Annotated in this window: 89 protein-coding genes and 8 pseudogenes; 56 read left to right on the top strand and 41 right to left on the bottom strand. The window is 59.5% G+C overall.

Features of this window, described 5'->3' with window-relative positions:
* Positions 1–146: 146 nt before the first annotated feature.
* Positions 147–1,070 carry a TIGR03571 family LLM class oxidoreductase gene (locus tag DFS28_RS28775; protein ID WP_111452482.1) on the bottom strand — a complete coding sequence of 308 codons (924 nt, stop codon included), beginning with the start codon at positions 1,068–1,070 and terminating at the stop codon, positions 147–149.
* Positions 1,071–1,343: 273 nt separating this feature from the next.
* Here DFS28_RS28775 and mrdA point away from each other — a divergent pair, with 273 nt between their 5' ends.
* Entirely contained in the window at positions 1,344–3,236 is a 1,893-nt protein-coding gene (mrdA, locus tag DFS28_RS28770) for a penicillin-binding protein 2 (RefSeq protein WP_008145469.1), read from the top strand.
* 14 nt (positions 3,237–3,250) lie between these two features.
* Here the strand turns inward: mrdA and DFS28_RS30995 are convergent, their stop codons facing one another.
* The gene (locus DFS28_RS30995) at positions 3,251–3,373 is read right to left on the bottom strand and encodes a hypothetical protein (protein WP_256596906.1); all 123 of its coding nucleotides are present in this window, start codon (positions 3,371–3,373) and stop codon (positions 3,251–3,253) included.
* 201 nt (positions 3,374–3,574) lie between these two features.
* On the opposite strand from DFS28_RS30995, the gene DFS28_RS28765 reads away from it, so the two are divergent.
* The 4 genes from DFS28_RS28765 to DFS28_RS28750 are packed head-to-tail and all read left to right on the top strand — an operon-like array spanning position 3,575 to position 9,150.
* Positions 3,575–5,479, top strand: coding sequence for a sigma-54-dependent Fis family transcriptional regulator (locus DFS28_RS28765; protein ID WP_111452481.1), 1,905 nt, complete (start codon positions 3,575–3,577; stop codon positions 5,477–5,479).
* On the top strand, positions 5,479–7,197 hold the full coding sequence (locus DFS28_RS28760; RefSeq protein WP_111452480.1) for an ABC transporter ATP-binding protein: 1,719 nt from the start codon (positions 5,479–5,481) through the stop codon (positions 7,195–7,197). Before DFS28_RS28765 ends, DFS28_RS28760 begins: the two co-directional genes overlap by 1 nt.
* Positions 7,187–7,864, top strand: coding sequence for a S8 family serine peptidase (locus DFS28_RS28755; RefSeq protein WP_102616637.1), 678 nt, complete (start codon positions 7,187–7,189; stop codon positions 7,862–7,864). The genes DFS28_RS28760 and DFS28_RS28755 overlap by 11 nt, the downstream gene beginning before the upstream one ends.
* Positions 7,861–9,150, top strand: coding sequence for an FAD-dependent monooxygenase (locus DFS28_RS28750; RefSeq protein ID WP_111452479.1), 1,290 nt, complete (start codon positions 7,861–7,863; stop codon positions 9,148–9,150). The genes DFS28_RS28755 and DFS28_RS28750 overlap by 4 nt, the downstream gene beginning before the upstream one ends.
* A gap of 137 nt (positions 9,151–9,287) precedes the next feature.
* Here DFS28_RS28750 and DFS28_RS28745 read toward each other — a convergent pair whose 3' ends face one another.
* Complete coding sequence (locus DFS28_RS28745; protein ID WP_111452478.1) at positions 9,288–10,778, bottom strand: aldehyde dehydrogenase; 1,491 nt, start codon at positions 10,776–10,778, stop codon at positions 9,288–9,290.
* Positions 10,779–11,052: 274 nt separating this feature from the next.
* Between DFS28_RS28745 and DFS28_RS28740 the strand changes: the two genes are divergently transcribed.
* Entirely contained in the window at positions 11,053–11,307 is a 255-nt protein-coding gene (locus DFS28_RS28740) for a DUF1652 domain-containing protein (RefSeq protein ID WP_046048402.1), read from the top strand.
* A 50-nt stretch (positions 11,308–11,357) separates the two neighbouring features.
* Here DFS28_RS28740 and DFS28_RS28735 read toward each other — a convergent pair whose 3' ends face one another.
* A complete protein-coding gene (locus DFS28_RS28735; protein ID WP_111452477.1) occupies positions 11,358–11,717 on the bottom strand; it encodes a hypothetical protein in 360 nt (119 codons plus the stop codon).
* 344 nt (positions 11,718–12,061) lie between these two features.
* Here DFS28_RS28735 and peaA point away from each other — a divergent pair, with 344 nt between their 5' ends.
* From peaA to peaD, 4 genes are all read left to right on the top strand, one after another.
* Positions 12,062–13,642: a quinohemoprotein amine dehydrogenase subunit alpha gene (gene peaA, locus DFS28_RS28730; protein WP_008145339.1), complete on the top strand. Its 1,581-nt coding sequence runs from the start codon at positions 12,062–12,064 to the stop codon at positions 13,640–13,642.
* 81 nt (positions 13,643–13,723) lie between these two features.
* The gene (gene peaB / locus DFS28_RS28725; RefSeq protein ID WP_111452476.1) at positions 13,724–15,154 is read left to right on the top strand and encodes a quinohemoprotein amine dehydrogenase maturation protein; all 1,431 of its coding nucleotides are present in this window, start codon (positions 13,724–13,726) and stop codon (positions 15,152–15,154) included.
* A gap of 1 nt (position 15,155) precedes the next feature.
* On the top strand, positions 15,156–15,479 hold the full coding sequence (qhpC, locus tag DFS28_RS28720) for a quinohemoprotein amine dehydrogenase subunit gamma (RefSeq protein WP_008145336.1): 324 nt from the start codon (positions 15,156–15,158) through the stop codon (positions 15,477–15,479).
* A gap of 22 nt (positions 15,480–15,501) precedes the next feature.
* Positions 15,502–16,620, top strand: coding sequence for a quinohemoprotein amine dehydrogenase subunit beta (gene peaD, locus DFS28_RS28715; RefSeq protein ID WP_111452475.1), 1,119 nt, complete (start codon positions 15,502–15,504; stop codon positions 16,618–16,620).
* Positions 16,621–16,758: 138 nt separating this feature from the next.
* On the opposite strand, the gene DFS28_RS28710 is transcribed toward peaD, so the two are convergent.
* Together DFS28_RS28710 and DFS28_RS28705 are read right to left on the bottom strand one after the other, a co-directional pair.
* Positions 16,759–17,160: a lysozyme inhibitor LprI family protein gene (locus DFS28_RS28710; RefSeq protein ID WP_111452474.1), complete on the bottom strand. Its 402-nt coding sequence runs from the start codon at positions 17,158–17,160 to the stop codon at positions 16,759–16,761.
* Between the two features lie 57 nt (positions 17,161–17,217).
* Positions 17,218–17,616 carry a GFA family protein gene (locus DFS28_RS28705; RefSeq protein ID WP_111452473.1) on the bottom strand — a complete coding sequence of 133 codons (399 nt, stop codon included), beginning with the start codon at positions 17,614–17,616 and terminating at the stop codon, positions 17,218–17,220.
* Positions 17,617–17,847: 231 nt separating this feature from the next.
* Here DFS28_RS28705 and DFS28_RS28700 point away from each other — a divergent pair, with 231 nt between their 5' ends.
* Positions 17,848–18,336 carry an SRPBCC family protein gene (locus DFS28_RS28700; protein ID WP_008145327.1) on the top strand — a complete coding sequence of 163 codons (489 nt, stop codon included), beginning with the start codon at positions 17,848–17,850 and terminating at the stop codon, positions 18,334–18,336.
* A 575-nt stretch (positions 18,337–18,911) separates the two neighbouring features.
* Here the strand turns inward: DFS28_RS28700 and inhA are convergent.
* Positions 18,912–19,607 carry an isonitrile hydratase gene (gene inhA, locus DFS28_RS28695; protein WP_111452472.1) on the bottom strand — a complete coding sequence of 232 codons (696 nt, stop codon included), beginning with the start codon at positions 19,605–19,607 and terminating at the stop codon, positions 18,912–18,914.
* 90 nt (positions 19,608–19,697) lie between these two features.
* Between inhA and DFS28_RS28690 the strand changes: the two genes are divergently transcribed.
* The gene (locus DFS28_RS28690; RefSeq protein WP_111452471.1) at positions 19,698–20,681 is read left to right on the top strand and encodes a GlxA family transcriptional regulator; all 984 of its coding nucleotides are present in this window, start codon (positions 19,698–19,700) and stop codon (positions 20,679–20,681) included.
* On the opposite strand, the pseudogene DFS28_RS31300 reads toward DFS28_RS28690, so the two are convergent.
* From DFS28_RS31300 to DFS28_RS28680, 3 genes and pseudogenes are all read right to left on the bottom strand, one after another.
* Positions 20,650–20,748 (bottom strand): annotated as a pseudogene (locus DFS28_RS31300) (alpha/beta hydrolase); the annotation flags it as partial. The gene DFS28_RS28690 and the pseudogene DFS28_RS31300 overlap by 32 nt on opposite strands.
* A gap of 11 nt (positions 20,749–20,759) precedes the next feature.
* On the bottom strand, positions 20,760–21,149 hold the full coding sequence (locus tag DFS28_RS28685) for a hypothetical protein (protein ID WP_111452470.1): 390 nt from the start codon (positions 21,147–21,149) through the stop codon (positions 20,760–20,762).
* Between the two features lie 166 nt (positions 21,150–21,315).
* The gene (locus DFS28_RS28680; RefSeq protein WP_111452469.1) at positions 21,316–23,142 is read right to left on the bottom strand and encodes a glycoside hydrolase family 15 protein; all 1,827 of its coding nucleotides are present in this window, start codon (positions 23,140–23,142) and stop codon (positions 21,316–21,318) included.
* A 206-nt stretch (positions 23,143–23,348) separates the two neighbouring features.
* On the opposite strand from DFS28_RS28680, the gene DFS28_RS28675 reads away from it, so the two are divergent.
* The 6 genes from DFS28_RS28675 (at position 23,349) to DFS28_RS28640 (ending at position 33,321) form a co-directional block, all read left to right on the top strand.
* Entirely contained in the window at positions 23,349–24,521 is a 1,173-nt protein-coding gene (locus DFS28_RS28675) for an MFS transporter (protein ID WP_111452468.1), read from the top strand.
* Between the two features lie 168 nt (positions 24,522–24,689).
* Positions 24,690–25,424, top strand: a complete 735-nt coding sequence (locus DFS28_RS28665; protein ID WP_111452467.1) for a thioesterase II family protein — start codon at positions 24,690–24,692, stop codon at positions 25,422–25,424.
* A 590-nt stretch (positions 25,425–26,014) separates the two neighbouring features.
* Positions 26,015–28,717, top strand: coding sequence for a magnesium-translocating P-type ATPase (gene mgtA, locus DFS28_RS28655; RefSeq protein ID WP_111452466.1), 2,703 nt, complete (start codon positions 26,015–26,017; stop codon positions 28,715–28,717).
* Positions 28,718–28,939: 222 nt separating this feature from the next.
* Complete coding sequence (locus tag DFS28_RS28650; RefSeq protein WP_111452465.1) at positions 28,940–29,353, top strand: response regulator; 414 nt, start codon at positions 28,940–28,942, stop codon at positions 29,351–29,353.
* 110 nt (positions 29,354–29,463) lie between these two features.
* Complete coding sequence (locus DFS28_RS28645; RefSeq protein WP_111452464.1) at positions 29,464–30,090, top strand: response regulator transcription factor; 627 nt, start codon at positions 29,464–29,466, stop codon at positions 30,088–30,090.
* Positions 30,091–30,102: 12 nt separating this feature from the next.
* Entirely contained in the window at positions 30,103–33,321 is a 3,219-nt protein-coding gene (locus tag DFS28_RS28640; protein ID WP_111452463.1) for a transporter substrate-binding domain-containing protein, read from the top strand.
* 3 nt (positions 33,322–33,324) lie between these two features.
* Here the strand turns inward: DFS28_RS28640 and dkgB are convergent, their stop codons facing one another.
* From dkgB to DFS28_RS28625, 3 genes are all read right to left on the bottom strand, one after another.
* Positions 33,325–34,128, bottom strand: coding sequence for a 2,5-didehydrogluconate reductase DkgB (dkgB, locus tag DFS28_RS28635; protein ID WP_111452462.1), 804 nt, complete (start codon positions 34,126–34,128; stop codon positions 33,325–33,327).
* A gap of 248 nt (positions 34,129–34,376) precedes the next feature.
* A complete protein-coding gene (locus DFS28_RS28630) occupies positions 34,377–34,916 on the bottom strand; it encodes a PaaI family thioesterase (RefSeq protein ID WP_111452461.1) in 540 nt (179 codons plus the stop codon).
* Positions 34,917–35,022: 106 nt separating this feature from the next.
* Positions 35,023–35,931, bottom strand: coding sequence for a LysR substrate-binding domain-containing protein (locus DFS28_RS28625; protein WP_111452460.1), 909 nt, complete (start codon positions 35,929–35,931; stop codon positions 35,023–35,025).
* Between the two features lie 104 nt (positions 35,932–36,035).
* Between DFS28_RS28625 and DFS28_RS28620 the strand changes: the two genes are divergently transcribed.
* The 4 genes from DFS28_RS28620 (at position 36,036) to DFS28_RS28605 (ending at position 39,894) form a co-directional block, all read left to right on the top strand.
* Positions 36,036–36,902, top strand: coding sequence for a pirin family protein (locus DFS28_RS28620; protein ID WP_111452459.1), 867 nt, complete (start codon positions 36,036–36,038; stop codon positions 36,900–36,902).
* Between the two features lie 128 nt (positions 36,903–37,030).
* Positions 37,031–37,657, top strand: a complete 627-nt coding sequence (gene ycaC, locus DFS28_RS28615) for an isochorismate family cysteine hydrolase YcaC (RefSeq protein WP_111452458.1) — start codon at positions 37,031–37,033, stop codon at positions 37,655–37,657.
* 189 nt (positions 37,658–37,846) lie between these two features.
* The gene (locus DFS28_RS28610; RefSeq protein ID WP_111452457.1) at positions 37,847–39,289 is read left to right on the top strand and encodes a mechanosensitive ion channel family protein; all 1,443 of its coding nucleotides are present in this window, start codon (positions 37,847–37,849) and stop codon (positions 39,287–39,289) included.
* Positions 39,290–39,453: 164 nt separating this feature from the next.
* Complete coding sequence (locus tag DFS28_RS28605; RefSeq protein ID WP_111452456.1) at positions 39,454–39,894, top strand: carboxymuconolactone decarboxylase family protein; 441 nt, start codon at positions 39,454–39,456, stop codon at positions 39,892–39,894.
* Positions 39,895–39,903: 9 nt separating this feature from the next.
* Here DFS28_RS28605 and DFS28_RS28600 read toward each other — a convergent pair whose 3' ends face one another.
* From DFS28_RS28600 to DFS28_RS28590, 3 genes and pseudogenes are all read right to left on the bottom strand, one after another.
* Positions 39,904–41,496 carry a DHA2 family efflux MFS transporter permease subunit gene (locus tag DFS28_RS28600; RefSeq protein ID WP_008152189.1) on the bottom strand — a complete coding sequence of 531 codons (1,593 nt, stop codon included), beginning with the start codon at positions 41,494–41,496 and terminating at the stop codon, positions 39,904–39,906.
* Positions 41,493–42,614: an HlyD family secretion protein gene (locus DFS28_RS28595; RefSeq protein ID WP_111452455.1), complete on the bottom strand. Its 1,122-nt coding sequence runs from the start codon at positions 42,612–42,614 to the stop codon at positions 41,493–41,495. The genes DFS28_RS28600 and DFS28_RS28595 overlap by 4 nt, the downstream gene beginning before the upstream one ends.
* A 97-nt stretch (positions 42,615–42,711) precedes the next feature.
* Positions 42,712–42,972: pseudogene (locus DFS28_RS28590) on the bottom strand (helix-turn-helix domain-containing protein); the annotation flags it as partial.
* Here DFS28_RS28590 and DFS28_RS31295 point away from each other — a divergent pair.
* Positions 42,963–43,086 (top strand): annotated as a pseudogene (locus tag DFS28_RS31295) (LuxR family transcriptional regulator); the annotation flags it as partial. The pseudogenes DFS28_RS28590 and DFS28_RS31295 sit on opposite strands and share 10 nt — an antisense overlap.
* A gap of 155 nt (positions 43,087–43,241) precedes the next feature.
* Here the strand turns inward: DFS28_RS31295 and DFS28_RS28580 are convergent.
* Positions 43,242–44,165 (bottom strand): hypothetical protein, encoded by a 924-nt coding sequence (locus DFS28_RS28580; RefSeq protein WP_111452454.1) that lies wholly within the window; start codon positions 44,163–44,165, stop codon positions 43,242–43,244.
* Between the two features lie 464 nt (positions 44,166–44,629).
* Between DFS28_RS28580 and DFS28_RS28575 the strand changes: the two genes are divergently transcribed.
* The 3 genes and pseudogenes from DFS28_RS28575 to DFS28_RS28565 form a co-directional block, all read left to right on the top strand.
* Entirely contained in the window at positions 44,630–45,778 is a 1,149-nt protein-coding gene (locus DFS28_RS28575) for a hypothetical protein (protein ID WP_111452453.1), read from the top strand.
* Between the two features lie 135 nt (positions 45,779–45,913).
* Entirely contained in the window at positions 45,914–46,603 is a 690-nt protein-coding gene (queC, locus tag DFS28_RS28570) for a 7-cyano-7-deazaguanine synthase QueC (protein ID WP_111452452.1), read from the top strand.
* Positions 46,604–46,838: 235 nt separating this feature from the next.
* A pseudogene (locus tag DFS28_RS28565) lies at positions 46,839–47,003 on the top strand (hypothetical protein); the annotation flags it as partial.
* Between the two features lie 116 nt (positions 47,004–47,119).
* Here DFS28_RS28565 and DFS28_RS28560 read toward each other — a convergent pair.
* Both DFS28_RS28560 and DFS28_RS28555 read right to left on the bottom strand, forming a co-directional pair.
* Positions 47,120–48,271, bottom strand: a complete 1,152-nt coding sequence (locus DFS28_RS28560) for an MFS transporter (RefSeq protein WP_008152175.1) — start codon at positions 48,269–48,271, stop codon at positions 47,120–47,122.
* A 230-nt stretch (positions 48,272–48,501) separates the two neighbouring features.
* The gene (locus DFS28_RS28555) at positions 48,502–49,158 is read right to left on the bottom strand and encodes a carboxymuconolactone decarboxylase family protein (RefSeq protein ID WP_111452451.1); all 657 of its coding nucleotides are present in this window, start codon (positions 49,156–49,158) and stop codon (positions 48,502–48,504) included.
* 225 nt (positions 49,159–49,383) lie between these two features.
* Between DFS28_RS28555 and DFS28_RS28550 the strand changes: the two genes are divergently transcribed.
* Positions 49,384–50,376, top strand: a complete 993-nt coding sequence (locus DFS28_RS28550) for a diaminopimelate epimerase (protein WP_111452450.1) — start codon at positions 49,384–49,386, stop codon at positions 50,374–50,376.
* 130 nt (positions 50,377–50,506) lie between these two features.
* Here DFS28_RS28550 and codA read toward each other — a convergent pair whose 3' ends face one another.
* From codA to DFS28_RS28525, 5 genes are all read right to left on the bottom strand, one after another.
* Positions 50,507–51,754, bottom strand: a complete 1,248-nt coding sequence (gene codA / locus DFS28_RS28545) for a cytosine deaminase (protein WP_111452449.1) — start codon at positions 51,752–51,754, stop codon at positions 50,507–50,509.
* A gap of 13 nt (positions 51,755–51,767) precedes the next feature.
* On the bottom strand, positions 51,768–53,039 hold the full coding sequence (codB, locus tag DFS28_RS28540) for a cytosine permease (protein WP_111452448.1): 1,272 nt from the start codon (positions 53,037–53,039) through the stop codon (positions 51,768–51,770).
* Between the two features lie 251 nt (positions 53,040–53,290).
* Positions 53,291–54,121, bottom strand: a complete 831-nt coding sequence (locus DFS28_RS28535; protein ID WP_111452447.1) for an alpha/beta fold hydrolase — start codon at positions 54,119–54,121, stop codon at positions 53,291–53,293.
* Between the two features lie 156 nt (positions 54,122–54,277).
* Positions 54,278–54,634, bottom strand: coding sequence for a 6-carboxytetrahydropterin synthase QueD (queD, locus tag DFS28_RS28530; protein WP_008152165.1), 357 nt, complete (start codon positions 54,632–54,634; stop codon positions 54,278–54,280).
* Positions 54,635–54,728: 94 nt separating this feature from the next.
* The gene (locus DFS28_RS28525; RefSeq protein ID WP_111452446.1) at positions 54,729–55,808 is read right to left on the bottom strand and encodes a patatin-like phospholipase family protein; all 1,080 of its coding nucleotides are present in this window, start codon (positions 55,806–55,808) and stop codon (positions 54,729–54,731) included.
* A 274-nt stretch (positions 55,809–56,082) separates the two neighbouring features.
* Between DFS28_RS28525 and DFS28_RS28515 the strand changes: the two genes are divergently transcribed.
* The 4 genes from DFS28_RS28515 to DFS28_RS28500 are packed head-to-tail and all read left to right on the top strand — an operon-like array spanning position 56,083 to position 58,696.
* The gene (locus DFS28_RS28515) at positions 56,083–56,391 is read left to right on the top strand and encodes a PepSY domain-containing protein (RefSeq protein ID WP_008152162.1); all 309 of its coding nucleotides are present in this window, start codon (positions 56,083–56,085) and stop codon (positions 56,389–56,391) included.
* A complete protein-coding gene (locus tag DFS28_RS28510; RefSeq protein ID WP_111452444.1) occupies positions 56,391–56,714 on the top strand; it encodes a PepSY domain-containing protein in 324 nt (107 codons plus the stop codon). Before DFS28_RS28515 ends, DFS28_RS28510 begins: the two co-directional genes overlap by 1 nt.
* A 3-nt stretch (positions 56,715–56,717) precedes the next feature.
* Positions 56,718–57,386 carry a response regulator transcription factor gene (locus DFS28_RS28505; RefSeq protein WP_111452443.1) on the top strand — a complete coding sequence of 223 codons (669 nt, stop codon included), beginning with the start codon at positions 56,718–56,720 and terminating at the stop codon, positions 57,384–57,386.
* Positions 57,383–58,696 carry a sensor histidine kinase gene (locus tag DFS28_RS28500; RefSeq protein WP_111452442.1) on the top strand — a complete coding sequence of 438 codons (1,314 nt, stop codon included), beginning with the start codon at positions 57,383–57,385 and terminating at the stop codon, positions 58,694–58,696. Before DFS28_RS28505 ends, DFS28_RS28500 begins: the two co-directional genes overlap by 4 nt.
* Positions 58,697–58,920: 224 nt before the next feature.
* Here the strand turns inward: DFS28_RS28500 and DFS28_RS31290 are convergent.
* Both DFS28_RS31290 and DFS28_RS31285 read right to left on the bottom strand, forming a co-directional pair.
* Positions 58,921–59,433: pseudogene (locus tag DFS28_RS31290) on the bottom strand (methyl-accepting chemotaxis protein); the annotation flags it as partial.
* A gap of 345 nt (positions 59,434–59,778) precedes the next feature.
* A pseudogene (locus tag DFS28_RS31285) lies at positions 59,779–60,849 on the bottom strand (HAMP domain-containing protein); the annotation flags it as partial.
* Positions 60,850–61,480: 631 nt separating this feature from the next.
* Here DFS28_RS31285 and DFS28_RS28490 point away from each other — a divergent pair.
* From DFS28_RS28490 to DFS28_RS31275, 3 genes and pseudogenes are all read left to right on the top strand, one after another.
* Positions 61,481–62,797: a Na+/H+ antiporter family protein gene (locus DFS28_RS28490; protein ID WP_165934039.1), complete on the top strand. Its 1,317-nt coding sequence runs from the start codon at positions 61,481–61,483 to the stop codon at positions 62,795–62,797.
* 179 nt (positions 62,798–62,976) lie between these two features.
* Positions 62,977–63,753 (top strand): annotated as a pseudogene (locus DFS28_RS31280) (cache domain-containing protein); the annotation flags it as partial.
* A gap of 84 nt (positions 63,754–63,837) precedes the next feature.
* Positions 63,838–64,659, top strand: coding sequence for a methyl-accepting chemotaxis protein (locus DFS28_RS31275; RefSeq protein ID WP_371922184.1), 822 nt, complete (start codon positions 63,838–63,840; stop codon positions 64,657–64,659).
* Positions 64,660–64,784: 125 nt separating this feature from the next.
* Here the strand turns inward: DFS28_RS31275 and DFS28_RS28480 are convergent, their stop codons facing one another.
* On the bottom strand, positions 64,785–65,720 hold the full coding sequence (locus tag DFS28_RS28480) for a LysR family transcriptional regulator (protein WP_111452439.1): 936 nt from the start codon (positions 65,718–65,720) through the stop codon (positions 64,785–64,787).
* 209 nt (positions 65,721–65,929) lie between these two features.
* Between DFS28_RS28480 and DFS28_RS28475 the strand changes: the two genes are divergently transcribed.
* The 3 genes from DFS28_RS28475 to DFS28_RS28465 all read left to right on the top strand — a co-directional run bounded on the left by DFS28_RS28475 (position 65,930) and on the right by DFS28_RS28465 (position 67,210).
* A complete protein-coding gene (locus DFS28_RS28475) occupies positions 65,930–66,424 on the top strand; it encodes a DMT family transporter (RefSeq protein ID WP_111452438.1) in 495 nt (164 codons plus the stop codon).
* A gap of 2 nt (positions 66,425–66,426) precedes the next feature.
* Positions 66,427–66,879, top strand: a complete 453-nt coding sequence (locus DFS28_RS28470) for a DMT family transporter (RefSeq protein ID WP_111452483.1) — start codon at positions 66,427–66,429, stop codon at positions 66,877–66,879.
* 166 nt (positions 66,880–67,045) lie between these two features.
* Positions 67,046–67,210, top strand: coding sequence for a metallothionein (locus DFS28_RS28465; RefSeq protein WP_111452437.1), 165 nt, complete (start codon positions 67,046–67,048; stop codon positions 67,208–67,210).
* A 26-nt stretch (positions 67,211–67,236) separates the two neighbouring features.
* Here the strand turns inward: DFS28_RS28465 and DFS28_RS28460 are convergent, their stop codons facing one another.
* Complete coding sequence (locus DFS28_RS28460) at positions 67,237–67,515, bottom strand: hypothetical protein (RefSeq protein ID WP_111452436.1); 279 nt, start codon at positions 67,513–67,515, stop codon at positions 67,237–67,239.
* Between the two features lie 38 nt (positions 67,516–67,553).
* Positions 67,554–67,781, bottom strand: coding sequence for a DUF6555 family protein (locus tag DFS28_RS28455; RefSeq protein ID WP_008152143.1), 228 nt, complete (start codon positions 67,779–67,781; stop codon positions 67,554–67,556).
* A gap of 145 nt (positions 67,782–67,926) precedes the next feature.
* Here DFS28_RS28455 and DFS28_RS28450 point away from each other — a divergent pair, with 145 nt between their 5' ends.
* The 3 genes from DFS28_RS28450 (at position 67,927) to DFS28_RS28440 (ending at position 69,961) form a co-directional block, all read left to right on the top strand.
* Positions 67,927–68,706 carry a helix-turn-helix domain-containing protein gene (locus tag DFS28_RS28450; RefSeq protein ID WP_111452435.1) on the top strand — a complete coding sequence of 260 codons (780 nt, stop codon included), beginning with the start codon at positions 67,927–67,929 and terminating at the stop codon, positions 68,704–68,706.
* A 95-nt stretch (positions 68,707–68,801) separates the two neighbouring features.
* Positions 68,802–68,975, top strand: coding sequence for a DUF1427 family protein (locus DFS28_RS28445; RefSeq protein WP_111452434.1), 174 nt, complete (start codon positions 68,802–68,804; stop codon positions 68,973–68,975).
* A gap of 29 nt (positions 68,976–69,004) precedes the next feature.
* Entirely contained in the window at positions 69,005–69,961 is a 957-nt protein-coding gene (locus DFS28_RS28440; protein ID WP_111452433.1) for a zinc-binding alcohol dehydrogenase family protein, read from the top strand.
* 135 nt (positions 69,962–70,096) lie between these two features.
* On the opposite strand, the gene DFS28_RS28430 is transcribed toward DFS28_RS28440, so the two are convergent.
* On the bottom strand, positions 70,097–71,119 hold the full coding sequence (locus DFS28_RS28430; RefSeq protein ID WP_111452432.1) for a purine nucleoside permease: 1,023 nt from the start codon (positions 71,117–71,119) through the stop codon (positions 70,097–70,099).
* 24 nt (positions 71,120–71,143) lie between these two features.
* Positions 71,144–72,100 carry a nucleoside-specific channel-forming protein Tsx gene (locus DFS28_RS28425; protein ID WP_111452431.1) on the bottom strand — a complete coding sequence of 319 codons (957 nt, stop codon included), beginning with the start codon at positions 72,098–72,100 and terminating at the stop codon, positions 71,144–71,146.
* Between the two features lie 265 nt (positions 72,101–72,365).
* Between DFS28_RS28425 and selD the strand changes: the two genes are divergently transcribed.
* A complete protein-coding gene (gene selD / locus DFS28_RS28420; protein ID WP_111452430.1) occupies positions 72,366–73,400 on the top strand; it encodes a selenide, water dikinase SelD in 1,035 nt (344 codons plus the stop codon).
* Positions 73,400–74,503 carry a tRNA 2-selenouridine(34) synthase MnmH gene (gene mnmH, locus DFS28_RS28415; RefSeq protein WP_111452429.1) on the top strand — a complete coding sequence of 368 codons (1,104 nt, stop codon included), beginning with the start codon at positions 73,400–73,402 and terminating at the stop codon, positions 74,501–74,503. Before selD ends, mnmH begins: the two co-directional genes overlap by 1 nt.
* Before the next feature lie 155 nt (positions 74,504–74,658).
* Here mnmH and DFS28_RS28410 read toward each other — a convergent pair whose 3' ends face one another.
* On the bottom strand, positions 74,659–75,333 hold the full coding sequence (locus DFS28_RS28410; RefSeq protein ID WP_111452428.1) for a histidine phosphatase family protein: 675 nt from the start codon (positions 75,331–75,333) through the stop codon (positions 74,659–74,661).
* Positions 75,334–75,702: 369 nt separating this feature from the next.
* Between DFS28_RS28410 and DFS28_RS28405 the strand changes: the two genes are divergently transcribed.
* The 3 genes from DFS28_RS28405 to hemB all read left to right on the top strand — a co-directional run bounded on the left by DFS28_RS28405 (position 75,703) and on the right by hemB (position 78,488).
* Positions 75,703–76,416, top strand: a complete 714-nt coding sequence (locus DFS28_RS28405; protein ID WP_111452427.1) for a glutathione binding-like protein — start codon at positions 75,703–75,705, stop codon at positions 76,414–76,416.
* 20 nt (positions 76,417–76,436) lie between these two features.
* On the top strand, positions 76,437–77,279 hold the full coding sequence (locus DFS28_RS28400; RefSeq protein ID WP_111452426.1) for a PhzF family phenazine biosynthesis protein: 843 nt from the start codon (positions 76,437–76,439) through the stop codon (positions 77,277–77,279).
* 234 nt (positions 77,280–77,513) lie between these two features.
* The gene (gene hemB, locus DFS28_RS28390; RefSeq protein WP_046047616.1) at positions 77,514–78,488 is read left to right on the top strand and encodes a porphobilinogen synthase; all 975 of its coding nucleotides are present in this window, start codon (positions 77,514–77,516) and stop codon (positions 78,486–78,488) included.
* Positions 78,489–78,612: 124 nt separating this feature from the next.
* Here hemB and DFS28_RS28385 read toward each other — a convergent pair whose 3' ends face one another.
* Positions 78,613–80,148 (bottom strand): FAD-dependent oxidoreductase, encoded by a 1,536-nt coding sequence (locus tag DFS28_RS28385; protein WP_111452424.1) that lies wholly within the window; start codon positions 80,146–80,148, stop codon positions 78,613–78,615.
* A 255-nt stretch (positions 80,149–80,403) separates the two neighbouring features.
* Between DFS28_RS28385 and DFS28_RS28380 the strand changes: the two genes are divergently transcribed.
* The 3 genes from DFS28_RS28380 (at position 80,404) to DFS28_RS28375 (ending at position 82,655) form a co-directional block, all read left to right on the top strand.
* Complete coding sequence (locus DFS28_RS28380; protein WP_111452423.1) at positions 80,404–81,498, top strand: DUF1615 domain-containing protein; 1,095 nt, start codon at positions 80,404–80,406, stop codon at positions 81,496–81,498.
* Entirely contained in the window at positions 81,458–81,925 is a 468-nt protein-coding gene (locus DFS28_RS30660) for a hypothetical protein (RefSeq protein ID WP_165934037.1), read from the top strand. The genes DFS28_RS28380 and DFS28_RS30660 overlap by 41 nt, the downstream gene beginning before the upstream one ends.
* Positions 81,926–82,031: 106 nt before the next feature.
* Positions 82,032–82,655, top strand: a complete 624-nt coding sequence (locus tag DFS28_RS28375) for a glutathione S-transferase (RefSeq protein ID WP_111452422.1) — start codon at positions 82,032–82,034, stop codon at positions 82,653–82,655.
* Position 82,656: 1 nt separating this feature from the next.
* Here the strand turns inward: DFS28_RS28375 and DFS28_RS28370 are convergent, their stop codons facing one another.
* On the bottom strand, positions 82,657–83,097 hold the full coding sequence (locus tag DFS28_RS28370) for a CBS domain-containing protein (RefSeq protein ID WP_111452421.1): 441 nt from the start codon (positions 83,095–83,097) through the stop codon (positions 82,657–82,659).
* 427 nt (positions 83,098–83,524) lie between these two features.
* Between DFS28_RS28370 and DFS28_RS28365 the strand changes: the two genes are divergently transcribed.
* Positions 83,525–85,885: a DNA polymerase II gene (locus DFS28_RS28365; protein WP_165934038.1), complete on the top strand. Its 2,361-nt coding sequence runs from the start codon at positions 83,525–83,527 to the stop codon at positions 85,883–85,885.
* Here the strand turns inward: DFS28_RS28365 and DFS28_RS28360 are convergent.
* The 3 genes and pseudogenes from DFS28_RS28360 to DFS28_RS28350 form a co-directional block, all read right to left on the bottom strand.
* Positions 85,850–86,320: a DUF1810 domain-containing protein gene (locus DFS28_RS28360; RefSeq protein WP_111452419.1), complete on the bottom strand. Its 471-nt coding sequence runs from the start codon at positions 86,318–86,320 to the stop codon at positions 85,850–85,852. The two genes, DFS28_RS28365 and DFS28_RS28360, sit on opposite strands and share 36 nt — an antisense overlap.
* A 29-nt stretch (positions 86,321–86,349) precedes the next feature.
* Complete coding sequence (locus tag DFS28_RS28355; RefSeq protein ID WP_111452418.1) at positions 86,350–87,171, bottom strand: aldo/keto reductase; 822 nt, start codon at positions 87,169–87,171, stop codon at positions 86,350–86,352.
* A 112-nt stretch (positions 87,172–87,283) separates the two neighbouring features.
* Positions 87,284–88,433: pseudogene (locus DFS28_RS28350) on the bottom strand (aldose epimerase family protein).
* Positions 88,434–88,685: 252 nt separating this feature from the next.
* Between DFS28_RS28350 and DFS28_RS28345 the strand changes: the two are divergent.
* The gene (locus DFS28_RS28345; RefSeq protein ID WP_111452417.1) at positions 88,686–89,432 is read left to right on the top strand and encodes a hypothetical protein; all 747 of its coding nucleotides are present in this window, start codon (positions 88,686–88,688) and stop codon (positions 89,430–89,432) included.
* Positions 89,433–89,690: 258 nt separating this feature from the next.
* Positions 89,691–90,476: a sulfite exporter TauE/SafE family protein gene (locus DFS28_RS28340; RefSeq protein ID WP_111452416.1), complete on the top strand. Its 786-nt coding sequence runs from the start codon at positions 89,691–89,693 to the stop codon at positions 90,474–90,476.
* Positions 90,477–90,517: 41 nt separating this feature from the next.
* On the opposite strand, the gene DFS28_RS28335 is transcribed toward DFS28_RS28340, so the two are convergent.
* On the bottom strand, positions 90,518–90,886 hold the full coding sequence (locus DFS28_RS28335) for a VOC family protein (protein ID WP_111452415.1): 369 nt from the start codon (positions 90,884–90,886) through the stop codon (positions 90,518–90,520).
* A 179-nt stretch (positions 90,887–91,065) separates the two neighbouring features.
* Between DFS28_RS28335 and DFS28_RS28330 the strand changes: the two genes are divergently transcribed.
* The gene (locus DFS28_RS28330; protein ID WP_111452414.1) at positions 91,066–91,641 is read left to right on the top strand and encodes a DUF4174 domain-containing protein; all 576 of its coding nucleotides are present in this window, start codon (positions 91,066–91,068) and stop codon (positions 91,639–91,641) included.
* A 254-nt stretch (positions 91,642–91,895) separates the two neighbouring features.
* The gene (locus DFS28_RS28325) at positions 91,896–92,264 is read left to right on the top strand and encodes a DUF6124 family protein (protein WP_111452413.1); all 369 of its coding nucleotides are present in this window, start codon (positions 91,896–91,898) and stop codon (positions 92,262–92,264) included.
* A gap of 243 nt (positions 92,265–92,507) precedes the next feature.
* Here DFS28_RS28325 and ampC read toward each other — a convergent pair whose 3' ends face one another.
* Entirely contained in the window at positions 92,508–93,650 is a 1,143-nt protein-coding gene (ampC, locus tag DFS28_RS28320) for a class C beta-lactamase (RefSeq protein WP_305888091.1), read from the bottom strand.
* A 158-nt stretch (positions 93,651–93,808) separates the two neighbouring features.
* Here ampC and DFS28_RS28315 point away from each other — a divergent pair, with 158 nt between their 5' ends.
* Positions 93,809–94,729 carry a LysR family transcriptional regulator gene (locus DFS28_RS28315; protein ID WP_111452411.1) on the top strand — a complete coding sequence of 307 codons (921 nt, stop codon included), beginning with the start codon at positions 93,809–93,811 and terminating at the stop codon, positions 94,727–94,729.
* Positions 94,730–94,795: 66 nt separating this feature from the next.
* Here the strand turns inward: DFS28_RS28315 and gudD are convergent, their stop codons facing one another.
* The gene (gudD, locus tag DFS28_RS28310) at positions 94,796–96,139 is read right to left on the bottom strand and encodes a glucarate dehydratase (RefSeq protein WP_111452410.1); all 1,344 of its coding nucleotides are present in this window, start codon (positions 96,137–96,139) and stop codon (positions 94,796–94,798) included.
* A gap of 37 nt (positions 96,140–96,176) precedes the next feature.
* Positions 96,177–97,523 carry an MFS transporter gene (locus tag DFS28_RS28305; protein WP_111452409.1) on the bottom strand — a complete coding sequence of 449 codons (1,347 nt, stop codon included), beginning with the start codon at positions 97,521–97,523 and terminating at the stop codon, positions 96,177–96,179.
* A gap of 282 nt (positions 97,524–97,805) precedes the next feature.
* On the opposite strand from DFS28_RS28305, the gene DFS28_RS28300 reads away from it, so the two are divergent.
* Positions 97,806–98,519, top strand: coding sequence for a FadR/GntR family transcriptional regulator (locus tag DFS28_RS28300; RefSeq protein ID WP_111452408.1), 714 nt, complete (start codon positions 97,806–97,808; stop codon positions 98,517–98,519).
* Between the two features lie 92 nt (positions 98,520–98,611).
* Positions 98,612–98,842, top strand: a complete 231-nt coding sequence (locus tag DFS28_RS28295) for a hypothetical protein (protein WP_111452407.1) — start codon at positions 98,612–98,614, stop codon at positions 98,840–98,842.
* Positions 98,843–98,979: the final 137 nt, after the last annotated feature.

Genomic DNA, 98,979 nt, shown 5'->3' with positions numbered 1-98,979 from the left:
TTCCCCATGTGAGAGTAGGTCATCGTCAAGATTAAATTCCGAAACCCCTATCTGCGTATGCAGGTAGGGGTTTTGTTTTGCCCGCAGGAAAGTGCCGCGGCGAAAAAGGGACAGCCCATCGGCTATCCCTGGTTCCAGCAGCATCGTTAGTGAAACTTCGGCAGAACGTATTCAGCGATCTCTTCAATAACCTCGGCAACCGGTCGTTCGCTACGACGCAGATGTAAGCCAACGTGCTGCACACCGGTGTCACGCAAAGTCTGAAGCTCATCAATCAATGCCAGCCTCCCGCAGCTGCCGCCAAAACGTACACGTCGCATCGGTGCATGAGGATTGGCCGCCAGATCCAGGTGAACGAAGCTGATGTAGGGTTTGTCGCCACCGACCTCCCGCCACAGTCCCACTCGGCGCCGATGCTCATCCGGAGTGCCGGGGTAGGCGAGCCAGCCATCCATGTGTTGTCCGATCCAAGCTGGGGATTGTTGACCAAGACCTGCAACCAGCAATGGCACCGGCTGATCTCGCTTCGGTAACAGGCGAGCACCTTCCGGCAGACGACCTTCACCTTGGCTGCGCAACAACTCGACCGTATCGCGAAAGATCTCTCCCCGCTGATCGTAGTCCACACCAAATAACGGATACTCCATAGGTCGGTCGCCACTGGCCACACCCAATAGCAGACGCCCATCACTCAGTTCATCAACACTGTTGGCTGCCTTGAGCGTTAACCAAGGTTGACGTAGCGGTAATACAACCGCCGCTGTCCCCAGCATGATGTTGTCGGTGATTCCAGCCAGGTAGCCAAGATAGGAAAAGGTTTCGAACACCTGTGCCGCATCACCAAAATCGGGATCAAAAACCGGCACATCGCGTACCCACAGAGCACTGAAACCAGCCTTGTCTGCGAGACTTGCCATAGCGGCGTGCTGCTTCAGGTCCGGAACACCAAACGGCCGCTCCTCGGCAATTCGCTGTCGCTGCCCATCGCTGGACCAATCGTTATCCAGCGGCAGTTCAAGCCCAATGGAAAATCCATTGGAACCCAGTAAACGCTGAAATCGTGGATGCATGAAGGACTCCAAAATAACCAAACGGAATGACATGCACCCAGTATCTACAGGCCCTTCTTCAAGAAAAATGCATGAATGGGAATATCAATCTTGAGCAAAACGCACGAGTTATAAAAAAACCGACCGTCGTTTTGGCCTTCAAGGACAGCCGTTAGAGGAAATCGCATTAAAGTGACCGTCCGGTTTTTGGTATGGTGCAGCTCGTTTTTTTAACGGACTGAATTCAAGTCTACGGATTGGCGCCCCCCTTTAAGTCAAAGAGCTGCTGCAGAAATGCCCCAACCGATACCCATCAAGGACCACGAAAAAGAGACGCGCCTGGTCAACAAAAGACTGATGGCTTGCGCCCTGTTCGTTGTTGCCATTACCTGCGCGCTGGTCGTGCGCATGTATGTCCTGCAGGTGGTCGAATTTGATTATCACTCGACGATCTCTGAAAACAACCGGGTCCACGTCCTGCCGATCACCCCCACGCGCGGATTGATCTACGACCGCAACGGCGTGGTTCTGGCGGACAACCGTCCCAGCTTCAACCTGACCATCACCCGCGAACGCGCCTCCGATGTTAAAGAGGAGCTGGATGAAGTTGTCAGCCTCCTGCACTTGCCGACAGAAGATCGAGCGCTGTTCGACAAGGCAATGAAGCAGACCCGACATCCATTCGTGCCGGTCACCTTGTTCTACGAGCTCAGCGAAGAACAAATCGCGGTGTTGGCGGTCAACGAGTTCCGTCTGCCAGGGATCGACGTAGAGCCGCAATTCGTTCGCCACTACCCGATGGGCGCGCACTTTGCGCATTCGATCGGCTACGTCGGCCGCATCAACGAGAAAGAATCCAAAGCTTTGGACACGGTGGAATACCGTGGCACTCAATCGATCGGCAAAACAGGCATCGAAAAATTCTACGAGTCGCAGTTGCACGGCCAAGTGGGTTACGAAGAGGTCGAAACCAACGCTCAGGGCCGGGTCCTGCGAGTGCTCAAGCACACCGATCCGATCCCAGGCAAAAACATCGTACTGAGCCTCGACGTCAAACTTCAGGAAGCCGCCGAGGAAGCCTTGGGTGATCGTCGCGGTTCGGTGGTCGCACTCGATCCGTCGACCGGCGAAGTGCTCGCGATGGTCAGCAAGCCGAGCTTCGACCCGAACCTGTTCGTTACCGGGATCAGCTTCAAGGAATACGCAGCGCTGCACGACTCGATCGACCGGCCGCTGTTCAACCGCGTACTGCGCGGCCTCTATGCACCGGGTTCAACCATCAAGCCGGAGGTGGCCATTGCCGGTCTCGACGCTGGCGTCGTTACCCCGCAGACCCGCGTCTTCGACCCCGGTTATTACCAACTCCCGGACTTCGATCACAAGTACCGCAACTGGAACCACAGCGGCGATGGCTGGGTGGACATGGACGCGGCGATCATGCGCTCCAACGACACCTACTTCTACGACCTGGCCCACAAGCTGGGCATCGACCGACTGCATGACTACATGGCCATGTTCGGCCTCGGCGAGAAAGTCTCGCTGGATATGTTCGAAGAGTCTGCGGGCCTGATGCCATCGCAAGCCTGGAAGCGCGCCACGCGCCGTCAGGCATGGTTCCCGGGTGAGACCGTGATCCTCGGCATCGGCCAGGGTTACATGCAGGTCACACCATTGCAGCTCGCCCAGGCTACTGCACTGATCGCCAACAAAGGTGTCTGGAACCGGCCGCACCTGGCCAAAACCGTGGACGGTGTTGCGCCAGTGGATGAGCATCCAATTCCAAACATCCTGTTGAAAGACCCGCGTGACTGGGAGCAGGTCAACCACGGCATGCAAATGGTGATGCACGACGCTCGCGGGATTGCGCGGGCGGCAGCGCTGGGCGCTCAGTACCGCATCGCTGGCAAGAGTGGTACGGCGCAAGTGGTGGCGATCAAGCAGGGCGAGCGCTACAACCGGGCGAAAACCCTGGAGCGTAACCGCGACAACGCCTTGTTTGTCGGTTTTGCCCCGGCCGAACATCCGAAGATTGTCATCTCGGTGATGATCGAAAACGGTGAGGCCGGCGGTCGCGTCGCCGGTCCCGTAGTGCGGCAGATCATGGATGCCTGGCTACTCGATCAGGACGGTCACTTGAAGCCGCAATACGCTACACCGAGCAAAGCACCGGGTGACCCTCACGTCTAATCTCGATCAAGGCTTCACAGCACAGGCTCACGGATACTGAGCATGTGCTGGAAGCTTTCGAGGAACACGGTTCCGGCCTGACTCATCTTCTGTTCGTGATTCCACAGCAGTGAACTGATGATGTTCGAGCTGCCCATCACTTCGACTTCAAACTCGTGTTCTCTCAGGGGAATACGATCAAGTGTGGGAGCGGGCTTGCTCGCGAAGAACGATAACGCGGTCCACCTGACGGAACACAAGCGCTGTAAGGCACTTGCCATCGCCCTGACGTTAACGTAAAGATTGCGACAGGGCGCTGATCTTGAAAAAGCGCAGGGCGGACCGATCCGGAGCGCTTGATGACGCTAATAAAAACAACTCCTCCCAAACTTCACCGCGAAGCCCGGCTGGCCCGGGAAAAACTCCATCTCGAGGGCGCAGTCCCCGATGGCGTGTTGCGGGCGGAAATCGATGCGTCGTGGCGGCGTAGCCTCAGCCATGGCGTGCATTTCAATGCCAAGCACGAGCTGGCGCTGGAATCGAGCGCGACCCTCGACGTGCTGTTGGCGAGCAATCGGCTACTGATCGACGCTGCATTGCCGGCCATCGATTACCTGGCCGAACGTCAGGGCAAGGAAGGGCTGATCATCCTCGCCAATTCCGACGCCACCATTCTCGCTGTCGAAGGCCGCGCCGATCGCCTCAAGGGCAGCGGCCTGCAAGACATCACCCTCGGCGCCTGCTGGAGCGAAGCCGCTCGCGGCACCAACGCGCTGGGCACCGCACTGGTAGAAGCCCGGCCAACGATGATCGATTGCGGCGAACATTACCTCGATCGCCTGACCGATTTCTCTTGCACCTCGGTGCCGATCCATTGCCCGCAGGGCGACATCCTCGGCGTACTCGACCTGACCCGCGAAGGCCCGCTGGGCCGCGTTCACGACAGCACCGCGTTGCTGGCCATGGCTGTCAGCCAGATCGAAAGCCGGGTGTTCAACGCCAGTTATCCGGACGAGATCGTCCTGGCTTTCCATAGCCGTCGGCAATACCTCGAATCCCCTTGGCAGGGTCTGTTGGCGGTGAGCCTTGGCGGGCAGATTCTCGCGGTCAGCGCCCAGGCCTGTCAGTTGCTCCACGCCGAGCGCTCGGCGCTGGTCGGTCGACGCTGTGAAGAGTTTCTGGGCGTCGATGGCCTGCAACTTCTGTCGCGTCTGCTTCAGGGCGGTGTCGGCAGTCTGCAAACGGCCAAAGGCGAGTTCTTCTACAAAACCCTGCGTGCGCCGCAGCGTTCGATCAACGTCAGCACGCCACCGCGCAGCCCAGCGAAAACCGCCAAAGCACAACCGGATCTCGAATCCCTGGCCGGCAGCAATGTCCGTTATGCCCGAGCCTTGCGCATGGCCCGTCAAGGCCTGGCCAATGAGCTGCCAGTGTTGCTGCTGGGTGAAACCGGCACCGGTAAGGAAGTCATCGCCCGCGCCCTGCATATGGCCGGAGCCCGTTGCGATAAGCCCTTCGTCGCGGTGAACTGCGCGGCGATCCCCGAAGGCCTGATCGAGTCGGAATTGTTCGGCTACCGCGAAGGCGCATTCACCGGCTCCCGTCGCGGCGGCATGATCGGTCGGCTGCAACAGGCCCATGGCGGCACCTTGTTTCTCGATGAAATCGGCGACATGCCGCTGGCCTTGCAGGCCCGTCTGCTGCGGGTGTTGCAGGACCGTAAAGTGGCTCCGTTGGGCGCCGGCGAAGAGCAAGACATCGACGTCGCACTGATCTGCGCCACCCACCGTGACCTTAAGCGTCTGGTGGAAGACAAACACTTTCGCGAGGACCTGTTTTATCGGGTCAATGGCATCAGCGTGATGCTCCCGGCCTTGCGCGAACGTGAGGATTTCAGCGGCCTGGTCACTCGACTGCTGGCCAAACTGGATGCGCCGACGATGGTCCTGCATGACGATTTGAACCGCTTGCTCGGCGGCTATCACTGGCCGGGCAACATTCGCCAACTGGAAATGGTCTTGCGCACGGCACTGGCCATGCGCGAGCCGGGGGACACGGTACTCACCCTCGACCACTTGCCCGACAGCATGCTCGACGAGTTGAGCGCCACCGAACGGCCTCAGGCCGGCAGCATTCGTGAAAACGAACTGGAGCTGATTCGCCAGTCCCTGGACACTCACCAGGGCAACGTCTCGGCCGCCGCCGACGCCTTGGGCATCAGCCGCGCGACCTTGTATCGCAAGCTCAAACAGTTGCGCTCGTGATGCAGCGCTTGATCGTTCGGCTGATCGACAGCCAAAACCCCGAAGCCCTGCAAGCGGCGTTGCGCTGGCTCTACAGCTTCGTACGGCCCCATCGTCTGGCGATTGCCGGGTTGCTCGGGTTATCGGTCTGCGCCTCGTTGCTGGTGTTGGTCCAGCCTTGGCTGACCAAACTACTGATCGACGATGGCCTGCTGGCGCGCAACTTTCCGATGCTGGTGCTGATCGCCGGGTTAATGATCGTGGCCGGGCTGCTCGGAACGGGGTTGTCGGGGATCAACCGTTACCTGCACACGCGACTGTCCGGGCGGATTCTGTTTGCCCTGCGCGACGACCTCTATCGACATCTGCAAACCCTCTCGCCGAGTTTCTACGGACAGCGCCGAATCGGTGACCTGATGTCGCGCCTCGATGGCGACGTTGCGGAGATCCAGCGTTTTGCCGTGGACTCGTTGTTCTCGGCGGTGTCGAGCGTGATCGGTCTGGTCTGCGCCGTGGCGATGCTGCTGACCCTGTCGTGGAAACTCTCGCTGCTGGCGCTGGTGCTGATTCCCCTCGACGTACTCTGGCTGCGCTGGATGCGGCGCAAGGTCGAGCGCGATGTGCGGCAATTGCGCGAGCGCTCGGCGGACATGTCCTCGTTCATGGTCGAGACCTTGCCGGTGATGAAATTCATCCAGTCCGCCGGCCAGCAACAGCGTGAATCGCGGCGCCTGGAGACACTGGGCCAAGGCTACATGAGCCAGTTGTTGCGCCTGCAAGTCACCGAGTTTTTCACTCAGGCGGTGCCGGGCACACTGACGTCGCTGTCCCGTGCCTGCGCGTTCCTGATCGGTGGATATTGGGTGGTGCAGGGGACCTGGCAACTGGGCGCACTGATCGCGTTTTCCACCTATCTGGGCATGGCCGTCGGACCGGTACAGAGCCTGCTTGGGCTCTATGTCGCGGTCCAGCGAATGACCGTCAGTCTCGGGCGCGTGATGGAATTGCGCGGCGAAGAACCGACCGTTCTTACACCGGTTACGCCGCGACCGATGCCGACTTCCGGCGAGCTGCGTTTCGACAACGTGCACTTCAGCCATCCCGGTCGCCCGACGACCCTGCGCGGCATCGAAGCGCGAATTCCCTACGGTTTGAAAGTCGCCCTGAGCGGCGGCTCCGGGGTCGGTAAATCGACCCTGATCGACCTGCTGCAACGGCACCACGATCCGCAGTCTGGCCGGGTGTTGCTGGGAGAGGTTGATCTGCGCGAACTGGATCTGTTCCAGCTGCGTCGGCGGATTGCGGTGGTCAGTCAGGACATCGTGCTGTTTCGCGGCAGCCTCGCCGACAACCTCGCCTATGCAATGCCGGACGCCAGCCGTGAAGCGATTGTCGAAGTGGCGCGGCTGGCGCAACTCGACAGCCTGATCGCATCGTTGCCCGAAGGCCTCGACAGCCCGTTGGGTGAACGCGGTCAGCAGTTGTCCGGCGGGCAGAAACAGCGCATCGCCATCGCCCGGGCGCTGTTGCAGGACCCATTGATTCTGGTGCTGGACGAAGCGACTTCGGCGGTGGATGAAGCCACCGAGCGCGAAGTCATCGAAGCTATCGATCGACTGTTTGCCGGGCGTACGCGGATCCTCATCAGCCACCGTCCTTCAACCTTGGCCGATGCCGATTTGCGCTTTGAATTGCTCGACGGCGTACTCACTTCAAAAACGGTGCTGCATGAAGCCTGAGCTGCGGATTGGCGTGGTGGACAGTGGTCACTCGGCGGCACAGCGGGTGCAAGTGGTCGCCGGGCGGCGCTTCTCGTTGCTGGCGGATGGATTGGCCGAAAGCGACTTGCGCGACGATCCGTTGGGTCACGGCAGCGCGGTGATCGAGGCCATCGGTCGACGGGCGCCGTCGGCGGTATTTTGCGTGGCTCAGGTGTTCGACCAGCGCGGCGTCACCAGCGCGTTGCAGATCGCTACGGCGATTGACTGGCTGGTGGCGCAGGACGTTCGGCTGATCAATTTGAGCCTCGGGCTGCGTCAGGATCGCAGCCTGTTGCGTGAAGCCTGCGCCGCGGCGGTGGCGCGAGGTATTTTGCTCTGTGCGTCCAGTCCGGCTCAGGGCGAGGGCGTGTTTCCGGCGAATTATCCACAGGTGCTGCGAGTCACCGGCGATGCACGTTGCGCCGAACAGGAATGGTCGTGGCTCAACAGCGCTCAAGCGGATTTCGCCGCGTGTGTGCATGGCACCTATCCGGGGCAGTCTGGTGCCAGCCTCGGCTGTGCGGCGTTGAGCGGGCATATTGCGGGTTTCCTGGTTGAACATCCTGAGGCAAGCAACGAACAAGTCATCGAGTGGTTGCGGGAAAACGCCCGCTATCGCGGCCCTGAACGGCGCTTCGGAGCATGATTTTGATTCTTGGCGCAGGGCCTGCGGGAGCGGCGGTTGCCTTGGGTTTGCGTCGGCTCGGCTATCCGGTGACGCTGGTCAGCGAGTGGCGACGATTTGCGGCGCTGGAGGGCGTTTCCATTCGGGTGCTGGAGGCCTTGCGTGGCGCCGGGCTTCATCAAGCCTTGGCGGATGCGGCGCTGCCGTCCCAAAGACAGGTGTCATGGAACGGCCAGCAGCATGCGCAGAACATCGAATTTTTACTGGATCGCCCGAGCTTTGATCGAGGCTTGCGTGAAGATTTGCGCCTGGCGGGCGTTGAGCTGATCGAAGGCCGTGTGCTGACGGTGCAGTCATCGGCTTCGGGGCATCGGATAGAGGTCGAAGGGCGCGAGGCGCTGCTGGCGGATTTTCTGGTTGAGGCGCGTGGGCGTCAGGCGCCGACGCTTGGCAAAGGCCTGCGCGGACCGGAGACGGTTAGCCTGCTCAATCGCTGGCAAGGCACGCCGGGCAGCACCGCCAGCGCGGTGGAAAGTCTTGAGGACGGCTGGGCCTGGATGGCCCGGCGAGCCGACGGTCAGTGTTATTGGCAATGGACCGTGGACGTGGCCAGTGCTGAATTGCCAGGCAAGGCGCAGTTGCTCGATTACTGTCGTCAACGACGCCAAGGTTCGGCGTTGGCCCGGGCGTTTTTCGGTGTCGAGCCTGAGGTCGATCTACAGCTGCATGCCCGTAGTAGCACGGCGATTCTGTGCCCGCAGGTGTGTGGCGATCACTGGATTCGGGTAGGCGATGCGGCGATGGCGGTGGATCCGCTGTCGGGCAATGGGATTTTTCAGTCCTTGTCCTCGGCGTTACAGGCGCCAACGGTGATCAACACGTTGTTGCGTAAACCCGAGCGAGCGGCGTTGGCTCAGCGCTTTCATCAGCAACGGGTGGAGCAGTTGTTTTTGCGTTTTGCGCGGATCGGGCGGGATTTTTATGCCGATGAGCAGCGTTGGATGCAGCAGCCATTCTGGCTTGCACGGCGGCAGTGGCCGGATGCTGAAGTGGCGCATGCCGAGGCGGATTTTTCCTCACTGAGGATTGAGCGTGCGCCGGTGTTGAAAGATGGTTTTGTGGATGAAGCCGAGGTGGTGATTACGGCGGATCAGCCGCTGGGGATCTGGCATGTGCAAGGGGTTGAATTGGCGCCGTTGGTGCGGCGGTTGCGGACCGAACCGGCCGAGCAGGTGTTGGCCGGGTTGACGGTGGAGCAGGGAAGGGTGGTCCGCAGTTGGTTACTGTCGCAAGGCTTCAAACCCTGAGATTGGGGCGACGGGGCTGGCCCCTTCGCGAGCAAGCCCGCTCCCACAGTGATTGGTGTGTGCCGCAGATGGTAGCTTCACAATAAAACCCTGTGGGAGCGGGCTTGCCCGCGAAGGCGGCCTGGAGGGCGCCGCAATTACAACTTGATCAACACCGATTTCAACTCGGTGTAATGCTCAATCGCCGCATACCCCATCTCGCGCCCCACCCCGGACATCTTGTACCCACCAAACGGTAACGCCGGGTCCAGCGCGCTGTGGCAATTGACCCACACCGAACCGGACTTGATCCGCGGAATCATCCGGTGCACCGCCGCCAGATCGTTCGACCAGATACTCGCCCCAAGCCCATACGGACTGTCATTGGCCATGCGCAACGCATCGGCTTCATCATCGAACGGAATCGCCACCAGCACCGGCCCGAAGATCTCTTCCTGCACCAACGAGTGCTTCTGATCGACATTCACAATCACCGTCGGTTTAACGAAGAACCCCGGCCCGAACTGCTCACCACCACAGGCGATCGTCGCGCCACTTTCCCGGCCCTTTTCGATGTACCCGTAAACCCGCTCCTGCTGACGCGCGGAGATCAGCGGGCCCATTTCCACTGTTGGGTCCAGGCCATTACCCAGTTTCATGGCATTGGCGATGTCGGCGATGTCCGCCACCACATTGTCGAAATGCTTACGCTGCACATACAGCCTGGAGCCTGCGCAGCACACCTGGCCCTGATTGAAGAAAATCGCGCTGGCGGCACCGGCAGCGGCGGACTTCAGGTCGGCGTCGGCCATGACGATGGTTGGCGATTTGCCGCCCAGTTCCAGGGTCACCCGGGTCATGGAATCCATGGCGATCTTGCCGATCTGCTTGCCCACGGCGGTGGAGCCGGTGAAGGTCAGCTTATCCACCAGCGGATTGTGGGTCAGGGCGGAACCGGCAGTGATGCCGGTGCCGGTGACCACGTTGAATACGCCTTCGGGATAACCGGCTTCCAGCACCAGTTCGGCGAGTTTCAACGCGGTCAGCGGGGTTTCGTCGGCGGGTTTGAGCACCACGGTGCAACCGGTGGCCAGGGCCGGGCCGAGTTTCCAGCAGGCCAGCAGCAGCGGGAAGTTCCAGGCGACGATGGCGCCGACCACGCCCACCGCTTCACGGCGAATGAAACTGTGGAATTGATCGTTGGGCATCAACGGCAACGACACTTCAACGCTGGAACCTTCGATCTTGGTCGCCCAACCGGCCATGTAGCGCAGGAAGTCGATGGACAGTTGCACGTCCATCACCTGGGCCACCGCCGCACTTTTGCCGTTGTTCAGGCATTCCAGTTGCGCCAGCAGTTCGGCGTCGCGTTCCATCAGGTCGGCGAGTTTCCACAGCAGGTTCTGCCGCTCCCGAGGTCGGGTGCGGGTCCAGGCCGAATCATCGAAGGCCTGACGGGCGGCGAGCACGGCGCGGTCGACGTCCTCAGGCGTGGCCCGTGGCACGACGCACAGCACTTCGCCGGTGGCCGGGTTGTGCAGGGACATGGTCTGGCCGTCGGCGGCCTCGACCCAGTCGCCGCCGATGAGCATGCGTGGGGCGCGCTGGATGAACGCCGAGGTGGCAGGAAGCAGATAAGGGAGCGACATGGCGAGGCCTCTTGTTGTTCGTGAGAACAGGGCTTTCGCAATGGCTGTGCCAAGTGCCCGCAAAGGCAGGACCGCCCTTGGTCGGCGGGGTTTTGGGGCACTCAAGGGAATCGCTGGTGCTGTGAGAATGTTGCAAATTGCGACAGCTATGAGACGACGAGCAACCGGGTTGCGACCTTGAGGTACCCATTATTGAGGGCTAGACTTTTCTGGATCGGTGGGTGAAGTGACGGACCGTTCATCCGGCAATACATCTGGCGTGAGGGAGGTAACGATGTTCCTTTCAACCCTGGAAATTCAAAACATCATTGAACACAGTTTTCTGCCGTCCGTGTGTACCTGCACCATGGCGGCGGACCAGTCCCTGACGATTCGGGTCTGCGACTGCATGACCGGCAAAGTGGATATAGTGGCCACCCACGTTCCCCTCTGGACACTGGACAGTCCCCATGCGATCGCGTCGCTGGTGGCGGACATGCAGCACGAGATCGATGTACACAAAAGCGTTCCCCCCACCTATGACATCTGAACCGGCGTCACGCCGCACCGTTGGAAGACGGTGCGGCCCGCGCCGATTGTTCAGGCTGCTGAAAACTTCCGGGTAATTTCCTCGAACGTGTCGCCATCCACGGCAGCCAACAGCTTTCGGTCGTCCTTGAGCGTCGCCAGAAAGGTCACTTCGGTTTCCTTGCCGGCCAGCATGAATCCGGCAATTGCACCGATGGGCCCCAACAGCATGGCCCCGGCCACGCCAAAGCCGATGGCATCCTTGATGTTGTTGATCGAATCCTCGTTGGCCACTTCCATGCTCTTGAACGATGAGAGCGGGAGGGTAATGCCGGGCCATGGGTGAAGCGACGTCCTGAGGGTGAAAACGCCGTCTCTGTACTCTCCATCACCCTGCAGAAAGTCCCCCGCCAGGACAGTGATGCTTGCCATGTTTTTATCCCCTGGTGGCAATCGGTGAACGACCATTTCGCGCTTGCAGGGGAGCGACGTCAATCGTCGGCCGATGAGCTGTTCCGGTCAGGCCATCTATGCTTGTCTCAGACTGCAACACCTGTCGCGATATTAGACGCAGGTGATCTCGTTCAGCGCTGTCGCAACGTATTGATTTTCTCGTAACTCCTTGATTCAAAAGCTAATCGGCAAGCTGGCACGCTCCGTGTATTGCTCATTGCAGACGTTTCTCTTGCCTCCGTCAGCGGTGCGCCGCCGACGGCAGAAACCATAAAAACGATAAGCCACAAAAATAAGAAAGCACCGTGCGAGGTTCGACGTTGATGAAGAGAAAACTCCGATCAGGCCTGAGTGCCAGTCTGCTGGCCGTGGCCGCTTGTGTGGCGCTGCATTCGCCTTACAGCCTGGCAGCCCGCGACGCTCAGACCATCCTCAAGGAAACCTGTCAGGGCTGTCATACCCCTGAAGCCGATAACGCCCTGAGCCGCATCAGTCACCAGCGTAAAACGCCGGAAGGCTGGCTGATGAGCATCGCCCGCATGCAAACCATGCACGGTTTGCAGATCAGCGATGACGACCGCCGCACCCTGGTCAAATACCTGGCCGACACCCAGGGCCTGGCCCCAAGCGAGACCGATGGCGTGCGTTATGCGCTGGAGCGTCGACTCAATACCGTCGAGAAGTTCGACGACCAGACCAGCCAGATGTGCGGCCGCTGCCACTCCGGTGCGCGGGTCGCGCTGCAACGACGCCCGGCCCAGGAATGGGAGCGTCTGGTGAACTTCCACCTCGGCCAATGGCCGTCCCTGGAATACCAGGCGCTGGCTCGCGACCGCGACTGGTTCGACCTTGCTCGAAAAGACATGGTGCCGCTGCTGGCCAAACGTTATCCGCTGGACAACCCGGCCTGGAAAAAATGGCTGAGCAGCGCGCCAAAAGCCGAAGCGCTGGTGGGTGACTGGAGCTTCAGCGGCCACTTGCCGGGCAAGGGTGAATTGGCCGGCGTGATGAGCGTCACGGCCGATGGCAGCGACACGTTCAAGGTCAGCGTCAAAGGCCAATACGCCGACGGCAGCCCATTCAATGGCGACGGCAGTGCGATTCTCTACACCGGCTACGAATGGCGCGGCAACGTGACCATCGACGGCGTGACCATGCGCCAGGTGTTCGCCGCCCAAGGCAATGCCATGCAGGGCCGGATGTTCGAGGCCGAGCACGATGAGCGGGGCCTGGACTTCGTCGCTGCCAAGCAAGGCAGCAGCCGTTTGCTGGCGGTGCAGCCGGGTTATCTGAAGGCTGGCGCTGAAACTGAAGTGACCCTTGTCGGCAGCGGTCTCACCGGCAAACCGAACTTCGGCAAAGGCGTGGAAGTGGTCGAAGTCATCGAGCAGAGCCCGGAGCGCATCAAGGTCAAACTCAAGGCCGCCGCCAATGCCCAACCGGGTCTGCGCAATGTCACCGTCGGCACGCTGAAAGGCCCGACCCTGTCGGTCTACAGCAAAATCGCCGAAGTCAAAGTCGTGCCCGAGTTCTCGGTGGCGCGGATCGGCGAGGGCGGTGGTTCGACGCCGAAAGTCCAGGGCCGCTTTGATGCCGAAGCCTGGGGCAAGGGCACCGACGGCAAGCCGTATCGCATCGGCGTGTTCCCGGCGCAGTGGTCGGTCGAAGCGTTCGACGACCGCGCCAAGGAAGACGAGGACGTCAAGTTCGCCGGCACCATGCAGGCTGACAGCGGCGTGTTCACACCGGGCGATGCCGGGCCAAACCCGCAGCGCAAAATGTCCACCAACAATGCCGGCAACCTCAAGGTGATCGCCGCCGTCGACGATGCAGGGAAATCCCTGAGCGGCGAAGGCCACATGATCGTCACCGTGCAACGCTGGAACAATCCACCCATTCCATGAGTTGGCTGATTTGTAGGGTTTCAGACACTTTTTTGGAATGACCGCAGGCCCCGTAGAACGGGGTTTGCACAGGAGGTTGCAATGGGCGCTATTTTGAATCTGGTCGAGCGGAATCTGCACGAAGTGCACGTCGATGCCGACCGCATGCTGTTTCACATCCCCAGCAGTTCGCTGTTCGCCAGCGATGAGCTGACCGGCACCATCATCGATACCTTGCGCGGTCCCGGTTGTTCATCTGAGGACCTGATCCAGCGCTTGGCCGCGCGCTTCAACGGTGAAGAAATCACCGAGACCCTGCGCGAGCTGATGGCCCTGGAGCTGGTCAGCGACGGTTCGCCGCTGACCCCGGACATCGGCACCAAACGCGTCGAGCGCACGGCGATCAATACCGTGGTGCTCAACGTCAACACCGGCTGCAATCTGAGCTGCACCTACTGCTACAAGGAAGACCTGGACAAGCCATCGGCCGGCAAGAAAATGGACGTCGAAACGGCGGTCGCCTCGGTGGAAATGCTGCTGCGTGAATCGCCGGACGAGGAGCGTTTCACCGTGGTGTTTTTCGGCGGTGAGCCGCTGAGCAATCGCAAGCTGATCGAGTACATGGTCGATTATTGCGAGAAGCGTTTCCGCGAGGCCGGCAAGTTCGTCGAGTTCGTCATGACCACCAACGCGACGCTGCTCACCGAAGAGACCGTGGACTACCTCAACGCCCACCGTTTTGGCCTGTCAGTCAGTATCGACGGACCGAAAACCGTGCACGACCGCAACCGCATTACCGTGGGCGGGCAGGGCACGTACGACGTGGTGCGGCGCAAGGCTGAAATGCTGCTGTCGCGCTACAACAGTCGTCCGGTCGGTGCCCGCGTGACCCTGACCACCGGCGTTACCGACGTCGAAACCATCTGGGATCACCTGTTCAACGAACTGGGTTTTGCCGAAGTCGGCTTTGCCCCGGTGACCTCCGGTGACATCAGCACCTTCAACCTGTCCAGCGATGAGCTGATCGAAGTCTTCGCCAACATGAAGAAACTCGGCCGACGTTATCTGGAAGCGGCGCTGGAACACCGCAATATCGGTTTCTCCAATTTGCACCAGCTGATCACCGACATCCACGAAGGCCACAAAAAAGCTCTGCCCTGCGGCGCGGGCCTGAAGATGCTGGCGGTGGATCACAAGGGCGAATTGAATCTGTGCCACCGCTTTACCGGCTCGAGCCTGCCGACGTTCGGCAACGTCCACAGCGGTGTGAAGCAGGTGGAGTTGAACGACTTCCTGTCCCAACGCCTGGACCGTACCAACACCGGTTGCGAGGACTGCCAGATCCGCAACCTCTGCTCCGGCGGCTGCTATCACGAGAGCTACGCCCGTTACGGCGACCCGACCCACCCGACCTATCACTACTGCGAACTGATGCGTGACTGGGTCGACTTCGGCATCGAGGTCTACACCCGGATCATGGCCCACAACCCTGCGTTTATCAGCAGCTACATCACTCCGCGCAAGGCTCACTGATATGAAACATCTCAAGGCAATTAATAATAAAGCGCTGAAACTCGATGAGGCCGCGGCCGAAAACCGCATCGAAGAGGTGGTGGCGATGAGTTCCGTCGCCGGCTGCGCCTCGACCACCGACCCGGGTTGGGAAATCGACGCCTTTGGCGGTGTGTCGTCGCTGTGCCAGCCGATGGAAGCCGACCTTTACGGTTGTTCCGACCCTTGCTGGTGGCCGGCCCAGGTGCCCGACATGATGAGCACTTACCCGGACTGGAACAAGGATGCCCAGGCGTCCAATGAAAACTGGCGCAACCTCGGGACTGTCTTTCCAAAAGACAAGTAATCGGACAGAGAAGGATTCCAGCATGCGTAATATCAAAGCCTGCGGCCTGGCCGCATTCGCCGTCCTGAGTACCTGTTCGCTCACTGTTCTGGCCGACGAAAACACTGCACTGCAAGACGGTCACGAGTACATGTTGACCACCAATTACCCGAACAACCTGCACGTCATCGACCTGGCCACCGACACCTTGTTCAAGACCTGCAAGATGCCGGATGCCTTCGGTCCCGGCACCGTTCAGTTGTCGCCGGACCGTAAGACCGCCTATGTGCTGAACAATCACTACGCGGATGTCTACGGCGTTGAAATCGACAGCTGCAAGCAGGTGTTTCACGCCAGCATCACTCAGAAACCGGGGGAGAAAGCGAGGTCCATGTTCGCCTTCACCCTCAGCCACGACGGCAAGGAATTGTTCACCATTGCCAACCCGACGTTGATGCTCAATGACCGCTATGAAGTGCAGCAACCACGGCTCGATGTGTACGCCACCGACGCCGGTATGGACGCCAAACCCGTGCGCAGTTTCCCGGCGCCTCGGCAGCTGACGATCATGCAGAGTGGTGACGACGGCACGCTGTACGTGGCCGGGGCGGACGTCTACAAGGTTGATGTGAAAACCGGCAAGTTCGACGTGCTAATCCCCAGCCGCCACTGGAAACGCCCGAACTACAGCGCGCCGGACGTGCTCTACGTGTGGAACCAGCAGACTTATCGCCATGACTTCTCGCTGCTCTACACCGCCGCGAAATTCAAGGACAAGAAGCAGGACCCGTTGACCGCCGAGTACCTTTACGGGCTGTTCAGCATCGACCTGAAAACCGGCAAGACCGAAACCACCGACTTCGGCCCTCTGACGGAAATCTACTTCAGCGGCATGCGCTCGCCGAAGGATCCGAACCTGATGTTCGGCGTGCTCAACCGTTTGGCGAAGTACGACATCAAGGAGAAGAAAATGCTCCAGGCAGCGACGCTGGATCATTCCTACTACTGCATTTCGTTCAACAAGGACGGCAGCAAGATTTATCTGGCGGGGACGTTTAACGATGTGGCGATTTTTGATCCCGAGAGCATGAAGCAGATTGGCAATATCAAGTTGCCGGGTGGGGATATGGCGATCACGACTGCGCAGATATTTGTCCGATAACCTCGGTGCTTGAACTGGCGCCTTCGCGGGCAAGCCCGCTCCCACATGGGTCTATGTTGAACACAAACCTTGTGTACGACGCAGATCCACTGTGGGAGCGGGCTTGCCCGCGAAGAGGCCCTCAAAGGCACCCAAGCATCAAGCCCCAGGCACCGGACAACTCAAATCCCCCTCCTGACACTTCAAGTAGTTCTTGAAAGTCTCCACCCGCGCCTTGGTCAACTCAGTGACACAGTTGCTATAGATCAGCGGATACACACTCCCGCCTTCCACCCCGGCGCTCGAGAACTTGCACTCGGCATCCCGAAACGCAATCCACGAACGCTGCGCCCCGATCAGCAGCTTTTTGCTGTCGGGGTTGCTCTTCAAACGTTCATTGATCTGCTGGTAAAGCGTATTCAACTCCTTGTCCGCCGTCTTGTGCTGCTGCGCCGCGCACTCATTCATCGTCGCCTGATCGGCGGCGTTGTCGCAGTCCGCAGCATAAGCGGCGGTGGCGAACAGCAGAGGCGTCAGTGCCAGAAGAAAGCGTGGGTGCATGGGGATTCTCGCTGTGACAGGAAAGTTGGGATGCAGTTTAGTGCTGTATTCGACCCTTTATGTTTGCCATTCAGGGCATTTTTTAATCGATTCATAAGCAAGCCACGGCACGTCATGTGTCGTCCAGATATGCGCCTGAGGCGTCATTTGCGGGTCATCGTCCAGTGTCGCCACACGAACAATGACGTGGGGTTGGGCCAAGCGTTCAGCCATCAAGTGTGAACCGCAGACTGAACAGAAATGCCGAAGTTTGCCCGGTGACGATTCGTAACTGCTCAGGCGGTCCTGGCCTTTGGTCCAGCGAAAATGTTCGCGCATGACCCCGGCTGTCGAGGCGAATGCCGCCGCGTGTGCCTTGCGACAGGTTTGGCAGTGGCAATGACTGATGGGCATGTCGAGGCTATCGAGTTCGTATTCGATGGCTTTGCACAAGCAGCTGCCATACAGGCTATTCATCGCGTGCTCCTGATTGCGTGAGGGTGAAGCTGCATGAATCGTCCTTGTCTGAGTCAACTTCGTCCTGAACGTTAGCAGTTTCGGGCGCTGAGTTTCGTCTTCAAGCCAGAACTTACACCTTGAAATGCAGCCGAATATTTCAGGTAGGGTTGATTGCGATACCCAATTGATACAACTTTAGGGTTGGTCTTGTGGTCTTACAGGCCTACTGTTCAGTACAGGAGGTGACTTATGAATCCAGCATCAGATCGCATTGAAAGAAAGATCCTGCTCAAAACGCCACGCTCGCAGGTCTGGCGCGTGCTGGCCAATGCCGAAGCCTTTGGACAGTGGTTTGGTGTGGCGCTGGAAGGCAAGCGTTTTGTCGCCGGTGAGTGGACCCAGGGGCAGATTACGTACCCGGGTTATGAGCACTTGCTGTGGAACGTACTGGTGGAGCGGGTCGAGCCGGAACGGGTGTTTTCGTTTCGCTGGCATCCGTACGCGATCGAGCCCGATATCGATTACTCCCAGGAACCCACCACACTGGTGAAGTTCGAGCTCGAAGACATGGATGAAGGCACGTTACTCAAGGTCACCGAGTCCGGTTTCGATCACATCCCTCAGACGCGCCGGCTCAAGGCGTTCCGCATGGACAGTCGCGGCTGGGATGAGCAGATGAGCAATATCGAAGAATTTCTCAAGGTCAGTGCCAAGCAACGCGAGCGCCAGGAAGAGTGATCGCGGCATGAACTCGCGGCTTCAATGCTTGAAACCTTACCCGTCTAAGGGTTTTCGGAAGGGCGGCTATAGCGAATGTCCTACACGCGATAGTAGCTATGTCGTCTATTGCACATTGGATCCGAAGCGTAATCTAGCCTCATCAACCGAAACACAGGAAGTGTTCGGGATCACGGATGATCGACCATAAGCAAGGAATCGCTGCCGACAGGGAGTCGTAATGGTCTTGGGAAAAACCCGCTTCGGCGGGTTTTTTTTCGCCTGCCGAAAAGGCCTTGGCCGTTGCTACAGGAGAGGGCTTCAAGGCTGAAATGGTCAATGGCTTACACCCACAGGTGGGTATGTCCTCTGTTTACCCTTAAGCGATGTGTTTATTCTGGATCCATCAACTGAGTCGCAGGAAGCGCTCAGGATCAAGGATGATCGACCATTGGCCAGGATGGCTGCCGACAGGATGTCGAAATGGTCTTGAGAAACCCGCTTAGGCGGGTTTTTTTATGGGCGATGGAAAATCCTCGGTGCATCATTTTGGCCGGGTGAACGGCAGCCAGGCATTGGCTGCCGGTCGGGATGGATCAGCGTGCTGACAACCGATCGAGTTTCGCCGCTGCACGCTCAGTGATTTGCGAGCGCAGTTTCAACGACGCAGCGGCGCGTTCACGGGCTTCCTCCAGCACGCTGACCGGAGCCGTTTCAGGGCTGCCCGAGGTAAACGGCGGAGCCGGGGCGTATTCGAGCTGCAACTGCACCAGCTCTGCCGTGTCCTTATCGAACAACTCCGCGGCCAGGGTCAGGGCAAAATCGATGCCCGCGGTGATCCCGCCACCGGTCAGAAGATTGCCGTCGCGCACCACTCGATCCTTCACCGGGATCGCTCCCAAAGGCGCCAACAATTCGTGATAGGCCCAGTGAGTGGTGGCGCGTTTGCCTTTCAACAGACCCGCCGCACCGAGCACCAGCGCACCGGTACACACCGATGTCACGTAACGCGCGGTGGCCGCCTGCGTCTTGATGAAGGCCAGCGTCTGTTCATCCTCCATCAATGGCCCGACGCCACCGCCGCCGGGAATGCAGATCACATCCAGCTTCGGGCAATCGTCGAACGTGGTGGTCGGTTTCAGCACCAGGCCGGTGCTCGCGGTGACGGGCATCAGGTCCTTCCAGATCAAATGCACCTTCACGTCCGGCAGCGAGGCCAGTACGTCGTAAGGGCCGGTGAGGTCCAGTTGCTGAACCTGTGGAAACAACAGAAAACCGATCTGCAACGTCATGGCATTTTTCTCATGAAGTGGGTGGACGACTTCACTTTAGGCTCGTAGGATTTGGCGTATACGCCAATAACCCCACGAATTACGCCAATCATGCCGAAAACCATTCACGTGCTCGCCTTTGCCAATGTGCAATTGCTCGACGTCACCGGGCCGTTGCAGGTGTTCGCATCTGCCAACGATATTTCCCGCCAGCAAGGTTTTCCGCCACCTTATGCGCCGTCGGTGATTGCCAGCGGCGGCGGGGCGGTGATGTCGTCGGCGGGGTTGGCGCTGTTGGCCGAGCCGTTGCCCGAAGAGGCCAGTGACACGTTGATCATTGCCGGTGGCTGGGGCGTTTACGATGCGGCGCAAGACGAACCGCTGGTGGCGTGGGTACGTGAACACGCGACGGGGTGTCGGCGGGTATCGTCGGTGTGCACCGGGGCATTTTTGCTGGCGGCCAGCGGCTGGCTCGATGGCCGGCGGGTGGTCACTCATTGGACCCGTTGCGAGCAGTTGGCGCAGCAGCATCCGCGGCTGCAGGTTGAACCCAATCCGATTTTCATCAATGACGGTCCGGTCTGGACCTCGGCCGGGGTCACTGCCGGTATCGATCTGGCGCTGGCCATGGTGGAAGAGGATCTCGGCCGCACGATGGCCCTGGAAGTCGCCCGGCAACTGGTGGTGTTCCTGAAACGTCCCGGCGGCCAGTCGCAGTTCAGCGTCACCCTCTCTTTGCAAAAGGAAGGCAACCGTTTCGACGAACTTCATGCCTGGATCAGCGAAAACCTCACCAAGGATTTGGGCATCCCGACCCTGGCCTTGCAGGCCGGCATGAGCGAACGCAGCTTCGTCCGCCATTACCGCGCCGACACCGGCCAGACTCCGGCCCGGGCCATCGAACTGATTCGGGTCGAGACCGCCCGACGTTTGCTCAGCGATACCGGCGTACCGATCAAACGGGTGGCGGTGCAATGCGGATTCGGCAGCGAAGAGACGCTTCGACGCAGTTTTCTGCGGGCCATGGGCGTGACTCCGCAGGCCTATCGAGAACGTTTCAGCGTCAGCCCTCCAGCAGATCCGGTAACGCTCTGACCGTTGCCTCGGGCGCTTCTTCGGGAATGTTATGCCTGACCCCGCCGGTGAAGTGGGCGATGCCTTCGCCTGTTTTTCCTAGGCTTCAATTTCCGCCACCTGATTGAAGTACTTCGACCGGTCCGGCGTAAACGTCACCACCATGTTGGTTCGCGAACAGGTCAATGCCCGTTCTTCACTCAAATCGATATCCAGATCTTCCCCGCGCAACCCTTGCCACTGGGCGAGGTACTTGAGGGATCCGTATTTTTCGAGTTTTTTCAGGCTGCGGCTGACGCCACCTTTCCAGCCCAGCACCGGCAGTTCGCCGGCAAGGCAGCGTTGGACGAGTTCGGGGAAACGGGCGGCGCGTTGGCGGCCGATTTCCCAGCATTTGATCAGGCCCTTGTCCTGGCCTTCCCACAATTCATCGCGGTTCAGGCCTGAGCGGAGTGGGGTGTCGATGCTGCGGTGGATGCGCTGGGTCATTCGGGTTCCTTGAATTCGGGTTTTGTTGGACAGCTCCGCTGTACCCGTTGACGGTCGATGGTAGGGGGGGATGTTACGGCTGGCAACAAAGGATTTTCTGGTAGTGAACGCGGGTTTTGTTTATGAAATGTAAGGCTTTGGCCTACACAAAACCTGTGGCGCGGTCTCAAGGCTGCCAGAAACTCTTCTCCCCACTCAATTTCCGATCCAGAAAACACGCCGCACTGATCAGGGCCAAATGCGTCAGCGCTTGCGGCGTATTCCCCAGATGCCGCGCATGGCTGTCGAACTCTTCGGCGTACAACCCCAGCGGGTTCGCATACCTCAGCAACTGTTCAAATTCCAGATGCGCCTTTTCCACCCGTCCGGCGCGGGCCAGGCATTCGACGTACCAGAATGAACACGCGGCGAAGGCGCCTTCGGTGCCGTCGAGGCCATCGATCCGGGCGTCGTCATTGCGATAGCGGTAAACCATGCCGTCGCGCACCAGATTCTTTTCGATGGCGTCGAGGGTCGCGAGCCAGCGCGGGTCTTTGGCGCTGACGAAGCGCACCAGCGGCATTAGCAGCATTGAGCCATCGAGCGCGGTACCGCCGATGTACTGGACGAAGTGCCCGCATTCTTCGCTCCAGAAGTTTTCCCAGATGTCAGCGTAGATCGCTTGTCGGGTCTGGTCCCAGCGGGCGAACGGGGCGGGCAGTGAGCGTTTTGAGGCGAGGCGAATGGCTCGATCCAGTGCGACCCAGCACATCAGCCGCGAGTGCAGGAAGTGATGCTGCTCGCCGCGCATTTCCCAGATGCCGACGTCCTCTTGCTCCCAGGTTTCGCAGACCTGATCGACCACTTCCACGGTATGTTTCCAGCCTTCATGGGAGATGGCGTCGCCGTATTTGTTGACCAGGTACACCGCGTCCATCAGCTCGCCGAAGATGTCGAGTTGGATCTGGTCGTAAGCCTGATTGCCGATCCGTACCGGTGTTGCGCCGCCATGGCCGGAGAGATGCGAGAGTTCGGTTTCCGGCAGTTCCTGGCGACCATCGATGGCGTAGAGGATGTTGAGCTTCATCGATTTGCCGTGGCAATCACTGACCCGCCCGCGCAGCCAGCGCATGTAATCGTTGGCCTCCTGGACGAAGCCCAGGCGCATGAACGCGTAGACGGTGAACGAGGCATCGCGGATCCATGTGTAGCGGTAATCCCAATTGCGCTCGCCGCCAGGTGTTTCCGGCAGGCCGAAGGTCGCGGCGGCGAGGATTGCGCCGTGTTTGCGCGAGGTCAGCAACTTCAGCGCCAGGGCCGAGCGATTGACCATTTCCCGCCAGCGACCCCGGTAGTTGGATTGGCCGATCCAGTCGCGCCAGAACTTCAGGGTGCGCTCCAGAGAGATCGCGGCGGCGCCTTCCTTGAACCGTGGGTCGGCGATACCGCCGAGCAGGAACTCGGCGCTCTGGTCCTGTTCGAGGGTGAATTCGGCGACTGCCGCATGGCCGTCTATACGCAAAGCCTGATCCGAAGACAGGCGCAGGGACGGCTGATCGGCGGCTTCGAAGGTCACGTCTTCTTCATCCATGCGTGCGCGGGTCTTGGCGCGAGCGTAGTCATGACGCACGGCGCAGCGCATGTGAAACGTTGCCTGGCCGCTGACCACACGCACCCGGCGCATCAGCATCGGCGTGTCATCTTCGCTGTCGCCGATGGGCAGCAGGTCGGTGACTTCGACGACTGCGCGGTCGCTGAGCCAACGGGTTTGCAGCACATTGGTGTCGGGCAGGTAAATCTGCTCGCGGCGAGCGTCGGGTAAATCCGGGGACAGTTGGAAAATCCCGGCCTCAGGGGTGTCCAGCAGCGAGCAGAAGATTGACGGGCTGTCGAATTCCGGCCAGCAGAAAAAGTCCACGCTGCCCTTGTCGTTGACCAGTGCCACGCTGCGCATGTCGCCGATGATGCCATGGGCATCGATAGCGCTTTGTCGTTCGGGATGATGATCAGCCATTGCCGCGAAACTCCGGATAAAGGCCCAGGGTGACTTGTTGGTCGAGGGAAATCAGAGCGTTGAGTGGAGGGCCTAACTAGCTGACAGGTTTGGGGAGCCTAGAGTTCAGCGCCCAGATCAAGGCCTTCACATTCAACCAACAATTGCCTGCTTTCCCCTCAATCAAGCTTATGGCAACTTGCAGGCCCTTGTTGAGACCCGCACCTATGGCAAACCCTTACCGCGAGCTGTTCAAAGCCCCAGGCAGCAGCGCTTTTGTGCTGGCCGGGATGATCGCGCGCATGCCGATTTCCATGACCGGCATCGGCCTGATCACCATGCTCTCGCAACTGCAGGGCGGGTATGGACTGGCTGGCGCAGTGGCGGCGACGTTTGCTCTGGCCACGGCATTTTGTGCGCCGCAGGTTTCGCGGCTGGTGGACCGCTTCGGGCAGCGTCGGATCTTGCCGGTCTCGGCGCTGATCGGTGGCGGGGCGTTGTTGCTGGTGTTGCTTTGCACGCGCTTGCAGGCGCCGCAGTGGACGTTGTTTGTGTTCGCCGCGCTGGCTGGTTGCATGCCGAGCATGTCGGCGATGGTGCGAGCACGCTGGACCGAGGTGTATCGCGGCCAGCCTGAACTGCAAACCGCCTATGCGTTGGAGTCGGTGCTGGACGAGGTCTGTTTTATCGTCGGGCCGCCCCTGTCGGTGGGATTGTGCGTGGTGGCGTTCCCCGAGGCCGGGCCGTTGGCGGCGTTGTTGATGCTGGCGATCGGAGTGACGGCGTTTGTGCTGCAACGTGACACCGAGCCGGCGATTCATCCCCATGAAGACCATCATCAGGTCTCGATCATTCGTTCCAGCGAGATTCAGTTGCTGATGCTGTTGATGGTCGCCATGGGCACCATCGTCGGTGTGGTGGACGTGGTCAGCGTGGCGTTCGCCCAGCAGCAGGGCCAGCCGGCGGCGGCGAGCATTGTGTTGTCGGTGTATGCCATCGGCTCGTGCCTGGCCGGTTTGGCGTTCGGGGCGTTGCGTTCGAAACTGCCGTTGCCGCAACTGTTCCTGTACGGCGGGGTGGCGACGGCGGTGACTACGCTGCCGTTGCTGCTGGCGACGGACATTCTCGGGCTGTCGCTGGCGGTGTTCGTCGCAGGGCTGTTCTTTGCGCCGACGCTGATTGTGGCGATGGCGTTGGTGGAGCGCATCGTGCCGCCGGCCAAACTCACTGAAGGCCTGACCTGGCTGGTGACCGGGTTGAGTATCGGCGTGGCGATGGGCGCGGCCAGTTCGGGTTGGCTTATCGATGCATTTGGAGCCCAGAGCGGATTCTGGGTCGCCGTCGCCGCTGGCGCCGTGGTGCTCGGTTCCGCAGTGCAAAGTTATCGCCACTTGAAATAAAGAACGAATGTGGGAGCGGGCTTGCTCGCGAATGCGGTGTGTCAGTCAACGTTGATGTTGTTTGACCCACCGCATTCGCGAGCAAGCCCGCTCCCACATGGGATCTTCGACTAATTCAAGACCTGCCTCATCCGTTCTCTTAACAGACAACTTTCTGAGGTAAACCCGGTGACCCAGCTGACATTGCTCTGCCTGCCCTATTCGGGCGCGAGTGCCATGGTCTACAGCCGCTGGCGGCGCAAACTGCCGGAGTGGCTCAAGCTGCAACCCGTGGAGTTGCCGGGACGTGGCGCCCGGTTCGGCGAACCTTTGCACACCGACATGCGACGTCTGGCGCTGCAACTCGCGCAGGAACAAAAAGCCACGCTCAAGGCGCCGTACGCGCTGTTCGGTCACAGCCTTGGCGCGTTGCTCGCCTGTGAGATGGCCCACGCGTTTCGCTCGCTGGGCTGCCCGGAACCGGTGGCGCTGTTTGCTTCGGGAACGGCTGCACCGACACTGCGGGCTGACTACGACCGGGGTTTCGCCGAGCCCAAAACCGATGCTGAATTGATCGAGCAATTGCGCACCCTCAACGGCACCCGTGAAGAGGTGCTGGCCAACGACGAGCTGATGAGCCTGACGTTGCCAGTGCTGCGCGCGGACTTTCTATTGTGCGGACGTTTCGAACCGCAGCAGCGCCCTTTGCTCAAGTGCCCGATCCATGTGCTCGGCGGCAAGGCTGATCGCACCACCACCGAACAGTTGATCGGCTGGAGCAAGGAAACCCACGGCAGTTTCTCGGTGGACATGCTTGCGGGCGGACACTTCTTTATCCACGAGCACGAAGCCAAGGTGTTGCGGGTGATCAAGGATCAACTGGAAGTTCATCATCGGCGGCATGCCATGGCCGCCAGCGCCTGACGCAATCCCAGCCGTCACTCAATCCCTGTGGGAGCGGGCTTGCTCGCGAAGGCGATGGCACAGTCAAAAACACTGTCGCCTGACACACCGCCTTCGCGAGCAAGCCCGCTCCCACATTTGGTCTCGGTCGTATACAGATTCTGTGTTCACTGAAGATCGACTGTGGGAGCGGCCTTGCTCGCGAAGAGGCCCTGAAGAACAGCACAAATCCAGAATCCTGAACCCTTCCTGAAGAACCCCGCAATTCCCCCTCCACACGGCTTTGCATCGTTTACTCTGCAGAAATCGGGGCGTAAGCTTCGCGCGTTTTCAATCAATAGCGGAGACCCACAGTGGGTACTTGTTCGAGTGACAGTAGTCGGCCGGTTTCGATAACCGGCACCTTCCCGGCAAGATAACGCGCAACCTTTTTTGCCGTTGTCTCGCCTAAAAAGCGAGCAGCGGCATCCCGATCGCGGCCAGTCCTGGTCCGTGTCCCGACGTCACTCTCATCGACGCTGAACCGTGCGTGATGTTCGACTTTGTGTCGCCATCGCGGCGTATCGACACGCCTGCTTGAAGGTTTCCCGGCTGACCCTGGGGGAACTGCCATGAACCTGACCCTGCTCAAAGAATTCTTCGCCGGATTCCTGCGCACCCGCCACATCGCCCGACACTTTCGTCGCCTGGCGCTGCTGGAAAACTTCACCGACACCGCGGTCAGCCGCGAGGTGCCGCCCACCCTGGCGCAAACCCTGGTGAGCGCCGCCAACAGCGACATCGGCCAACTGCTGAACAACCTCGGCAGCCACACTGATGGCCTGAGCGAACTCGAAGCCGATGCACTGCGCGTGCAATACGGCCTCAACGAAGTCGAGCACGAACAGCCTCTGCCCTGGTGGACCCATTTGTGGCACTGCTACAAGAACCCGTTCAACCTGCTGCTGACCTTGCTTGCGGTCATCTCCTGGCTGACCGAAGACATGAAAGCCGCCATCGTGATTTTCTCCATGGTGGTGCTCTCGACCTTGCTGCGCTTCTGGCAGGAGACCAAATCCAACCAGGCCGCCGACGCGCTCAAGGCGATGGTGAGCAACACCGCCACGGTGTTGCGTCGGGATGCGTCGCGCACCGAGCTGCCGATCAAGCAACTGGTGCCAGGCGACCTGATCGTGCTCTCGGCTGGCGACATGATTCCCGCCGATTGCCGGGTGATCGGCGCCAAGGATTTGTTCGTCAGCCAGGCCGCGATGACCGGCGAATCAATGCCGGTGGAAAAATTCCGCCGTCAGCAGAACAGTGACACCAGCAACCCGCTGGACCTCGACAACATCCTGTTCATGGGCACCAACGTGGTGTCCGGCACGGCCATGGCGGTGATCCTCACCACCGGCAATAACACCTATTTCGGTGCCTTGGCCCAGCGGGTCGGCGCTACCGATCGCGCACCCACTTCATTCCAGACGGGCGTCAACAAAGTCAGCTGGCTGCTCATCCGGTTCATGTTCGTCATGGCGCCGCTGGTGCTGTTCATCAACGGCTTCACCAAAGGTGACTGGACCCAGGCGCTGCTGTTCGCGCTGTCGATTGCCGTGGGCCTGACCCCGGAAATGCTGCCGATGATCGTCACCTCGACCCTGGCCAAGGGCGCGGTGTTCCTGTCGCGTAAGAAAGTCATCGTCAAACGCCTCGACGCGATCCAGAACTTCGGCGCGATGGACGTGCTGTGCACCGACAAGACCGGCACCTTGACTCAGGACAAGATCTTTCTGGCGCGTAACGTCGATGTGTGGGGCAACGATTCCGATGACGTATTGGAAATGGCCTACCTCAACAGCTACTACCAGACCGGCCTGAAAAACCTGCTGGACGTGGCGGTGCTCGAACACGTGGAAGTCCACCGTGAACTGAAAGTCGGCACCGCGTTTCGCAAGGTCGATGAGATCCCGTTCGACTTCACTCGCCGGCGCATGTCGGTGGTGGTCGCCGAGCGCGATCATTCGCACCTGCTGATCTGCAAGGGCGCGGTGGAAGAAGTGCTGGCGGTGTGCACGCGGGTGCGTCACGGCGAGTTAGATGAAGCACTGAGCGATGAACTGTTGGCGCGGATTCGTCAGGTCACCGAATCGTTCAACGCCGAAGGACTTCGTGTCGTTGCCGTTGCCGCACGGCCAATGAGTGAAGGGCGCGATACCTACAGCCTGGCGGATGAACAGGCGCTGACGCTGATCGGTTACGTGGCGTTTCTCGATCCACCCAAGGAAAGCACCGCGCCGGCGCTCAAGGCATTGGCCGCTCACGGCGTGGCCGTGAAAGTGCTGACCGGCGACAACGAACTGGTGACCGCGAAGATCTGCCGCGAAGTCGGCCTGGAACAACAAGGCCTGCTGATGGGCAACGACATCGAGCGCATGAGCGACGCCGAACTGGCGGTGGCGGTGGAGAGCACCAACGTCTTCGCCAAACTCACTCCGTCGCACAAGGAACGCATCGTGCGTTTGCTCAAGGGCAACGGTCATGTGGTCGGCTTCATGGGCGACGGCATCAACGACGCGCCAGCGCTGCGCACCGCCGACATCGGCATTTCGGTGGACAGCGCCGTGGACATCGCCAAGGAAGCGGCGGACATCATCCTGCTGGAGAAAAGCCTGATGGTGCTGGAGGAGGGCGTGCTGGAAGGGCGTCGGACCTTCGCCAACATGCTCAAGTACATCAAAATGACTGCCAGCTCGAACTTCGGCAACGTGTTCTCGGTGCTGGTGGCCAGTGCGTTCATCCCGTTCCTGCCGATGCTGCCGATGCACCTGCTAGTGCAGAACCTGCTCTATGACATTTCGCAGATCGCCATCCCGTTCGATAACGTCGACGAGGACATGCTGAAAACACCACAACGCTGGCAGCCAGCCGATGTCGGGCGTTTCATGCTGTTTTTCGGGCCGATCAGCTCGATCTTCGACATCACCACGTTTGCCTTGATGTGGTACGTCTTCGATGCCAATACCCCGGATCATCAAACCCTGTTCCAGTCCGGCTGGTTCGTGGTCGGGCTGCTGACCCAGACGCTGATCGTGCACATGATCCGCACGCCGAAAATCCCGTTCCTGCAAAGCCGCGCAGCGATGCCACTGATGGTGATGACTGGAATCATCATGGCCGTCGGCATCTTCCTGCCGATGGGACCGCTGGCGCACTACTTCAAATTGCAGGCGCTGCCGTCGCTGTACTTCGCGTTCCTGCCGGTGATTCTGCTGGCGTACATGGGCCTGACGCAGGCAGTGAAAGGATTTTATGTTCGCCGGTTTGGCTGGCAGTAATGCTGCCAAATGTAGGAGCAAGGCTTGCCCGCGATGAACGATGACGCGGTTTAACTGATACACCGCGTCATCGTTCATCGCGGGCAAGCCTTGCTCCTACAGAAAATCGTACTAAGGCTGAAGTGAAGCGTCCCTGTTTTTAGGAAAAGTCCTACAGAAAGCTCGATGGGTCTTCCGTAGCCTTGCGGCCTCACGAATTCGATACCCTCCTGGGGGCCCACGTTGTCGAACAAAGCCTTACGTATCCTGATCGCCGACGAGTTGCATTTTCACCGCATGAAGGTCGAGCGATTGTTCAATCAACTCGACTATTACCGGATAGCACCGGTGCACAGCCTTGAAGAGCTGTTGACTCTGGTCGAATACAGTCGCGAGCCATTTGATCTGGTGGTCATCAATGCCTCGCTGGCCGGCGGGGCGTTGAACCTGTTCGATTTTTTCCTTGATAACCAGCAGGTTCATCACGCCTTGATCTATGACGGTCAGCAGGCGCAACTGCCGCCCATTCCTGCCTGCGTTCAACAGAGGGTTGAGGTGAGCCACGCAATATTGCCTGATCTGGCGTCCATTACGCGGCTGATGGCGATCATCGACCCTTGTCTACCGTTCGTCGGTACTGTCATTTCTGTCAGGTAGTTGCGCCCGGTTTTCCATGCAAAAGTCTTTGCGCAGCCGGTGCGATCAACCGGGCCGGGCTCATTGGCATTGATTATTCAATCGTCGTTTTTGTTGCTCAGGGAGTTGCCATGAAGTCAGTGCTGATTGTGGACGATCATCCGGTGGTTCGCGCCGCAGTCAAAATCGTACTGGTGCAGGAAGGTTTCAAGCAGATATACGAAGCGGCGTGTGGTAATGAGGTTTTGCCGAAGATCCGCGAACACAAGCCTGATCTGGTGGTACTGGATTTGGTGATGCCCTCGCTCGACGGGCTGGATGTACTGGCGCGGATCAAGACCAGTGGGGTGCCCTGTCGAGTACTGGTCTTCACGTCCCAGGAACCCACGTTTTATCAGGATCGTTGCATGCATGCCGGCGCCGCAGGCTATATCGCCAAGACCAATGACTTGCAGCACTTGCACAGAGCCGTGCACGCCGTGATGGGCGGTTACACCTATTTCGCCCAGCTACCCTCAGCGTCGGTGTCGCTGAACTCGATACAACTGAGTGAAAAACAGATGATCGATAAACTCTCCGACCGGGAACTGACGATCTTTCAGCATCTGGCCCGGGGCATCAGTAACAAGGCGATCGCTGAAATCATGCACTTGAGTCACAAGACCGTCAGCACCTACAAGACCCGTCTGATTGGAAAACTCAACGTGGAATCAGCGGTGTACTTGAGGGATTTTGCCAAGCGTAATCATCTGATCTGAGTGAGCCCGATCATGCGCAATTGTTTGTGGGCTCTGTTGCTGTTCTGTGGACTGGGAGCACCGGTGACCGCGGCCGATGAGCCAACGCTTTTGCATGTGCTGGGACATTCCGCGGTGGAGGATTATCAGGTCCAGCTGGATGAAAAAGACTGGCAGTGGTTGCGTGGCAAACGCGTCTTGCGCCTCGGGGTGTCGGGGCCGGACTATCCACCGTTCGAGATCACGCGAAACGTTGATGAGCTGGAAGGCATCACCGCAGACTATGCCGCCCTGTTGGGGCAACTGCTGCACGTCAAAATCGACGTGCTTCGTTATCGCACACGCGAGGCGGCCATGGAGGCGCTCAAGCGCGATGATCTGGACCTGCTCGGTACGTCCAACAACTTTGAGGCGGCTGACCCGCAGCTGATCCGATCCAGTGCCTATGCCGAAGATCAGCCGATGCTGGTTACCCGCCTGGACGACTGGATGCCTGCCGACCTCGCGGGCAAACGCATTGCCATGGTCGATGACTATCTGCAGGCGCAGACTGTCGAAGCCTTCTATCCCGATGCGAGCTTGCAACGCTACCCCTCGGCACTCGACGCGATCGGGGCGGTGGCGTTCGGGCAGGATGATGTGTACCTCGGGGACTTCATCAGCGCCAATTACCTCATCAATAACAACTACCTCAGCAACGTACGCCTGGTGGGGCCTTCCGGCCTGGACGCCAATCCGTTCGGCTTTGCCTTCAGCCGGGGCAACCCTCGTCTGAAGAGCATTGTCGATAAGGCTCTGGCGGCAATTTCCATGGATCAGCGCACGGCCATCGAGCAGCGCTGGAGTGCCGGAAGAGCCAACATGGCGGGTCAAGAGCGAGTCCGTTTGAGCGCCAGTGAGCAACGTTGGCTGGATCAACATCCGACGGTGCAAGTGGGTGCCGTCGAGAGCTTTGCACCGCTGACTTTTTACGATGCACAGGGACAACTCAGCGGGTTGACCGCGCAATTGCTGACCCTGATCAGCCAGCGCAGCGGCTTGACCTTCAAGGTGCAGCGGGGCAACTCCCTCGATCTGCAGATCCAGCAACTCAAGGACGGCACGATCGACGTGTTACCGGTGGTCACGCCCGGTATCGAACGCGAAGCCGAACTGCGTTTCACTCGGGCCTACCTGAACAATCCGTTTGTACTGGTCAGTGCGAGCACCCCGGGAAGCCCCAGGACCCTGGATGATATGGCCGGTAAACGCCTGGCGATTTATCGCGGTCATCCGTTGCTCGGGTTCATCCGCGCTCGGGCGCCCACTGTACGTCTGGTCGAAGTGGCGAGTCCGGCGCAGGGGATGGAATGGGTGATCAAGGGCCAGGCCGACGGGGCCGTCAGCTCATTGATCGTGGCTCGGTATCTGGTCACCCGGCAATACCGCGAGCGTCTGCGGATCAGCAGCACCGTGGGGGATGAACCGGCGCGTATCGCTCTGGCCACCAGCCGTGGTGCGCTGGAGTTGCACTCGATTCTGAACAAGGCACTGCTGAGCATTTCGCCCCGGGAGATGGATGAGCTGTTAGCCCGCTGGAGCAACGATGTGGTGGTCGATGACAGCTACTGGCTGCGTCATCGCCAACGCATTCTCCAGGCGTTTGCCGCGGCGGGCGTTTTGTTGTTGCTCGCACTGGCCTGGATTGCCTGGCAGCGTCGGCAGATCACTCAACGTCAACAACTGCTCGCGCAATTGCAGGATGCCAAGAACGCCGCCGACGACGCCAACCGCGCCAAAACCACCTTTCTGGCGACCATGAGTCATGAAATCCGCACACCGATGAATGCCCTGATCGGCATGCTCGAACTGGCGCTGAAGCGAGCGCAAGAGGGCTTCACTGATCGCTCCGCCATCGAAGTGGCATCCAATGCCGCGCAGCAATTGCTGGCGCTGATCGGCGACATCCTGGACATCGCCCGCATCGAGTCCGGGCATTTGTCGCTGACCCCTGAGCGGGCCAATCTACGCACGCTGGTGGAGTCGGTATGCCGGGTTTTCGAAGGCCTGGCACGGCAGAAGAACTTGCAGTGGCGGGTCGAATTGGCCGAACACAGCGATCGTGACGTGTTAGTCGACCCCACGCGCTTCAAGCAGGTGCTGTCCAATCTGCTGAGCAACGCGATCAAGTTCACCCGTGAAGGTGAGGTGAGTCTGACACTGCGAGTGGAGCCCGGTATAGCGGGACATCTGGCAGTCAATGTGCGTATTGAGGACAGCGGCATCGGTGTCAGTGTGGTCGATCAGCAACGGCTGTTCAGCCCGTTCGTGCAGGCCGGTAACAGCCAGCAGTCAGGCCACAATGGCTCCGGTCTGGGACTGGTGATCAGCCGCACGCTGTGCGAAATGATGGGCGGCCGATTGCAGCTCGACAGCGTCCTCGGACTGGGTACGCAAGTCGACATCAGCGTTGATCTGATTGCGTTGCAACCGTTGACCTGCGGCGAGTGTGCCGATAGCGGATTGCAGGTGACCACTCGTCTGCTGACGATTCTGGTGGTCGACGATTACCCGGCCAATCGATTGTTGCTGTCGCGGCAGCTGAGTTACCTGGGGCATCAGGTGCTGGAGGCTGAGAATGGCGAGCAGGGTCTTGTGAAGTGGCGCGAGCATGAGCTCGATTTGGTCATCACCGATTGCAACATGCCGGTGGTCAATGGTTATGAGTTGGCGGGTGCGATTCGCGATGAAGAGCGCGCCAATGGTTTGCCTCCCACGCTGATTCTGGGGTTTAGCGCCAATGCGCAGCCGGAGGAAAAGATCCGTTGCCTTGAAGCGGGCATGGACGACTGTCTGTTCAAACCGATCCGGCTGGCAGATTTGAGTGCGTGGCTGGCATCCCGATTTGTGAATGAGCCGCCAGCACCGGTTGCAGAAAAATCAACGTTCGAAATCGACCTGACCGGCCTGGAGCTCTACGTCGGTGAAGACCGGACGCTGATCAATCAGTTGTTGCACGAACTGGCCGAGACCAATCGCTATGATCGCGATGATCTGCTTGCTGCGCACGTCATTGGCAATCGTCACCGGCTGCAAGACCTGGCGCACCGCATCAAAGGGGGGGCGCGGATGGTTCGTGCAAAACGTTTGATCGAGTGCTGCGAACATCTGGAACGTGCCTGCGCCGAAGGGCGCGCGGCGTTGATTGACGAGGCCGTCGATCAATTGCAACACGCCATGGCACGCCTGGATCAGAGCCTCAAGCAAGATTGACGCTTAATCCCACTGGGGCGCGATGCCCTTAGGGCTGGTCAGTCGTTGGCCACGATCCAGACCCGCAATCAGCGCCATGTCGGCATCGCTCAAGGTCAGTGTGCGGGCGTGCAGGTTGCTTTGCAGGTTGGCGCGTTTGGTCGACGAGGGGATCACTGCGTAACCCAGTTGCATGGCCCAGGCCAACGTGACGTGTGCCGGCGTCGCCTGCAGGCGATCGGCGATCTGCTGGATCACCGGGTCTTTCAGAACTTCGCCGTAAGCGAGGGTCATGTACGAGGTGATCTGGATGCCCTGGCTCTGCGCGAATTCGACGACCTTGCGGTTTTGCAGGTACGGGTGCAGTTCGATCTGGTTGGTCGCGATGTGTTCGGCACCGACCGCGGCGATCGCCTGTTTCATCAGGTCGACGGTGAAGTTGGACACGCCGATCTGCCGGGTCAGGCCCAGTTGTTTGGCTTCGAGCAGGGCGCCCATGAATTCCTCGACCGGCACTTGATCTTCCGGGGACGGCCAATGGATCAGTGTCAGGTCCAGGTAGTCGGTTTGCAGCTTTTGCAGACTTTCCTTGAGGCTGTCGATCAGGCGATCCCTGGCGAAGTTGGCCACCCAGATCTTGCTGGTGATGAACAACTCGTCACGGGCGATGCCACTGGCGGCAATGGCTTCGCCGACCTCGGCTTCGTTCTCGTAGATTTGCGCGGTATCGATGACTCGATAGCCCAGTTCCAGGCCAGTGCTCACCGAATCGATGACCACCTGGCCTTGCAAGCGAAACGTACCAAGGCCGAATGCGGGAATAGACATCAATGACTCCAGGGGTTGCAGTGGGAATGGGCACGAGTATCCCCGCCCGCCCCCATGGGAAAAACCGCTGGTGGGGCAAAGCAATGTTTACCGCAAGTCATGAATGGGGGCCGCCGGGGAATTGATGGTGTTTGGTCTGGCGCCTTCGCGAGCAAGCCCGCTCCCACATTTAACCGCATTCCCATACGACAACTCGGTCGAATGTGGGAGCGGGCTTGCTCGCGAAAGCCGCGACTCGGTTTAATGCCTTACCCCCGCGCCTCAAGAATCATGCAAGTCGTCGACCCCGTCGCATACAACCGCCCATCCACGTCATAAATCCGCCCCTCGGCCAACGCCGTCGAGCGCCCCAGATGAACAATCTTGCCCTCGGCCCGCACCGGTCCGCTGGCACCGTTCAGCGCACGAACATAGCTGATGCGCAAATCCAGCGTCGTATAACCCTGACCCTTTTTCAGCTGCGTATGAATCGCACAGCCCATGCACGAATCCAGCAACGTCGCGGCATAGCCGCCATGCACGCTGCCCAACGGGTTGTAATGCCGTGAATCCGGCGTGCCCTGAAAGATGAACATTCCGGCGGACCATTCGATCGGGATGAAGTCCATCAGCGTGCCGATGGGTGGTGAGGGCAGTTCACCGTTGCCGATGCCTTCGAAAAACTCGGCGGGTGACAGGGCGCTGACCTCGGCCATGGACAGACTGCCCGGGCCGGCGAGGCGATCGCGCATGGCCTGTTCCTGGGCGATCCATTGAGCGAGCGTGGCTTCGCGGTTCGGGCTTTGCATGGGCATGTCCTCGGGCTGGAGTAAATATGATGGCTGTAATCCCGGTGAATATTATGTCCGAAATAAAAACTCCACCAGCCCCATGTCGTTACGCGACCTGTAGCCGCTAGGCGATGTCGCTGTGGCTGAATTCCTCGCCCAGAAAGTCGATCAATGCGCGCACCGACGGCAGCAGCCCACGGCGTGACGGGAAAATCGCGTGGACGATCCCGCACTTGGGGGCCCAGCCCGGCACCAGTTCCACCAGTCGGCCCGCGGCAATGTCATCGCGCACCACCACACTGGGCAGGTGAGCGATGCCGATCCCGGCCACCACGGCATGACGCAGTGCCAACAGGTCATCGGTGACCATTCGTGGCGCATGCCGGATCACCGCGCTGGCGCCATTGGCCCCAAACAATTCCCACTGATACTCACGCTGCGCCGCGCCCCAGTGCAGGCTTGGCAACCCGCTGAGGTCGGCTGGGGAGGCCGGTGATGACAGGCACGGCACAAAGGCCGGGCTGCCCACCAGGCACTGGGTGCTGTTGCCCAGCACCTTCATCACCATGTCGGTATTTTCCAGCGGCGGAAAGCGCACCCGCAGGGCGATGTCGAACCCCTCGTGGATCAAGTCGACCCGGCGGTTGGTGCTCTCGATGAACAACTCCACCAGCGGGTACTTGAGCATGTAGCGAGTCAGCATCGGCCCGACCCAGGAGTTGAGCAGCGCGGTCGGGCAACTGATGCGCACCAGGCCCTGGGGTTCGGAGCGGTTGCGTTCGATCAGTTCGGCAGCGCTTTCCGCTTCCACGCGCATGGCCAGGCAACGCTGGTAATAGGCTTGGCCGATTTCCGTCAGTGAACAATGCCGGCTGGTGCGGTGCAGCAGGCGTACGCCGAGGCGCTCTTCGAGCTCGGCTATGCGCCGGCTCAGCTTCGACTTGGGCATGTCCAGCGCCCGACCGGCCGGGGCGAAACCGTGGTGCTCCACCACTTGGGTGAAGTAGTAGAGGGTGTTGAGGTCTTCCACCATCGTTCTCCATATAGAACGCTAAGGCTGATTTTTGCAGTCTAGTGCATCAAAGGGTTCAGTTTTAAGCTTTGTCCATCGCGTCACACACCAGATTCGGAGGCGGAATGAAAAACATCATCGGTATCTACACCAGCCCACGGACCCATTGGGTCGGCGACGGTTTTCCGGTTCGCACGCTGTTTTCCTACGACAACCTGGGCAAACACATCAGCCCATTTTTGCTGCTCGATCACGCCGGTCCCGCTGAATTCACCCCGACCACCGAGCGTCGTGGCGTTGGTCAGCATCCACACCGCGGTTTCGAAACCGTGACTATCGTTTACAAGGGCGAACTGGAGCACCGCGACTCTACCGGCAGCGGCGGCAAGATTGGGCCAGGCGACGTGCAATGGATGACCGCAGCCTCGGGGATTCTCCACGAAGAATTCCACTCCGAAGGTTTCGCCAAAACCGGCGGCACCCTGGAAATGGTGCAGCTGTGGGTCAACCTGCCGGCCAAGGACAAAATGGCCGACGCCGGTTACCAGACGATTCTCGATGGCGACATCCCGAGCATCGCGCTCAAGGACCAGGCCGGCAGCCTGCGCTTGATCGCCGGTGAGTTCGATGGACACACCGGCCCGGCGCGCACGTTTACCCCGATTGACGTTTGGGACCTGCGCCTCAACGGCGGCAAGTTGCTGACCCTGGACCTGCACGAAGGTCGTAACACGGCACTTGTAGTGTTGCGTGGCACGGTTCAGGTCAACGGTGTGGAACTGGTGCGCGAAGGGCAGTTGGCGTTGTTCGAACGCAATGGCCAGCAGCTCAGCGTGGAAGCCAATAACGACGCTGTCGTGTTGCTGCTCAGTGGCGAGCCGATCGACGAGCCAATCGTCGGTCACGGTCCGTTCGTGATGAACACCGAGCAAGAGATTCACCAGGCCTTTGCTGACTTCCAGTCAGGCCGGTTCGGTCGGATGAGCGGTTGAACTCAATGTTGTAACGCTGTGGCGTGTCGGGCGAGGGCGACTAGCCTTGCTTGGCCGCGTTTTAACGAACTATCAGGTTTCTCTCACGCCGACCCGTTCGGCATCGATAAAAAGCGAGGATTACTCCCATGACTACCTCTTACAAACGTCTCGACAAGGATAACGCCGCCGTTCTGTTGGTTGATCACCAGGCGGGTCTGCTTTCTCTGGTGCGCGACATCGAGCCGGACCGTTTCAAGAACAACGTGTTGGCCCTGGCTGACCTGGCCAAGTACTTCAAGTTGCCGACCATCCTCACCACCAGTTTCGAAACCGGTCCCAACGGCCCGCTGGTGCCCGAGCTCAAAGCGCTGTTCCCGGATGCGCCGTACATTGCCCGTCCTGGCCAGATCAATGCCTGGGACAACGAAGACTTCGTCAAGGCGATCAAGGCCACCGGCAAGAAACAACTGATCATCGCCGGCGTAGTGACCGAGGTATGCGTGGCGTTCCCGGCGCTGTCGGCACTGGCTGAAGGCTTCGAGGTGTTCGTGGTGACTGACGCTTCCGGCACCTTCAACGAACTGACCCGTCAATCGGCCTGGGACCGCATGTCGACCTCCGGCGCGCAGTTGATGACCTGGTTCGGCCTGGCCTGTGAGCTGCATCGCGACTGGCGCAATGACGTGGAAGGCTTGGCCACGTTGTTCTCCAACCACATCCCGGACTATCGCAACCTGATGACCAGCTACAACACCCTGACCAACAGCAAATAAACCTGACAACTTAGATCCCCTGTGGGAGCGAGCCTGCTCGCGATAGCGGTCTGACAGTCACCCTCAATGGTGACTGGCATGGCCTCATCGCGAGCAGGCTCGCTCCCACATTGGTTTTGCGTTAAATCCTCCTACAATGTGGCCAATCTGTGAGATCTTCGCGCCAATGGTCCTTGCTGGAGTTGCTTGATGCTGTCACTGCTTACCGATCACCCATTGATCTGCGCGATGGCTTTGATCCTTATCGATCTGGGGCTGTGGCGCCTGCTCAGTGCCAATGGCAGCAACTGGAAACTGTTGGTGCGGCTGGTGATTTTTTCGTTGTTCAGTGTCCTGCTGTTCAACGAAGGTCTGAACCCGATGGAAACGGCGCCCTGGGCCGACAACGTCCCGCTGCACCTGGCTGCCACTGGATTGCAGATCGGCTGGTGGTTGTTCGGTGCGCGTACCCTGACGGTGCTGATCGGCGCGGTGATGATGCAACGGGTCGGGCACACCGGGCGCTTGCTCCAGGATTTGCTCGGCGCGGTGATTTTCCTGATCGCGATCATCGCGGCTTTGGCGTACGTGCTCGATCTGCCGGTCAAGGGTGTGCTGGCGACTTCAGGCGCATTGGCGATCATCGTCGGCCTGGCCTTGCAAAGTACCCTCAGCGACGTGTTCTCCGGCATCGTCCTCAACACCACCAAACCCTATCAACTGGATGACTGGATTTCGATCGACGGCACCGAAGGTCGGGTCACCGATATCGACTGGCGCGCGACGCGCCTGCAAACCTCGCAAGGCAGCATGGCGGTGATTCCCAACTCGCTGGCGGCCAAGGCCAAGATCATCAACTTCAGCCGTCCCAGCGACATTTTTGGTGTCTCCATCAGCCTGCAACTGAGCCCGCACGCGCGTCCGCAAACGGTGATCGACGCGCTGGAACGGGCGATGCAAGGGTGCCGTTATCTGTTGAGCAAACCGGCGCCGTGTGTCGCGTTGAAAGGCTCCAGCGCCACCGGCGTGGAATACGAAATCAGTGGTTTCGTGGTCTCCATGGACCAGAAGCGCATGGTCCGTAATCTGCTGTTCGACCTGGCATTCCGGCACTTGCAGGCCAGCGGTGTCAGCCTGTTGTCGAACGTCGAACCCAATGCACCTGCCAACCTGTCGCGGCCACGGGCATTGCTGGATGCGTCGAACATTTTCTCGACCCTGCGTCAGGAAGAGAAAGAAACCTTCAGCCAGAACATGACCCTGCAAAACTTCCGCGCCGGTGAAATGATCCTGCCCGCGGGGGAGGTCAGCGATCATTTGTTCATCATCGAATCCGGTGTCGTGTCGGTGGAGTTAAGCCGTGGTGGGGTCAAGTTCGAGTCCGGGCGCATGGGGCCGGGTGAGGTGATCGGCGAGGGCGGTATTTTGTCCGATACGGCGCTACCGGCGGACTTCAGCGCCAAGACGTTCTGCAGCTTGTACCGGATCGAGAAGGAATACCTCAAACCGTGTCTGGATGCGCGACATGACATCAGCGAAGCGATGAAAGCGTTACTGGATTTCCGCTTGAACAAGGCGCAGACGTTGACTCAGGAAGCGCCTACGGTTGTGCAGAAGAAGGGGTTTTTGCAGTGGCTGCGCAATCGAGCGTAGGGGCTTGAAGGTCATGGGCGCGGGTGTGGCAAAGGCATTTCGGATGAGGACGACATGGGCAGGAGGTACCCCATTGGCATCCTCAACTTCCCAATAATTGGCTATTTGCTGCATCTCAGTGCGGGATTAACGTAGCTCCACACCCTTTGTGACTGGAGCCCACCATGCAACCGCGTATCGATTTCTACACCGCTTCCCCCGATGCACTCAAAGCCATGATCGCGCTGGAAACCGCTGTTTCGAAGCTGCCTCTGGAAAAAACCTTGATTGAACTGGTCAAGCTGCGCGCCTCCCAGATCAATGGCTGCGCCTTCTGTGTCGACATGCACACCGCCGATGCCCGCAAGGGCGGTGAAACCGAACGTCGGCTGTACGCGGTGTCGGTCTGGCGTGAAACGCCGTTCTTCACACCCCGCGAACGTGCGGCGCTGGCCTGGACCGAATCCTTGACGCTGCTGAGCCAGACCCACGCCCCTGACGAAGACTACGAACTAGTCTCCGCGCAATTCACCCCCAAGGAAATGGTCGACCTGACTGTGGCAATTTCCACCATCAACAGCTGGAACCGCCTGGCAGTAGGCTTCCGCAAAATGCCTCAGGAGTGACACCTGGGCTCAATGAGCATCGGCACTCGGCGCGGCCGGTGGTTGCACCTTGCGCATCAAGGGCACCATCGCCGTGGCGATGATGAAGCAGACCATGATCATCAGGAATGCATCGCCGTAGGTTTGCGTCTGCGCTTCGCGGTAGGTCAGCAGCCAGAGCTGATGCAGGCTGGCGGTGACGCCCGCGTCACCGCTTTGGCCAAGGGCGGCGAAGTTGTTGCCGACCTGGGACAGCCACTGATTCAGTGCTTCATTGGTGCTGTTGAGGTTTTCCGCCAACCGGGTGAAGTGCAGGTTGGTGCGGTCATTCAGAATGGTCGCGCACGCGGCGATACCGATGGCCCCCCCCAGGTTTCGCATCAGGTTGAATAACCCCGAAGCATGTTTGAGCCGCGCCGGTGCCAGACCACCCAAGGTCAACGTCACCGCCGGCGGTACCGCCAATTGCTGGGCAATCCCGCGCAGCGCTTGCGGCAGCATCAATTCCTTGGCCCCCCAGTCATGGGTGATCGGGCTGAAATCCCACATCGACAACGCGAACAGTCCAAGGCCGATCATCATGATCCAGCGCAGATCGATGCGGTTGGCCAGAAAGGCGTACAGCGGAATCGCCATGATCTGGAACACCCCGGTGGAGAAAACCGCCAGACCAATGTCCAGCGCGCCATAGCCACGCACCCGGCCGAGAAACAGCGGCGTCAGGTAAATGGTGGCGAACAGGCCGATGCCGGTGACGAACGAAAAGAAACAGCCAAGGGCGAAGTTGCGGTCTTTCAAGGCGCGCAAATCGACGATCGGATTGGCGACGTGCAGGGTTCTACCGATGAACGCCAGGCCGGCCAGTCCGCTGATCCATGCCGTGGTCAGAATCGTGCTGTCGCTGAACCAGTTCCAGCGTGGGCCTTCTTCGAGGGTGTATTCCAGGCAACCGAGAAACAGCGCCATGAACACCATGCTCAAGTAGTCGGCGCCTTTGAGCAGCGACAATTCCGGCTGATCGATTTTCACCAGCATCGGCACCGCCACCGCGACGAAAATCCCCGGCACCAAATTGATGTAGAACAGCCAGTGCCAAGAGGAAACATCGGTAATCCAGCCGCCGATGACCGGCCCCAGGGTCGGTGCCAACGACGCCACTGCGCCAATGGTTGCAGCCGCGATCACCCGTTGTTTGCCGGTGAAGAAAAAGAACGCGGTGGTGAACACCAGCGGGATCATCGAACCGCCGAGAAACCCTTGCAGGGCACGGAAGGCGATCATGCTCTGAATGTTCCAGGCCGCGCCACAGAGCAGGCTGGCCAGGGTAAAACCCACCGCAGAAGCGCAGAACAGCCAGCGCGTCGAGAACACTCGGGACAGCCAGCCGGACAGCGGGATCACAATGATTTCGGCGATCAGGTAACTGGTTTGCACCCACGCCGTTTCATCGGTGCCCGCCGAGAGCCCGCCGCCGATGTCGCGCAGCGAAGCGGAGACGATCTGGATATCCAGCAGCGCGATGAACATGCCGATGCACATCGTGGCGAAGGCAAACACCTTGGTCGCCGTTGCCATATCGGCGGCATTGAACGGTTGCGCGGGGGCGGCGAGGGCACGGCTCATGGCGCGCTGGCCACGGCTGGGGTTGCAGGTTCCTTGCGAGTGTCCACTTCAGCGGTGACCGACAGGCCCGGACGCAGATGGCCGAGCACACCATCGGCCGGATCAAGCACGATGCGCACCGGCACCCGCTGAACGATTTTGGTGAAGTTGCCGGTGGCGTTTTCCGGCGGCAGCACACTGAACTGCGAACCACTGGCCGGCGCGAGGCTGTCCAGATGACCATGGAATTCCTGCCCCGAAAGCACGTCGGCATGAATGATCACCCGTTGCCCCGGTGTCATTCGTGATAGCTGATCTTCCTTGAAGTTGGCATCAACCCACAGCCCGCTGGCCGGTACCACTGACAGCAATTGCGAACCGGCCTGGGCATAAGCGCCGACCCGCGCCCGGCGATTGCCGATCACGCCGTCCACCGGGGCCTTCAGTTCGGTGTAACCCACATTCAGCTGCGCCAGATCACGTTCGGCACGGGCCTGCATCAGCGCGGCGCGGGCTTGTTGTTTCTGGGTTGCGATCACATTCAACTGACGTTGTGCGGCGAGCAATTCAGCCTGAGCCCGGGCGCTGAGGGCTTGGGCGGTTTTGAAGGTGGCGTTGGCGCGTTGGGCGCTTTCCACCGAGACGGCGTTGCTGCCGACCAGTTTTTTATAGCGAGCATCGTCATCCCGTGAACGGGCGGTTTCGGCGCCGGCGGCATCGATCCCGGCGCGGGCCTGGCCGATCACCGCGTGTTGCAATTCTTCGGTGGCATCGAGATTGGCGAGCAGCGCTTCTTCGGCGGCCACCGCACCTTCGGCCTTGGCCAGGTTGGCGCGGTAATCGCGGGAGTCGAGACGAATAAGCACATCGCCGGCCTTGACCTTCTGGTTGTCGGTGACCAGTACCTCTTCGATATAACCCGCCACCTTCGGCCCGATCACCGTCACATCGCCGCCGATGTAGGCGTCGTCGGTCTCTTCGATGAAACGGCCGGCGGTCCACCAGTGAGTCGCATACAGCCCGGCGAACACCAGGGCAGCGATGACCGCAGTCAGCAAGATCAACCGTTTGAGCAGGGGAGGCTTGGGTGTGCTCACCGAGACAGCAAGGTCGGGTTCAAGGGTGGGCATGCTGGTCATGGAGAAATACCTGTGGGAAACGGGTCCTTATTACGCGTGTAATATGACGTAGGTAATATTTTGTGGCAATTGATTTTTGTTGCCGGTCGTCAGGTGGTTACCAAGCGCCTGAGGTGATGCCGGTCACGTTCTGGAAGAAGGTGATGAACGCGCTGTCACTTACAAACCCGAGGTCGAAGGCGCTGTAGCCAATGTCCCGCCCGGTCGCGAGCAGTTCGATGGCGCGCATTAGCCGCCATTGCTGATAGCTAATGCCGTTTTCACGCTGGAAAATTCACCCGATGGTTCGGCCGCTGGCGCCGATCTGTTGTTCCAGGACTTGAAGCTCCGGTGGCAACTGCTCGAGCATTGCGAGCAGCGTCCGTGGCGTCAACAGCCAGCCAAATGAGCATTAGCCAATCTCCATTTGAAGCTGAATGTCAGTTCACAGTCGGAGTTGTTTGCCTTGTTGATCGAGTGGTTGCGCCAGCATCAAAAGATCGCAACCTGCGACAGCTCCTACTGGGGGATGCAGTTCCATGTAGGAACTGCCGCAGGCGTCTTTGCGACAGGATCTGTAGAACAGGCATATTGACCAACTGCGGTATGATTGCTCTGTCCATTAGTCAGTAGTTACTAATGGAACTGCTAGTGTATTGGGCTTACGCTCACGGCTGGGCTAAGGAAGTCTATGTGATAGCCGGAAGATCCATCACCAATAGCTAAATGAACTCCACTGATACCTTCATTCATCTGTGAGTTTATTTTGTAGTCAATACTTGACGCGATAGCCTCGTTTACCCCGATTGCAAACTCGGTCAGCTTAAGCCCGCGAGAACCAGCCGCAAGGTCCAAAAGTTTTATATGTTCCTCGTTTTTTACTTTCAGTGAGGTAATGATGTTGTCTTGAACTGATAAGAGTGCCCCTTCCTCCGATATGCGATCACTCAGCCATCTTAATGAGGTTTTCAATCCTACTGGCAATGTCGGGTTAGGTTTTCTCAGTACTGTCAGTATTCCCGCGATTTTCAGAGTTCCGCTAAAAGAAAACGGGCAAGGTTCTTGTGGGTTCATGTGTGCATAATGAACTTCAAAAAATTCCGCCACAGACTGAACAAAGTCGTGTTCTAGGTCTTCGGCAAGTAGTGCGTATGGTTGTGCGTGAGGGAAAATAGTCACGCGCGCATCAGCGTCATTACCAGACAGGAAAAAGGATTCATTTGAATTGAGCATGTTCAACACGGATCGCTGTGTGCATAAGGCATGTTCAAAATTGCTGCTCAGCAAGAGCTCCAAGCTGTAGAGTGCACTAGCTAAGGAAGGCTCGAATACTTGCGTTGCGCAAAAAACGCTTTTTTTATTTTTTGTATTTTTTGCAATATCAAACGTCAATTTTGCAGCGTCATTACTAAAGGAAAAAATAACACTATTTTTTGGTAGCTTATCAATCTCAGAAATATTTTTCGTGTTGAAACCTAGGTGGCCACATTCTCTGAGAAAGTCTTCTGAGTCTGAAATTATTGATAACTCCCCACGACCAAAGAGCGTCGATATAATTTTTGATCTTGGCATAATATCCTCCTGTTTATTTTCAATGAGCGGCAAGAGAGTTCTTGTCGCTCATTGGTGTTATTTACTCTCCAGTGTGGGCCCACGCCAGAGGTGCCCAACCAAAATTATCCGGGCCAGAAGTGATTCGGTTGAGTTTCTCTGTGATGATATTTTTATTTTTCATCTGATCTTCCTTTTTCATTTTGTTGGTTTGTACTCCCTGAAATATTTGGGAGTGGACTAATTAATACAGGATTTTTTTACGTGTTAAAGGATTTGTTGGGGTTTTTTTAGAATTAATTTGACTGTTATCGTTTTCGTAAAGCTCTACAGGTTATTTGTGTAGGGCGTGTCTGTAGTCCTGTTCTGAAAATCTAATATTTTTCATTTTGGGGTTGTGGCTGATGACCTGATGTAGTTAGGTTGGTTTGTGGGGGGTTGTTTTTTGAAAGCCAAATGTTCAGCTGATAATAGAGGGTTATATAGTGCATGCATCAAAGAAATACCTGACAGATACATCTGTCCATCAAGCCCTGCTACTGGTTGATCTTACCGAGGCAAGCACTCCCGATCACGCCGTCCGACTATTGCTAAATGAAGTTCTTCAGGGGCTTGCTGAAAAAGGCTGGCCCCCAGCGCAACTTCAGACCGGGCCGCGAATTGTGTCTGCTGAAGAAAATTACGGTTTGCTGGGTTATGACCCAGCAGAGGTCACTCTTGGGAGTGAACACACCCGTTGGGTCGATGAGTGTTCTCTTTTGCGTACACAAACCACCAGTCAAATTCCGGCGGCACTTCAGCGTGCGGCCCATGTGCGGCAACCGGGGGAGACTATATTGCTGGCCGCGCCAGGTATCACTTTTCGTCGAGACAGTCGGGACCGTTGGCATTGCGCAGAACCACATCAAATGGATATTTGGGTGCTGGGTGATCCGGAACTTTCGACGCATGACCACTTGTTGCGTCTGGTCAGCGATATCCTCAAAACAGCCGTTCCTGACAAACGCTGGGTCTACAGCGATAGTCCGCATCACTACACGGAGGGTGGGATCGAAGTGAATGTGTTGAATGACGGCACTCCGGTCGAGGTGCTGGAGTGCGGTCGTATTGCTACTTCTTTGTTAGAGCGTTTGAAGATTGATCCGCAGCGTCATGGAGGGCTGGCGCTGGGGATGGGGTTGGATCGACTGACCATGCTGCGCAAGGGAATTCCGGATATTCGCCTGTTACGTGATCAGAACGTACGAGTACAGGCGCAGATGCATGATTTGAATCCCTGGAGCGCTGTATCACGTTTGCCTTCTATTGCTCGTGATATTTCGTTGGCGGTAACGCCAGGGTTAAGTGAGGAAGTGTTGACCGAGAGAATGTTACAAGCTGCTGGCGACAACTCTGACTGGATCGAGGAGATGCAGGTCAAGGGACGTTGGAGATTCTCGGATTTACCTGTGCAGGCAATTGAACGCCTCGGACTGTTGCCGGGCCAGGAAAATGTGCTTCTGCGCGTTGTACTGCGTGATTGTTCGCGATCAATCACTACCCACGAGGCGAACGCCTTATATGCGAACATTCAGTCAGCGTTGCATGAAGGTGCGCCGGGGGCGGGTTACAGAATGGATCTTCCCAAGTCTTGAAACCGCCACAGAAATGACACAAACGGAAATCGGAGACGATCATTTCGGAAACCTCCCACACCCAGGATTTGAGCTTCCCGGTAGGGTCAACGGCCCCCGGCATTCTGCCGGGGCACCTCCAAGGAAGAACGAACCATGACCAGAAAGGCCGTTATCGTTTTCAGCGGCGGACAAGACTCAACCACCTGCTTGATCCATGCATTGCCGATATACGATGAAATTCACTGCATTACCTTTGATTATGGCCAGCGCCATCGTGCGGAAATCGAAGTGGCGCAACAGCTTTCAAAACAGCTTGGCGTGAAGGTGCACAAGATATTGGACACTTCGTTGTTAAGCGAACTGGCCATTAGCAGTTTGACGCGGGACCACATTCCAATTGCAAGGAGCACGGGGGAGGGCGTGCCTGATACGTTCGTGCCTGGCAGGAATATTCTGTTTTTAACGTTGGCTTCTATTTATGCCTATCAAGTAGGCGCTGAAGCTGTCATCACAGGTGTGTGTGAAACAGAGAGCTCTGGTTATCCGGATTGTGGTGATGAGTTTGTTAAGGTGTTGAACAGCGCCATTCAGTTGGGCATGGACTATAAGGTAGGGATCGAGACGCCGCTTATGCGGCTGAATAAAGCTGAGACCTGGGCTTTGGCTGATTACCATAAGCAGCTGGATTTGATTCGTTACCATACATTGACTTGCTACAACGGGATAATGGGAAGTGGGTGCGGTGGCTGTGATGCGTGTGCTCTTCGTGCGAAAGGATTAAGTGAGTTTCTCGAAAGCAGAGTGAAAGTTTTGAATAGTCTGAAAATCAAACTAAAACTGTAAAAGTAGTTTACTGCGAGTAGAGGGTCATTAACGGCAACCCCCTACTTTTTGTGTCGTTCGGGTTGCGTTCGCAGAATGTTTGCGTTTGGAGAGGGGGTCCATAGTGAGCTGGACGCCTTCTCTTCGTATTGTCGATCAATTAAGCCGTAACCCGACTGGCGAAGCCTGCGTTTGGTTCGGGCCGCGTTCGGACGTAGCGGTCGTAAAACCTGAGTTTGCGGTCTTCCTGAAACACCGCAGCGGTTATGACTTAGGCGCGCAGCTATCGAATTTGAAAGTCGGTGCCGGGGTGAAGAACATTTTCGACAAGCAGTACTTCACCCGTTCCAGCGACAACAACTCGGGGATGTACGTTGGCGCTCCGCGCACGTTCTTTGTGCAGGCGAGCGTCGGGTTCTGATAGACCGAGGTGACTTCATCGCGGGCAAGCCTTGCTCCTACAATTGGTCGGTGTCACACGCAAATATTGTGTGCACTGAAGACCAATGTAGGAGCAAGGCTTGCCCGCGATGCTTTTCAGACCCTCAACACCTTCCCACCAATGGCCACCGCCACCAGCAACACCGCCATCAACCCGAAGGCAAAACTCAAACTGCTGCCATGGGCGATAAACCCGATCAACGCAGGCCCCGCGAGAATCCCGGCATAACCCAGCGTGGTAATCGCCGGTACGGCGACGCTTTCGGGCATCACCGTCTGTTTGCCCACGGCGGTGTACAGCACCGGCACAATGTTCGAACAACCCGCCCCCAACAATGCATAACCCACCAGCGCCGCTTCCCAACTCGGGGCGAAGGTCGCCACAAACAGGCCCGCTGCGGCCGTCAACCCACCGAACACTATCACTCGAGTAGCGCCGAGACGACGCACGATCGAATCACCGGTCAAACGGCCGACGGTCATGGTCAACGCAAATGCCGCGTAACCCAGTCCCGCATACGCGGTGTCGATCCCGCGTTCCTGCGCCAGGAACACCGCGCTCCAGTCGAGCGCCGCGCCTTCGGCGAGGAACACGATGAAACACATCCCGCCGATGAACAGCACGATGCCATGGGGAACGGCAAACGCCGGCCCCGAACTTTCGCTGCCGTAAGGCAAGAGGTGCGGCGCGGCCTTGGCCAGGGCGATCAGCAGCATCACGATCACCACCAGCGTCGCCCCCAGCGGTGAAACCCCGAAGCCGAGCAGGGCGCTGACGCCCGCCGCACCGACAATCCCGCCGAGGCTGAACAGCCCATGGAAGCCCGACATCATGGTCTTGCCGCTGGCCCGTTCGACGATCACCGCTTGCAGGTTCACCGTCGAATCCACCGTGCCCAACCCCGCGCCGAACATGAACAACGCGGCAATCAACGCTGGAATCGACGTCACCGTCGCCAACAGCGGCAGGGCCGCGCAGATCAGCAACACCCCGGCGCTCACCACCCGGCGACAGCCGAAACGCGTGGCCAGAAGCCCCGCCATCGGCATCGCCAGAATCGACCCCACCCCCAGGCACAACAGCAGCAAACCGAGCGTCCCTTCATCCAGCCCGGCCCGAGCCTTGGCGTAGGGCACCAGCGGCGCCCACGCGGCGATGCCGAAACCGGCAATGAAAAAGGCGATGCGCGTGGACATCTGTTCCAGGCGTCCGGGAACAAATGCGGTTTGAGTGTTGAGGTTGGTCATATCAATCCTTGGCAAAAAACGTCGCGTCCCCAAGGGACCGTGATCGACCTGCGAGGGTTCGATATTCAGTCCGCGGGATTGGCAGTCAGGCAGGGCGCCATCGTTGCACAGCGTGACCCTCTGCCGCGAGCGCAAGTGCCGACATTGTCCGGTTGGAGGCGATGAAGGGAAAAATCGACGGTTGAAAATAGCGTCGATGCATTTTTCCATTGGTAACGAGACGTCGTCGGTCAACGAGCGACAAAACGCGTGACCTCGACGACCTGAGTCCCTTCCACCTGAACATGCAAAAGCGCCGCTGGAAGGGAATGCTCACCGTCGAAACACTCAATAATCACGGTTTTGGCTGCTGTCGCCTGCACCGAAAGAGGGTGTGATTGGCGCAACAGGCGTTTGATCGCGGCACTCAGGGGAATGGGCGAATGGCCCTTGCGAACTTGCTCGCAAAACGCCAGCGCCACCTCGCGCGGTGCAGGCGGAGGCGGCGAAACCATTCCTGCGTCATCAAACAGTCGATTGAGCTGGTCGGCCGCGGACACGGCTCTCGGGAAACCGGCGAATGCTGAAGCTTGCAGCAATATCCCTGTCATCTCTCCCGGTGCGAGCCCCGAAGCCAACCCCGTCTTGAAGTGCACGCTCAAGGGTGGCCCCACCATCCCGGCCGCGACAATTGCGGCGAACGATACCGCTTCGCGCAGACGTGGGTCCAAGTCCGGACGGCCATGCAAGTAACCGTAAACAACGCCGACCGCCAGCTCACCCAGGGCTGGAACCGTTCGAAAGAGTGCGCCCAGTCGGGCGCCTCCGTCTGGCACCAGGTCGATAAAGGTTTTCCGGCCCTCGCGGTACAGCGTGGGGATGGGAGCGTCTGGGTGTTTGCTGCTCATGGGGTGTTCCGAGCATGAATAAAGAATTTCACTCTGGGCTCGGTCAGAAAGATTGTCTGCTGTCATAAGTGACAGGTTCAGCAGATTTGTTCGCAATAAGAGGTGATCGGTCTATAACGGAAATGCTTGCGGAACGCCTTGCGCGTTTACGCCTGGGCGGTATTTCATCGCCGGACATTGACGCCTAAAGTACAGGCACTTTCTGGCTGACTTCAGGACCGATCCATGACGCCGTTCTACGATGCTCGAGGCAATATCTATGCGGTTGTGGCGCCTGACGCCGTGCGCCGGGGCGGTATCGATCTGCCCGAGCAGGCCAGTCGCGCTGCGCAAACCCGTGCGGCATGGACGGTTTCGGCTATCGAGGCCTTCTGTGGCTGGGCACCCGGTACACAACCGCCAGGCAGCAAGGATCATCGCTGCGATGGCTTGCTGATCGGGCCGTTTCAAGACTCGCCACCGTTTGACCTGCTGATCGTCAACACCGACGGCACTCTGGCCGAGCGCAGTGGCAATGGATTGACGATTTTCTCTCAAGCCCTAAGTGAACAAGGGCTGCTGCCGGGGGACGAGGTTTGTTTGCTCAGGGTTCATCACGACAAGGCTGATGCGGTTTCACCGGTGGGCACGTCGGTGAAACCGGCCGAGGTCGAGGGTGTGAAAGGGTTTTGGCTGGATCTGGGCAGACCCTCGTTCGGGCCTGACGCGGTGGGGGCAAAAGGGGTTGAAAGCGTGCTGTTCAACGGTCGCGACGTCAGCTATGTGCAGGCGTTGTCGGCGCTCGACCCTGCCTGGTCTCGAAGCCAGTTCGTGCGCATCGGCAATCCACATTGTGTGACGCTTTTAGACAACGCCGATGCATTACCGAGCAATGAGCAGATGCGCGAGCCGGGGTTGTCCGAAGGGTTGACGCGTATCGCTTACGCCACACCGACCGGGGCGGGGGAGCCGTGTGCTGCTGGCGTGAATCTGCAATGGGCGATGCATGAGTCTGAAGGGCAAGTCGTCGCGCGGGTATTCGAGCGCGGAGAAGGGCCGACGGCGTCGTCGGGCACCAGCGCCAGTGCGGTGGCTTGCGCGGCGTGGCGGGTGGGTTGGGTCAATGCCGGGGAGGTGAAGGTGGTCATGCCTGGCGGTACGGCGCCGATTTTGTTGGAGGAATTAGAGGGGGAATTGAGTCGGGTCAGGCTATTCGGTATGGCTCGATTGATGGATTGAATTAAAGATTGCCTTCGCGAGCAAGCCCGCTCCCACAGTGGATCTGAGTGTACTCAGCGTTTGCGTCCACTGGAGATCTACTGTGGGAGCGGGCTTGCTCGCGAAGGCGTCAGCCCAGCCAACGCAAATCTCAGCTCTGATCGCCGAAGAACTCGACCACCGGCATCTGCCGCTTCATCAACACCTTGCCATCGCGCACCGAATACAGCGGCAGGCCTTGGCTGCGGATCACCTCGTAGTCGCTGTCCGCCGACAGAATCAGCAAATTCGCTGGCCGCCCGCGTTCCAGTCCATAACGATCACCCAGGTTCATGGCCTTGGCGCTGTTGTCGGTGATCAGGTCCAGCGCGCTTTGCAGGTTGCGGTAACCGAGCATGTGGCAGATGTGCAGGCTGGCTTCGAGCACTCGCAAGATATTGCCGTTGCCCAGCGGATACCACGGATCGACGATCGAGTCCTGACCAAAACACACGTTCATCCCCGCTTCCAGCAACTCATTCACTCGGGTCACGCCACGGCGTTTCGGGAAGTTGTCGAAGCGCCCTTGCAGGTGAATGCTTTCGGTGGGGCAGGAGACAAAACTGATCCCCGAATGCCCGAGCAGGCGAAACAGTTTGGCGCAGTAAGCGTTGTCGTAAGAGCCCATCGCCGTGGTGTGGCTGGCGGTGACCCGTGAGCCCATGTCGCGGCTGCGGGCTTCTTCAGCCAGCACCTCTAGAAAGCGTGAGTGCGGGTCGTCGGTTTCATCGCAATGCACGTCCACCAGGCAACCGGTGCGCTCGGCCAGGTCCATCAGGAATTTGACTGAACTCACGCCTTGATCGCGGGTGTACTCGAAATGCGGAATACCGCCGACCACATCGGCGCCCATGCGGATCGCTTCTTCCATCAGCTCGCGACCGTTGCGGTACGACTCGATGCCTTCCTGCGGGAACGCAACGATCTGCATGTCGATCAGGTGACGGCTTTCCTCACGCACTTCGAGCATCGCCTTGAGCGCGGTGAGCTGCGGGTCGGTGACGTCGACGTGGGTACGCACGTGCTGGATGCCGTGGGCGGCGAGGGTCTGGATGGTTTTCTTGGCGCGGGTTTTGGTGTCCTCTTCGGTGATGGTCACCTTGCGCTCGCCCCAGCACTCGATACCTTCGAACAGCGTGCCGCTCATGTTCCAGCGCGGTTCACCGGCGGTGAGCGTGGCGTCGAGGTGGATGTGTGGCTCGACGAAGGGTGGCACCACCAGGTTGCCGCCGGCGTCCAGATCATCGGGGCCCAGGGTCGGGGCTTCGGTCTGTCGGGCGATGTTGCTGATCAGGCCGTTTTCCAGGTGCAACTCATGCAGGCCATCTTGGTTGCGCAGGCGGGCATTGATGATGTGCATCAGGCGAATCCTTTTATAGATCTTGTAATGGTGCGTTGGCAGACCGGGCACCCAGCACGCCGGTCAGTACCACATACGTTAACGCGGCAGCGGCAATTCCTACCAGTGGCGCGACCCACGGTGAACTGAACGCGGCAACGGTGCCGACTGCGTAGGCGCCCAGGCCAGACCAATTGAACGCCGGCAACCGGGCGTCGGCCAGGCGTGGATATTGACCACGATAGCGGTAGAAGAAGTCCGCCATGATCACGCCGCCAATCGGCGGAATTACAGTGCCCAGCAGAATCAGGTAGGGCACCAGCATGTCGTACATGCCCAGCAGTGCCAGCAATGTGCCGATCACCGCGCCCGCCAGGGTCACGGTTTTGCGACGGCCAGTGCGCAGCAGGTTGCAACCGGCGACGGCGAAGTTGTAGATGGTGTTGTCCTGGGTACTCCAGATATTGAGCAGCAACATCGCCATCGCCGCCATGGCGAAGCCTTGCAACAGCAACACTTCGACCACGTCCGGTTGCTGGTAGACGATGGCGCCATAGGCCCCGATCAACACCATCAGGCCGTTGCCGATGAAGAAGCCGATCAGGCTCGCCAGCACCGCGACGCGTGCTGAACGGGAGAAACGCGTCCAGTTGGTCGCCTGGGTTGCGCCGCTGACAAAGGTGCCGAACACCAGGGTAATTGCGGTCGACCAATCCAGTGTTCCCGTCGGGACTACCGCGAGCAAACCGTCGAGGCCGCCGACCTTCACCGTGGCCACCCACATCGATAGCATCAGCAGCAACATCATCGCCGGTACGGCGATATACGACAGAATCTCCAGGCCGCGATAACCCACATACGCGGTCGCGCAAAATACCAGACCGAACAGCACCATCAGCCCGAGAACGGTGCCCTCGCTCAATTCGAAATACTTGCCCAGCACCACGGCGGCAGTAGCTGTGCCCCAAGCGTACCAGCCGATCTGGGTAAAGCCGAGGATCAGGTCGCTGAGCTTGCTGCCCACTTCACCGAAGCAAAAGCGTCCCATCAGCACCGAGTTCAGACCGCTCTTGAAGGCGATGTAACCCAGGCCGGCAGCGTAGATCCCCAGCAGCAGATTGCCGACGATAATCACCGACATCATCTCGCCGAAACTGAACGCCACACCGAGCTTGCCGCCGGCAAACATGGTCGCGGTAAAAAAGGTGAAACCCAGCAGCACCATGGCCGTTGAGGCCAGGCCTTTGCGGGCATGCATCGGGACTTCGCTGAGGGGGTAATCGTTGCCGGGATCGTTCTGCGTCATGGGGGCGTTCCTTGCTGAATGAGTGACGCGGGGGCGTGTTGCAGTGCTCGTGCCAAGCGTGGAGTGGTGTAGTTATTTATAGCCGAGCCGACGGGTTTGGCGCGGGGAGGGCACAAAAGCGGTGCACCTGAAGGAACACAGAACCATGTGGGAGCGGGCTTGCTCGCGAAAGCGGTGTGTCAGTCACAGCAGATGTCGACTGATAGACCGCTTTCGCGAGCAAGCCCGCTCCCACATTTGATTCGGTTTTTTCAGGGGGATTTTTGTTGTGGGAGGAACCGCAGGAGCGCCGCGACGATCGCTTCCGGCGCATCTTCCTGGACCAGATGCCCGGCATTCGCAATCGCCTGAAACCGCGACCCGGGAATCATCTGATGCAATGCCTGCCCGCGTTCAATGGGAATCCACTGATCGTCTTCCCCCCACAGAATCTGCACCGGACACCGAATCGTCGGGTACAGCCCTTCGGCCTCACGGGTATAGCGCTCGTCCATCTGCGCGATCTGCCGATAGAACGCCGCTTGCCCCGGATCGCCGAGCCACGGCTGCACGTAAGGTGCGAGTTGATGATCAGGAATTTCGCGCTTGATTGCCCCGCGAATATACGCCGGCACAATCGCCCGCTGAATGTAATCGGGCAGGCCCCTGAATGCCGCCTCATGCTGGCGCACATGCTGCACAAACGGCGAACCCCAGGGCGTCAGCGCCACGGGATCGATCAGCGTCAGGCTGCGGTAGTCCTTGCCGTTCAGCAGATGAGTACGCAGAGCGGTGGCGCCGCCGAAGTCGTGAGCGACGACGTCTGGTCGCGCCAGGCCCCAGTGATCGAGCAAGTGAGCCAGCAGGTCGTTCTGTACACCCAGCGACACATCGCCCTCGATTTTCTCCGATAGCCCATAACCCAGCAGGTCAAAGTAATGCACCCGATGGGTGGTGATGAAGTGCGGCGCAATCCGGTGCCACACGTAAGAAGAGAAGGGCGTGCCATGCACGAACACCAGCGGCGGACCGTCGCCCCGTACGGCGTAACGAACGGAGCGCCCGTTGAAACGATAAGTCTGAGGCAGCGGCCAGTCAGTCATTGGGGGTGTCCTCTTGGCGTGGGGGAGCCAAAAAGCATAGGCATAAAAAAACAGCCATTGAAGGCTGTTTTTATATTCACTGACGAAACGCAGTTCACTGTGGGAGCGGCGGTGCGGCGCTCCCACAAGGTGATTTTTATCGGCGTTTAGATCGGCTTACTCGCCGTGATAGATGCAACCGCTGGTGCACGTCTCGTGAATGCGGATCGCGCTGAGTTCCGGCAGCAGAGGCTTCAATTCCTTCCAGATGAATTTGGCCAGCACTTCACTGGTCGGGTTTTCCAGACCGGGAATGTCGTTCAGGTAGTTATGGTCCAGGCGCTCATAGAGCGGCTTGAAGATCGCCTTGATTTCCGAGAAATCACGGATCCAGCCCGTGTGCGGATCGAGGTCGCCGCTCAGGTGGATCGCCACTTTGAACGAGTGACCGTGCAGGCGGCCGCACTTGTGGCCTTCCGGTACGTGGGGCAGGCGGTGGGCGGATTCGAAGGTAAATTCTTTGAAGATTTCCACAGTGATTTCAGCTCTGTCAGGTGGCGATCGCCGCGGCGATGTGGGCAGGCGGCGAGTTTAACAGTTTGCGTTTGGCGTTGCGGGAAAACACTGACTAAAGGGTCAGCAAGCGCTCCCCGAGACGACCGCTGGCAGCCAGTTCGAGGAACTCATCGCCCATGCGACGGCTTTCATCCATCGTCGTGCGCCAGTATTTCTGTCGGCTCGGGGCATCGCCCATGAAGCGTTTGAAGTCGTTGCGGTCCGGGAGTTTGCCGTAGGGCAGGCGCGCCAGGTAATCCTTTGACGGCGCCAGCAACAGGACATCCTGCAAGCGCGCAGGACACGCGCGGCGCCATGGCAGTGTCTTGTCGAACCAGCCGGGAATCACCCGGTCGGTGAAATGCGGATAGAGCACGATGTCGTTGCCGCTGTAGGGCAGGTCGAGGTGATAGTCCAGCAGACCGCCATCGCGAAACGTCCCGGCACCGGCACCCGGCAGATTACGCACGCCTTCCATCACCATCGGGATCGAGCCTGAGGCGAGCAAGGCCTGGCGCAGGTTGCCGGCATTCAGCGCAACGAAGCGCGAGGGGAAATCGTTGAGAGCGTGGACCGGCGGGGCCAGGCGCGGATCGTGAATGATCAGCCGCTCGAAATGCCGCGACAGGCGCGCCCGGCCGCGCAGGTTGTCGGCAATCACCGATGACAGGCCCAGCCCCAGTCGGCCGCGATGATCGTCCGCCAGCAGGCCGTGGCTTTTGACCACCATGATGTTCAGTCGGTAATGAGCGTTGTCCAGAATCGAGGCATCGCGGCCGTCGAGCAACTCATCGAGCATGCGCCGGGAGCTCTGGCTGATCTGCGCCATGGTCACGCCCTTGGCGAAGTTCTGCCCGGTGTAGAGGTGACCGAGGCGGCGGATACCTTCGGCGGCATCCGGCAGACACGCGCTGGCGAAGCGCCAGGAACCCACCGACGCACCGATCAACGAGCGCTCCCGCAGTGCCGTCGGCAGCCATTCGCCGAACAACGCCAGGTCCAGACCTTGAATCCCCAACGCCTTGGGCCCCCCAGCGGCACCCGGCAGTGTGCCGACATCGGCGGCGCTCAAACCGTTTTCACGGATGCGCGCCAAGGCACGAGGGCCGGCCTTGAGGGTCAGGGAGGGGAACTTGATGTGGAAAGCGGTCATACCGGTCTCGAATGCAGGCAAGCGGGGGATTATAAACGCACGAATCCCTGTGGGAGCGGGCTTGCTCGCGAAAGCGGTGTATCAGTTGGTATTAATGCTGCTGACACACCGCTTTCGCGAGCAAGTCGGATCGCCGCACCGCCGCTCCCACAGGGTTTTGTGCAGGGCGGTGATGTCGTGTTGCCAGCTCAATGATGGCAATTCAGTTTCAATTAAGTTCGCCCCGTTAAGGTGCACTCCCTCGGCAACACATAAAAAAATACGGAGACACCCCATGAAAACCCTGACTGCCCTGTTCACCGCGTCCATCATCGGCATGACCGCCAGCATCGCCCACGCTCGCGACCTCGGTCCCGACGAAGCCCTGAGGCTGCGCGACGCTGGTACCATTGTGTCTTTCGAGAAGCTCAACGCCACCGCTCTGGCCAAACATCCCGGCGCCAAAATCACCGAAACCGAGTTGGAAGAAGAGTACGGCAAGTACATCTATCAGGTGGAAATGCGCGACCCTCAAGGCATTGAGTGGGACCTGGAACTGGACGCTGTCAGCGGGCAGATTCTCAAGGATCATCAGGATACGTAATGAAGGTGTTTTCTTTTTCACAGCGGTGCACGAGAGGTCGAATGGCTCTGGCGCTTCTGGCTTTTTGCTCGGTGGCCATGGCTCGCGACCTGGATCAGGACGAAGCCCTGCGCCTGCGTCAACAGGGTGTGATCCTGCCGCTGGAGCAGCTGTTGCAGCAAGCGCTGGACCGCTACCCCGGGGCCAAATTGCTGGAAGCCGAGCTTGAAGAGAAACACGACGTCTACGTTTATGAAGTCGAGTTGCTGACCCGTGAAGGTGTGGTCCGCGAACTGGACCTTGACGCCACCACCGGCCAGTTACTGAAAGACAAGGAAGATTGATCGATGCGTTTGCTTCTGGTGGAAGACCATGTGCCGCTGGCCGACGAACTGATGGCCGGCCTCAACCGGCAGGGTTACGCCGTGGACTGGCTGGCCGACGGTCGCGACGCGGTGTATCAGGGCAGCAGCGAGCCTTATGACCTGATCATCCTCGACCTCGGCCTGCCGGGTTTGCCTGGGCTCGACGTGCTGACGCAATGGCGGGCGGCTGGCCTGTCGACGCCCGTGCTGATCCTCACCGCCCGTGATTCCTGGGCCGAACGAATCGAAGGCCTCAAGGCCGGCGCCGACGATTACCTGACCAAGCCTTTCCACCCCGAAGAGCTGCACTTGCGCGTCCAGGCGTTGTTGCGCCGTTCCCATGGCCATGCCAACCAGCCGACGCTCAAGTCTGCCGGACTGCACCTGGACGAAGGCCGCCAATGCGTGACCCGCGACGGCGCCGACATCCAGCTCACCGCCGCTGAATTCCGCCTGCTGCGTTATTTCATGCTGCACCCCGAGCAGATTCTGTCCAAAAGCCACCTCGCCGAACACCTCTACGACGGTGAAACCGAGCGCGATTCCAACGTGCTCGAAGTCCACGTCAACCACCTGCGGCGCAAACTCGGGCGCAGCGTCATCGAAACCCGTCGCGGCCAGGGTTATCTGTTCGGCGGGCAAGCCCAGTGAGGTCGATCCAGCGCCGCTTGAGCCTGGGGCTGATCAGCGTGATGGTGATCGTCGGCCTGGTGCTGGCGCAGACCAGCCTGTGGCTGTTCGAAATGGGTTTGCAGCGCTACCTCGAAGCCGGGCTGCGCGACGACAGTGAAAACCTGCTGGTGGCGCTGGTGCGTGGGCCGCAGGGGTTACAGCTGGATGAGCGACATCTGTCGCCGGCCTATCAGCGGCCGTTTTCTGGGCATTACTTTCGCATCGATTTTGCCGACAGCCATTGGCGCTCCCGTTCGCTATGGGATCAGGAACTGCCGCGCCTCGACCATGCCGGCCTGCACAGCAACCTGCAATTGGGGCCGGAAGGCCAGCAATTGCTGGTGCTGCGTTCAGACTATCGACGGCTCGGCCAATCGATCTCCATCAGCGTGGCCCAGGATTACACGCCGGTGCGCGAGAGTTTCCAGCGCATGCGTCAAGTCGGATTGGGCCTTGGGCTGACGGGGCTGCTGCTGATTCTGCTGCTGCAACGGATCACCGTGCGCCGCGCCTTGCGCCCGCTGGAAAAGGCCCGCGAGCAGATCGCCCAGTTGCAGCAAGGCCAGCGCTCGCAACTCGATGATCAGGTGCCGGTAGAGCTTGAACCGCTGGTGGCGCAGATCAACCATTTGCTGGCGCACACTGAAGACAGCCTCAAGCGTTCGCGCAATGCGCTGGGCAACCTCGGCCACGCCTTGAAAACCCCGCTGGCGGTGTTGTTGAGCCTGGCCTCAAGCGAGAAGCTCGATGCGCAGCCGGAACTGCGCAAGGTGATGCAGGCGCAACTGGAACAGGTTCAGCAGCGACTCAATCGCGAACTCAATCGCGCACGGTTATCCGGCGATGCGTTGCCGGGGGCGTTGTTTGATTGCGATGCTGAATTGCCTGGATTACTGGCGACGTTGAACATGATTCATGGCGAGCATCTGGACCTCAGCTATGTGGCGCCGAAGGGGTTGCAACTGCCTTGGGATCGCGAGGATTTGCTCGAACTGCTCGGTAACCTGCTGGACAACGCCTGCAAATGGGCGGATGCCGAGGTTCGGTTGAGCGTGGTCGAGACGGCCGAAGGGTTTGAGTTAAGCGTGGAAGACGATGGGCCGGGGATTCCCGAAAACCAGCGCGATCAGGTGTTCAGCCGGGGTACTCGGCTTGATGAACAAACGGATGGGCATGGGTTGGGATTGGGGATTGTGCGGGACATCGTCGATACGTGGGGCGGGGTGTTGCGGCTGGAGGAGAGTGAGTGGGGTGGGTTGAGTGTGGTTGTTGAGCTACCTCGGCGTTGAGGCTGAAAGCCACCCCTCATCGGAACGCCGCCCGCCCATCCCTCCCGAAACGTCGGACCGCCCCAGAGGGGAGAGGGGGAAAGGGAGCTGATCTCCCTTGGCTTCTAATGCCGAGTTCGACTCTATTTTCTCGGTCGCAGAATATCTAAAAACCAACTCGGTCAGTCCCCTCTACCCCCTGGGGCGGTCCGACGTTTCGGGAGGGTTAGGGTGAGGGGTGGTTCTCAGACCCGAAACTGATCCATCAAACTCTGCTGCTGATTCGCCAGGCTATTGAGTGACTGACTCACCCGCGCCGATTCATTGGCCTGCCCCGACAGCGACTCCGTCACATCCCGAATCGTCGCCACGTTGTTGTTGATCTCCTCGGCCACGGCGCTTTGCTCTTCCGCGGCACTGGCGATCTGCAAGTTCATGTCGCTGATCACCGTCACCGCCTCACCAATCTGGCGCAACGCCGTCACCGCCTGACCCACTTGTTCGACACTGCCCTGAGCCTGGCGATGGCTATTGTTCATCGAGCCGACCACGTCCTGAGTGCCGCTCTGCAACTGCTCGATCACCAAGCGGGTTTCTTCGACAGACTCCTGGGTCCGGCGTGCCAGGTTGCGCACTTCATCGGCCACCACGGCAAAACCGCGCCCGGCTTCACCGGCACGAGCAGCCTCGATGGCGGCGTTCAGCGCCAGCAGATTTGTCTGCTCGGCGATGGCCCGGATCACTTCCAGCACCGAACCGATCTTCTCGCTGTTGGCTGCCAGGCCTTCGACTTGAACCATCGCCGCGCTCATGTCGGCGGCGAGGTTGTCGATGCTGGCGGTGGTGCGGTCGATCACGGTCAGACCGCGACGGGTGGCCTGATCCGCATCCCGCGCGGCCTGTGCCGCTTGCGCTGCACTGCGAGCGACGTCCTGGGCGGTGGCGCTCATTTCGTGGGACGCGGTAGCGACCTGATCCACCTGACGGTATTGCTGCTCCATGCCGGCGCTGGTCTGGGTGGCGATGGCGGACGACTGATCCGCCGTGCTGCGTGCGTCCTGCACCGAGCGTTTGACCTCGGCGATGATCGGTTGCAGCTTGTCGAGGAAGCGGTTGAACCAGCCAGCCAATTGGCCGAGTTCGTCCTTTTTGTCGTAGGCCAGACGGCGGGTCAGGTCGCCTTCGCCGCTGGCAATGTCTTCGAGCATGTGCGCCACACCCAGAATCGGTTTGGTCACGCTGCGGGCCATCAGCCACACCAGCAACAGGCCAATCAACGCGGCCAGTACACCCAGGCCGAGTTCGACCAGGGTGCCGGCGGTGTTGCTTTCATCGAGTTGCTTTTTCAACGCTTCGGCGGGGCCGACCAGGACTTTCTCCGGCACATCGAGCAACACGCCCCAGGACTTGCCACCGGGAATCGGCTGGAACGGCGACAGCACTTTGAGCTGTTGATTGTTGTGCAGGCTTTCGGTCTTGCTGCTGGCGGCGAGCATGCGGATCAGCTCGGCACCGTTGGTTTTATCCACGGTGTCCAGGCGCTGGCTGAGCTTGCTGGCGTCCGGGCTGTAACCGGCCAGCAAACCGACCGGGCTGATGATGCTGACGTTGGTCTGGCCGTCATAGAGCTTCTTGCTCGCACCCTGGCTGACGGCTTGCAGACTGTTGAGGTTGATGTCCACTGACAGCGAAGCGATGACCTTGCCGTTGACCATCAGCGGGAAAACGATGCTGGTCATCAGCACGTTCTGGCCGTCGATCACGTAGAAGTAGGGTTCGATCACGCAGGGTTTGAGGGTCGTGCGCGGGCAGGTGAACCAGGCGTTGGCCGGTTCGCCGCTCGGGCCGGTGCTGGTGTCGGCCATGTCGCTTTCCGGTAGCGCCATCGACGTCACCTTGCCTGGTGTCGGCTGCGACCAATAGAGCGCGAAACGGCCCTTGTCGTTGCTACCCAGCTCGGCCTGGCCGGCGAACAGATCGTCCTTGCCGTCCAGCGCGTTGGCTTCAAACACCAGCGAGAGGCCGAGCAGTTCCGGGTTGGCTTGCAGGGCTGACTTGACCTGACGGGTCAGGTCTTCACGCAGGTCAAAGGCATCGAGAAAGCGCTTCTCGGCCTGCTCGCGCAGGAACAGCACCTGACGCGAAAAGCCATGGCCATATTGATAGGCATCCATGAACTGCTGGCGAATCCCCAGCGCCTGGTTTTCACCCTGGGATTCGATCCGGGCCTGGGCCGCTTCGGTGAGCATCTCCATGCTGGATGCTTTCACCATCTCGGAGCTGTGCTCCATGCGATACAGCGAAAGACCCACCAGCAGGGTCACGATGCCGGCCAGGCACAGCCCGGCCAGCAGGGTGATTTTCCATTGAATGGAAAGTTGTCTGAGCGACATGGAGACGTCCTTATTCGATATTTATCTGAGACTTTGCACTGTAACGGCTGCGATTCGGCTTTCTTTATGGCAGTTCCTGAATGATGAAACTCCGTTGGTCGGCTGCCTTTGTGGCGAGGGGATTCATCCCCGTTGGGTCGCGAAGCGGCCCCCCGCAATTCCGTCAGTCATACCGAATTGTCAGGTTTGCGACTGCTTCGCAGCCGAACGGGGTGGTGCGGCATTCCGATAAATCCCCTCACCACAGGGTTCATCACAGCCCGTTACACATCCCCCAGGCCCATGCGCTTTGACACCGGGCCGACTCTGCGGCACAGTGCGCGCCCTCTAATAAAACCCTCTCATTCAATCCGCTGGCGGCTCATTGCAGACTGCCGGCCGGACTCTTTCCGTTTGCCTTGAGGTAACGATGATTAATGCTGTAATTGCCGCGGTCGGCGTCATGCTGATCCTCAGCCTGTCCCGCGTGCACGTCGTAATCGCGCTGATCGTGGGCGCTCTGGTGGGTGGTTTGACCGGTGGCCTGGGCATCGACGCGACACTCAAAGCCTTCAACAGTGGCCTCGGTGGCGGTGCGACGGTCGCGTTGTCCTACGCATTGCTCGGTGCTTTCGCAGTGGCCATTGCCAAGTCCGGCCTGGCACACGCCCTGGCAGACAAAGCCTTGCTGATGGTCGACCGCCAGCACGCCAGCGGTGGCGGTCAGGTCAAATGGCTGTTGATCGGTTTGCTGTGGGTGGTGGCCATCGCTTCGCAGAACATTCTGCCGATACATATCGCCTTTATTCCGCTGCTGGTGCCGCCACTGTTATATGTGCTGACCAAGCTGCAACTGGATCGCCGGTTGATTGCCTGTGTCATGACCTTCGGCCTGATTACGCCGTACATGTTCTTGCCCGTAGGCTTCGGCAACATCTTCCTTAATGAAATCCTGCTGGCCAATGTCGCCCGTAGCGGGGTGGACATCAGCGGCATCAACGTGACCCATGCCATGGGGATTCCGGCCTTGGGCATGGTCGTCGGGCTCGCGGCAGCGTTTGTCAGCTATCGCAAGAAGCGCGTCTACGATCTGGAAAAGATCGAGCAAGTCGAACAGGTCGCGGTGCAGTACAACCCGCTGAGCCTGATGGTCGCCGGTCTGGCCATCGCGGTGGCGTTCATCATTCAACTGCTGCTGGACTCGATGATCATCGGTGCGCTGGCAGGCTTTCTGATTTTTTCGGTGTCGGGGATCGTGAAGTGGCGTGAAACCGACGACCTGTTCACCGAAGGCATGAAAATGATGGCGATGATCGGTTTCATCATGATTGCCGCCTCCGGTTTTGCCGAGGTGATGAAAGCCACCGGTGAGGTGCAGACACTGGTCGAAGCCTCGGCTTCGTGGATCGGCCACAGCAAAGGCATTGGCGCGTTGCTGATGTTGTTGGTCGGACTGTTGGTGACCATGGGCATCGGTTCGTCGTTTTCCACTGTACCGATCCTGGCCGCGATTTTTGTGCCGTTGTGCGTCCAACTGGGCTTCAGTCCGATCGCGATCGTGTGCATTGTCGGCACTGCCGGTGCGCTGGGCGATGCCGGTTCGCCAGCCTCGGACTCGACCCTCGGCCCGACCTCGGGCCTGAACATCGACGGCCAGCATCACCCCATCTGGGACACCGTGGTCCCGACCTTCCTGCACTACAACCTCCCGTTGTTGGCGTTCGGCTGGGTGGCTGCGATGGTGCTCTAAGCACATTTCCCCTGTGGGAGCGGGCTTGCTCGCGAAGGCGGTGGGTCAGTCACGTCAATGATGGATGTGCCGCCGTCTTCGCGAGCAAGCCCGCTCCCACATTAACCGCGTTCAACTTTTGAATTGGCCTGCCGTTAAAGCCTATAACCACGCCAATAAAATCAAAAGAGTGAACCGTCATGCGCATGAGCCTGAAGGCTAAAGTCCTGTCCCTTGCCGTCCTCCCGGTGTTGCTCTTTGCGCTGGTCATCAGCCTGACCACGTTGTTCATTCTGCAGGAGCAGGCCCGCAAGGAAGTCGAGGAAACTCGCCAGCGCCTGCTCAGCGATGCCAAGGCAACGCTGCAAAGCTACGTCGCCGTGGCCATGACCACGATCAAACCACTCTACGACGCAGCTGCCCCCGGTGATGACGCGGCGCGGGCCCAGGTGGTCAAGTTGCTGTCGAGCATCACCTACGGCAAAGACGGCTACTTCTTCGGCTACGACTCCAATACCGTGCGCCTGTTCAAGGCCAACAGCCCTGAAGGCGTGGGCCAGAGCTTCAAGGACAACCGCGATCCGAACGGCGTCTACGTCAACCGCGACCTGGTGAAAGTCGCCAAGGACGGCACCCACTACCTGCAATACAGCTCGCCGCTGCCCGGCAACACCCAAGTGCTGGTGCCGAAACTGGGCTACACCGAATACCTGCCCAAATGGGACATGGCGGTCGGCACCTCGGTCAACCTCGACGGCATCGAAGCGCAAGTGGCGCTGGTCGAAATCAAGGTCCAGGAGCGCATGCAAGGCGTGGTGCTGAGCATCGTCGGAATTGCCGCCGTGGTGCTGTTGGTGATCGCCGCCGCCGGGATGCTGCTGGCCAACACCATCCTGCGTCCGCTGAACCTGATGAAAGCCAACCTCGATGACATCGCGGCGGGTGAGGGCGACTTGACGCGTCGCCTGACCATCACCAGCCAGGACGAACTCGGCGAGCTGGCCGGCTCGTTCAACCGCTTCGTCGACAAGATCCACGGCCTGGTGCGTCAGATCACCGAAATGACCTCGCAACTGACCGGGCTGGTGAATCAGGTCTCCGATCAGGCGCAGCGCTCGGATCAGGCCATGGAGCGTCAGCGTCACGAGACCGATCAGGTCGCCACGGCGATCAACCAAATGTCTGCCGCGGCTCAGGAAGTGGCGAAAAGTGCGCAAAACGCCGCGGTGGCTGCCCAGCAGACCGACGAAGAAGGCCAGGCTGCCAAGCGTGTGGTGGCCGGTAGCATCGTGAAAATTCATGCGTTGGTGGACGATATTCGCAGTAGTGGCGTGTCTCTGGACAGCCTGCAAAAAGACGTGTCGTCGATTGTCAGCGTGCTTGGGGTGATCCGTTCGATTGCCGAGCAGACCAACCTGCTGGCGCTCAACGCCGCCATCGAAGCCGCCCGTGCCGGTGAGGCCGGTCGTGGTTTTGCGGTGGTGGCCGACGAGGTTCGAGCGCTGGCCAGTCGCACGCAAATCAGCACCCAGGAAATCCAGGGCATGATCGATCGCTTGCAGGCCGGCACTCAGTCGGCGGTGGAAGCGATGCGCCGTTCCAGCGAGGCCGGCGACGGCACGTCGGCTCAGGCCAACGAAGCGGGTGCATCGCTGGACACCATGGCCCAACTGATCGGCACCATCAACTCGATGAACGCGCAGATCGCCAGCGCTGCCGAAGAGCAAACCGCCGTGGCCGAAGAGATCAACCGCAGCGTGCATCAGATCGCTGTGGCCGTAGACAGTGTCGCCGACGAAACCCAACTCGGCGCCCAGACCTCCCGCAGCCTGGCCGACCTCGGTCAGCGCCTGGGTAAACTGGTGGGCCAGTTCCGCATCTGACACCCCGAAGAACCTGTGGGAGCGAGCCTGCTCGCGATAGCGTCGGCACATCCAGCATCAATGTGACTGTTTAACCGCTATCGCGAGCAGGCTCGCTCCCACAAGGATTGCGGTGCTGGCAGATATTACGGTCTGTCCCAGTAGGGCACCGCGCCGAAGCATTCCACGAAAAAATCAATCACCGTCCTGACTTTCACCGACAACCGTCGGCTCCCAGGCCACAGCACCGCAATCTGCTGCGGCTCAAGGCTGTTGGACACCTGATACGCCCCCAGCACCGGCACCAGCGTGCCGTTGCGCACCGCCTCACCAATCAGCCACGACGGAAACATCACCAGCCCCAAGCCTTGTTCGGCGGCTTGGGTCAGGGTGTCGGCGTGGTTACCGGTGATCGGTCCCTTCACCGACCAGGGCGTCCAGTCCTGCTGATCCTTGCGGAAAAACCAGCGTTGCTGGCCGGTCACGCCCTTGTAGGCCAGGCACTGATGCGCGGCCAGTTCTTCGGGATGTTGCGGCGTGCCGTGACGCTCCAGATAGGCCGGGCTCGCGGCGACTTGAAAACGCTGGGGCGCCAGAATTCGCGCCTGCATGCTCGAATCGTGCAGCGGGCCGATGCGAAACAGCAGGTCGGCGCCTTCCTGTAGCGGGTCGATGTAGCTGTCGGTCTGCTGGATATCCAGTTGCAGTTTCGGGTAGCGCTCGCAGAGCCGTGCCAGCCACGGCGTCAGGTGCCGCTGACCGAACACCACTGGCGCATTGATCCGCACCAGTCCGCTCGGTTCGCTTTGCTGTTCCTGCAGGGCCTGTTCGGCCTCTTCGAGTTGCACCAGCACCAGCCGCGCGTGATGACCGAGCATGCGCCCGGCTTCGGTGGGCGAGACAGCGCGGGTGTGGCGGTAGAGCAATTGCTGGCCCAGGGCTTGCTCCATCAATTGGATCTGCCGGGAAATCGAAGACGGTGCCAGGCCTTCGCGGCGGGCCACTTCGGAAAAACTGCCGTGGTCCAGCACCGCTACAAATAGCCGAAAAGCCTTGAATCCCAGTTCGTTGAGGCCATGCATGACGAATCCTGTTGTGCGAGTTACGCAAAAGTGTTGTCAGGATGCTCCCATTTATCGCAAAGGATCGCCAACCGATAATTGTGGGAGCGGGCTTACTCGCGAAGGCGGTGTGTCAGGCAACAGAAATGTCGACGGGCACACCGCCTTCGCGAGCAAGCCCGCTCCCACAATGGACCGTGTTTTATCTGATGACTGGCAGGTGTTTTTCTATGCAATCTTCTTCAATCGACGACGTTGGCGTTGTCGCCACGCAGACCACCCAGCCGGAGCTGCGGCTGTTGCTGCTGCCACTGGTGATTCTGGCCGGCATGGGCCTGTCCGTGGAGGCCGGTTTGCTCGGGCCGCTCGGGGTTCAGGTCGGGCACTTGTGGGCCACCTTGAGCATCTTCGGTGTCGGCTCGGCGATTCTGTTTTTGCTGTTGCTGTTCAGTGGTCGGCAACAGGGCCCTGCCTTGAATGAGCTGCCGCGCTGGCAGTTGATCGGCGGGTTCCTGGGGCCGATGTACGTGATCGTGCTGACCTTGGCCACCCCGCACATCGGCATTGCCATGACGATGATCGCGATCCTCTCCGGGCAGGTCGGCAAAAGCGTGTTGATCGACCACTTCGGCTGGTTCGGCGCTACCCGCAAAAAGGTCAACGGTGAACGTTGGCTGGCCTTGCTGCTGATTGTCGCGGCACTTGTTCTGATCGCTCGGGGTTGATGATGAATCTGATTGTTTTGTTGGCGGTGGTCGTGGCGGCCGGTGCGGTGTTGAGTGTCCAGGCGGCGATCAATGGCCGTTTGGGCGAAACGGTGGGCGTGTTGCGCAGCAGTTTGTTGACCTTCGTGGTCGGTGCAGTGACCACCGGGTTGCTGATCCTGTTTTTCGAGCCGGCCCATGCCGTGAGTTTGCTGGACGTGCCGAAATGGCAGCTCAGCGGTGCGCTGTTCGGTGTGGTCTACATGATGGTGATGGTTGGCGCGGTGCCGCGGGTCGGCACGGCGGTGGCGACGGTGGCGGTGATCGTCGGGCAACTGGGGATGGGGATGTTGATCGATAACTTCGGCTGGCTGGGCAACCCGGCGATCGAGTTGTCCAGCAGCCGGATACTGGCGATGGTGTGTCTCGCATTGGCGTTGCTGTTCATGTATCGCAGCAACACCCGACAGGCATAACGCTGATCCTGTATAGGAGCTGCCGCAGGCTGCGATCTTTTGACTTGATCTTTGGAGAAGTTGGTATCGCCAAAGATCAAAAGATCGCAGCCTGCGGCAGCTCCTACACTGGTATTACGGCGCGCATTCGTCGCACCGGACGACCACAACCAATGGAGTCAGACTCATGATCGACAGTGAAAGTATCTGCGACTGCCCCAAATGCAAATGCAAACTGGGCGAACATCCGATCGCGCGCCACGGCAAGCACTATTGCTGTGAAGCCTGCGCCAAGCACCACGAACATGGCGAAGAATGTGCCACTAAAGGTTGCAAGTGCGCCAAGGGCTGACACCCGTCACGCACAGAGCGTGGAGCCTATTCGGGCTCCACTTCCAGTTTCAGGCTTTGATCTTCCAGCCGTTCGGTATGGCGGATGATGCCATTGAGTCGTCGTCCATCCACCCTCACCAACACCGTTTTTGCCTGTTCCAGATCTTGCGGTATGGGTGACTGGACGCGTAGCGCGAAGCGGGTAGGGTCATGCTCGACTTGTTCAAGACCGACCTGGCACTCGGCACTTTTGGTGATTCGACCGAACAGCGTATCGATACCGTAGTCGAGGTGTGCCGTGCTGGTAAGTTGCGTCGTTATCATGCGCCGATCCCTCCAAAGGTCCAAAGCTGCGCCATCCGTTAATTCGCCGGCCGCCACTTGACGTTTTCCACGCCGAATTTCTCCGCCATCGGCTTGCTGGTTTTTTGCACCTTCTCTCGGCCGAAGCGGGGGATTCTTCCGACCCCCGCGTCGCAACTTGCCCAATGCCAGGCTTCCGCGTTATCCATCTTGTCCAGGCGGATGATGAAAGACTTGGGCGCGCCATGAAGGGTGTATTCAATGACGAAAAGTTTTGCGTTGTTCATAAAGCCCATATTCCTCCCTGTGGTATTACAAGGATCGTTGGGGTTACGGAAAATTCAGTCGAATTGTCGGATGGAGGCCGCCCGTAGCGACAAGCCCCGTGGCTCGTTACCATGCAATCTCTGAAATCCCCAATGATTGCTGCCCATGGCCCTTGCCGCCCCTCCCGACCTGAGTGACACCGATGTGCCCGTGCAACCGCTGGCGCGCACCTATCCGCGCGGCCTGTACATCGAGCCGCATGAACATGTCTGGGGGCAGTTGCTGTATGCGATGAGCGGGGTGATGTGGGTCGAGACGCCCCATGAAGCGCTGGTGGTGCCGCCGCAACGAGCGGTGTGGCTGCCGCCGGGTGTGCCCCATGGGATTCGCGTGGTGTCGGATTTACAGATGCGCAACATCTATTTGCGGCCCTCATTGGCGGCGACGCTGGACGACACGGTTCAGGTGATTGAAGTCGGCGGACTGCTGCGTGAGCTGATCGTCGGGCTGGTGGAGCAGGGCGACGATGGCGCGCCCGAGTATTACGAAGCGCTGGTCGGCCTGGCGCTGCTGGAGCTTAGGCGAGCCCGGCGCTCGCTGCTGAAAATCCCCTTGCCGGATGATTCCGACCGACGGCTGATGAACCTGTGCCAGGCGGTCATGGCCGCGCCATCGCTGGACATTGCCTTCGAACAACACGCCGAAAACGCCGGTGCCAGCGTGCGTACCCTGGCGCGGTTGTTCAAGGACGGTCTAGGCATGGGCTTCGCCGAGTGGCGGCGCCAGGTGCAATTGGCGACCGCGGTGGCAGCGTTGATCCAGGGCGTGCCGGTCAGTGCGATTGCCCGGGAGCTGGGTTACTCACCGAGCAGCTTCAGCGACATGTTTCGGCGGGAACTGGGTGTCGCGCCTTCGCAGTTTTCGGCAATCCAGCGTCAGGATTGAAAGCGCTTTGGCCGATATTCAGAAGCACTTGGCCGGTGCTCGTCGCTACCGATCTTTAGACTCCGGGCATACCTTAATCAGCCACGGAGTCTGCCATGAGCTACCTCATCTCATTGGTCATCGGTCTGGGCGTCGGTTTGCTCTACGGCGCTCTGGATTTTCGTTCCCCCGCACCGCCGGCCATCGCGCTGGTAGGGCTGCTCGGCATGTTGGCCGGTGAGAAGTTGTGGCCAATGGGCCGGCAGTTGGTGGCTGGCTGGATCGCCTGAACCGTTTATTTCATTCGAGGGAAACACTCATGAAAGCACTGCAATTCGACAAGACCGGTGACCTCTCGGCCCTGCGCTACGTTGAGCTTCCCACCCCCGTCCCTGGCGCCGATGAAGTGCTGGTCCAGATCAAGGCGGCCGGCCTCAACCCCAGCGATGTGAAGAACGTGCTGGGGCGCTTTCCCTACACCACACTGCCACGGATTCCCGGTCGTGATTTTGCCGGTGTAGTCGTTGAAGGCCCGCAGGCGCTGATCGGTCAGGAAGTCTGGGGCACCGGTCGTGAACTGGGCTTTTTCGCCGATGGCTCGCACGCACAATTCGTCAAACTGCCGGCCAATGGTGTGGCGAAAAAGCCGACCCATCTGAGTTTTGCCCAGGCTGCCAGCCTCGGCGTGCCGTACACCACGGCGTGGGATGCGTTGGAGCGCAGTGGGGTGACGGCCGAAACCCGCTTGCTGGTGATCGGTGGCGGGGCGGTTGGCACTGCGGCGCTGGCGCTGGGCAAGGTGCGTGGCGCTCAAGTACTGGCCGCGGCGCGGCGGCCGGAACAGATCAAGGATTTGCAGGCCCAGGGGTATCAGACGCTGCAACTGGATAAACCCGAGGATCTCGGCGCTCAGGTGAATGCCGTGTATGCCAGCGGCGCTGATGTGATTTTCGACACCACCGGTTTCTGGCTCCCGGCCTCGGTCCCGGCGCTGGCCGCGTTCGGCCGCATCGCGATCATCGCTGCACCGGTGGACGGCATGGTGCAATTGCCGGCCCTGGCGCTGTATCGCAAGGGCGGTTCGGTGGTGGGGATCAACTCGTTGCTGTACGGCGTCCAGGCGTGTGCGGCGATGCTTGATCAGTTCGGCGCGTTCTTCGATCAGGGCTTGTTGCCGTTGCCTGAGGGTTTGTTTGAATCGCCGTTGGCAGAAGGGCTGGAGCGGTATGCCGAGGTGAGCCAAGGTGCCGGCGACAAAGTGATTTTGTTGCCGTAACCCTAATCAAATGTGGGAGCGGCGGTGCGGCGATCCGACTTGCTCGCGAAGGCGGCGGCACAGTCAATATTGATGTTGACTGACACACCGCTTTCGCGAGCAAGCCCGCTCCCACAAAGGTTTTGTATTGTCAGATCAAACCTCGGGAACACCGTTCTCCCACGCGGACCAGTTCTTCAAAATCTCCTGCACCAGCGGATTTCCCGTCCGGTACAGGTTCTCCAGCGCCGGCACAAACCCACCTTGATCCGCATACTTGAGCAGATTTTCCACCTCACTCTGGCCCGGCGCCGGCCGATCAAAATCGGAACCCGCACGCACCACCGCCAAACGCTGCACATCCACCAACCCTTCACGGCTGGCCCGCAGCAGCGCCTCATAGGTGGAGTTGTCTTCCTGCTGCGTCGTGCAGTACTCACCTTTGTTATCGGTCAGCAGCCGGGTCCAGACCTCAGCCCGCTCACTCAACCGCGTCCCGGAAAACCAGGTATTGCCCGCCAGCGTGTCGCACTGCGTCACCGCCGGCGGCTGATTGGCCGGGGCCGACGGATACTTCATGCGCCACGCGGCCGATTCCTTGCTCTCGCTCAGCTCGACTGTGTGGCTGAGGGCAAAGGCCCTGGCCTGCAACTTCGGGTTGAGTTCGAAGACTTCGGTCTTGTAATCCAGCGGCGGTTTCTCGTTCGGGCCTTTGGTATTGATGCCGATATAACCGGTCGGCCAGTCTGACGGCGCGTCCCGGGAATCCAGCTCCCATTGGGTGCCGAACTCCACCAGATAATGCGCCCACGCCGTGGTGCCGATGGTCCCGTGTTTTGGGCTGATGCCGGCAATCCCGGCGATCAGGAAGTAACTTTTGCGCAGGTCGAATTTCGACGACAGCGCCAGGGCCAGCGTCGACGCTGCAGCGTTGGTCTGGCCCATGCCGGTGACCATCAGGCATACCTGTTGACTGTTGCAGCGAACGGTCGGGTACTCGGCGGACAGCCCCGGCACCCGCACTTGCTGCTTGAGTTCCAACCGATCAATCCAGTTTTGCGCCTCGGGAGCGAACATGGTGATCAGCATCACCTTCGGCTGGATCGGCGCTTCAGTCGCCCAGGCCGTTGCGGAGAGCAGGGCGGCACAGGCCAGGGAAAGACGCGTCATTGCATGCATAAAACCTCCTGATTCAAACAAGTCTTAAAACTGATAACCGACGCCAGCGTAATAACCCCAACCGTCGGAACGGGCTCGGAAGTTACCGTCGCCGAAATTCAATTCGCTGCCATCCTCCCAGTTGCCGCCGTTGTGGAAATAACGGCCGACCAGGGTGAAACGCAAGTGGGTGAACGAGTACAGCAAGACGTTGGTGGCGACGGTGGCGTTGGCAGTACGAGCCGGGTTGTCCTTGTGCAGGTCCGAGCCGAAGTCGAAGTTGGTGAACCCGATGTAGGTCAGTGACGCGCCGTTGCTGAAGCTGCTGATCGGCACGATGTATTTGAGTTGGGCGCGATAGCCGTCCCACGAATATTCGTTGCTGGCACCGTAGTTTTCCCACTGGTAGCGCCCATAGAAGTTGGCCGACAGGTTGACCCGCGAATGGGTGTCGATGTCGGTGCCCAAACCGCTGTACAGCGTATTGGCGCGGTTGGCGCTGTTACTGCCGTGGTCGTAGATCCAGTCAAAGGCCACGTACCATTCCTTGAACGGCCCAATGGCCAGGCTGCGGCCGGCGAGGTAATCAATGGAGATTCGCGGTTCGTGCTCCATGAACACCGGCGAGCCGTGGTCCCACACGCCTTTGTCATGGCTGTTGCCGATGTCGAAGATCTTCGGAATGTCGATGTAACCGTACAACTCGAACGGCCCCTTGCGCCCGAAGTACTCGTATTCCAGGTAGATATCGTCGGCCGGTTGCGGGCCGAAACTGATGTCTTTGCTGCCGATGACGGTCAGGTCCTGATTGAACCAGTCCGAGAGGTACACACCTTTTTTCGGTGGGCTGGCTTCGGGGCTGAGGCTTTCGCCTTGGGCGGATTCTTCGGCGGGAGCGGGCTGCGCCAAAACGGTGCTGCTGAGTAGTCCTGTAACGCTGGCCAGCAGCAAGGAAACAGCAAAAGTGCGCGAGCAAGTCACGCGGCTGGACGTGCGGTGCATTAAAAGTCCCTTTTCGTGCGGATCGAAAGCCCGGTTCTTCGGGCTTGCGCGGTTGTGTAGCGAAAACGCTTGTATCAGCGACTCGCAAACGTTTGCACAAGGCATACCAGTTTTGCTCAAAGCACGGAAAAGCCTAGGGAATTGCTGGCTTAACTGTCCTTTCGGTCAGAAGATCGTTCCCACGCGGGATCGAGGGAACGATCAGCTCCTACGAAATAGGGTTGATGTAAACTCCTCGGCACTGACTTCACGAGATGTGCCCCCCATGAGCGAACCGATTCGTCTGACCCAATACAGCCACGGTGCCGGATGTGGCTGCAAGATTTCTCCCCAGGTGCTGGAAGTGATTCTGGCCGGCAGCGGGGCGCAGAACCTTGACCCGAAACTCTGGGTCGGCAACGCCTCGCGCGATGACGCGGCGGTGTACGCCATTGATGAAGAACGCGGCGTGGTCTCGACCACCGACTTCTTTATGCCGATCGTCGACGACCCGTTCGACTTCGGCCGCATCGCCGCCACCAACGCCATCAGCGACATCTACGCCATGGGCGGCGATCCGTTGATGGCGATTGCGATCCTCGGCTGGCCGGTCAACGTACTGGCGCCGGAGATTGCCCGGGAAGTGATTCGCGGCGGGCGTTCGGTCTGCGATGAAGCGGGGATCCCGCTGGCTGGTGGGCATTCCATCGACGCGCCGGAGCCGATCTTCGGCCTCGCTGTGACCGGTCTGGTGGAAAAGCGCCATATGAAGCGCAACGATACCGCCACCGTCGGTTGCCTGCTTTACCTCACCAAACCCCTGGGCATCGGCATCCTCACCACCGCCGAGAAGAAGGGCAAATTGCGCCATGCCGACATCGGCCTGGCCCGCGACTGGATGTGCACCCTGAACAAACCCGGCAGCCGTTTCGGCAAACTTGAAGGCGTCACCGCCATGACCGATGTCACCGGTTTTGGTCTGCTGGGGCATTTGGTGGAAATGGCCGACGGCAGCAACGTGACCGCTCGCATCGAGTACGACCGCGTACCGCGTCTGCCAGGTGTCGAGTATTACCTCGACCAAGGCTGTGTGCCCGGCGGGACGCTGCGCAACTTCGACAGCTACGCCAGCAAGCTTGGGCGTCTTCAGGAAATGCACAAACGCGTGCTCTGCGATCCGCAGACCAGCGGTGGCCTGCTGGTTGCGGTCACCCCCGAAGGCAACGAACACTTCCTCAAAGTAGCCGCCGAGCTAGGCCTGACCCTCGAGCCGATCGGTGAACTGATCGAGCGACAGACGAACGCGGTTGAGGTGTTTTGATGTCCATCGAATTCACCGATTACCGCGACATTTTTCTCAACGACCGACCGATGATGGACGCCCGTGCGCCGGTCGAATTTCTCAAAGGCTCATTCCCCGGCGTGATCAATCTGCCGCTGATGAATGACCATGAGCGGCAACGGGTCGGCACTTGTTACAAGCAACACGGTCAGCAAGCGGCCATTACGCTGGGGCACCAGTTGGTGTCCGGTGAGATAAAAGCCGAGCGCGTCCAGGCCTGGGCCGATTTTGCCCGGGCGCATCCTGATGGGTATTTGTATTGTTTTCGCGGCGGTTTGCGTTCGCAGATCGTCCAGCAATGGCTCAAGGACGAGGCCGGCATCGACTATCCGCGAGTGGGTGGTGGCTACAAGGCGATGCGCACCTTCTTGCTCGACACGCTCGATCAGGCGGTTGCCCAGTGTGACTTCGTGTTGCTGGGCGGCATGACCGGCACCGGCAAAACCGAAGTGCTCACGCAGTTGCGCAACGGCCTGGACCTTGAAGGTCACGCCCATCATCGCGGCTCCAGTTTCGGTAAACGCGCCACCGGCCAACCCTCCAACATCGATTTTGAAAACCGCCTGGCGGTGGACGTGCTGAAGAAGCGCGCCCACGGTATCGAGCAGTTTGTGCTGGAAGACGAGAGCCGCGCAATCGGCAGTTGTGCGCTGCCGTTGCCGCTGTTTCAGGGTATGCAGCAGTTTCCGATGGTCTGGCTGGAAGACAGCCTGGAAGGGCGGGTCGAACGGATCCTGCGCGATTACGTGGTGGACTTGTGTGCCGAGTTCATCGGCGTGCATGGCGATGAAGGTTTCGCGCTGTTTTCCGAGCGTTTGCTGGAGAGCCTGAACAATGTGCAGAAACGTCTGGGCGGTGAGCGCCATCGTCGGCTGTTGATGTTGATGGAAGACGCGCTGGCGGAGCAGGCTAGCAGCGGGGCAGTGGACTTGCACCGGGGCTGGATCGAAGGGTTGCTTCGCGAGTATTACGACCCGATGTATGCGTTTCAGCGGGAGAAGAAAGAGGGGCGCATTGAATTCGCTGGAGAGCGGGCTGCCGTCCTTGAGTATCTGCGAGAGCGGGTCAGTCAACGAAGTTGATGGTGTTTTTTCCGGCCCCTTCGCGAGCAAGCCCGCTCCCACATTAGATTCTCAGTGAACACAATATTTGTGTACGACAAAGATCAAATGTGGGAGCGGGCTTGCTCGCGAAGAGGCCCTTGCAGACGCTATAAAACTTAAAGCACTGCCGCCCCTTATGTCGGACAGGTCTCCTGCCCATTATTCAGACCTTGCTTGTAGACGTGGCTCACCACGCTGGCCTTGCCGTTGTGCCAGGTCAGGGTGAGCACGTACAGCGAGTCGTAGTCGTTGGATTCCCAGTCGTCGATGATGTTCTGTTTCTTGCCGATGGCTTCCCCTGCGACCTTGTTGATCAGCTCCGGCAGGTAGCCGTGGGACCAGGCGGTGTAGATGACCGAGTTGTGATACTTGTCGAGGAGCAATTCATCGGCCAGATCGCTGGTGTCGTTGGCCGAGAAGTTGATGTTCACCGGCAAACCAAGCTTGATCGCGCTGGGGCTGATGGTCATCAGGGGGCGGATGTAACTGTAGGAATTGTCCAGTTCGCCTTCTTCGACATTGCGCGTCGGGTTGGCGGCAAATACATAGTTGGCCTTGCCGAATTTTTCCGGCAGCAAGGTGGCCAGGTCGATGGCACGGTTCAGGCCCTGGCAGTTGAGCTGGCCGAGGCCGCCTTCGGGTTTTTCCGCGTGGCGCATGAACACCAGCGTCTGGGTGCCGTCCATCGGTTGGGCGCGGCTTTCGCTGGATTCAAGGAACAGGAACAGCGCGCAGACCGCCAACAGGGAGGGCAGGACCACGTACGCGCGATACTTGAAGCGTTTGGCGAATTTCAAAAGGTTCATCATTTGAATAGGTGATCTTCAGCGCATTCGGTTAAGGCTGACAAACCTTTACACCGCGAGCTCCCTGCGTCGGGTGTTTTCCATGTCGTTGGGCCGGCCCGTTTCCGAAAGGGCGATGCTCAGAGTCCTCTGAGGCCCATTTGGTTCGATCCGAGCAAGTGCGCAGCACTGTAGCGGCAACCTGAGATGGGTGGAGCAGAGGTTATCGACAGGATGTTGCCGATTTATGGACACAGTACACGTGTTGGCGCCATTCACAGGCTGCAATCTTCTGATCATGCTCATCAGCAATATTGATAACGCCAAAAGATCGCAGCCGTCGGCAACCCTACATTATGATCAGCGTCTACTTTTTCCGTGTGGATGCTTCCCATGACCGATCTGTCCGCGTTCCCGATTACCCGAAAATGGCCGGCTCAATACCCCGAGTGGATCCAGCTTTACTCCTTGCCGACCCCCAACGGCGTCAAGGTGTCGATCATGCTCGAAGAGATCGGACTGCCCTACGAACCGCATCGTGTGGGCTTCGAAACCAATGACCAGATGTCCCCCGAATTTCTTTCACTGAACCCCAACAACAAGATCCCGGCCATCCTCGACCCTCACGGTCCGGGGGACCAACCCCTGGCGCTGTTCGAGTCCGGGGCGATTCTGATTTACCTGGCCGACAAGAGCGGGCAATTGCTGGCCCAGGAATCGGCGGCGCGATACGAGACCCTTCAGTGGCTGATGTTTCAGATGGGCGGTATCGGGCCGATGTTTGGCCAGCTCGGCTTTTTCAACAAATTTGCCGGCAAAGACTATGAGGACAAGCGTCCCCGCGACCGCTACGTCGATGAAAGCAAGCGCCTGCTTAATGTGCTCAATAACCGCCTGGAAGGGCGCGACTGGATCATGGGCGAGCGCTACACCATCGCGGACATCGCGACCTTCCCCTGGGTGCGCAACCTGATCGGCTTTTATGAGGCCGGCGAGCTGGTGGGCATAAAGGACTTCACCAACGTCACGCGGGTGCTGGAGCGCTTTCTGGCGCGGCCGGCGGTGATGCGCGGGCTGGAAATTCCCAAGCAAAACGCTTCGATTTGATCAAGAGACCAAGGAAGGCCATGCACTCATTCGATTTCAAGCAAGTAGATGTCTTCAGTCGTGTTGCGCTCAAGGGCAATCCGTTGGCGGTGGTGTTCGGCGCCGATGCGCTCAGTGATGAGCGCATGGCGGCGTTCGCCAGCTGGACCAATCTCAGCGAAACCACATTCATACTCGAACCGCGCGATCCTCGCGCCGATTATCGCGTGCGGATTTTCACCACCCTGAACGAATTGCCGTTCGCCGGTCATCCGACACTGGGCACCTGCCATGCGTGGCTGGAGGCCGGTGGCGTGCCCAAGGGCGAAGAGATTATTCAGGAGTGCGGTGTGGGGCTGGTGCGGGTTCGTCGACAAGGGGCAGAGCTGGCCTTTCTCGCGCCACCATTGCTCAAAACCGGGCCGGTGGAGGCGGATGTGGTGGAACGGGTGCGGCGGGGGCTCGGGCTGGAATCGGGGGCGATTGTGCGCACTCAGTGGGTCGACAACGGTGCCGGATGGCTGGCCGTGATGGTCGAGGATCGCCAGCAGGTGCTGGACCTGCAACCGGATCATTCGCAAATGCTTGGCCTGGCCGTCGGTGTCATCGCGCCATGGCATCCCGAGCGCGAGGGTGATGACGCACAGTTCGAAGTGCGGGCGTTCATCTCCGGCGACGGCATGCCGGAAGACCCCGCCACCGGAAGCCTGAACGCCGGAATTGCTCAATGGTTGCTCAGCGAAGGACTGGCGCCGGCGTCCTATGTGGTCAGCCAGGGCCTGACCATGGGCCGCGCCGGACGCATTCAGGTCGAGCAGGTGGGCGACGAGATCTGGATCGGCGGTTCTGTGGTGACCTGCATCAGCGGAACCTTGAATCTGTAACCTGTGGGAGCGGGCTTGCTCGCGAAGGCGGTGTGCCAGTCGCCATAATTGTTGAATGACACACCGCCTTCGCGAGCAAGCCCGCTCCCACAGGGGCCTGCGTTAATTGCGCGCGATTGTTGCTGTCGCGGTAACGCAGTCTTGAGTGATCGAGGTTTGTGCCCCGCGCCTTGCAAGGCATAAGCTTCGCCCCCTACGACTTTCGTCTCGTCCTTCGTTTTTCAGGAAATCCACATGTCCAGTCAGTTCCCCGAAGCACGTCCACGCCGTCTGCGCCGCAATGCGAGCCTGCGCAGCCTGTTCCAGGAAACCGAGTTCAGCTTGAACGATCTGGTGCTGCCGATTTTCGTCGAGGAAGAGATCGACGACTTCGTACCGATCAAAAGCATGCCCGGCGTGATGCGTATTCCGGAGTCGAAACTGGCGGGTGAAATCGAGCGTTATGCCCGGGCCGGGATCAAGTCGGTGATGACGTTCGGCGTGTCGCACCATTTGGACGGCAACGGCAGCGACACCTGGAGCGACAACGGTCTGGTGTCGCGCATGTCGCGCATCGCCAAGGATGCGGTGCCGGACATGATCGTGATGTCCGACACCTGCTTCTGTGAGTACACCGACCATGGTCATTGCGGCGTGCTGCACAACCATGAGGTCGACAACGACCAGACCCTGATCAATCTCGGCAAACAAGCGGTGGCCGCGGCCCGTGCCGGCGCCGATGTGATCGCCCCGTCGGCTGCCATGGACGGGCAGGTTCAGGCCATTCGCCGGGCGCTCGATGAAGCGGGTTTCAACCAGACCGCGATCATGGCCTATTCGACCAAGTTTGCCTCGGCGCTCTACGGTCCATTCCGTGAAGCCGGCGGCAGCGCACTCAAGGGCGACCGCAAAAGCTATCAGATGAACCCGATGAACCGCCGCGAAGCCGTGCGCGAATCACTGATGGACGAGCAGGAAGGCGCTGACGCGCTGATGGTCAAACCGGCCGGCGCCTACCTGGACATCATCCGCGACATCCGTGAAGCCTCGCGTTTGCCGCTGTCGGCGTATCAGGTGAGCGGTGAGTACGCGATGATCAAATTCGCCGCCCAGGCCGGGGCGATCGATGAGGATCGCGTGGTGCGTGAGAGCCTTGGCGCGATCAAGCGGGCCGGGGCGGATCTGATCTTCACTTACTTCGCGATGGACCTGGCGCTGGCCGGGATCTAAACCCCACCACAAAACCACTGTGGGAGCGGGCTTGCTCGCGAAGGCGGTGTAACAGTCAACACTTGAATTAACTGACACACCGCCTTCGCGAGCAAGCCCGCTCCCACATTTCTACAGTGTTGAATCAGCGGGCGCCGAAAAACGGCCTGATCCCGTGATCCCGGAAGTACCGCTCGATCACCTTGGGATCGGCAGAATTGTCGGCAATCGCCACATACGTATCCGGCCGCAACAGGTAAAACCCGTTACGCCCCAAGCCAGCCGCTTCAAACGCCGGCCGCCAGTCAAACACATGCAACGGCAAATGATGTTCGTGGCACCAGGCGATCATTTCGTCGCTGGTGTCGCCATACACATGCACCTGCCAGGTCAGACACTTCAGCGATTCGAAATTGTCCCCCTCGCCGTCGTGAGCCCAAGGCAGGCGGTCGCCACCGTGAACATGACCGGCCACACCCGTACTCAACGGCATCCCGCGATAATTCAGGGTGATCTGCGACACCGTGCGAAACAGAAACTCACGGGACGCCTCAAACGATGCCATTTTCGGAATCACGAACGGCGCCAGACGCGTGCGCAGCACATCGGCGATGCGCCCTTCGGCCGTGACGAAAGTGAACACCCGGTCCGTGGTGGCGACCAGTTTGCGGGCAAACGCGATGCGCTCGGTTTCGTACGTGTCGAGGAGTTTGGCCTCAGCGCCGCCGCTCAACACCGCCGCGAATTTCCAGGCGAGGTTGATGGCGTCGCCAATGCCGGTGTTCATGCCCTGGCCACCGGCAGGGCTGTGGACGTGGGCGGCGTCACCCAATAGAAACGCGCGCCCGGTACTAAAATGATCCGCCACCCGATGATGCACCCGGTAGGTCGAGAACCAGTTCAGTTGCTCGATCTTTACTTTCATATGCTCGATGGCCCGGCTGCTGACGTCTTCAAATTGCAGGGTTTCGGCTTGCTCGGCGCGCTCGTCGCGTACGGTCCCGATCAGACGGGCGCGGCCTTCACCGCCCAAGGGAAACACCGCGAGAAAATCCGCTTCATCAAGATCCACATGCAGTTCGCCGTTGAACGTCGGCCCGCTGGCTTGCACGTCGGCGACGTAGAAAATCTGCTGGTACGTGCCACCGGGAAATCCGGTGTCCAGGGTCTTGCGCACGATCGACCGGGCACCGTCGCAACCCGCCAGATAGCAGGCCTGGCAGGTTTCCTCCTGACCATCGGGCAAGCGCAAATAGGCAGTGATGCCGTCACCGGTTTCCATGAAACTCTCAAGTTCTGTGTTGCGCTCCACCTTGATGCCAAAGGCTTCGAGGCGATCTATCAGCAGCCGTTCGTGTTCGTCCTGAGGAAAGATTTCGAGGAATGCATAGGGCGTCAGACCTTCGCCAATGCGGCTCAGCGGCATGTGCGCCACGGGTTCGCCCTTGACCCAGAAATTGGCGGCGGCCACTCGATGACCGTTCTGTACCACCGCATTGCTGAGGTCGAGCTGGCGATACAGCTCCAGCGTCCGCGCCTGGACGGCCAGCGCCCGCGAGGTGGTTCCGGGGGCCGACGTCTTGTCGATGATGCGTACTTGCACGCCAAGCTTGCTCAGCCACAGCGCCAACACCAGTCCGGTCGGGCCGGCGCCGATGATCAGAACGTCGCTACGGTTCATGAGACTGTCCTCCTCGGTGTGTGGCTCAAGTATGGTTCAGCCGCGACGGACGGGCAGGTTGTCTGCCAAACGGAAAAAGGCCCTGCGTTATTTCAGGTAAACCGCGTCTATCGGACTGCGACTGCTGCGCAGTCGAACGCAGCCTCGCAGGCTCGGCAGCTGCTACAGGGAACAGGGCGCGGCGGCGAGAGTCATAGCCTGCGCCATGCCATTGATCGTATGGTTACCCCGGCTCAACGGATTTGATGGAGCAACATGCAAGCCAATCGATTGATGATGAGCGTCGCCGCGCTGCTGATGCTGGCGGGTTGCGGCACTCAGCGCACGCAAGAGCTCCCTGCGCGCAAGCCTGCCGAGGTCCAGGCCGAGATCGTGCGCCTGCTGCCAGCCCAAACCGCCGATCGCCAGGGCTGGGCTACCGATATTTACGCAGCATTGGCTGCCCAGAACATTTATCCATCCACCCAAAACCTGTGCTCGGTACTGGCGGTCACCGAGCAGGAATCGACCTTTCAGGCGGACCCACCGGTACCGGGCCTGGGCAAAATCGCCCGCGAGGAGATCGACCGCCGCGCCGACAAAGCCCACATTCCCGGCCTGCTGGTGAGCGGTGCGCTGCAGGTGAGTTCATCCAACGGCAAAAGCTACAGCGACCGACTCAATGCGGCGCGCAGCGAGAAAGAGCTCAGCGCGATCTTCGATGACTTCATCGGCATGGTGCCCATGGGCCGGACGCTGTTCGGTGGGTTCAACCCGGTGCACACCGGTGGGCCGATGCAGGTCAGCATCGATTTCGCCGAGCAACAGGCGAAGGCGTATCCGTACCCGGTGGCCGGCTCGATCCGCCATGAAGTGTTCAGTCGTCGCGGCGGGATGTACTTCGGTATCGCCCACTTGCTCGGTTATCCGGTGAGCTACAAACAACCGTTGTATCGCTTCGCCGATTTCAATGCCGGTTGGTACGCCAGTCGCAATGCCGCGTTTCAGAACGCGGTGAGTCGCGCGTCGGGCATACCGCTGGCGCTGGATGGTGACCTGGTCCGCTACGATTCGATCATGCCTGGCACCACGGAATTGGCGGTGCGAACGCTCGGCAAGCAGCTGGGCATGCGCAATCCGACTATTCGGGACCAATTGGAGGAAGGCAAAAACTTCGAATTCGAGGACACCCAGCTCTATGCACGGGTTTTTGCCCTGGCCGAACAGGCGGAAGGTCGGCCATTACCGCATGCGGTGTTGCCGGGGATTGCGCTGCAAAGCCCGAAGATCACCCGCAAACTCACCACGGCGTGGTTTGCCAAGCGGGTCGATGAGCGTTATCAGCGTTGCATGGCGCGGGCCGGCAAGTGACCGAACGCAAAAAGCAGGCGTAAAAAACCCGGCTGATAAGGCCGGGTTTTTCATTGAGTACTGCGGTAAAACCATTCATTTATACAGCGCGGCTTTCGATCAGACGATCCGAGCCGCCTTCAGCGACAACCGGGTGAACAGAGGTAGCGGCGAAAGCGTTAACTGCAAAAACCGAGAAAGCGATGCTGAGGAAGATTTGGCGTTTCATGATGGTGTGCTCCGGGGTGTAGTTGTTGGGTCTGGAGCTGATGTTACGCCGCGGATTTTTTATGAGAACTTCATTGCCATGATGGTGAACATCGACGGCAATGATAGGAAGGACAATGCCCCCCACGCGAGCATGATGGTTGCGTTCAACGACTCAGGTGCGACGGCGAACAAACTTGCGCCACAACCCGACCCACAGCATGAACAGCGCAAAGGCTGATGTCTTTGCGGGTCGCCAATTCATCCAGGCGTTCACCGGCTAGACTGGCCGTTGACGAGTGTTCGCTCGTCGGCTGACTCTATTTTCGTTTCGCCAGGAGCGCGATATGTACCAGCTATACGGACACCAGAACTCCGGCGCTGCCGCGATAGAAGCGGCACTGGAGCTTTGCGAAATTCCTTACCGCTTCATCGACGTTGAAGCCTCTCCCGAGGCGACCCAAGCGCTGGAGAAACTCAATCCGCTAAAGCAGGTCCCGACCCTGCAATTGCCCGATGGCAGCGTTCTCACCGAGAGCGCGGCGATTCTGATTCACCTGGGGCTCACGTTCCCCCAATCAAACCTGTTGCCGAAAAACACCGCCGCGCGGGATCAGGCGATTCGCGGCCTGGTGTACATCGTCAGCAATTGCTATTCGGCGATTGGCATCATCGACTACCCCGAGCGCTGGTTGGCCGAGGCGGATGAATCGTCCAGGCAAAACCTCATGGCCGGCGCCCGCGCGCGACTGCACAGGAGTTGGGAGGTGTTTGCCGATCAGTTTTCGGGCGATTTGTATCTGGGTGACGAGACGCCGGGAGCCTTGGATGTGCTGGCGGCGGTGGTTTCCAGATGGGCGGGTAGCCGGGAGTATTTACGCAGTGCAAGGCCCGGTTTTTTCGCCTGGCTAACGCGCATTGACCGGCACCCGACATTGGCACCGGTCTTCGCGCGGCATTGGCCAGATTGACCTATTCGCCGCGGATGTACTGTTCCAACTGGCGAATCAACTCAGCCTGTTCGGCGATGGCCTCCTTGACCAGGTCGCCGATCGACAGCAAACCGATCAGTGTGCCGTTTTCCACCACCGGCAAGTGGCGCAGGCGTTTGTCGGACATGATGCCCATGCAGGTTTCGACGGTTTGATGGGTGTCCACGGTGATCACCGGCGACACCATGATGTCTTCGACCGGTGTACCGACGGAGGAGCGTCCCTTGAGCACGAGTTTGCGCGCATAGTCACGCTCGCTGATGATGCCGACGACCTCGCCATTCCTCAAGACCGGCAAGGCGCCGACGTTTTTGGCGGCCATGACCATCAGCGCTTCCAGCACCATTTGATGCGGTGCAATGGTGTGGACCTCATGATTCTGTTCAGCCTTTAACTTCAGCAGTTGGGCGACGGTTTTCATGGCAGTTTCTCAGGTGTTGTCGTTGTCCTTGAAGAATCGTAGACACGGGCGCTGAGGGCAAGGCAGAAAGCGGCAGATAACGCGCAAAAAACGCCATTCAGCGGTTTTTCTTCCGAATATCTCCGTACCAGGTCGATAAACACCTGCAATGGCAGCGACTTCAAGAGCCACCCCTCACCCCAGCCCTCTCCCCATGGGGGAGAGGGGGGAAAGGGGGCAGATCTCCATGGTTTTCAAAACCAGAGTTCGACTCTACTTCTTCGGTCGCTGAACGTCTAAAAATCAACTCGGTCAGTCCCCTCTACCCCGTGGGGAGAGGGTTAGGGTGAGGGGTGGACTCAAAGGCTGGCAAATCCATAAGCCTCCACGCTATCCCCCGCAATGACGCGTAGAATTGCGCCTTGAATCAAATCTTGAGGTTGCAGTGGTGGATTTACAGCGGGGCTTCGTCCTGACCCGGCATTGGCGCGATACCCCGGCCGGTACGGAAGTCGAGTTCTGGCTGGCGACCGACACCGGTCCCCAGCGGATCCGCCTGCCTCATCAACCGTCGGTGGCGTTCATCCCCGCCGCCCAGCGCGAGCAGGCTGAAGCGTTGCTGCGCGGCGAAAAGAACGTCGAGCTGCGGCCGTTGGCGTTGTTGGATTTCGAGCACCGCCCGGTACTCGGTCTGTATTGCCAGCAGCACGGTCAACTGATCCGTCTGGAAACCGCGCTGCGCAAGGCCGGCGTCGACATGTTCGAAGCCGATGTGCGCCCGCCGGATCGCTACATGATGGAGCGTTTCATCACTGCGCCGGTCCGGTTCAGTGGCACGCCGAACGCCGAGGGCCTGCTGCTCGATGCGCAGATGAAACCCGACCCCGACTATCGTCCGAGCCTCAGGCTGGTCTCCCTGGACATCGAAACCACCGCTCAAGGCGAGCTGTACTCCATCGCCCTGGAAGGCTGCGGCGAGCGCCAGGTCTACATGCTTGGCCCGCCCAATGGCGACGACAGTGAAGTGGATTTCCAGCTCGAATACTGCGATTCCCGAACCCTGCTGCTGAAAAAACTCAACGAATGGTTCGCCCGCCATGACCCCGACGCGATCATCGGCTGGAACGTCGTGCAATTCGACCTGCGTGTGCTCCACGAACACGCCCGGCGGCTGGCGGTGCCGCTGAAACTGGGGCGTGGTGGCGAAGAAATGCAGTGGCGTGAACACGGTAGCCGCACCCATTACTTCGCCTCGGCCGCCGGCCGGCTGATCATCGACGGCATCGAATCCCTTCGTTCGGCGACCTGGAGTTTCCCCTCGTTCAGCCTGGAAAACGTCGCGCAAACCCTGCTTGGCGAGGGCAAGTCGATCGACAATCCGTACCAGCGCATGGACGAAATCAACCGCATGTTCGCCGAGGACAAACCGGCCCTGGCCAAGTACAACCTCAAGGACTGCGAGCTGGTGACGCGGATTTTCGCCAAGACCGAGCTGCTGACCTTTTTGCTGGAACGGGCCAGCGTCACCGGGTTGCCGGCGGATCGCAGCGGCGGCTCGGTGGCGGCGTTCACTCACCTGTACATGCCGCTGATGCACCGTCAGGGGTTCGTCGCGCCGAACCTTGGGAACAAGCCTGCGCAAGCCAGCCCCGGCGGGTTTGTCATGGACTCGCAACCGGGCCTGTACGAGTCGGTGCTGGTGCTCGACTACAAAAGCCTCTATCCGTCGATCATCCGAACCTTTCTCATCGACCCGGTGGGCTTGATCGAGGGCCTTAAACATCCGGATGACAGCGAGTCGGTGCCAGGCTTTCGCGGTGCGCGTTTTTCCAGAACCCGGCATTGCCTGCCCGCCATCGTCGCCCGGGTCGCCGAAGGGCGCGAAACCGCCAAGCGCGAACACAACGCGCCGTTGTCCCAGGCCCTGAAGATCATCATGAACGCCTTTTACGGCGTGCTCGGTTCCAGCGGTTGCCGCTTCTTCGATACACGCCTGGCGTCGTCCATCACCCTGCGCGGTCACGAGATCATGCTGCGTACGCGACAGCTGATCGAAGCCCAGGGCCACACGGTGATTTACGGCGACACCGACTCGACTTTCGTCTGGCTGCGCCGTGCCCATGGTCAACAAGAAGCCGCACAGATCGGCCGCGCGCTGGTGGATCACGTCAACCAGTGGTGGCGTGAGCATGTGCAGCAGCAATACGGTCTGGAAAGTGCGTTGGAGTTGCAGTTCGAGACCCACTACAAACGCTTTCTGATGCCGACCATTCGTGGCGCCGAGGAGGGCAGCAAGAAGCGTTATGCCGGGCTTGTGACTCGAGCCGATGGCACCGACGAAATGGTCTACAAAGGCCTGGAAACCGTGCGCACCGACTGGTCGCCGCTGGCCCGGCAATTCCAGCAGGAGCTGTACCTGCGCATCTTCAATCGCAAGCCCTATCAGGAGTATGTACGCGACTACGTGCGCAAGACGTTGGCGGGGGAGTTCGACGATCGCCTGATCTACCGCAAGCGCCTGCGTCGCACCCTCGATGACTATCAGCGCAACGTGCCGCCCCATGTGCGGGCCGCAAGGATTGCCGATGAGTACAACGACCAGCAGGGCCGTCCGCGGCAATACCAGAACGGTGGCTGGATCAGTTACGTGATCACCGTCGCCGGGCCCGAGCCGCTGGAAATCCGCAGCGCGCCCATCGACTACGACCACTACGTCACCCGACAACTGCAACCGGTGGCGGACGCCATTCTGCCCTTCGTGGACGACGACTTTTCAACGTTGATTGGTGGGCAGTTGGGCCTGTTTTGAGTCCAGCAGCAACAACGTCCAGTCATCCAGGATGCCGTGGAAATACTGGTCAAGTGCTCGATGAAAGTCGCTGTTAGCGCCGGCAACCTGGGCGAACAGCGTCATGCAAGAGTGAAACTTGAGATCGTCGGGATGGCCGAATATGCCGGCAACCGAGCTTTTTTCGATGTTCAGCACCATTTGCGTGCAGGTGCGCAACCGTGAACCCAGCAGCGGATGATTGAGGTACGCCTCAGCTTCCTCTATGGAACGAATGGCAAAGTGGCGGGACATCTCGCTGCCGCCCAACCCTGAGAATTGCGGAAAGATGAACCACATCCAGTGACTGCGCTTGTGGCCGGCATTCAGCTCGGCCTGGACCCGTTTGAACACCGGGTCCTGTGCCTGGATAAAGCGTTGCAGATTAAAGTAATCGTCCTGATCAGTGCTTCTCATGCCGAAGCCCTCTGACAGACTGCGATGGCTCAGACCATGGCCAACCGCTGTTTGCGTTGTGGCGCGCGAAACGCCTGGTCCAGCGCCTCCAGATCCCCAGCCTCCAGTTGCAATTGCGCCGCTTGGGCGTTGAGTTGTACGTGTTCGGGTCGGACCGCCTTGGGGATGGCGATCACGCCTTCGTTACGCAGCATCCATGCCAGCGCTACCTGGGCCGGCGTCACACGGTGACGGGCGGCTATTTGCTTGAGCGTTGTATGGTTCAGCATAGGCCCGCCCTGACCGATCGGACAGTAGGCCATGACCGGCATTCGATGCTGGCGGCTCCAGGGCAGCAGATCGAACTCGATGCCGCGTTCTTCCAGGTTGTAGAGCACCTGATTGGTGGCACAGGCCGGTGAGACCAGTTCCTCCAGGTCGTCGACATCAAAATTGGAGACACCCCAGCGACCGATCTTGCCTTCGACCCGCAGGCGTTCGAAGGCTTCGACTGTTTCTTCGAGGGGAAACTGGCCGCGCCAGTGCAGTAAATAGAGATCGATGTAATCGGTATCGAGACGACGCAGACTGCGTTCGCACGCTTGGGGGATGCCTTTGCGGCTGGCGTTGTGCGGGTACACCTTGCTGACCAGAAACACTTCGTCGCGCCTGCCGGCGATGGCTTCACCGACCACTTCCTCAGCGCCGCCCTCGCCGTACATTTCAGCGGTGTCGATGAGGGTCATGCCTAGTTCGATACCCAGGCGCAAAGCCGCCACTTCCTGGGTGTGCCGGGAACGGTCTTCGCCCATGCGCCAGGTGCCTTGACCGATGACCGGTACGTTGACGCCGGCCAGTTCGAGGGTCCGCATTCAAATCTCCTTATTTTGAATCGATGAGTACTCATCGGTTGGCAACAGAATCCCCCGGTGGTTCCATCGACCTGTAGCAGCTGTGGCAGCTGCTACATGATCGTGTTGGGCCTTACTGGGTAGAAAACTTCAGGACGGTGCTCTGGGCATAGGTCTTGCCCGGGTCCAGGCGCGTGGACGGAAAGGTCGGCTGATTCGGCGAGTCCGGATAGTGCTGGGTCTCCAGCGTGAACGCGCCCCAGTGCGGATAGACCTTGCCAGCCTTGCCCTTGACCGAACCGTCGAGGAAGTTGCTGGTGTAGAACTGCACACCGGGCTCGGTGGTGTAGAGCTGCAAGCGACGACCGGATTGCGGATCGCTGACCTCGGCGGCGAGTTGACCCACATCACCCATGGCGTTCAGCACCCAGTTGAAATCGAAGCCACCCTGTTTCGGTTCGGCAAATTTCAACTGTGGGTGATCGGCTTTGATGTGCTTGCCAATGGCGGTCGGTTGGGTGAAGTCCATCGGTGTGCCGGCCACCGGGGCCAGTTCGCCGGTCGGGATCAGCTTGCCGGTAACCGGCGTGTAATGGCTGGCATGCAGGGTGGCGAGCTGTTTCAGCACATCACCGTTACCCGCGCCGGCGAGGTTGAAATAGCTGTGATTGGTCAGGTTCAACACCGTGGCTTTATCGGTGGAAGCCTTGTAGTCGATGCGCAACTCGTTTTGCTCATTGAGGCTGTAGGTGACCTCGGTTTTCAGGTTGCCGGGGAAGCCCATTTCACCGTCCGCCGACAGGTAGGTCAGGGTCACGCCGACCGCATCCTTGCCGTTGCTCGGCTGGGCTTTCCAGACGTGTTTGTCAAAACCCTGAGGGCCGCCGTGCAGCGAATTGGAACTGTCGTTGAGCGGTACCTGATAGCGCTTGCCGTCCAGTTCGAAAGCACCGTTGGCCAGGCGATTGCCGAAGCGCCCGATGGTCGCACCGAAATACGCCGTGCCGCTCTGATAGCCCTGCACGTTATCGAAACCGAGCACCACATCGTCGAACTTGCCGTTTTTGTCCGGCACTTTCAGCGACTGCAAAATGCCGCCGTAGGTAATGACCGTGGCGGTCAGGCCATGGCTGTTGCGCAAGATGTATTGCTCGACGGGCGTGCCGTCATTGGTTTTGCCGAAGGCCTTGTGTTCGCTGGACAGGCCGGCGGCCTGGGCGCAGAGGGGGGGCGATCATCAGGGACAGTCCAAGGGCGCAGAGCGGGTGTCGGGATTGAAGCATGGTTGACCTTCCTTTTTGTTGTTTTTGGCTAACTAGTCATACTAATAATCGAATTTAAATGCGATCAAGGAAGGATTTATAGCTTATGTACGAGCTGTTGCAATTATAAAGTATGACTAATGTGGTGATCCTCTTGACGGTTGGCAGCGTTTACGGACCGCCGGCACTGCACTTTTCAGGGATTCACGGCTCCTATCCTGGGCCAGCCTGCGGCGAATCCCCACCGCCGGCCCATGCCCAAGTTCAATACCCATGGCTCGAGTTTTACCCCGCACCACCGCGCCAATCCGCCGCCGTTGCCTGCTGTTGGCCTGCTTGTCGATGCTCGCCTCCGGGTGCAGCCAGCAGCAGGGCAACGACATCGTCAGTCAGTTCCGCGAAGGCAAACCCCAGGAATTTCTCCAGACCAGCGTCGACCGCATAGCGACCCTGGCGATGCGCGACAACCTCGACAGCCTCTACCTGCTGATGAGCAAGCTCTACTTGCGCAACCCGGACGAGCTGAAAAAATCCGGCTTCCTCGACGCCCGCACCGCTGGCAAGCAAGTGCGCATGGCCATCGAACAGCAACAGCCGCTGCCGACTCTGGGGGGCAAAAAAGACCTGGCCGCGCTGAGTTATGCCATGAGCCCGGAGTTTCTCGGCGACCGGGTCGGTGCTTTCATCTATGCCATCGGCAGCATGCTCGTCACCGCCCACGGCAATCGGCTCGAGTTCTACATGACGGATGTGATCAATCCGACGTTCGTCAGCAACGCTGCCCGCAACATCGAGAAAGCCACCTGGATACTCAGCCAGCGGCAAAACAAGAACGGCGAGCCATTGCTGTTCTCCAATGAAATCTCGGAGGAGGGCAGCAACCTGAGTTTTGCCGTGGAGTTCGGCAAGATCGTCGCGCGGCTGGACCTGCTGACGCAGATGCTGGACGAGCGCTACCGTCGGATCGGTTTGAATTACGCGCAGAGTTTGCTGTTCCTCAATTTCCTGCCAGTACAGTGAACCCACCTTGTGGGAGTGAGCTTTGTGGCGAGGGGATTTATCGAAACGTCGCACCGCCCCGTTGGGCTGCGAAGCGGCCCCAAAAAATGGGACTGCTGCGCGGGTCCAACGGGGATAAATCCCCTCGCCACAAAGGCTCTCGCAGGGAACTGCATGCGTACTTTAGGTATAACGATAGTTCGCATCGATATAACTGGTTATAAGAAAAATCGCTATGCTGCGATCCAGATTTTTCATGCGTTTTTTGTGGGCGTGTTAATGGAATTCGGTAATTTCGGTTTAGTCGTAGCAGGTCTGGTAGTCGGCTTTATTGTCGGGATGACCGGCGTTGGTGGCGGCTCCTTGATGACCCCCATTCTGTTGTGGTTCGGCGTCAATCCGGCCACCGCAGTGGGGACGGATTTGCTGTACGCGGCGATTACCAAATCCAGTGGCGTGCTGGTTCATCGAAAGAACAAGAACATCGACTGGGCGATTACCGGTTGGCTGACCCTCGGCAGTGTGCCGGCGGTGGCGCTGACGTTGTGGTTCCTGAGCACCTTGCAAACGTCGCCCGAGGCGATGAACGCGGTCATCAAACAGGCCTTGGGCTTTGTTCTGTTTGCCACGGCGCTGGCGATTTTCTTCAAGAAACGCCTGCTCGATTTCGCCCACAAACGTGCGGGCGGTCATTACAACCCCAGTGGTAAGCGCTTGAATGCGCTGACCGTGATCACCGGTCTGGTCCTCGGCGCCATGGTTGCCCTGACGTCCATCGGCGCTGGCGCCCTGGGCACCGTCGCGTTGTTTATTCTCTATCCGCTGTTGCCGACCCGCCGCCTGGTGGGCACGGAAATCGCGCACGCCGTACCGCTGACCCTGGTGGCCGGCCTCGGCCATGCGAGCATGGGCAACATGGATTGGCACGTGCTGGGTTATTTGCTGATCGGTTCGCTGCCGGGGATTTACCTGGGCAGCCACCTGACTGGCCGCATCTCCGATGAAGTGCTGCGGCCTTGCCTGGCCACGATGCTGGTGCTGATTGGGTACAAACTGGCCTTTTAATCGGGTAGAGCTTTCAGAACAAACCCGCTTGGCAGGCGCGCTCAGGGCCGAGTCAGAATCTCCAGCAGATGCCCGTCCGGGTCATCGAAGTAAACTCGCCGGCCACCGCCGTAATCGTTGATCTCGTTCGGTCGTTGTTTGCCGGGGTCGGCCCACCAGGGCTGCTGTCGGGCTTGCAGGCGGGCGAAGGCCGCATCGAAATCGTCGTCACTCATCAAAAACGCGTAATGCTGGGAAGCAATCGGCGGGTCATTGTCGTAGAAGTCCAGCGACACGCCATTGTCGAACTTGACGATCAGCATCGGGCCGAAGGGTTCGGGGCTGGGCAGGCCGAGGATGTCTGCCAGATAGTTGGCTGATGCCTGCTTGTCGCGACACCAGACGATGGTGTGGTTCAACTGAGCGCTCATGCACAGGTCCTCACGGCGGATCAGGGCTTGGTTGTTGAGCCATGAGATTAGCTCAGCCTGTTGCGCAATGACCGCCCTGACCTAAGCTTGGGGCAAGGCGAGACATAATTGCGTGCGTCACCCGGAACGAACGCCGCGATGCGCAATCATTAGAGCGTGGATATCAAAAGGAGATGCGCATGCTCATCAGGTCATTGACCCTGACTACCCTGCTGGTTTTCGCCGGCCCCTTGCTCGCTGCCGATGACGGCTCACCACTGGATATGGACAAGGGCAGGGCCCGGCCGTTGATTGTCATCGCTCCGAGCACGGTCGATCCCACGTGGGTCAGCCTGAAAAAGTCGCTGGATGAACCGACCAATCGCAAGGGGTTCACCGAGCGAAACATGGTCCTGTACACCGTGCTCAACTTGATGGGCCAGCGCGAGGGCAAAGACCTGGGTCCACAAGACACGGCGGCATTGATCCGTTCGCTCAAGTTGGGTGCCGGCGCGAAGAGCAAAGTCATCCTGGTGGGCAAGGACGGGGAAAAGAAACTTGAACAATCGGGAGCGATTGAGCTGAAGGAGATTTTCGCCGCCGTCGACCAATTGCCGGCCACAGAGCAAGAAGCCACGGTGCCGACACCGCCGCCGGTCACTGAAGTCGCACCGGCCAACGGTGCCAACGGTGCCAAAGGCGCAAAACCGGGCAAACCGGGCAAACCGGGCAAACCGGCGAAGCCTGCCAAGCCGCCTGAAATGCCGGATGATTAAACGCAGACTTTTGTAGCCGCTGGCGCAGCCTGCGCCAGCGGTAAAAAAAATGGGGTGTTTCGGGGGGAGATGTATCGGCTTCTATTGGTCTCGGAAGTTTCCTGCAAGTTCTGTCGGTCTTTATGAACTGGTTTCTGTCAGAGAGCACCGCTAGCCTTCGTCAGCCACCGCAAAAATGCGGTCGGACGTGGGAATCCGCGACACTGAGGGATCCAGGGACGTAAACACCAATGGCACAAAAAGGAGCCTCGTCTGTGAAGAAGTTCAGCAAGCATCAACCGCAAACCCTGACCGACGCCGAACATCTCGATCCTGCGAAGCCATGTGAAACCGCGAAAGGCGCAGTCACCCGAAGCCCCAGGCCTACCGCCACGACCCAGCAGATTTTCACTGTTGCTCCTGGTGTCGACACACTAACCCTGCTAAATCAGGCCTGCGAAAACCTTGCCTCCCTGAATGTCCTGATTGCGAGTTTTGCCGGGACACTGGAAGGCTCGAGCCGCACAGTGCTGCTGTCGATTCAGCAATTGGCGGCGGTCACCGGGTTGTTAGTGAATCAGGCACGGGAAAATCTTGATCGGAGAAACGATGCACCTGACGCTCAGCCGCTGACTCTGCATTGAGCTGACGCAGTAACGACAATGGGCGACCTCCAAGGGGGTCGCCCATTTTGTTTGCGCGCTAGTGATCTGTAGCAGCTGTCGAGCCTGCGAGGTGTGGTGAGGGAATTGTGGTGAGGAGATTGTGGCGAGGGGATTTATCCCCGTTCGGCGGCGAAGCCGTCGTAGTCCATTGGACGCGGGGTGGCTGGAAAAACAGGGGCCGCTTCGCAGCCCAACGGGGATAAATCCCCTCGCCACAATTGGCTACTTGCTCAGAGCACTCAATATCGTATGAGCAATCTTGATCCGCTCAGGGTTCGGGTAGTTTTTGTTGGCCAGGATCACGATGCCGATGTCTTTCGACGGCACGTACGCCACGTAAGCCCCGAAGCCGCCCGTTGAACCGGTTTTGTTGATCAGTACGCTTTCCGGTTGAGGTTGCGGTGGGGTTAGCCACTGGACTTCGTGAGCCTCCATCGCCATCTGCGTCGAGTTACCCGCCAGTAATTTATCGAGGGTGACCGGGTAATGGTAGAACTCCCAACCCAGCCCCTGAGTCATCTCGCCGACCTTGTAATACCCGGTGTGAGTGATGGCGATTGCCCGCTGCATCGGCGTTTCAAGCCCCGACGGTTTCATGTTCGCCTCAACATACCGAATCAGATCCGCCGCGCTGGTTTTCACCCCATAAGCCTCCGAATCCAGTGCCCCAGGCTCAACCCGCACAGGCTTGTCTTCCTTGTTGTAACCCTGAGCGTAAAGCCCCATTTGAGCCTGCGGCACTGTGAGGTAGGTGTGTTTCAGCCCGAGTTTCGGCAGCAGGGTTTTTTCCATCACGTCATCAAACGGCGCGCCCATGCTTTGGGCGGCGAGGTAACCGAACAACCCCAGGCTCGGGTTCGAATACAGCCGATGGGTGCCGGCGGCATAAGTCGGTTTCCACTGCTTGAAGTAGCCGAGCATCTTGTCCGGTGCATCGGCATCGTCGGGGAATTGCAGCGGCAGGCCACCGGCGCTGTAGGTGCCCAGTTGCAGTACGCTGATGTTATCGAACGCGCTGCCACGTAGCTCCGGCAGCACGCTGCTGGCCTTGTCCGACAGGGACAGTTTGCCGGTGGCCTGAGCGTAGGCGGCGAGGGTCGCGGTGAAGGTTTTGCTCACCGAGCCGATCTCGAACAGGGTGTCTTCGGTGACGGCCTTGCCGTTTTCCTTCGAGGCCACGCCGTAGTTAAAGTAATGAGGCTGGCCGTTGACGGTAATCGCAACCGCGACACCGGGGATCTGCTGTTGCTGCATCACCGGTTCGATGGCGGCCTTCACGATGGCGTCAATGCGGTCATCAGCAATGCAATGACCGGCGCTGAGGACAAGTGCGAAAGCGCTGTAGAACGCGAGTTTGTTGTGCATGATTGATTCACTTTCCATGAGTTCAAGGGTGTTAACCGCTACACTCCGAGCGGCTTTTCAATCCGGGTTGCTGATGGGCGAGCCAATCTATGCAGTCTGCCGAGGTTCGACAACCGATGATATTTCGAACGAGCCATTAGAAAAATTTGGGAGTGGGCATGATCCGGCCTCAATTACCGCTCAATGCATTGCGCGCCTTCGAGGCCTCCGCCCGGCATTTGAGTTTCACCCGGGCGGCCGTTGAGTTGTGTGTCACACAGGCGGCGGTGAGCCATCAGGTCAAGAGCCTTGAATCGCAACTTCGCGTGACCCTGTTCAAGCGCTTGCCCCGCGGGCTGATGCTGACCAGCGAGGGCGAAACCCTGCTGCCGGTGTTGCGCGAGTCTTTCGACCGTATTGCACGCACCCTTGAGCGATTCGAGGGCGGACATTTTCGCGAGGTATTGACGGTCGGCGCGGTGGGGACGTTCGCGGTAGGTTGGTTGTTGCCACGGTTGACGGACTTCCAGGCGAAACATCCGTTCATAGATTTGCGCCTGTCGACCAACAACAATCGCGTGGATGTGGCGGCTGAAGGGTTGGATTACGCGATTCGGTTTGGCGCAGGAGCCTGGCATGGGATTGAAGCAGTCAGGTTGATCGAGGCGCCGTTATCGGTATTGTGCGTTCCCGAAATTGCCCGGCAACTGAAAACACCGATAGACCTGTTGCAGCAAACGCTGTTGCGTTCTTATCGCACGGACGAGTGGCCCGAATGGTTTCAGGCCACTGGCCTCTCGACCCACGCAGCGCCGCCCCGAAGCATCGTCTTCGACTCATCGCTGGCAATGATGGAAGCGGCGCTGCAAGGGGCGGGCGTTGCATTGGCGCCGCCGCTGATGTTCGCCCGACAACTGACGGCGGGTGCAATCGAGCAACCGTTCGCCATCGGGATCACCACCGGCAGTTACTGGCTGACCCGTTTGCAGTCGCGCCCTGAAACGTCGGCGATGATGGCGTTCAAGCAATGGTTGCTGCAAGCAGCGCAAGAACCTGTAGGAGCGAGTTCGCTCGCGAAAGCGGTCTATCCGTCACATTGATGGTGGATGTGACGAAGTCTTCGCGAGCAAGCCCGCTCCCACAGGGATTTAGGTTTTTCGATAGACCTAGCGCACCAGACACGGCCGCTTGTTATCGAACTTCCAGCCCGGAATCAGAAACTGCATCGCCACGCTGTCATCCCGCGCGCCCAGTCCCATGCCTTTGTACAACTCATGAGCCTTGGCCAGTTGATCCATGTCCAGTTCGACGCCCAACCCGGGTTTCTTCGGCACCTGCACGCAGCCGTCAACGATTTGCAGCGGTGCTTTGGTCAGGCGCTGGCCGTCCTGCCAGATCCAGTGGGTGTCGATGGCGGTGATGTCACCTGGCGCTGCGGCCGCAACGTGGGTGAACATGGCCAGGGAAATATCGAAGTGGTTGTTGGAGTGTGAACCCCAGGTCAGGCCCCACTCATGGCACATCTGCGCCACACGGACCGAGCCCTGCATGGTCCAGAAGTGTGGGTCGGCCAGCGGAATGTCCACTGATTGCAACTGGATCGCGTGGCCCATTTCCCGCCAGTCGGTGGCGATCATGTTGGTGGCGGTTTTCAGACCCGTGGCCCGACGGAATTCAGCCATGACTTCACGGCCCGAATAACCGTTTTCCGCGCCGCACGGGTCTTCGGCGTAAGCCAGTACGTGATGCTGATCCCTGCACAGGCGAATGGCTTCCTTGAGTGACCACGCGCCATTCGGATCAAGGGTGATGCGCGCATCGGGGAAGCGTTCGGCCAGGGCGGTGACGGCTTCGATTTCTTGATCGCCACTGAGCACGCCGCCCTTGAGTTTGAAGTCCTTGAAACCGTAGCGGGCGTGGGCGGCTTCGGCCAGACGGACCACGGCGTCGGCGGTCATGGCTTTTTCGTGACGTACGCGGAACCAGTCGTTGTCGGCGTCCGGTTCGCTGCGGTAGGCCAGGTCGGTTTCATTGCGATCACCGACATAAAACAGGTAACCCAGCATCTTCACTTCGTCGCGCTGCTGACCTTCGCCGAGCAAGGCGGCGACCGGCACGTCCAGGTGCTGGCCCAAGAGATCAAGCAGCGCAGCTTCAAGGCCGGTGACGGCGTGGATGGTGATGCGCAAATCGAACGTCTGTAACCCGCGACCGCCAGCATCACGATCGGCGAAGGTCTGGCGCACTTGATTGAGGATCTTCTGATACGTGCCGATCGGACTGCCAACCACTAATGAACGAGCGTCTTCGAGGGTCTGGCGGATGCGTTCGCCGCCCGGTACTTCACCGACGCCGGTGTGGCCGGCGTTGTCCTTGAGGATCACGATGTTGCGGGTGAAAAACGGCCCGTGGGCGCCGCTCAGGTTGAGCAACATGCCGTCGTGGCCGGCCACCGGAACAACCTGCATGCTGGTGATGACCGGGGCTTTGGCGGTTTCTTGTGGGTTCATTGTCATGTCCTTCAAAACAGTGCTCTTACATGAGTGTTCAGGCGTGGTTGGGCGATTGTTCGGCCGGTGCAACGGCTGGTGCGGATTTCGGTTTATTGCGTGCGGCGAAGACGATGATTGCGGCAATGATTGAGGTCGCGGCCAGGCCGTACAGCCCGCCCTGAATCGAACCGGTGCGTTCTTCCAGCAGGCCGAACGTGGTCGGCGCAACGAAGCCGCCGAGGTTACCCACCGAGTTGATCAGCGCGATTACGCCCGCCGCGATCCGTGCGTCCAGATAAGCCTGAGGAATCGGCCAGAACAGCGATGACGCCGATTTGAAGCCCAGCGCAGCAAAGCAGATCGCAACGAAGGCGAAGATCGGCCCGCCGGTGGTGGACATGAACATCCCGGCTGCTGCGATCAGCAGGGCAGCGGCGACCCAGGCTTGTTGATGCTTCCATTTGGCCGACAGCGAAGCGAAGGCGTACATGCCGACGATCGACAGCAACCATGGAATCGAGTTGAACAACCCGACCTGAATGTCGCTCAGGTCGCCCATCTTTTTGATGATGCTCGGCAGCCAGAAGGTCGCGGCATAGATGGTCAATTGGATGAAGAAGTAGATCAGGCAGAACAGGATGATCTGGCGATCCTTGAGCAGCTTGCCCAGCGACGGTTTGATTGGTGTCGCGGCTTCGCGGGCCAGTTGTTCGTCGTCGATGGCTTTGACCAGCGCGTCTTGTTCGGCGCGGCTCAGCCATTTGGCGTCGTGAGGTTTGGAGTCCAGCCAGAACCAGACGAACACGCACAGCCCGACCGAGAACATCCCTTCAATGAAGTACATCCATTGCCAGCCGTGCATGCCGAAACCGCTGATTTGCAGCAGTAACCCGGACAGCGGGCCGGAGATCAGCGAAGCAATCGCCGAACCGCTGAGGAAGATGGCAATCGCCTTGCCGCGTTCAACGCCAGGCAACCAGCGGGTGAAGTAGTAAATCACTCCGGGGAAGAAACCGGCTTCGGCCACGCCGAGCAGGAATCGCAGGATGTAGAAGTGGGTTTCGTTCTGGATGAAGGCCATGCAAGCGGCGACCACGCCCCAGGTCAGCATGATGCGGGTCAGCCAGATTCGTGCGCCGACTTTTTGCAGGAGGATGTTGGAGGGGACTTCAAACAGCGCGTAACCGATGAAGAACAGACCGGCGCCGAGGCCGTAGGCGGCAGCGCCGATGCCCAGGTCATGTTCCATGTGGGCGCGGACGAAGCCGATGTTCACGCGGTCGATGTAGTTGACGATGAACATGATCACGAACAGCGGCAGAACATGGCGTTTCACTTTCGAGATGGCGGACTTCAGGACCGAATCGGCGCCATCGTTCATCCCGGATATGGATGTATTCACTGCGTTATCTCCCACTGATTATTTTTATGCGGGGTGTGGCGGAGTGTTGCGATGTTGATAGACATCATACAACTACGTTTTTTCGTCGCGCAAGAGTCGTTACCCAACAAAATGGCGCTTGATGAGAGGTTTTTTATTCATTTTGCAGTAATGGATGACCTTTGTAGCGGTCTTGTATGCCCGGCTTGTTGAGTGTTGTCATACAAGTTGGTCGGTGTTTTCCTGAGATTCCCGTCCAGCGCAGTGCTACGATTCCGGTAGCCCTGCTCTCGGATGATCGCCATGCAAGAAGACCTCGACGCGCCTGCCCGCAAACGCACCCACAACCTGGCCCATGACCTGGTCGCCAAACTGACCCAGAGCATTTTGCTCGGGCAGATGCTGCCCGGTGACAAGCTGCCGTCCGAGAACACAATTGTTCAGGAACACGGGGTGAGTCGCACGGTGGTGCGTGAGGCGATCTCGAAGTTGCAGGCCTCCGGGTTGGTGGAGACCCGGCACGGCATCGGCACCTTTGTCATCGAACGAGCACCGGAGCAGGGACTGCGGTTGAACGTCGATACCGCGCTGGGGGTGCGCAGTATTCTGGAGTTGCGCATGGGCCTGGAAACCCAGGCCGCCGCACTGGCGGCAACCCGTCGCACCGAGCATCAATTGGTGCAGATGCGCGAAGCGCTGGACGACTATCAAAGCCTGCTGGCCAACAACGACAGCTGCGTCGAAGCCGACAAGCGCTTCCACTTGCTGATCGCCGAAGCCACCGGCAACGTGTGCTTCACCGAAATCATGCAGCACCTGGGCAGCGCCATGATCCCACGCACCCGCGTCAATGCCGCCGAGCGCGGCGCAGTGGACTTGAGCAAGCTCGGGCAACTGGCCAACCTTGAGCACGAGGCGATTCTCAATGCGATCAAACGCCAGGACCCGGATGCGGCGCGGGCGGCCATGTGGCTGCACCTGACCAACAGTCGCGACCGGTTTTCGGCCGATGGCTGACCGCCATTTGTCTACTCGATAGCACCTAACTTGCGGCCCTGCTTCCAACGAGTACGGCCCAGATTTGCTGGACCTCATCAGTGAGGTGCGTCATGGCTAACGATTCGATGTTCCAGGGCGCAACGCCCAACACCGACCCCACCCGACCCATTTCCGGTACCGACGAGCCGCGCATGGATCACGACGCGCCTCCCGGCATGGACCCTTCGCGAGACCCGACCGAGGTCGGCGACGATCGACCTGAAGACTGGATGGACCCTGAGGCGGCCGAGGACGTGCCTGCGCCAGATGAGCCAACACCGCTGTCCGATGACAGGCGATAAAAATAAACCGGCGCAAGACCAATGCCAGTCAAGGCGCAGAACCTGTGGGAGATTCTATGGTTGAGGGAAAGCCCTCAACTGGCTTTTGGCTGATATTCGCTTTGACCTTTCAGCAAGGCGAATACCACCCGAGCAAG

The organism is Pseudomonas sp. 478 (genome assembly GCF_003254125.1).
Lineage (GTDB): Bacteria > Pseudomonadota > Gammaproteobacteria > Pseudomonadales > Pseudomonadaceae > Aquipseudomonas.
Note: the sequence above shows the minus strand (reverse complement) of the source record. Positions and strands in the feature narration are given on the sequence as shown.

Excerpts from the sequence above, each read along its gene's own strand:
- DFS28_RS28775 (WP_111452482.1), bottom strand. The coding sequence starts at position 1,070 with ATGCATCCACGATTTCAGCGTTTACTGGGTTCCAATGGATTTTCCATT.
- mrdA (WP_008145469.1), top strand. The coding sequence starts at position 1,344 with ATGCCCCAACCGATACCCATCAAGGACCACGAAAAAGAGACGCGCCTG.
- DFS28_RS30995 (WP_256596906.1), bottom strand. The coding sequence starts at position 3,373 with ATGGGCAGCTCGAACATCATCAGTTCACTGCTGTGGAATCACGAACAG.
- DFS28_RS28765 (WP_111452481.1), top strand. The coding sequence starts at position 3,575 with ATGACGCTAATAAAAACAACTCCTCCCAAACTTCACCGCGAAGCCCGG.
- DFS28_RS28760 (WP_111452480.1), top strand. The coding sequence starts at position 5,479 with ATGCAGCGCTTGATCGTTCGGCTGATCGACAGCCAAAACCCCGAAGCC.
- DFS28_RS28755 (WP_102616637.1), top strand. The coding sequence starts at position 7,187 with ATGAAGCCTGAGCTGCGGATTGGCGTGGTGGACAGTGGTCACTCGGCG.
- DFS28_RS28750 (WP_111452479.1), top strand. The coding sequence starts at position 7,861 with ATGATTTTGATTCTTGGCGCAGGGCCTGCGGGAGCGGCGGTTGCCTTG.
- DFS28_RS28745 (WP_111452478.1), bottom strand. The coding sequence starts at position 10,778 with ATGTCGCTCCCTTATCTGCTTCCTGCCACCTCGGCGTTCATCCAGCGC.
- DFS28_RS28740 (WP_046048402.1), top strand. The coding sequence starts at position 11,053 with ATGTTCCTTTCAACCCTGGAAATTCAAAACATCATTGAACACAGTTTT.
- DFS28_RS28735 (WP_111452477.1), bottom strand. The coding sequence starts at position 11,717 with ATGGCAAGCATCACTGTCCTGGCGGGGGACTTTCTGCAGGGTGATGGA.
- peaA (WP_008145339.1), top strand. The coding sequence starts at position 12,062 with ATGAAGAGAAAACTCCGATCAGGCCTGAGTGCCAGTCTGCTGGCCGTG.
- peaB (WP_111452476.1), top strand. The coding sequence starts at position 13,724 with ATGGGCGCTATTTTGAATCTGGTCGAGCGGAATCTGCACGAAGTGCAC.
- qhpC (WP_008145336.1), top strand. The coding sequence starts at position 15,156 with ATGAAACATCTCAAGGCAATTAATAATAAAGCGCTGAAACTCGATGAG.
- peaD (WP_111452475.1), top strand. The coding sequence starts at position 15,502 with ATGCGTAATATCAAAGCCTGCGGCCTGGCCGCATTCGCCGTCCTGAGT.
- DFS28_RS28710 (WP_111452474.1), bottom strand. The coding sequence starts at position 17,160 with ATGCACCCACGCTTTCTTCTGGCACTGACGCCTCTGCTGTTCGCCACC.
- DFS28_RS28705 (WP_111452473.1), bottom strand. The coding sequence starts at position 17,616 with ATGAATAGCCTGTATGGCAGCTGCTTGTGCAAAGCCATCGAATACGAA.
- DFS28_RS28700 (WP_008145327.1), top strand. The coding sequence starts at position 17,848 with ATGAATCCAGCATCAGATCGCATTGAAAGAAAGATCCTGCTCAAAACG.
- inhA (WP_111452472.1), bottom strand. The coding sequence starts at position 19,607 with ATGACGTTGCAGATCGGTTTTCTGTTGTTTCCACAGGTTCAGCAACTG.
- DFS28_RS28690 (WP_111452471.1), top strand. The coding sequence starts at position 19,698 with ATGCCGAAAACCATTCACGTGCTCGCCTTTGCCAATGTGCAATTGCTC.
- DFS28_RS28685 (WP_111452470.1), bottom strand. The coding sequence starts at position 21,149 with ATGACCCAGCGCATCCACCGCAGCATCGACACCCCACTCCGCTCAGGC.
- DFS28_RS28680 (WP_111452469.1), bottom strand. The coding sequence starts at position 23,142 with ATGGCTGATCATCATCCCGAACGACAAAGCGCTATCGATGCCCATGGC.
- DFS28_RS28675 (WP_111452468.1), top strand. The coding sequence starts at position 23,349 with ATGGCAAACCCTTACCGCGAGCTGTTCAAAGCCCCAGGCAGCAGCGCT.
- mgtA (WP_111452466.1), top strand. The coding sequence starts at position 26,015 with ATGAACCTGACCCTGCTCAAAGAATTCTTCGCCGGATTCCTGCGCACC.
- DFS28_RS28645 (WP_111452464.1), top strand. The coding sequence starts at position 29,464 with ATGAAGTCAGTGCTGATTGTGGACGATCATCCGGTGGTTCGCGCCGCA.
- DFS28_RS28640 (WP_111452463.1), top strand. The coding sequence starts at position 30,103 with ATGCGCAATTGTTTGTGGGCTCTGTTGCTGTTCTGTGGACTGGGAGCA.
- dkgB (WP_111452462.1), bottom strand. The coding sequence starts at position 34,128 with ATGTCTATTCCCGCATTCGGCCTTGGTACGTTTCGCTTGCAAGGCCAG.
- DFS28_RS28630 (WP_111452461.1), bottom strand. The coding sequence starts at position 34,916 with ATGCAAAGCCCGAACCGCGAAGCCACGCTCGCTCAATGGATCGCCCAG.
- DFS28_RS28625 (WP_111452460.1), bottom strand. The coding sequence starts at position 35,931 with ATGGTGGAAGACCTCAACACCCTCTACTACTTCACCCAAGTGGTGGAG.
- DFS28_RS28620 (WP_111452459.1), top strand. The coding sequence starts at position 36,036 with ATGAAAAACATCATCGGTATCTACACCAGCCCACGGACCCATTGGGTC.
- ycaC (WP_111452458.1), top strand. The coding sequence starts at position 37,031 with ATGACTACCTCTTACAAACGTCTCGACAAGGATAACGCCGCCGTTCTG.
- DFS28_RS28610 (WP_111452457.1), top strand. The coding sequence starts at position 37,847 with ATGCTGTCACTGCTTACCGATCACCCATTGATCTGCGCGATGGCTTTG.
- DFS28_RS28605 (WP_111452456.1), top strand. The coding sequence starts at position 39,454 with ATGCAACCGCGTATCGATTTCTACACCGCTTCCCCCGATGCACTCAAA.
- DFS28_RS28600 (WP_008152189.1), bottom strand. The coding sequence starts at position 41,496 with ATGAGCCGTGCCCTCGCCGCCCCCGCGCAACCGTTCAATGCCGCCGAT.
- DFS28_RS28595 (WP_111452455.1), bottom strand. The coding sequence starts at position 42,614 with ATGACCAGCATGCCCACCCTTGAACCCGACCTTGCTGTCTCGGTGAGC.
- DFS28_RS28580 (WP_111452454.1), bottom strand. The coding sequence starts at position 44,165 with ATGCCAAGATCAAAAATTATATCGACGCTCTTTGGTCGTGGGGAGTTA.
- queC (WP_111452452.1), top strand. The coding sequence starts at position 45,914 with ATGACCAGAAAGGCCGTTATCGTTTTCAGCGGCGGACAAGACTCAACC.
- DFS28_RS28560 (WP_008152175.1), bottom strand. The coding sequence starts at position 48,271 with ATGACCAACCTCAACACTCAAACCGCATTTGTTCCCGGACGCCTGGAA.
- DFS28_RS28555 (WP_111452451.1), bottom strand. The coding sequence starts at position 49,158 with ATGAGCAGCAAACACCCAGACGCTCCCATCCCCACGCTGTACCGCGAG.
- DFS28_RS28550 (WP_111452450.1), top strand. The coding sequence starts at position 49,384 with ATGACGCCGTTCTACGATGCTCGAGGCAATATCTATGCGGTTGTGGCG.
- codA (WP_111452449.1), bottom strand. The coding sequence starts at position 51,754 with ATGCACATCATCAATGCCCGCCTGCGCAACCAAGATGGCCTGCATGAG.
- codB (WP_111452448.1), bottom strand. The coding sequence starts at position 53,039 with ATGACGCAGAACGATCCCGGCAACGATTACCCCCTCAGCGAAGTCCCG.
- DFS28_RS28535 (WP_111452447.1), bottom strand. The coding sequence starts at position 54,121 with ATGACTGACTGGCCGCTGCCTCAGACTTATCGTTTCAACGGGCGCTCC.
- DFS28_RS28525 (WP_111452446.1), bottom strand. The coding sequence starts at position 55,808 with ATGACCGCTTTCCACATCAAGTTCCCCTCCCTGACCCTCAAGGCCGGC.
- DFS28_RS28515 (WP_008152162.1), top strand. The coding sequence starts at position 56,083 with ATGAAAACCCTGACTGCCCTGTTCACCGCGTCCATCATCGGCATGACC.
- DFS28_RS28510 (WP_111452444.1), top strand. The coding sequence starts at position 56,391 with ATGAAGGTGTTTTCTTTTTCACAGCGGTGCACGAGAGGTCGAATGGCT.
- DFS28_RS28505 (WP_111452443.1), top strand. The coding sequence starts at position 56,718 with ATGCGTTTGCTTCTGGTGGAAGACCATGTGCCGCTGGCCGACGAACTG.
- DFS28_RS31275 (WP_371922184.1), top strand. The coding sequence starts at position 63,838 with ATGACCTCGCAACTGACCGGGCTGGTGAATCAGGTCTCCGATCAGGCG.
- DFS28_RS28480 (WP_111452439.1), bottom strand. The coding sequence starts at position 65,720 with ATGCATGGCCTCAACGAACTGGGATTCAAGGCTTTTCGGCTATTTGTA.
- DFS28_RS28475 (WP_111452438.1), top strand. The coding sequence starts at position 65,930 with ATGCAATCTTCTTCAATCGACGACGTTGGCGTTGTCGCCACGCAGACC.
- DFS28_RS28470 (WP_111452483.1), top strand. The coding sequence starts at position 66,427 with ATGAATCTGATTGTTTTGTTGGCGGTGGTCGTGGCGGCCGGTGCGGTG.
- DFS28_RS28465 (WP_111452437.1), top strand. The coding sequence starts at position 67,046 with ATGATCGACAGTGAAAGTATCTGCGACTGCCCCAAATGCAAATGCAAA.
- DFS28_RS28460 (WP_111452436.1), bottom strand. The coding sequence starts at position 67,515 with ATGATAACGACGCAACTTACCAGCACGGCACACCTCGACTACGGTATC.
- DFS28_RS28455 (WP_008152143.1), bottom strand. The coding sequence starts at position 67,781 with ATGAACAACGCAAAACTTTTCGTCATTGAATACACCCTTCATGGCGCG.
- DFS28_RS28450 (WP_111452435.1), top strand. The coding sequence starts at position 67,927 with ATGGCCCTTGCCGCCCCTCCCGACCTGAGTGACACCGATGTGCCCGTG.
- DFS28_RS28445 (WP_111452434.1), top strand. The coding sequence starts at position 68,802 with ATGAGCTACCTCATCTCATTGGTCATCGGTCTGGGCGTCGGTTTGCTC.
- DFS28_RS28440 (WP_111452433.1), top strand. The coding sequence starts at position 69,005 with ATGAAAGCACTGCAATTCGACAAGACCGGTGACCTCTCGGCCCTGCGC.
- DFS28_RS28430 (WP_111452432.1), bottom strand. The coding sequence starts at position 71,119 with ATGCATGCAATGACGCGTCTTTCCCTGGCCTGTGCCGCCCTGCTCTCC.
- DFS28_RS28425 (WP_111452431.1), bottom strand. The coding sequence starts at position 72,100 with ATGCACCGCACGTCCAGCCGCGTGACTTGCTCGCGCACTTTTGCTGTT.
- selD (WP_111452430.1), top strand. The coding sequence starts at position 72,366 with ATGAGCGAACCGATTCGTCTGACCCAATACAGCCACGGTGCCGGATGT.
- mnmH (WP_111452429.1), top strand. The coding sequence starts at position 73,400 with ATGTCCATCGAATTCACCGATTACCGCGACATTTTTCTCAACGACCGA.
- DFS28_RS28410 (WP_111452428.1), bottom strand. The coding sequence starts at position 75,333 with ATGATGAACCTTTTGAAATTCGCCAAACGCTTCAAGTATCGCGCGTAC.
- DFS28_RS28405 (WP_111452427.1), top strand. The coding sequence starts at position 75,703 with ATGACCGATCTGTCCGCGTTCCCGATTACCCGAAAATGGCCGGCTCAA.
- DFS28_RS28400 (WP_111452426.1), top strand. The coding sequence starts at position 76,437 with ATGCACTCATTCGATTTCAAGCAAGTAGATGTCTTCAGTCGTGTTGCG.
- hemB (WP_046047616.1), top strand. The coding sequence starts at position 77,514 with ATGTCCAGTCAGTTCCCCGAAGCACGTCCACGCCGTCTGCGCCGCAAT.
- DFS28_RS28385 (WP_111452424.1), bottom strand. The coding sequence starts at position 80,148 with ATGAACCGTAGCGACGTTCTGATCATCGGCGCCGGCCCGACCGGACTG.
- DFS28_RS28380 (WP_111452423.1), top strand. The coding sequence starts at position 80,404 with ATGCAAGCCAATCGATTGATGATGAGCGTCGCCGCGCTGCTGATGCTG.
- DFS28_RS30660 (WP_165934037.1), top strand. The coding sequence starts at position 81,458 with ATGAGCGTTATCAGCGTTGCATGGCGCGGGCCGGCAAGTGACCGAACG.
- DFS28_RS28375 (WP_111452422.1), top strand. The coding sequence starts at position 82,032 with ATGTACCAGCTATACGGACACCAGAACTCCGGCGCTGCCGCGATAGAA.
- DFS28_RS28370 (WP_111452421.1), bottom strand. The coding sequence starts at position 83,097 with ATGAAAACCGTCGCCCAACTGCTGAAGTTAAAGGCTGAACAGAATCAT.
- DFS28_RS28360 (WP_111452419.1), bottom strand. The coding sequence starts at position 86,320 with ATGAGAAGCACTGATCAGGACGATTACTTTAATCTGCAACGCTTTATC.
- DFS28_RS28355 (WP_111452418.1), bottom strand. The coding sequence starts at position 87,171 with ATGCGGACCCTCGAACTGGCCGGCGTCAACGTACCGGTCATCGGTCAA.
- DFS28_RS28345 (WP_111452417.1), top strand. The coding sequence starts at position 88,686 with ATGGCTCGAGTTTTACCCCGCACCACCGCGCCAATCCGCCGCCGTTGC.
- DFS28_RS28340 (WP_111452416.1), top strand. The coding sequence starts at position 89,691 with ATGGAATTCGGTAATTTCGGTTTAGTCGTAGCAGGTCTGGTAGTCGGC.
- DFS28_RS28335 (WP_111452415.1), bottom strand. The coding sequence starts at position 90,886 with ATGAGCGCTCAGTTGAACCACACCATCGTCTGGTGTCGCGACAAGCAG.
- DFS28_RS28330 (WP_111452414.1), top strand. The coding sequence starts at position 91,066 with ATGCTCATCAGGTCATTGACCCTGACTACCCTGCTGGTTTTCGCCGGC.
- ampC (WP_305888091.1), bottom strand. The coding sequence starts at position 93,650 with ATGCACAACAAACTCGCGTTCTACAGCGCTTTCGCACTTGTCCTCAGC.
- DFS28_RS28315 (WP_111452411.1), top strand. The coding sequence starts at position 93,809 with ATGATCCGGCCTCAATTACCGCTCAATGCATTGCGCGCCTTCGAGGCC.
- gudD (WP_111452410.1), bottom strand. The coding sequence starts at position 96,139 with ATGAACCCACAAGAAACCGCCAAAGCCCCGGTCATCACCAGCATGCAG.
- DFS28_RS28300 (WP_111452408.1), top strand. The coding sequence starts at position 97,806 with ATGCAAGAAGACCTCGACGCGCCTGCCCGCAAACGCACCCACAACCTG.
- DFS28_RS28295 (WP_111452407.1), top strand. The coding sequence starts at position 98,612 with ATGGCTAACGATTCGATGTTCCAGGGCGCAACGCCCAACACCGACCCC.